At 47.5% G+C, this 115,343-nt stretch carries 103 protein-coding genes and 5 tRNA genes (1 of these 108 running past the window's edge); 40 read left to right on the forward strand and 68 right to left on the reverse strand.

The window, feature by feature from the left end; all coding sequences use genetic code 11:
* Window positions 1-9: 9 nt before the first annotated feature.
* The 4 genes from GV64_RS17290 to GV64_RS17305 form a co-directional block, all read right to left on the reverse strand.
* Window positions 10-85, reverse strand: a tRNA-Val gene (locus tag GV64_RS17290).
* A gap of 22 nt (window positions 86-107) precedes the next feature.
* Window positions 108-184: transfer RNA gene (locus GV64_RS17295), tRNA-Asp, on the reverse strand.
* 113 nt (window positions 185-297) lie between these two features.
* Window positions 298-374, reverse strand: a tRNA-Asp gene (locus GV64_RS17300).
* Window positions 375-452: 78 nt separating this feature from the next.
* A tRNA-Val gene (locus GV64_RS17305) sits at window positions 453-528 on the reverse strand.
* A gap of 301 nt (window positions 529-829) precedes the next feature.
* Between GV64_RS17305 and rdgC the strand changes: the two genes are divergently transcribed.
* Window positions 830-1,801, forward strand: a complete 972-nt coding sequence (gene rdgC, locus GV64_RS17310) for a recombination-associated protein RdgC (protein ID WP_020584737.1) — start codon at window positions 830-832, stop codon at window positions 1,799-1,801.
* A gap of 133 nt (window positions 1,802-1,934) precedes the next feature.
* On the opposite strand, the gene GV64_RS17315 is transcribed toward rdgC, so the two are convergent.
* Window positions 1,935-2,798, reverse strand: a complete 864-nt coding sequence (locus GV64_RS17315) for a tetratricopeptide repeat protein (protein WP_236633005.1) — start codon at window positions 2,796-2,798, stop codon at window positions 1,935-1,937.
* A gap of 1,116 nt (window positions 2,799-3,914) precedes the next feature.
* Between GV64_RS17315 and GV64_RS17320 the strand changes: the two genes are divergently transcribed.
* On the forward strand, window positions 3,915-5,021 hold the full coding sequence (locus GV64_RS17320; protein ID WP_020584739.1) for a phosphoribosylaminoimidazolesuccinocarboxamide synthase: 1,107 nt from the start codon (window positions 3,915-3,917) through the stop codon (window positions 5,019-5,021).
* 99 nt (window positions 5,022-5,120) lie between these two features.
* On the opposite strand, the gene bamC is transcribed toward GV64_RS17320, so the two are convergent.
* Both bamC and dapA read right to left on the reverse strand, forming a co-directional pair.
* Complete coding sequence (gene bamC, locus GV64_RS17325; RefSeq protein ID WP_157237116.1) at window positions 5,121-6,272, reverse strand: outer membrane protein assembly factor BamC; 1,152 nt, start codon at window positions 6,270-6,272, stop codon at window positions 5,121-5,123.
* Between the two features lie 26 nt (window positions 6,273-6,298).
* On the reverse strand, window positions 6,299-7,174 hold the full coding sequence (gene dapA, locus GV64_RS17330; protein WP_020584741.1) for a 4-hydroxy-tetrahydrodipicolinate synthase: 876 nt from the start codon (window positions 7,172-7,174) through the stop codon (window positions 6,299-6,301).
* A 464-nt stretch (window positions 7,175-7,638) separates the two neighbouring features.
* Between dapA and GV64_RS17335 the strand changes: the two genes are divergently transcribed.
* Window positions 7,639-8,151 (forward strand): peroxiredoxin, encoded by a 513-nt coding sequence (locus GV64_RS17335; RefSeq protein WP_020584743.1) that lies wholly within the window; start codon window positions 7,639-7,641, stop codon window positions 8,149-8,151.
* A 50-nt stretch (window positions 8,152-8,201) separates the two neighbouring features.
* Here GV64_RS17335 and GV64_RS17340 read toward each other — a convergent pair whose 3' ends face one another.
* Window positions 8,202-9,266: an AI-2E family transporter gene (locus GV64_RS17340; RefSeq protein ID WP_020584744.1), complete on the reverse strand. Its 1,065-nt coding sequence runs from the start codon at window positions 9,264-9,266 to the stop codon at window positions 8,202-8,204.
* Window positions 9,267-9,333: 67 nt separating this feature from the next.
* Window positions 9,334-9,576, reverse strand: a complete 243-nt coding sequence (locus tag GV64_RS17345; protein WP_020584745.1) for a sulfurtransferase TusA family protein — start codon at window positions 9,574-9,576, stop codon at window positions 9,334-9,336.
* Window positions 9,577-9,826: 250 nt separating this feature from the next.
* On the opposite strand from GV64_RS17345, the gene GV64_RS17350 reads away from it, so the two are divergent.
* The gene (locus GV64_RS17350; RefSeq protein ID WP_020584746.1) at window positions 9,827-11,299 is read left to right on the forward strand and encodes a M48 family metalloprotease; all 1,473 of its coding nucleotides are present in this window, start codon (window positions 9,827-9,829) and stop codon (window positions 11,297-11,299) included.
* Window positions 11,300-11,517: 218 nt separating this feature from the next.
* Window positions 11,518-11,859, forward strand: a complete 342-nt coding sequence (locus tag GV64_RS17355; protein ID WP_020584747.1) for a hypothetical protein — start codon at window positions 11,518-11,520, stop codon at window positions 11,857-11,859.
* Window positions 11,860-11,946: 87 nt separating this feature from the next.
* Here GV64_RS17355 and nadA read toward each other — a convergent pair whose 3' ends face one another.
* The 13 genes from nadA to ruvB all read right to left on the reverse strand — a co-directional run bounded on the left by nadA (window position 11,947) and on the right by ruvB (window position 29,911).
* Window positions 11,947-12,984, reverse strand: a complete 1,038-nt coding sequence (gene nadA / locus GV64_RS17360; RefSeq protein WP_020584748.1) for a quinolinate synthase NadA — start codon at window positions 12,982-12,984, stop codon at window positions 11,947-11,949.
* Window positions 12,985-13,283: 299 nt separating this feature from the next.
* Window positions 13,284-13,359: transfer RNA gene (locus GV64_RS17365), tRNA-Lys, on the reverse strand.
* Between the two features lie 127 nt (window positions 13,360-13,486).
* Window positions 13,487-14,206 (reverse strand): 7-cyano-7-deazaguanine synthase QueC, encoded by a 720-nt coding sequence (gene queC, locus GV64_RS17370; protein WP_020584749.1) that lies wholly within the window; start codon window positions 14,204-14,206, stop codon window positions 13,487-13,489.
* Window positions 14,207-14,295: 89 nt separating this feature from the next.
* On the reverse strand, window positions 14,296-14,934 hold the full coding sequence (queE, locus tag GV64_RS17375) for a 7-carboxy-7-deazaguanine synthase QueE (protein ID WP_020584750.1): 639 nt from the start codon (window positions 14,932-14,934) through the stop codon (window positions 14,296-14,298).
* 332 nt (window positions 14,935-15,266) lie between these two features.
* Complete coding sequence (gene ybgF, locus GV64_RS17380; RefSeq protein WP_020584751.1) at window positions 15,267-16,154, reverse strand: tol-pal system protein YbgF; 888 nt, start codon at window positions 16,152-16,154, stop codon at window positions 15,267-15,269.
* Between the two features lie 23 nt (window positions 16,155-16,177).
* Window positions 16,178-16,738 (reverse strand): OmpA family protein, encoded by a 561-nt coding sequence (locus GV64_RS17385; RefSeq protein WP_020584752.1) that lies wholly within the window; start codon window positions 16,736-16,738, stop codon window positions 16,178-16,180.
* A gap of 468 nt (window positions 16,739-17,206) precedes the next feature.
* Complete coding sequence (gene tolB / locus GV64_RS17390) at window positions 17,207-18,541, reverse strand: Tol-Pal system beta propeller repeat protein TolB (RefSeq protein WP_020584753.1); 1,335 nt, start codon at window positions 18,539-18,541, stop codon at window positions 17,207-17,209.
* A complete protein-coding gene (gene tolA, locus GV64_RS17395; RefSeq protein WP_020584754.1) occupies window positions 18,538-19,383 on the reverse strand; it encodes a cell envelope integrity protein TolA in 846 nt (281 codons plus the stop codon). Before tolA ends, tolB begins: the two co-directional genes overlap by 4 nt.
* Window positions 19,384-19,827 (reverse strand): protein TolR, encoded by a 444-nt coding sequence (tolR, locus tag GV64_RS17400; protein ID WP_020584755.1) that lies wholly within the window; start codon window positions 19,825-19,827, stop codon window positions 19,384-19,386. It lies immediately after the preceding gene.
* A 14-nt stretch (window positions 19,828-19,841) separates the two neighbouring features.
* Window positions 19,842-20,510 (reverse strand): protein TolQ, encoded by a 669-nt coding sequence (gene tolQ, locus GV64_RS17405; RefSeq protein ID WP_020584756.1) that lies wholly within the window; start codon window positions 20,508-20,510, stop codon window positions 19,842-19,844.
* Window positions 20,511-20,778: 268 nt separating this feature from the next.
* Window positions 20,779-23,856, reverse strand: a complete 3,078-nt coding sequence (locus GV64_RS17410; RefSeq protein ID WP_160171811.1) for a PAS domain-containing hybrid sensor histidine kinase/response regulator — start codon at window positions 23,854-23,856, stop codon at window positions 20,779-20,781.
* Between the two features lie 484 nt (window positions 23,857-24,340).
* Window positions 24,341-28,504 (reverse strand): hypothetical protein, encoded by a 4,164-nt coding sequence (locus GV64_RS17415; protein WP_152554108.1) that lies wholly within the window; start codon window positions 28,502-28,504, stop codon window positions 24,341-24,343.
* Window positions 28,505-28,903: 399 nt separating this feature from the next.
* The gene (ruvB, locus tag GV64_RS17420) at window positions 28,904-29,911 is read right to left on the reverse strand and encodes a Holliday junction branch migration DNA helicase RuvB (RefSeq protein WP_020584759.1); all 1,008 of its coding nucleotides are present in this window, start codon (window positions 29,909-29,911) and stop codon (window positions 28,904-28,906) included.
* 159 nt (window positions 29,912-30,070) lie between these two features.
* Here ruvB and rarD point away from each other — a divergent pair, with 159 nt between their 5' ends.
* The gene (gene rarD / locus GV64_RS17425) at window positions 30,071-30,967 is read left to right on the forward strand and encodes an EamA family transporter RarD (RefSeq protein ID WP_033403660.1); all 897 of its coding nucleotides are present in this window, start codon (window positions 30,071-30,073) and stop codon (window positions 30,965-30,967) included.
* On the opposite strand, the gene ruvA is transcribed toward rarD, so the two are convergent.
* Window positions 30,964-31,581 carry a Holliday junction branch migration protein RuvA gene (ruvA, locus tag GV64_RS17430; protein ID WP_020584761.1) on the reverse strand — a complete coding sequence of 206 codons (618 nt, stop codon included), beginning with the start codon at window positions 31,579-31,581 and terminating at the stop codon, window positions 30,964-30,966. The two genes, rarD and ruvA, sit on opposite strands and share 4 nt — an antisense overlap.
* Before the next feature lie 113 nt (window positions 31,582-31,694).
* Between ruvA and GV64_RS17435 the strand changes: the two genes are divergently transcribed.
* Window positions 31,695-32,222: a carboxymuconolactone decarboxylase family protein gene (locus tag GV64_RS17435; RefSeq protein WP_020584762.1), complete on the forward strand. Its 528-nt coding sequence runs from the start codon at window positions 31,695-31,697 to the stop codon at window positions 32,220-32,222.
* Between the two features lie 11 nt (window positions 32,223-32,233).
* On the opposite strand, the gene ruvC is transcribed toward GV64_RS17435, so the two are convergent.
* The 8 genes from ruvC to GV64_RS23955 all read right to left on the reverse strand — a co-directional run bounded on the left by ruvC (window position 32,234) and on the right by GV64_RS23955 (window position 40,082).
* Window positions 32,234-32,758 (reverse strand): crossover junction endodeoxyribonuclease RuvC, encoded by a 525-nt coding sequence (ruvC, locus tag GV64_RS17440; protein WP_020584763.1) that lies wholly within the window; start codon window positions 32,756-32,758, stop codon window positions 32,234-32,236.
* 192 nt (window positions 32,759-32,950) lie between these two features.
* The gene (locus GV64_RS17445) at window positions 32,951-33,136 is read right to left on the reverse strand and encodes a hypothetical protein (protein ID WP_020584764.1); all 186 of its coding nucleotides are present in this window, start codon (window positions 33,134-33,136) and stop codon (window positions 32,951-32,953) included.
* 114 nt (window positions 33,137-33,250) lie between these two features.
* Window positions 33,251-33,997 (reverse strand): YebC/PmpR family DNA-binding transcriptional regulator, encoded by a 747-nt coding sequence (locus tag GV64_RS17450; RefSeq protein WP_020584765.1) that lies wholly within the window; start codon window positions 33,995-33,997, stop codon window positions 33,251-33,253.
* A gap of 79 nt (window positions 33,998-34,076) precedes the next feature.
* Window positions 34,077-35,861, reverse strand: a complete 1,785-nt coding sequence (gene aspS, locus GV64_RS17455; protein ID WP_020584766.1) for an aspartate--tRNA ligase — start codon at window positions 35,859-35,861, stop codon at window positions 34,077-34,079.
* A 62-nt stretch (window positions 35,862-35,923) separates the two neighbouring features.
* Window positions 35,924-36,196 carry an FmdB family zinc ribbon protein gene (locus tag GV64_RS17460; RefSeq protein ID WP_020584767.1) on the reverse strand — a complete coding sequence of 91 codons (273 nt, stop codon included), beginning with the start codon at window positions 36,194-36,196 and terminating at the stop codon, window positions 35,924-35,926.
* Window positions 36,197-36,438: 242 nt separating this feature from the next.
* Window positions 36,439-37,887: a hypothetical protein gene (locus tag GV64_RS17465; protein WP_020584768.1), complete on the reverse strand. Its 1,449-nt coding sequence runs from the start codon at window positions 37,885-37,887 to the stop codon at window positions 36,439-36,441.
* A gap of 211 nt (window positions 37,888-38,098) precedes the next feature.
* Complete coding sequence (locus GV64_RS17470; protein ID WP_020584769.1) at window positions 38,099-39,514, reverse strand: hypothetical protein; 1,416 nt, start codon at window positions 39,512-39,514, stop codon at window positions 38,099-38,101.
* A gap of 91 nt (window positions 39,515-39,605) precedes the next feature.
* The gene (locus GV64_RS23955) at window positions 39,606-40,082 is read right to left on the reverse strand and encodes a CDC27 family protein (protein WP_020584770.1); all 477 of its coding nucleotides are present in this window, start codon (window positions 40,080-40,082) and stop codon (window positions 39,606-39,608) included.
* 361 nt (window positions 40,083-40,443) lie between these two features.
* On the opposite strand from GV64_RS23955, the gene GV64_RS17480 reads away from it, so the two are divergent.
* Window positions 40,444-41,487: an OprD family outer membrane porin gene (locus tag GV64_RS17480; protein ID WP_020584771.1), complete on the forward strand. Its 1,044-nt coding sequence runs from the start codon at window positions 40,444-40,446 to the stop codon at window positions 41,485-41,487.
* A 51-nt stretch (window positions 41,488-41,538) separates the two neighbouring features.
* On the opposite strand, the gene GV64_RS17485 is transcribed toward GV64_RS17480, so the two are convergent.
* Both GV64_RS17485 and GV64_RS17490 read right to left on the reverse strand, forming a co-directional pair.
* Window positions 41,539-42,813, reverse strand: a complete 1,275-nt coding sequence (locus tag GV64_RS17485; RefSeq protein ID WP_020584772.1) for an OprD family outer membrane porin — start codon at window positions 42,811-42,813, stop codon at window positions 41,539-41,541.
* 206 nt (window positions 42,814-43,019) lie between these two features.
* Window positions 43,020-43,361: an HU family DNA-binding protein gene (locus GV64_RS17490; protein ID WP_020584773.1), complete on the reverse strand. Its 342-nt coding sequence runs from the start codon at window positions 43,359-43,361 to the stop codon at window positions 43,020-43,022.
* A 765-nt stretch (window positions 43,362-44,126) separates the two neighbouring features.
* On the opposite strand from GV64_RS17490, the gene GV64_RS26285 reads away from it, so the two are divergent.
* Window positions 44,127-44,756 (forward strand): cold-shock protein, encoded by a 630-nt coding sequence (locus GV64_RS26285; protein WP_020584774.1) that lies wholly within the window; start codon window positions 44,127-44,129, stop codon window positions 44,754-44,756.
* 72 nt (window positions 44,757-44,828) lie between these two features.
* Here GV64_RS26285 and GV64_RS17500 read toward each other — a convergent pair whose 3' ends face one another.
* Both GV64_RS17500 and GV64_RS17505 read right to left on the reverse strand, forming a co-directional pair.
* Window positions 44,829-45,029, reverse strand: coding sequence for a SlyX family protein (locus tag GV64_RS17500; RefSeq protein WP_026258601.1), 201 nt, complete (start codon window positions 45,027-45,029; stop codon window positions 44,829-44,831).
* A 132-nt stretch (window positions 45,030-45,161) separates the two neighbouring features.
* Window positions 45,162-45,611, reverse strand: a complete 450-nt coding sequence (locus GV64_RS17505; protein ID WP_236632967.1) for an HIT domain-containing protein — start codon at window positions 45,609-45,611, stop codon at window positions 45,162-45,164.
* Between the two features lie 240 nt (window positions 45,612-45,851).
* Here GV64_RS17505 and GV64_RS17510 point away from each other — a divergent pair, with 240 nt between their 5' ends.
* Complete coding sequence (locus GV64_RS17510; RefSeq protein ID WP_020584777.1) at window positions 45,852-47,570, forward strand: proline--tRNA ligase; 1,719 nt, start codon at window positions 45,852-45,854, stop codon at window positions 47,568-47,570.
* Complete coding sequence (locus GV64_RS17515) at window positions 47,530-48,192, forward strand: lytic transglycosylase domain-containing protein (protein ID WP_236632968.1); 663 nt, start codon at window positions 47,530-47,532, stop codon at window positions 48,190-48,192. Before GV64_RS17510 ends, GV64_RS17515 begins: the two co-directional genes overlap by 41 nt.
* A gap of 216 nt (window positions 48,193-48,408) precedes the next feature.
* Here GV64_RS17515 and GV64_RS17520 read toward each other — a convergent pair whose 3' ends face one another.
* The 5 genes from GV64_RS17520 to GV64_RS17540 form a co-directional block, all read right to left on the reverse strand.
* Entirely contained in the window at window positions 48,409-48,681 is a 273-nt protein-coding gene (locus tag GV64_RS17520; protein ID WP_020584779.1) for an acylphosphatase, read from the reverse strand.
* Window positions 48,674-49,174, reverse strand: coding sequence for a TlpA family protein disulfide reductase (locus GV64_RS17525; RefSeq protein ID WP_157237117.1), 501 nt, complete (start codon window positions 49,172-49,174; stop codon window positions 48,674-48,676). The genes GV64_RS17520 and GV64_RS17525 overlap by 8 nt, the downstream gene beginning before the upstream one ends.
* 89 nt (window positions 49,175-49,263) lie before the next feature.
* Entirely contained in the window at window positions 49,264-50,448 is a 1,185-nt protein-coding gene (purT, locus tag GV64_RS17530; protein ID WP_020584781.1) for a formate-dependent phosphoribosylglycinamide formyltransferase, read from the reverse strand.
* Window positions 50,449-50,617: 169 nt separating this feature from the next.
* Complete coding sequence (locus tag GV64_RS17535; RefSeq protein ID WP_020584782.1) at window positions 50,618-51,853, reverse strand: YihY family inner membrane protein; 1,236 nt, start codon at window positions 51,851-51,853, stop codon at window positions 50,618-50,620.
* Between the two features lie 88 nt (window positions 51,854-51,941).
* A complete protein-coding gene (locus tag GV64_RS17540) occupies window positions 51,942-52,820 on the reverse strand; it encodes an AraC family transcriptional regulator (protein WP_020584783.1) in 879 nt (292 codons plus the stop codon).
* A gap of 232 nt (window positions 52,821-53,052) precedes the next feature.
* Between GV64_RS17540 and GV64_RS17545 the strand changes: the two genes are divergently transcribed.
* The 11 genes from GV64_RS17545 (at window position 53,053) to GV64_RS17595 (ending at window position 65,445) form a co-directional block, all read left to right on the forward strand.
* Complete coding sequence (locus GV64_RS17545) at window positions 53,053-53,712, forward strand: hypothetical protein (protein ID WP_020584784.1); 660 nt, start codon at window positions 53,053-53,055, stop codon at window positions 53,710-53,712.
* 195 nt (window positions 53,713-53,907) lie between these two features.
* The gene (locus tag GV64_RS17550; protein ID WP_020584785.1) at window positions 53,908-55,434 is read left to right on the forward strand and encodes a 4Fe-4S dicluster domain-containing protein; all 1,527 of its coding nucleotides are present in this window, start codon (window positions 53,908-53,910) and stop codon (window positions 55,432-55,434) included.
* The gene (locus tag GV64_RS17555) at window positions 55,435-55,737 is read left to right on the forward strand and encodes a hypothetical protein (RefSeq protein WP_020584786.1); all 303 of its coding nucleotides are present in this window, start codon (window positions 55,435-55,437) and stop codon (window positions 55,735-55,737) included.
* Window positions 55,738-55,937: 200 nt separating this feature from the next.
* On the forward strand, window positions 55,938-57,056 hold the full coding sequence (locus tag GV64_RS17560) for a tetratricopeptide repeat protein (RefSeq protein ID WP_157237118.1): 1,119 nt from the start codon (window positions 55,938-55,940) through the stop codon (window positions 57,054-57,056).
* A gap of 1 nt (window position 57,057) precedes the next feature.
* Window positions 57,058-58,587, forward strand: coding sequence for a 4Fe-4S dicluster domain-containing protein (locus tag GV64_RS17565; RefSeq protein ID WP_020584788.1), 1,530 nt, complete (start codon window positions 57,058-57,060; stop codon window positions 58,585-58,587).
* Complete coding sequence (locus GV64_RS17570) at window positions 58,587-58,904, forward strand: hypothetical protein (RefSeq protein ID WP_020584789.1); 318 nt, start codon at window positions 58,587-58,589, stop codon at window positions 58,902-58,904. Before GV64_RS17565 ends, GV64_RS17570 begins: the two co-directional genes overlap by 1 nt.
* A gap of 36 nt (window positions 58,905-58,940) precedes the next feature.
* Window positions 58,941-60,218, forward strand: a complete 1,278-nt coding sequence (locus GV64_RS17575) for an FMN-binding protein (RefSeq protein WP_020584790.1) — start codon at window positions 58,941-58,943, stop codon at window positions 60,216-60,218.
* Window positions 60,218-60,451, forward strand: coding sequence for a hypothetical protein (locus GV64_RS17580; protein ID WP_020584791.1), 234 nt, complete (start codon window positions 60,218-60,220; stop codon window positions 60,449-60,451). The genes GV64_RS17575 and GV64_RS17580 overlap by 1 nt, the downstream gene beginning before the upstream one ends.
* Before the next feature lie 7 nt (window positions 60,452-60,458).
* On the forward strand, window positions 60,459-63,962 hold the full coding sequence (nifJ, locus tag GV64_RS17585) for a pyruvate:ferredoxin (flavodoxin) oxidoreductase (protein ID WP_020584792.1): 3,504 nt from the start codon (window positions 60,459-60,461) through the stop codon (window positions 63,960-63,962).
* A 5-nt stretch (window positions 63,963-63,967) separates the two neighbouring features.
* Window positions 63,968-64,462, forward strand: coding sequence for a flavodoxin (locus GV64_RS17590; protein WP_020584793.1), 495 nt, complete (start codon window positions 63,968-63,970; stop codon window positions 64,460-64,462).
* Between the two features lie 110 nt (window positions 64,463-64,572).
* On the forward strand, window positions 64,573-65,445 hold the full coding sequence (locus GV64_RS17595) for an AraC family transcriptional regulator (RefSeq protein ID WP_020584794.1): 873 nt from the start codon (window positions 64,573-64,575) through the stop codon (window positions 65,443-65,445).
* On the opposite strand, the gene GV64_RS17600 is transcribed toward GV64_RS17595, so the two are convergent.
* The 10 genes from GV64_RS17600 to GV64_RS17645 form a co-directional block, all read right to left on the reverse strand.
* Complete coding sequence (locus GV64_RS17600; protein ID WP_152554111.1) at window positions 65,438-65,851, reverse strand: GtrA family protein; 414 nt, start codon at window positions 65,849-65,851, stop codon at window positions 65,438-65,440. The two genes, GV64_RS17595 and GV64_RS17600, sit on opposite strands and share 8 nt — an antisense overlap.
* Window positions 65,833-67,236: an ArnT family glycosyltransferase gene (locus GV64_RS17605; protein WP_020584796.1), complete on the reverse strand. Its 1,404-nt coding sequence runs from the start codon at window positions 67,234-67,236 to the stop codon at window positions 65,833-65,835. The genes GV64_RS17600 and GV64_RS17605 overlap by 19 nt, the downstream gene beginning before the upstream one ends.
* Entirely contained in the window at window positions 67,233-68,249 is a 1,017-nt protein-coding gene (locus GV64_RS17610) for a glycosyltransferase family 2 protein (RefSeq protein ID WP_201772498.1), read from the reverse strand. Before GV64_RS17610 ends, GV64_RS17605 begins: the two co-directional genes overlap by 4 nt.
* 32 nt (window positions 68,250-68,281) lie before the next feature.
* A complete protein-coding gene (locus GV64_RS17615) occupies window positions 68,282-71,359 on the reverse strand; it encodes an efflux RND transporter permease subunit (RefSeq protein WP_020584798.1) in 3,078 nt (1,025 codons plus the stop codon).
* The gene (locus GV64_RS17620; RefSeq protein ID WP_081622225.1) at window positions 71,359-72,201 is read right to left on the reverse strand and encodes an efflux RND transporter periplasmic adaptor subunit; all 843 of its coding nucleotides are present in this window, start codon (window positions 72,199-72,201) and stop codon (window positions 71,359-71,361) included. The genes GV64_RS17615 and GV64_RS17620 overlap by 1 nt, the downstream gene beginning before the upstream one ends.
* A 301-nt stretch (window positions 72,202-72,502) precedes the next feature.
* Window positions 72,503-72,880: a VOC family protein gene (locus tag GV64_RS17625; protein WP_020584801.1), complete on the reverse strand. Its 378-nt coding sequence runs from the start codon at window positions 72,878-72,880 to the stop codon at window positions 72,503-72,505.
* Between the two features lie 232 nt (window positions 72,881-73,112).
* Window positions 73,113-74,423, reverse strand: coding sequence for a sensor histidine kinase (locus GV64_RS17630; RefSeq protein ID WP_020584802.1), 1,311 nt, complete (start codon window positions 74,421-74,423; stop codon window positions 73,113-73,115).
* A gap of 18 nt (window positions 74,424-74,441) precedes the next feature.
* Window positions 74,442-75,128 carry a response regulator transcription factor gene (locus tag GV64_RS17635; protein ID WP_020584803.1) on the reverse strand — a complete coding sequence of 229 codons (687 nt, stop codon included), beginning with the start codon at window positions 75,126-75,128 and terminating at the stop codon, window positions 74,442-74,444.
* Between the two features lie 213 nt (window positions 75,129-75,341).
* Window positions 75,342-75,911: a DUF4136 domain-containing protein gene (locus tag GV64_RS17640; RefSeq protein WP_020584804.1), complete on the reverse strand. Its 570-nt coding sequence runs from the start codon at window positions 75,909-75,911 to the stop codon at window positions 75,342-75,344.
* Window positions 75,912-75,941: 30 nt separating this feature from the next.
* Window positions 75,942-76,481 (reverse strand): vacuolar protein sorting-associated family 26 protein, encoded by a 540-nt coding sequence (locus GV64_RS17645; protein WP_020584805.1) that lies wholly within the window; start codon window positions 76,479-76,481, stop codon window positions 75,942-75,944.
* Window positions 76,482-76,736: 255 nt separating this feature from the next.
* Here GV64_RS17645 and arsC point away from each other — a divergent pair, with 255 nt between their 5' ends.
* The 3 genes from arsC to GV64_RS17660 are packed head-to-tail and all read left to right on the forward strand — an operon-like array spanning window position 76,737 to window position 77,870.
* The gene (gene arsC / locus GV64_RS17650; protein WP_020584806.1) at window positions 76,737-77,084 is read left to right on the forward strand and encodes an arsenate reductase (glutaredoxin); all 348 of its coding nucleotides are present in this window, start codon (window positions 76,737-76,739) and stop codon (window positions 77,082-77,084) included.
* Between the two features lie 44 nt (window positions 77,085-77,128).
* On the forward strand, window positions 77,129-77,458 hold the full coding sequence (locus GV64_RS17655) for an antibiotic biosynthesis monooxygenase family protein (RefSeq protein WP_020584807.1): 330 nt from the start codon (window positions 77,129-77,131) through the stop codon (window positions 77,456-77,458).
* A 43-nt stretch (window positions 77,459-77,501) separates the two neighbouring features.
* Window positions 77,502-77,870, forward strand: coding sequence for a DUF2069 domain-containing protein (locus tag GV64_RS17660; protein ID WP_020584808.1), 369 nt, complete (start codon window positions 77,502-77,504; stop codon window positions 77,868-77,870).
* Window positions 77,871-77,886: 16 nt separating this feature from the next.
* Here the strand turns inward: GV64_RS17660 and GV64_RS17665 are convergent, their stop codons facing one another.
* The 5 genes from GV64_RS17665 to GV64_RS17685 all read right to left on the reverse strand — a co-directional run bounded on the left by GV64_RS17665 (window position 77,887) and on the right by GV64_RS17685 (window position 82,387).
* Window positions 77,887-78,669 carry a siderophore-interacting protein gene (locus GV64_RS17665; protein WP_020584809.1) on the reverse strand — a complete coding sequence of 261 codons (783 nt, stop codon included), beginning with the start codon at window positions 78,667-78,669 and terminating at the stop codon, window positions 77,887-77,889.
* 12 nt (window positions 78,670-78,681) lie between these two features.
* The gene (locus GV64_RS17670; RefSeq protein ID WP_020584810.1) at window positions 78,682-79,443 is read right to left on the reverse strand and encodes an iron ABC transporter ATP-binding protein; all 762 of its coding nucleotides are present in this window, start codon (window positions 79,441-79,443) and stop codon (window positions 78,682-78,684) included.
* A gap of 10 nt (window positions 79,444-79,453) precedes the next feature.
* A complete protein-coding gene (locus tag GV64_RS17675; RefSeq protein ID WP_020584811.1) occupies window positions 79,454-80,419 on the reverse strand; it encodes an iron chelate uptake ABC transporter family permease subunit in 966 nt (321 codons plus the stop codon).
* Complete coding sequence (locus GV64_RS17680; protein ID WP_020584812.1) at window positions 80,412-81,371, reverse strand: ABC transporter permease; 960 nt, start codon at window positions 81,369-81,371, stop codon at window positions 80,412-80,414. The genes GV64_RS17675 and GV64_RS17680 overlap by 8 nt, the downstream gene beginning before the upstream one ends.
* Before the next feature lie 65 nt (window positions 81,372-81,436).
* Window positions 81,437-82,387, reverse strand: a complete 951-nt coding sequence (locus GV64_RS17685; protein WP_020584813.1) for a siderophore ABC transporter substrate-binding protein — start codon at window positions 82,385-82,387, stop codon at window positions 81,437-81,439.
* A gap of 268 nt (window positions 82,388-82,655) precedes the next feature.
* On the opposite strand from GV64_RS17685, the gene GV64_RS17690 reads away from it, so the two are divergent.
* Window positions 82,656-84,623 (forward strand): TonB-dependent receptor domain-containing protein, encoded by a 1,968-nt coding sequence (locus GV64_RS17690; protein WP_020584814.1) that lies wholly within the window; start codon window positions 82,656-82,658, stop codon window positions 84,621-84,623.
* A 244-nt stretch (window positions 84,624-84,867) separates the two neighbouring features.
* Here the strand turns inward: GV64_RS17690 and GV64_RS17695 are convergent, their stop codons facing one another.
* The 5 genes from GV64_RS17695 to GV64_RS17715 all read right to left on the reverse strand — a co-directional run bounded on the left by GV64_RS17695 (window position 84,868) and on the right by GV64_RS17715 (window position 90,969).
* Window positions 84,868-86,952 carry an AsmA family protein gene (locus tag GV64_RS17695; RefSeq protein WP_020584815.1) on the reverse strand — a complete coding sequence of 695 codons (2,085 nt, stop codon included), beginning with the start codon at window positions 86,950-86,952 and terminating at the stop codon, window positions 84,868-84,870.
* Between the two features lie 51 nt (window positions 86,953-87,003).
* Complete coding sequence (hda, locus tag GV64_RS17700) at window positions 87,004-87,720, reverse strand: DnaA regulatory inactivator Hda (protein ID WP_020584816.1); 717 nt, start codon at window positions 87,718-87,720, stop codon at window positions 87,004-87,006.
* 252 nt (window positions 87,721-87,972) lie between these two features.
* Entirely contained in the window at window positions 87,973-89,052 is a 1,080-nt protein-coding gene (locus GV64_RS17705) for an AI-2E family transporter (protein WP_020584817.1), read from the reverse strand.
* Between the two features lie 33 nt (window positions 89,053-89,085).
* A complete protein-coding gene (locus GV64_RS17710; RefSeq protein WP_020584818.1) occupies window positions 89,086-89,643 on the reverse strand; it encodes a CDP-alcohol phosphatidyltransferase family protein in 558 nt (185 codons plus the stop codon).
* 171 nt (window positions 89,644-89,814) lie between these two features.
* A complete protein-coding gene (locus GV64_RS17715) occupies window positions 89,815-90,969 on the reverse strand; it encodes a DUF2066 domain-containing protein (protein ID WP_020584819.1) in 1,155 nt (384 codons plus the stop codon).
* Window positions 90,970-91,327: 358 nt separating this feature from the next.
* On the opposite strand from GV64_RS17715, the gene purM reads away from it, so the two are divergent.
* The 7 genes from purM to GV64_RS17750 all read left to right on the forward strand — a co-directional run bounded on the left by purM (window position 91,328) and on the right by GV64_RS17750 (window position 97,462).
* Complete coding sequence (gene purM / locus GV64_RS17720) at window positions 91,328-92,374, forward strand: phosphoribosylformylglycinamidine cyclo-ligase (protein WP_020584821.1); 1,047 nt, start codon at window positions 91,328-91,330, stop codon at window positions 92,372-92,374.
* A 152-nt stretch (window positions 92,375-92,526) separates the two neighbouring features.
* Window positions 92,527-93,189 (forward strand): phosphoribosylglycinamide formyltransferase, encoded by a 663-nt coding sequence (purN, locus tag GV64_RS17725; protein WP_020584822.1) that lies wholly within the window; start codon window positions 92,527-92,529, stop codon window positions 93,187-93,189.
* Complete coding sequence (locus GV64_RS17730) at window positions 93,186-94,070, forward strand: DUF3108 domain-containing protein (RefSeq protein ID WP_020584823.1); 885 nt, start codon at window positions 93,186-93,188, stop codon at window positions 94,068-94,070. Before purN ends, GV64_RS17730 begins: the two co-directional genes overlap by 4 nt.
* A gap of 40 nt (window positions 94,071-94,110) precedes the next feature.
* Entirely contained in the window at window positions 94,111-94,518 is a 408-nt protein-coding gene (gene gloA / locus GV64_RS17735) for a lactoylglutathione lyase (RefSeq protein WP_201772499.1), read from the forward strand.
* 220 nt (window positions 94,519-94,738) lie between these two features.
* Complete coding sequence (gene mltC / locus GV64_RS17740) at window positions 94,739-95,881, forward strand: membrane-bound lytic murein transglycosylase MltC (RefSeq protein ID WP_033403694.1); 1,143 nt, start codon at window positions 94,739-94,741, stop codon at window positions 95,879-95,881.
* Between the two features lie 312 nt (window positions 95,882-96,193).
* Window positions 96,194-96,595 carry a hypothetical protein gene (locus GV64_RS17745; protein ID WP_020584826.1) on the forward strand — a complete coding sequence of 134 codons (402 nt, stop codon included), beginning with the start codon at window positions 96,194-96,196 and terminating at the stop codon, window positions 96,593-96,595.
* 171 nt (window positions 96,596-96,766) lie between these two features.
* Window positions 96,767-97,462, forward strand: a complete 696-nt coding sequence (locus GV64_RS17750) for a hypothetical protein (RefSeq protein ID WP_020584827.1) — start codon at window positions 96,767-96,769, stop codon at window positions 97,460-97,462.
* A gap of 270 nt (window positions 97,463-97,732) precedes the next feature.
* On the opposite strand, the gene GV64_RS17755 is transcribed toward GV64_RS17750, so the two are convergent.
* Together GV64_RS17755 and GV64_RS17760 are read right to left on the reverse strand one after the other, a co-directional pair.
* Window positions 97,733-98,431: a hypothetical protein gene (locus GV64_RS17755; RefSeq protein ID WP_020584828.1), complete on the reverse strand. Its 699-nt coding sequence runs from the start codon at window positions 98,429-98,431 to the stop codon at window positions 97,733-97,735.
* 216 nt (window positions 98,432-98,647) lie between these two features.
* On the reverse strand, window positions 98,648-99,862 hold the full coding sequence (locus GV64_RS17760; protein ID WP_020584829.1) for an argininosuccinate synthase: 1,215 nt from the start codon (window positions 99,860-99,862) through the stop codon (window positions 98,648-98,650).
* Between the two features lie 286 nt (window positions 99,863-100,148).
* On the opposite strand from GV64_RS17760, the gene pyrC reads away from it, so the two are divergent.
* Window positions 100,149-101,192 (forward strand): dihydroorotase, encoded by a 1,044-nt coding sequence (pyrC, locus tag GV64_RS17765; protein WP_020584830.1) that lies wholly within the window; start codon window positions 100,149-100,151, stop codon window positions 101,190-101,192.
* 113 nt (window positions 101,193-101,305) lie between these two features.
* On the forward strand, window positions 101,306-101,905 hold the full coding sequence (rnt, locus tag GV64_RS17770; protein ID WP_201772561.1) for a ribonuclease T: 600 nt from the start codon (window positions 101,306-101,308) through the stop codon (window positions 101,903-101,905).
* A 207-nt stretch (window positions 101,906-102,112) separates the two neighbouring features.
* On the opposite strand, the gene GV64_RS17775 is transcribed toward rnt, so the two are convergent.
* A complete protein-coding gene (locus tag GV64_RS17775; RefSeq protein WP_330218055.1) occupies window positions 102,113-102,682 on the reverse strand; it encodes a methylated-DNA--[protein]-cysteine S-methyltransferase in 570 nt (189 codons plus the stop codon).
* A 214-nt stretch (window positions 102,683-102,896) separates the two neighbouring features.
* Between GV64_RS17775 and GV64_RS17780 the strand changes: the two genes are divergently transcribed.
* Window positions 102,897-103,661 (forward strand): hypothetical protein, encoded by a 765-nt coding sequence (locus tag GV64_RS17780; protein ID WP_020584833.1) that lies wholly within the window; start codon window positions 102,897-102,899, stop codon window positions 103,659-103,661.
* 468 nt (window positions 103,662-104,129) lie between these two features.
* On the forward strand, window positions 104,130-105,062 hold the full coding sequence (locus tag GV64_RS17785; protein ID WP_020584835.1) for a DMT family transporter: 933 nt from the start codon (window positions 104,130-104,132) through the stop codon (window positions 105,060-105,062).
* A 234-nt stretch (window positions 105,063-105,296) separates the two neighbouring features.
* On the opposite strand, the gene GV64_RS17790 is transcribed toward GV64_RS17785, so the two are convergent.
* A complete protein-coding gene (locus GV64_RS17790) occupies window positions 105,297-106,100 on the reverse strand; it encodes a Cof-type HAD-IIB family hydrolase (protein WP_020584836.1) in 804 nt (267 codons plus the stop codon).
* 216 nt (window positions 106,101-106,316) lie between these two features.
* Window positions 106,317-108,899 (reverse strand): ATP-dependent chaperone ClpB, encoded by a 2,583-nt coding sequence (clpB, locus tag GV64_RS17795; RefSeq protein ID WP_020584837.1) that lies wholly within the window; start codon window positions 108,897-108,899, stop codon window positions 106,317-106,319.
* A gap of 279 nt (window positions 108,900-109,178) precedes the next feature.
* On the opposite strand from clpB, the gene GV64_RS17800 reads away from it, so the two are divergent.
* Window positions 109,179-111,095: a class I SAM-dependent methyltransferase gene (locus GV64_RS17800; protein ID WP_020584838.1), complete on the forward strand. Its 1,917-nt coding sequence runs from the start codon at window positions 109,179-109,181 to the stop codon at window positions 111,093-111,095.
* Between the two features lie 72 nt (window positions 111,096-111,167).
* Here the strand turns inward: GV64_RS17800 and pgeF are convergent, their stop codons facing one another.
* Together pgeF and rluD are read right to left on the reverse strand one after the other, a co-directional pair.
* Window positions 111,168-111,911, reverse strand: coding sequence for a peptidoglycan editing factor PgeF (pgeF, locus tag GV64_RS17805; protein ID WP_020584839.1), 744 nt, complete (start codon window positions 111,909-111,911; stop codon window positions 111,168-111,170).
* Window positions 111,908-112,888: a 23S rRNA pseudouridine(1911/1915/1917) synthase RluD gene (gene rluD / locus GV64_RS17810; RefSeq protein WP_020584840.1), complete on the reverse strand. Its 981-nt coding sequence runs from the start codon at window positions 112,886-112,888 to the stop codon at window positions 111,908-111,910. Before rluD ends, pgeF begins: the two co-directional genes overlap by 4 nt.
* A gap of 374 nt (window positions 112,889-113,262) precedes the next feature.
* Here rluD and GV64_RS17820 point away from each other — a divergent pair, with 374 nt between their 5' ends.
* Both GV64_RS17820 and yacG read left to right on the forward strand, forming a co-directional pair.
* Window positions 113,263-114,207, forward strand: a complete 945-nt coding sequence (locus GV64_RS17820) for an outer membrane protein assembly factor BamD (protein ID WP_081622226.1) — start codon at window positions 113,263-113,265, stop codon at window positions 114,205-114,207.
* Window positions 114,208-114,279: 72 nt separating this feature from the next.
* Window positions 114,280-114,480 carry a DNA gyrase inhibitor YacG gene (yacG, locus tag GV64_RS17825; protein WP_026258612.1) on the forward strand — a complete coding sequence of 67 codons (201 nt, stop codon included), beginning with the start codon at window positions 114,280-114,282 and terminating at the stop codon, window positions 114,478-114,480.
* Window positions 114,481-114,869: 389 nt separating this feature from the next.
* Here the strand turns inward: yacG and GV64_RS17830 are convergent, their stop codons facing one another.
* A protein-coding gene (locus GV64_RS17830; protein ID WP_152554113.1) for a hypothetical protein crosses the window boundary here: on the reverse strand, window positions 114,870-115,343 show its final stretch. It continues 1,170 nt past the right edge of the window; only the last 474 of its 1,644 coding nucleotides appear in the window; the start codon falls outside the window, past its right edge; it ends in the stop codon at window positions 114,870-114,872.

Raw genomic sequence — 115,343 nt, forward strand, 5'->3', positions numbered from 1 at the left:
TGTTGAATTTGGTGGGTGATGACGGGATCGAACCGCCGACATTCTGCGTGTAAAGCAGACGCTCTCCCAGCTGAGCTAATCACCCAAAATACATATCAAAGGATAAATGGCGGACCGGACGGGACTCGAACCCGCGACCTCCGGCGTGACAGGCCGGCATTCTAACCAACTGAACTACCGGTCCGCATAAACCTTTTTCCGTTTTACGTCAGTGTTACCACCGCCGTTACGGGAGGGAGACTTTACCAGAACTCACCTCGATATCAAGCCTTGTTAGCATCTTAAACAGCATATAGATGGCGGACCGGACGGGACTCGAACCCGCGACCTCCGGCGTGACAGGCCGGCATTCTAACCAACTGAACTACCGGTCCGCTGACTTCATACACAACTGAAGACTTCTAGCAACTGCAGCAAAACGTAAACACTGGATGCAACAATATCTCTGAAACTGGTGGGTGATGACGGGATCGAACCGCCGACATTCTGCGTGTAAAGCAGACGCTCTCCCAGCTGAGCTAATCACCCTTAAGCTTGTTGAAGAGTTTATTTGAATCTCTCAAGATCTCCGAGAGCCCCTCTCAACAACGCGGCGAATTATAAGCAGCTAAACTGTTGATACGCAACCGTTATTAAACACTTTTTTTATACCCCCTTTTTCTTTGTTAACGTCAGTAACTATTTTCAGGCTGAGGTTTGCTACCATATGCCTTTCCAAAAGCCTCCCAGTGCATACACAAAGAGTGCTTACACAAAGCACGAACCGGAAGTGCAGCCCCAGAGTATGGAAAATGGCCTAACGTCCCCATAACAGGATTCAGGAACGATCATGTGGTTCAAAAACCTTATCTTTTATCGATTCACCCAACCTTTTAATACGTCCGTTGAAGACATTGAAGAAAAGCTCCGTGAAAAGCGTTTCCGCAGCTGTGGCAGTCAGGACATGAGTACCTATGGCTGGGTTCCTCCGCTGGGTAAACACGGTGAGCTTCTAACCCATGCCGGCAATGGCTTTATTATGCTGACGGCCCGCAAGGAAGAGAAAATCCTGCCCAGCAGCGTTATTCGCGATGCCGTTGACGAGCGGGTTGAGCAAATCGAGCAGGAGCAGGATCGTCAGGTCTTCAGCAAAGAGAAGAAAGCATTAAAAGACGATGTTCTTATGGAGCTACTGCCAAAAGCTTTCACTCGCTGCCAGAATACCTTTGCCTATATTGATTCTGCAAAAGGGTGGCTGGTTGTTGATGCATCTTCATTCAAAAAAGCGGAAGAGCTCACCTCCTGTCTTCGCGAATGCCTTGGCAGTCTCCCTGTTATCAACCCACCACTGAAAAACATGCCCTCCCATGCCATGACTCGCTGGCTTGCCCAGGAAATACCACTGCCTGACAAGCTCATTATCGGAGATGAATGCGAGTTACGTGAGCCCGGTGATGAAGGTGGTCAGGTAAAGGTCAGCAAACAGGAGCTGGTCGGTGAAGAAGTGGAAGTTCACCTACAGGCGGGCAAGCAAGTCAGCAAGATGGCATTGGTCTGGAATGATGCACTGAGTTTTGTGCTTGGCGATGACCTGGTCATTCGTAAATTGAAGTTCACCGACTCAATCCAGGAACAGCTTGATGAAGTCAGCGCTGAAACTGCTGCTGAGCAGTTTGATGCTGATTTCTCCATCATGACGCTGACACTGCAACAGATGCTTGATGAACTGATGGATTATCTTGGCGGAATAAGTGAAGAAGCGCTGGAAAGAACCGAGGTAGCCAGCTTCTCGGTAGAAATCCCGGAAAAAGAGACCGTTTAAGACCTTCGAACTACGGAGATCACAAACCCCACAAAGCATAAGCGCCTTTTCCTTTGTGCGCTTTGCAACCGCCATGGATGGCGAAAGTGTCGGGGCTGCAGGGAACAACCACCGACACTTTGTGGTTCAACAATCAGTGCATCAGACCAAACAGCTTACCGCGATACCGTTTGGCAATAGGATTACCCTGCCCCAGCTGGTCAAACACTTTCAACATAAGCAACCTGGCGCCATCCTCACGAAACTCGCGGTCGCGACGAACAATCGTCAGTAAATTTTCAAGAGCTTCTTCATTTTCATCAGCAATAACCTGACGAATAGCCAACTGGTAACGAGCCTCATGATCATTTTCATTCTCGCTCAGCCGGGCTTCCAACTCATTTCGAAGTGGAGCATCCGCCACCATCTCATAAAAAGACAATTTAGCCTTGGGCTGGGCAATGCCTTCTGCATCAGCCGGTAAAACAGAGATTAGCTGTCGGGCTTCATCAATACGTCCCAACTCCAACAGCAAATTCACCTGAAGTACCTGCAGACCATGATTGTCGGGCTCATCTTTCAGAATATTCTGGAGCAGGTCCAGCGCCTGTCCTGCCTCCCCTTCTGCCATTAGCACTTCAACCTGTTGACGAATCATATCCGCCGGGCTCATTGTTAATGGATCAAGCACTTCTCGCAGGACATCTTCTGTCTGAGGACCGCTGAACACTTGAACAGGCCTTCCCTGATGGAGAATAACCTGACCAGGCAGCGCTCTTACCTGCAGTTGATTGACCAGCTGCTGCGCCAGCATCTGTTCTGCCTCAGCCTCTACCCTGGCCAATATTAACTTTCCCTGATAGCTAGCAACCAGAGCCTCCAGAATACCCAGTTGTTGTGAACAGGCAGGGTCACTCTGCATACCTATATAAAGAAGAACCGGTTGTTCTACCGATTGCTGCAGCACTTCCTGGATATTCGCCTCTGTAACATCCACCACGAAGCTCTGTTCATTCATCACATTAGCCACCTTGAAAATCCTGCCATCACAATACTGCACTTATTTATGGGTGCAATTTTAAATCATCAGATAATGATAATGATACCTGCCGGTACCCGCAGTGGCTCAAGCTCTTTTTTACCTTACGTTCTTTCCAAAACTGATTACAAACACCGGTGTGATTAACCACTTCGCTCCAAGCCCAGAAAGCTACTAACCGACAGCTTCTCCTTTTTCTTTAAGAATATCTTGGAATTAAGAGCACTTTGTATAAAGAACAGACTCCTGACAGAGCTGAACTTTGATTTACCCACAGAATCTGTGGATAAGTTTGTGGATGACATAACACAACCCGTCACGAAGACCGATGTTTACTACCCCTTTATCAAACTGTTCATTTTTTGATCTATTTTTTTTCTTTATTTTTCATACACTTAGGATAAGTACTTACAAAATCAGTAACTTATGACGCCAAAAAAAAATACACGTCAATCGCTTGACATTTGTGCATAAAAAAATTTATTGCAGCCTTCAAACAGGGCCTTCAAGGGGTTGCCAGCCAATTCGCCTTTCTACGGCTAATAACAAACAGTTATTAATAGAACAGACCTGTCTTTCTGCATTCAGACAATCTGCAACCTGCCCGCCAAACGCTTTGCCTGTTTTTTCCTATACAGCCAATAAGGGTTATTTGCTATGATTCCGACTCTGATCATCCACGGTCACACCTTGCGCTGGCTAGGAGCCTGTCGGACCTTAACCGGCCGTAGCGAGAAAAAGTCCGGTTTGAGTCAGTTTTTATGCTGATTTGAGGCGAATAGTTGTTCTATTCAACGAAAAGCAGCATAAAAAATGGCCAAATCCGGCTTTTTCGCAGTAGGCCAGTGGTAAGTCCGACAGGCTCCCAGGACCTGTCCAAGGACTGTACAGCCTCAGGCAGCAATGAGCCGTTCCCTGTGAGAAGGTTCCAAAGCATCATAGTACCGACCGCTATCTATAAAGTAGAGTGCCCAGTTGCCATGATGAAAACTTTTCATAGCTCTGCTGCAATCAGCCAGGAATAGTTGTGCCATCGCCATTATTTGACACAAACCGACAACTCAAATCGCCGGGAATATAAAACAGGTAGCTGCAATGAGTCTTGCTGATACGGTATTGGCCGTTAATAACGATCTCCCAATCCGAACCCATCTTCCCATTCATTCGGGCAAAGTCCGCTCAGTATACTGGCTTACCGAGTCCGACAGTCAACGCCTTATCAAAGAAAGAGGGTATGATGTAGCTCCGGATGCGCCATTGGCGATCATGGTGATCTCCGATCGCATCAGTGCATTTGATTGCATCTGGCATGGGGAAGGAGGCCTTAAAGGGGTTCCAGGAAAAGGGGCAGCGCTCAATGCAATATCCAATCACTGGTTCCGCTTATTTAAAGAGCACGGTCTGGCTGAAAGCCATATTCTGGATATCCCCCACCCCTTGATATGGATCGTACAAAAAGCCCGCCCTGTCATGGTTGAAGCGATCTGTCGCCAATACATTACCGGCTCCATGTGGCGTTCATACAGTATGGGTGAGCGTGAGTTCTGTGGTATTCGGCTACCGGAAGGGCTAAAACAAGATCAGAAGTTATCAGAAGTCCTGATGACACCATCCACGAAAGGCATTTTAAAAGGCATTCCCGGCGTCCCTGAGGCTGACGACGTCAATATTACCCGCCAGGACCTTGAAGATAATTTTGCCGCATTCAATTTTCGCAGCCCTGAAGATATTGACCGTTACGAAACCCTGTTAAAGGAGGGCTTTGAACTCATCAGCGAAGCGCTTACCAAGCTCGACCAGATATTTGTCGATACGAAATTTGAATTTGGCTATGTCACCAATGCCCGTGGTCAGGAGAAACTGATTTATATGGACGAAGTCGGCACTCCCGATTCATCCAGAATCTGGGATGGAGCAGCTTATCGAGAGGGCACAGTGACTGAAAACTCAAAAGAGAGCTTTAGACAGTTTCTGCTCCACCACTTCCCGGATCCGGACATCTTGCTGAACAAGGACAGAATGCCTGAACGCGAGGCTCTGGCACGGAATAATGCACTACCAGAAAGTGCATTTATGGCGCTTTCAAAAACCTATACGGACATTGCTGAAAAAATTACCGGTCAGCCACTGCCACTTTCAGAGAATCCGAAATCAGAAATCATTGAAATACTGAAAGCCGAGTATGGACTAATTGATGATTAATCCATTATTAATGACCTGTTGACGTTTCGCTGAGCACGCTACGAAACATCAGCAGACTCTAAGGAAATAAAAAAGCAGGCTTAACGCCTGCTTTTTTATTTATTGGAGATTGTCCTGAATCACCTTCAGAAGCCGGTTACTCACATCCGCAGGCGCCGATGTATTCACGTCTTTCTCTACAGACAACTGAACAACTTCAGAGTAATTACTGACCCTTACTGTCAGCGTCTTCGCTTCATCAGAATCTTCGCTTACCTCTTCATCATCGCTGAACCAGCCTGACCAGAAACTCTTTTTCTTCTCGGGTTTCTGCAGTTGAGGAACACCATCAGCCAGATAAAAGAGTCCGGCAGAACGGTTTCGATCCACCACTTTCAGGCCCGCCTTATCCAGGGAGTTAGACGTTGCATCCCATACCCTTGCATAAGAGAGGCCACGAATGGTTAGCACAGGATTACCATTTCCATCCCGCCCCATCTCAGCCAGTGAGCCGACATCAAGACTCTGTGCCTGAAGGGATACTGATGATTTCGCTTCATTGCGAGCCAGGAAGACCAGTAACTCGGCAAGAACACCATTATCCAGTCGCTTGCTTCGCTCTCCCAGGTTATCCCACTTCAAAGGTGCTGAAGGCTCTTTCCCTTTTTTGGACAGTGGACGCCCCTGATGATAAACATGAACTTCCGTCGTCCCTTCTTTCAAACCACTGCGAACCTCAAAGCGAAAACGATCTTCCATTGGATCAAGGTCGTCAACGCCAAACAACTTACCCAGTGTTCGGTACATCAGGCCATGATCTTTATCCTTTCCAAAATCATTCCATTGGGTTTCAACAAGCCCTTTTGCAGAGTTCTTTGTGGTGATGCCAATACCCAGTTCGTCTATATAGCCCAACACGCCGGGCCATACCTCTGAGGGTTCACGATCGACAGACAACCACTCCTGGCTGCCATTTCGCTCAAGACTGTAATGATCACCCTCTTTCATCATCAAACGCTGAGATGGCCTGGGAACCTCGAAATCTCTTGACAGCACCTGACTGGTATTGCTGACCTCAGGAATCACCAGAATATCACCCAGCTCACGGGACTGAACATTCTCAGGAAGCTTAATAGGTTTTGAAGACTGCGCTTCGGTATAGTCCCCGGCCCGATCCCGCAAATAGCCCTCCTGGCCAAAAGGATTGGCACACCCCGTCAGGGCTACCGCACCGATAACCATTGTCAGGCTCAACCGAGTATGCCTCTTCAATCCACGACTCCTTTGACCTGGAACCATCAAACCAACCCCGCCTTTTGCAGTGCACTTCTAACATCAGAGTGATAACACTCTGACAAGGGAGTCAATGGCAAACGAATACCCTCCTTGATCATCCCCATTTCCTTTAATGCCCATTTTACTGGAATCGGATTCGCCTCTAGAAAGAGGTTAGTGCTTAATGCTTCTATACGCGCATTAAGTGCTTCCGCTGTAGTGCGATCACCCGCTATAGCTGCCACACACAGTTCATGCATTAGCTTTGGGGCCACATTATTAACCACAGAGATAACACCGTTTGCTCCCTGTAGCATTAACTCCATACCCGTGGCATCGTCGCCCGAGTAGATAGCAAAATCTTCACCGCACAACTCGCGAATCTGCCTGCCACGCTCAACAATACCCGTCGCTTCCTTAATGCCGACAATATTATCCAGCTGGCTCAGTCGGCCAATGGTCTCTGGCAACAGATCCACAGCCGTTCGCCCGGGAACATTATAGAGAATCTGGGGAATAGCTACCGAATCGGCAACGGTTTTGAAATGAAGATAAAGCCCTTCCTGAGTCGGCTTATTATAGTAAGGAGTCACCAACAAACAGGCGTCCACACCTAAAGCCTTGGCTTCCGCCGTCAGGTGAACCGCTTCAGCCGTTGAGTTTGCTCCGGTTCCGGCAATCACAGGAATTCGTCCATTCACCTGATCCACCATGCGTTTAATGGCTTCACAGTGCTCCTGCACCGTCAGAGTAGCTGACTCTCCCGTGGTACCTACCACGACAATCCCATCTGTTCCCTGGTCAATATGATGCTCAACAAGTGCATGCATACTCTCCCAGTCCAGCTCACCATTACCATACATGGGGGTAACAATTGCCACCAGGCTCCCGGTAATCATCAGTTCACTCCTAAAGGCAGAATCTTGCGTAATGTTACTAATGCCCCTTTATATTCACAAGGCCGAAATCCACCCATAGACCGCCACCCAAAAGAAAAAGCCCATTTATTTGAAAGAAGCTTAGGGCCTGTTGATGTTTCGTTACATGCTCAGTGCCCCAGAAAAGCGTCAACAGAACCCGGAAACCTGCCTTTTTTTCAGTGATGGTTTAAACTATCCCCCTGAATAATAATGACCTCGCTTCTCGCTTCGAGGGTGGCTTGAGGGTGGATTCTTATCAACGCCCTACTACCCAGAAGCAGAATAAGTGCACGGATTATCATGGTAGCATTGCCACTGCAGCAAAGTGGCATGATCCAACTTTTGCTGCCAGAGCCGATAAATTTATAATCCTCTGGGGCTGCAATATTAGACCAATAGAACCCGCAGCTATTTAACCAAATGAGAGCGACTAAGGATAAAACATGAGCGTAACTCTGGGCCAACCCGTTCCTGACTTTACTGGCCAGGCAACCAGTAACACGACGGTTAAACTCTCTGAACTCAAAGGTCGCAAAGTCGTACTGTTTTTCTACCCAAAAGACAATACACCCGGCTGCACCAGCGAGGGACAAGCATTCAGAGACCTTTACGAGGAGTTTCAGGCATCAGACACACTGGTTTTTGGCGTATCTAAAGATGGCATGAAGGCTCATGAAAACTTCCGAGCCAAACATGAGTTTCCTTTCGAGCTAATATCAGACACCGATGAATCGCTGTGCAAGCTTTTTGATGTTATCAAGCTCAAGCAGATGTATGGCAAGGAATACATGGGCATTGAGCGCAGCACCTTCCTGATCGACAGCAATGGCATCCTCCAGCACGAATGGCGCAAAGTTCGTATCAAGGGGCATGTTGAAGATGTGTTACAGGCAGCCCAGATGGTGGATACTCAGGCCCTGGCTGAAGACAACGACTCCAAGGACGAAGAAGAGTAATCCCCCCGAATGGGTTGAGCGGGCCTGAACCCGCTTAACCCGTTCAATATTTACGTCGTTTCCACATCAACAACCGCAGGCCAGGCATTCATCACCGCCTTTAACAGAGTAGCCAGTGGTATTGCAAAAAAGACGCCCCAGAATCCCCACAGACCACCAAAGACCAACACTGCCAGAATAATTGCAACGGGGTGTAAGTTAACCGCTTCCGAGAACAGTAACGGCACCAGCACATTACCGTCCAGCGCTTGAATGATGGCATAACCAACCATAAGAACCAGAAACTGATCCCCCATCCCCCACTGAAAGAAACCAATAATAGCGATAGGAATGGTCACCACCGTTGCGCCGATATAAGGCACTACAACCGAAAACCCCACCATGACTGCCAGCAATGCCGAATAACTCAGACCCAGAACGGCAAAAAGCACATAACTGACCCCGCCAACAATGACAATCTCAACGGCTTTACCACGAATGTAGTTGGCAATCTGGTCGTTCATCTCATCAGCCACCTGATCAAGCAAACGACGACGGCGAGGTAAAATACCGGCCATCCAACTCAGCAGGACATTTTTATCTTTCAGAAAAAAGAAAACCAGAATTGGCACCAAAATCAGATAGACCAATAAGGCAACGATACCCGGCAATTTGGACAACGAAAAGGAAAATGCCTTCTGACCAAAATCCGCAAGATGCTTATTAATCGTTGTAACCAGCAGACCAACCTGATGATCAGAAACAAACCCGGGATATAGATCCGGCAAACTCACCAACAGGGCCTGGCCTTCACGCACCATACCCGGCATGGCATTCAACAGGTGGGTTACCTGTTCCCATACCAAAGGAACAACAACAAAAATCACTAGCAAAAGTACCGCCATGAAACCGGCAAACACCAGATTGACTGCCAGCAAATGAGGCATATTCCGCCGTTCAAGCCAACTGACAACACCCTGCATTAAAAAAGCAAATATCAATGCAGCCAGTGCTGGCGCCAACATTGTCCCCATCGTCAGGACAACGACAAAACCAACCAGCAAAATAACCAGAAGAACGATCGCCTCCTGATCTGAAAGATAGCTATGCAGCCACCCCTTAATCACATTCAGCATCAATTGCTCCGTTGTTTTTCGTAGGCTCAAGCTGTCAGCCAGCCAAGGCAACCAGCTTCAGTCTGTTTTATTTGTGCTGCAATGTATGAATATAAACGCCCTGCTCTTCTTCACTGGCAACCAGTACATGTCCACTGATTTTAGCAAAGCTGGCAAAATCTCTGACAGAGCCCGGATCTGTAGCATACACTCTAATGACCTGCCCTGACTGCATTCGACTCAATGCCTGCTTTGCTTTCAGCAATGGCAGTGGACAGCTCATACCCTTAAGATCAATCTCTAGATCAACAGCCTGATCAACATTCAACATAACGACATAATTCTCTCGAGACAGCCACAGGAGATAACACTTAACTTTTTATACAAGCAGGAAAGTCAGGGTAACTATTTTGAAAAGCACCTTACCTGATAAAGCGTCAAACTGTGTAAGCACTTTAGCGGGTAAATGGCCAATAGAGGTAGAATACCCCCATGATCAACCATTTTTATGATAGCTTCATCTTCGTAACCAATAGTTTCGTGATAAAGTGTACCGCAGAAAACACGAGTATGGATATTCTATGAAACGAGTGGGCTTTCTGTCAGCGCTAATATTATCCACAGCGTTGACCACTGCACTGACTGCTTTTTCCAGTGCAACAATGAGCAGCACCCTGAATTTACCAAGTCTTGGTGATACGACATCCGGCATCATTTCACAACAGGAAGAGTATCAACTGGGGCGCTCATGGCTGAAAGTCCTTCGCAATCAGACGCCAATGGTTTCTGACCCACAACTAAAAGATTATCTTGAAAACCTCATTTACCGACTTGCGGCCTCCAGCCAGCTTCAGGATCATCGACTCGTCCCTTTGGTCATTAACAGTCCAGTATTGAATGCATTTGCCGCCCCGGGGGGCATTGTCGGGGTAAATACCGGCCTGTTTCTTAACGCTGAAACAGAAGCACAATTTGCAGCGGTACTGGCTCACGAGCTCGCTCACCTGAGCCAACGACACTATGCCCGAAATGTAGAAGAAGCGCGCAACAAAAGTATACCCACCGCAGCAGCAATTCTCGGCTCAATACTGATTATGGCAACGGCAGGTGGTGATGCTGGCGCCGCTGCACTGACCTCTACTGTTGCCGGCATGCAAAGCGCTCAACTCCGCTTCAGCCGCCAGTTTGAGCGGGAAGCAGACAACCTGGGCATTACCACTCTTGCCAAAGCTGGCTTTGACCCTCAGGCAATGCCAGAAATTTTTGAAGAAATGAACAAAGCAAGCCGTTATGGTAGCCGCCCCCCAGAATTCCTGCTCACACATCCAGTTACGGAAAACAGAATCGCTGACTCCCGCGCCCGTGCAGATCAGATGTCAGCCCAGAAATTAAGAACAAGCAAAGGCTCTCTGAATTACCAGTTTATGAGAATGCGTGCTGCTGTACTAAACAGTAAGAATCATCACGAAATGGCCCGGCAATTTAACAAAGAGTTGAACTCCGGCTTAACTAAAGCATCAGCTGCCACCCGCTACGGGCTGGCATTAGCCAGTATGAAAACCCGAGATTTCAAAGAAGCAGAGCGTCAGATGGAGAGCCTGCTGCAGAAATACCCTGAAAACCCTCATCTTATTATGACCCAGGCAAGCCTTGAAGCTCAGGCTGGAAAAACAAAGCAAGGCCTTGCACGCATTGACCAGGCTTTAAGCATCAATCCTGACAGCTACCCTCTTTTGGCCACACGCGCTGAAATTCTGCTTAAGCAACAGAATTATATTGAAGCTCGTAACGAATTGCTCAAACTTAGTCGACTACGCCCCGAAGATCCTGATATCTGGTTTGAGCTTGCTGAGGTTCAAGGACTGGCTGATGATATTGTTGGCCTTCACCAGTCCAGAGCAGAGTATTTCTTCCTGAACGGCAATACTGATGATGCTATAAAGCACCTTCAATATGCAGTAAAAATGGCAGGTGACAACTTCTCTTTGAAATCCAAGCTACAGCAAAAGCTAACGGACATGCAGAACTATCGCCAGAAACTGAGGAACTCTTAACACCAAAAGGCCTTCTCATTCAGATAGATGAAAAGGCCTTCGGATTAATCACACAAGCCTGGCAGCCAACCCTCAAGCTCCCTGAACACCTTAATATTAATTTTTTAGAAATAAACATTATTTTTTATATAAAATTTAGTTTTTAAAAAAATTAGAGTTGAGCGTTTTTCCTAAACCTTCCGTACAAGTTTCAAAATAACAGGCATGGAGACTTGAGCATGAACACATTTACAATTGAAGGCTGGAGAAAAAGCGTTGGTGCAAAGACCTCCACTCCCGTTGAAATGATGCATTTTCGAATTAATGAGCATTATCACTTACTTCTGGAGCAAGCAGAAGAAGCTCTTATGGAAAATGGTCTGGACGACATGATGGTCAACATCGATATGAACACAATGGAGCTGCAAACTTCTGAGGACTGCGGAGAACTAGCTGACTGCCAGCTAAGAGTTTATCTCAGCAAGGACTACCAGCGTGGACAGTTTCATCTGGTAGGTCACCTAGCGAAGGATGCCAGCTTAGTTTACTCAAATGCGATCATGATAGACCAGTTAGGCTAGCTAACCACTAAAACCTCATATTCTTCAATATGCATAATGCTAAATCAGCTGCCCTCCATGACCAGGAAGGCAGTTAATAAAAATCATCTAATTGGCAGCTGTGAAATCCAGCATCCTTTGTAATGGTCTCAGCGCATCTTCCCTCAGCGAATCGCTTACTTCAATGATATTGAGTTCACTGGGACTTTCCAGACACTCCAACAAAGCATCAAGGGTATTCATCGCCATCCAGGGACAGTGCGCACAACTACGACAAGTTGCACCACTTCCTGCAGTTGGTGCTTCCAGAAAACGCTTACCTGGAGACGCCTGCTGCATTTTATAGAAAATCCCACGATCAGTGGCAACAATAAAAGTATTGTTCGACATTTCCTGAGATGCTTTTAACAGTTGGCTCGTCGAGCCTACCACATCAGCAATATCCACCACAGAATCCGGTGACTCTGGATGAACCAGAACAGCAGCATCCGGATACACCTGCTTCAGATCAAGAATTCCCTTTGCCTTAAATTCTTCATGAACAATACAGCTACTATCCCAAAGCAGCATATCTGCCCCGGTATTTTTCTGAATATAACTACCTAAATACTTATCGGGTCCCCAGATAATCGCCTTACCCTGAGCGTCCAGGCTTTCAACAATGTCGAGCGCACAACTTGAAGTCACCACCCAATCTGCCCGAGCCTTCACTGCCGCTGACGTGTTGGCATACACGACAACTTCACGGTCAGGATACTGATCACAAAAAGCAGAAAACTCTTCAACCGGACAACCCAGATCAAGAGAGCACTCAGCCTCTATTGTTGGCATCAGCACCTGTTTCTCAGGGCTCAAAATTTTGGACGTTTCCCCCATAAAGCGCACACCAGCGACAATGAGTGTTTCTGCATCGTGCCGAGCACCAAAACGAGCCATCTCCAATGAGTCAGCGATAAAGCCGCCAGTCTCATCAGCCAACTCCTGCACAACAGGGTCTGTATAATAGTGAGCTACCAGAACAGCACCCTTTTCTTTCAAAAGGTTTTTAATTCTGGTCTTCTTGGCTTCCTTTTCAACCGGGTCCACCGGTAATGGAGCCTTCTGCAAATGGCCCTGAACGAGCTCTCTGTCTATCACTGCATTCATAAAGCTTGCATCCGGCAAAGCACTTTACCCACCGCTTTATCTTGCTATGAATCACTTCATACAAGAACAGGCAACTGGCAAGTGTCTGCAACGTCCTCTATCAATCAGCCATGAGCTGAAAATACTGCCTTACTTTGATATCCCAAACAAATGGAAACCGACTGCCACAGTATTTTCATGACACCATCTTCTAAGAAAAATGTGGCACGTAGTCTAACACAGCTAAGCCTAAGCATCAGCCCTGTTGTGATTCTTACTGATAGATATGGATAAAACTAAAAAGGAAGGACTTAGAGAAGTGGTGGGTCGTGTAGGATTCGAACCTACGACCAATTGGTTAAAAGCCAACTGCTCTACCAACTGAGCTAACGACCCGATCCAGAAAATTATACGCAGCAAAATTTGTTTTACAAGCAAATTAATGCATCATCCTGCTCACAGGACAAACAAGAAACTTAGAGATGAAAAGCCTCCTCTGACAAAAACAACATCAAGAGAAGGCTCAAACGGCTGTACGGTAAGGGGTAGGATCAGGAACAGCTGCCTCAAGAAAGCCTTTACGCCTGAAACTACAACTGTCACACACTCCGCAGGCAGCCCCCTGATCATCAGCCTGATAACAGGAGATTGTCATCCCATAATCCACTCCAAGTCTCACCCCCTCTGAAATAATTTCAGCCTTAGTCAGATTCAACAAAGGCGCTCGAATTCTAAAGTGGTCACCCTCTACACCAGCCCGGGTAGCAAGATTCGCCATGTCCTCAAAAGCCTTTAGATACTCTGGACGACAATCTGGATAATTGGAGTAATCAACTACATTAGCGCCAATAAAAATATCTCGTGCACCCAACACCTCAGCCCAACCAAGAGCAAGTGACAGGAAAACAGTATTTCTTGCAGGAACATAGGTGACAGGAATACTGCTCAGATTATCCCTGGGAACGTCCTTAAGCGTTTCTTTGGGATGCTCACCAAAGTCCGGTACCGGTATATCTTCATCAGTTAACGCTGAACCACCAATTTCAGTTAGCCCCAACTTTAAGACCTTATGCTCTCTTACCCCCATTGCATCAGCTAAACGACGGGATGCTTCCAGTTCAGCACGATGACGCTGCCCATAATCAAAACTGACAGAATAAGTTTCATACCCTTGCTCAGCTGCAAGCGCTAATACGGTGGCCGAATCCAAACCACCAGAAAGCAACACAACCGCCTTCCTCATCTGCAACAACCTCTTAATAAATCAAACGACAGGAATACCATGCGACAAAAACCAATAATAGCGGAAAGAGCGCCTTCGCTGACTCTTACTTAAACACCGGGCTTATCACCCCAGATCATACGATGCAGTTGCAATTGAAACCGTACAGGGAGCCGGTCATCAAGAATCCAGCTGGCCAGTATTTCTGCCGACATTTCACCACTGACTGGCGAAAAAAGAACATCTGACACTCTGTTCGCTAAATCGTATTCAATCAGTTTGGACACAGACCAGTCATAATCACCACGATCCGCTATCACAAATTTTAATTGGTCTTTCTTATCCAGAAACTGGATATTCTCATACAGGTTACGATGCGATTCACCGGAAGCAGGAGGCTTAAGATCCATAACCTTGACCACTCTTGGATCCACTTCTGACAGGGTAATAGCACCGCTGGTTTCAAGCGAAACCTCAAACCCCTGATCCGCCAAAAGCGTCAATAACTGATGGCATTCTCTCTGCGCAAGCGGCTCTCCACCAGTCACTGTGACATACTTCGGAGAGTACTCAGAAACCTTACCCAAAATCGCATCCGACGATAATAAATCACCACCTTTAAAAGCGTACTCCGTGTCACACCAAGTACACCGTAACGGGCAACCGGTCAGCCGGACAAACACGGTAGGTAAGCCTGTCGTTCTTGTCTCCCCCTGAAGAGAATAAAATATTTCTGAAATTCGAATCATCAATATGCCACCTGAACGACATCATAAAATATGATTTCCGGAGCAACATCCAAATTGCTCAAGCCCTATACACTGCAGGCCCCAAAGAAAAAGGCCAGCATGGGCCTGGCACTATTTATTTACCTAGAATCAAGCCACTCCTTGCCTGCCCGGATACGCCAAAGCGCCATTTGAGCAAAGTTACCAGAATAGCAGAGGGCTGGTCTGACTGTGCATATTCTTAAAATAGTGCTCGCAATCAGAATGCAGACCAGGAAAGTATTAAGCAATAAAAGAAAGGGCTAACACAACACATGGCAGGTGCAGGAGAATAGCCTGCACCTAAAGAAGAGTCAGGAACCACCCATAGTCCTGAGATAGGTATCAGAGAGCCGGGATGCAGCACTTTCCGGGTATTGCTTGATCACTGACTCCAGAAGCTCTTTGGCTTTTTTCTGATTGCCGAGCAGGTCATAGACCCTGCCAAGTTTATAACTGGCATCAGGAACCTTGGAACTCTTGGGAAAATCACTCAATACAACCTGAAAAGAATCGCGAGCCTCATCATATCGGCCCTGAGCCATATCGACTTCACCCAGCCAATAATACGCATTATCAGCATAACGCCCCTCAGGGTATGCTTTGAGCTGCTGCTGAAGCGCCTCTTTAGCATCATCGAACTGCTTGGAACGGATTAAACTAAATGCAGACTGATAGGCAGCTTCTTCAGCTTTGAGTACAGACTGGTCGCGTTTCTCTGAGGGGTTTGCCACTGAGGTATTTAATATCGGTGGTTGCAGGACTGCAACAGAAGAACTCTCCCCCTTACCACCACTATGCCCCTGACCATTCAGGCGGGACATACGCTCATCAAGGTCCAGATATCTGTCCCTGCTTTCCTGCTGAAGCTGTTCAATTCGAAATGCCTGCTCTTCAAGCTGGCCTCGCATTTCCATCATTTCCTGACGCATCTGATCAATAGTATTGAGCAGATGCGCTGTACCGTTTATCTCTCCATCATCACCGTCAGGAGAGCCAGCTGAGGGTAAAATGGTTACAGGTTCATCCGAAATTTTACTGACAACAGTTCTCACTTCAGATGAGCGCCCCTCCATAGGTTTAGACTCTGCGACAGGCGCTGGTGCTGCTTGAATATCGCTGCTCAAAATACTGGCAAGCAACAAAGGCAACACCAGAGAGAGTCCAAAAGCCTGTTTTGGGTTTGTTTTACCTGTACTCATTCAACCCCCATCAGAATTAACGATTATTCAACAACAATAACAGCACGACGATTCAGAGCCCATGCAGTGTCATTGTGCTCTGGATCCAGAGGCTTTTCAAAACCAAAACTGATCACTTCAACACGGTTAGCCGCTACACCCTTAGCAACCAGGTAATCTTTCACTGCATTGGCACGACGCTCACCCAGGGCCAGGTTATAAGTCCGGGTACCACGCTCATCAGTATGTCCCTGAATCACGATATTCTTCATGTAACCAAGGTCAGAAGTCAGGTACGCAGCATGCACATCCAGAGCCTTGTAGGCTTCGTCATCCAGCTTTGAGCTATCAAATGGGAAGAAGTAGGTATTCTTCTCAAGGAGAGCCTGAATTTCTTCAGGAGACTCATCAATTTTGCCACTATCAATAACCGCCTGAACAGCAGGATCCAGTACAGGCTGAACTTCAACCAGCACTTCTTCTTCAATAGTGACTACCGGTGGCTGGGTTTCTGCAGTGGTTGGCTCTTTCTTGGAAGCACATCCTGCCAGCCAGATAGCAGCGACAGCCAAAAAAGCTGCTTTAACAACATTGGCAATTTGCATTTTCAACTCCAATCATTCTCTACGGGATTTCAAAAAATTGTGCAGTACACTATCAGAACTGAGGTCGCCCGACTAGCCCGAATACCAAGGGATGATAAGGTTTCCTCAAAGAAAGAGCTACCAAAAAAGAAGCAGACTCAAAAAGAAGGGAGTAGAGGGGTGACCGTGTCATTTACGCCACCCCGGCACATTAAAAACAGCGACCGAAAGCCGATTTGACCGTCGGTTATGCTGCACCAAAGTGGTAAAAAGCACGATAAAGGAAAACCTCACCATTTAACGACCTCCTTCATTGCCTTCTCTCACTCAGTTTATGACCGGTAAACCTGGATCAATTCACTGACTCCATACACTAGTTAAGGCAACTCATAAGTGCTGGTTAAACGAGCATAGCACCAAGCCGGAAAATCAGCAGGGCAAAAAATACTATCTACTACTCACTTACAAGAACAACACCCTGCCTTTTGATCACCTGAGCTGGACGCTTGGCCCCCACGCAGGCTCCCTGACATCACCCTCTGCTGAAGGCAAACGCTGCTTAACCCGCCCATCTGCAGATACAATACCCAATTCACCATGCTTACCACCCTGAACAGAATAGATCAGCCTGCGACCACCAGGGGCAATACTGGGAGAGTCTTCCAGCTTTGAAGAGGTCAACAATCGCAGTCTATCCGAGTCCAGGTCAAGAATGGCAATATTAAAGTCAGTAGCTCCCTGCCCTTTGTGAACCAGGGCAAGAGACTTGCCATCAGGAAAAACCTTCGCCCGAGCATTGAACCGCCCCTCAAAGGTTAGACGACGAGGCTTCCCTTGTGGAATAAATTCACCGTTACTTTTTCGGCTGATATCCTGCTGATAAACTTGAGGACTTCCACCACGGTTAGAAGTGAAAACAATACTCTTCCCATCCGGCATCCAGTCCGGTTCCGTATCAATTCCATAGTGAGTGGTCACATTAGTGATTTTATTGGATGCCAGATCCAGAATATATACATCTGGATTTCCATCTTTAGAAAGCACCATGGCCATAGATTTGCCATCGGGCGCCCAGACCGGAGAGTTATTCAGCCCCTTAAAGCCCGTCAGCTTTTTGCGCTTACCTGTAGCCAGTTCCTGCATGTAGATAGCAGGCCGCCCCTGTTCAAAGGAAACATAGGTGACTTTAGTTCCGTCAGGTGACCAGCTTGGAGACAAAATAGGCTCACTGGAGCTGAAGACTTTTCGATTACGTTTACCATCCGCATCGGCATAATTCAGCTGGTAATCAGTTCGGTTCGCATCATGACGCTGGGCAGTGACATACAAAATTCGGGTAGAAAAATCCCCCTTCAAACCGGTAATTTTTTCATATACAGCATCGCTGATACGATGAGCCATCTCACGAAGTTGAATACTGTTTCCTGTAAAGCCACCCTTCGCAATGCGTTTCCCCCTGATGGTGTCATACAGCTGATAGTTCATGGTGTAGGCGTTATCTTTGAGTGTTACCTGCCCCGTTACCAGGTAAGAGGCACCCAGCACCTTCCAGTCACGATAATAAACTTCAGACTCACTGGCCGGAAAACTGAGCATACTCGCTCGTGGCATCGCCTTAAAAAGGCCACTGAGTTTCAAATCGTTATCGATAATGGCAGCAGGGTCCTCTGGCAGAACTTTATCCCCTTTCCAACTAAAAGGGGAAGTCGCTATCGATACAGCCTTATCATTTCCCTGAGTCACCTCAATAACAAGCTCTGCCTGAGCAGTAAGCCCCCAGAGCAGACAGTAAAACAGTAAAACGGTTTTAAATACGTGCCTCATTTCACCAGATCCTCGGGTCTGAATCGGAAAGTAATTCGCCGGAAGTGTTGATCGAATATCCGTCGTTCAAGATCCTTCAACTCGGAAAAAGGCGATGCCCGGCGGATAGCCTGAATAACTGATCGATCAAACTCATCATTTCCACTGGACTTCACCATGGTAATATCCAGCACATCACCAAAAGGAGACAGACTGATTCTGATTTCAGCCACCATGTTGTTACGTGCACTGGGGGGTCTGTTCCAGTACTGTGAAGTCAAACTTTTAATCAATGCAGCATATTTAGCCTGCTCAAACTGGTCATGTTCAAGTTGTTGAGCTTCTTTTAGAGCCTCCTGTTCCAGGGCAAGGCTTCGCTCAAGCGCTTCCTGCTCTTTGCGCTTTTGCTCTCTCTCAAGCCTGCGCCTCTCCTGCTCCTGAAGCTCACGAGCCGCTTCTTCTTTCTTACGAAGCGCCTCTTTCTTTTTTTCCTCTTCCCGCTTCAGAGCCAGCGCTTTCTGGCGCTCCTGTTCCTTTTTCTGCTGCTCAGCTTTCTTTTTAGCCTCTGCCTTCTTTTTTGCTTTGGCTTGTTTTTTAGCGTCCTCTTTTCGTTTTTTATCGGCCTGACTCTGTACAGGCTTTCTCACGGCAGGAGGCTTTGCGGCAGGTTTAGGCAGCTCTACCAGGGCAGCACTGATCGGTATCGGTGGCGTTATCTTCATACTGGAATCAGCACTCCAGTTCACTAAAAGCACCCCGAACATAATGATATGCAAAACCACTGACAGGGCTATGGCAAAACCATAACCCTCTGTGGTTTTAGCAAGAAAGGCTGGAAAAGCGCTATTAAACCATCTTTTCATTTACCGCTCTTCCATACCAACCGCCATCGGATCAGTTACCAGGCCGACGTGACTGATACCCGCATTTTGCAGACCAGCCATCAACTGCACAACCGAACCATAAGCAACACTGGTATCCCCCTGAATCAAGACCTGAATATTTGGCCTGGCACTGACCACCTTGCCAACTTTCTCAGTCAGGGAAGGTAGATCAACAGCCTTATCACGATCTGACCCAATGTCGATAAAGTAACTGCCATCAGCCTTGACAGAAACAATCAGTACCTCTTTATCCTCAGGCAGAGCAATATTGTCACTACTGGTCTTTGGCAGCTCAACCTTAACCCCCTGAGTCATCATTGGGGCACTGATCATAAAAGCGACCAGCAACACCATCATAATATCGATAAACGGCACCATGTTTATTTCAGACATGGGTTTACGACGAACTCTTACCTTTGCCATGGGTGTAAGATCCCTTATGTCCGGCTATATACTTTACGGTGCAGGATGCTCGAAAACTCATCCGCAAATGTCTCATAATTGGACAAAAGTGCTTCCACCCTTGAAGCATAACGGTTATAGGCGACAACTGCCGGAATGGCTGCAACCAGGCCAACAGCAGTGGTTAGCAGAGCTTCGGCAATACCTGGAGCCACAGATGCCAGAGTAGGCTGCTGAACCACGGCCAATCCACGGAAAGAGTTCATGATACCTACCACTGTTCCAAACAGCCCCAGGTAGGGACAGGTAGACCCAACACTGGCAAGAAAGGGGAGGTTAGCTTCAAGCCTTTCCTGCTCTCTGGAAATGGCTACCCGCATAGCTCTTTGCGTGCCTTCCATTACGGCATCAGGCGCAGCTGTACCCTGATTTCTAAGGCGGGTAAATTCGGTAAATCCTGCTTTGAAGATATGCTCTAACCCGGAGTCAGGATGCTCATTCTGCTGCACCTCTTTGTAGAGTAGAATCAGGTCCATACCCGACCAGAAACGGTCTTCAAACGCAATCATAGCCTGCTGTGCATTCCTGAGCAGGGCTCCCCGCTGGATAATCATCATCCATGAAACGACCGATGCTGCCACCAATAACAATAATACCAGCAGCACAATCCAACTGGCATTGCCAATCAGAGCCCATAGAGACATGCTTTCTGCCACCGACAACCTCTCTATCCATCAATGATGAAGTGGAAAATAGACTGATCATAACATCAAAAAACGAGATGAGGATCAGAACTGTCTAAGAAGGGCAACAAAAGTAAACCGTATTTCAAATATTTACCCAACAACTCCCTGATGAATAGCATGTCAGAGAGGGGGGGCAAACCAGATTTACAGAGAACCTACAGAAACCTTTACACTTTCAATATAAGAACCAGTAGCTTTTCTACAACAGAAATACAACATGTACCTGCTATGGACTGGAGTGAAGCAAAGAGGTGTAAAGAGACTCAAGCCCCTGAACGTCAAGCGATTTACATAACTCAATAATTTTAGTGGGAATGCTTCCATAGCCTTGTTCGAGAGTCCATCTTTCCGCCTGTTCTTCGAGTGACTCCAAATCACCAATTTCAAGGGAATACTTCAATGCATTAATCATTTCTTCCATGCAGTGATCAGAGAGGAACGAGGGTAATCGCTGATCATCAGCTTCTTCTAAATGGTGATGAATACAAATAAATAACTCATCAAAATGGACAGGCTTTGCAATAAAACCACAAAAGCCCGCATCAGCGATTCTCATTCTTGTCTGCTCGGAAACACTGGCAGAGATAGCCATAATCTTTATTGATCGTTGCTTGGTAATGCCATGAATCGCTCTTGCTGCATCAAAACCATCAAATCCCGGCATACGCAGGTCCATTAAAATCAGGTCGTAGCGGGTAGCTCTGCATTTTTCCACCGCTTCAAGCCCACCCTCAGCCGCATCGACATGAAAAGATTTAGACTTAAGCGCCTTAACGAGCATATCTCTATTATTAAAGCTATCGTCAACAACCAAAATCTGACGTTTACTAAACAGCCCTCCTTCAATGCCAGTGGTAATCTTCACAGAGGATGGGACTGCCTCACCGTTTTTACAGCTATCCACCTGACTAACCAGGTAGGGAACACTGAAGTAGAAATTACTACCTTTGCCAACCTCACTTTCAACCTGAAGCTCCCCCCCCATGGCCTTCACAAGCCTATAACTGATTGACAGCCCCAAACCAGCGCCTCCACACTCCTGCCCTTTCTTTAATTGAGTAAACGGCTGAAACAGTTCTGCCATTTCGGCAGATGAAATCCCGGGTCCGCTATCGAGAACTTCAAACTGAAGCTGTTTATCTTTTAACTGGACATTCACACATACGCTGCCGGAATCAGTGAATTTTACAGCGTTCCCGATCAAGTTAATCAACACCTGACGAAGTTTGATATTATCACCAACCAGTTCCGGTTGAACGGCTTGATTGATATCTAAGAGTAAATCTACCCCCTTGGCACTAGCTACTTCGCGGACATTGGCAAATACCATATCCAAAGTAACTTGAAGATTGAAAGGAGCCAAATGGCTTCTCACGATACCACTTTCAATCTTGGTAATATCCAGAATGTCATTGATCATCGTCAGAAGATGCAAGCCACACGCCTCAAGCGATGAAAGGCTTTCTCTGTATTTATCAGGGATATCACTGTCCGTTAAGAGTAGCTGCGCATAACCAAGCACTCCATTAAGCGGGGTTCTCAGCTCATGGCTAATATGAGATAAAAACAATGACTTTGCCTGACTTGCCTTCTCTGCCGTCTCTTTAGCCTTAAGCAACTCTCCCTCTATCTGTTTTCTTTGGGTAATATCTCGAAACACGATGGAGATGATCAGACCATCAGCAGTAGTCAGAACATTACTGGATATTTCTATGGGAAACCCATGGCCATATCTATCAAAGCCACGAGAAAGGGTTGCATCCAGACAATGACTGTCAGCGCTGTCAGAGCCTGGCTCCAGTTTTTTCAGCAATGCCAGCTCTGAGCGGCATTCAGGATCAATGAGCAGCGCTAATGGCAACCCCAGCAAATCACATTCATGATAGCGAAACAGATCCACCACCCTGGAATTTATCAGATTGATTACACCCGAGCTGTCTGTAATTACAATAGCATCGGGTGAGCCTGCTATCAGAGCCTTGAATTTTTCCGTATCACGAACACGATGGGTTATATCATTACCCATACACTCTATACTATGCACTTTCTGGTTAGGTACATTTCCTGTCAATGCACCTTTATTTGAATGGCCTGCACAACTCACTTCAATGCAGCGTATAGATCCATCCTTATGAGACATTTCCAACTCAAATGTCTCTTGCCAGACACCTTTTGGCGAATGATTGAGAATTTCTTTAAAGGAATCATTAATAACGGATTCAGTCAAAAACTTTTGAATGTCGCCGAAAAACTCTTCTACGCTGAAACCAAGTACTGAAACGATTGATGGACTGACATAGGAAATGATGCCTGAGCTCGTCAGATGGAAGTAGAAGTAACTACCCCTCAGCTGCTGAACAAGATTCCCCATATTTTGAGCTCTTGCATTTTGTAATGCCTCTTCTCTATTTAGAAGGCGATTTTTCAGCCGAACAAAACTTCTGCCGAGGCTGACAGCTTCATCTTTTGAGTCTGAATAACTATCAGCAAAATCTCCAGGCGAGGCACCAAAAGTATTCATTTGATCCTTTAATTCATTTAAAGGCCGCGTAATTCGCCCAGATACAACCCAGAGACAAACTATCGACAAAAGCATTGCGAGCGCAATCAGGCTTGCACTTAATACAGCCTGTCTTATCACAGGCTTCATGAGATCGCTTTCAAGAATGCTATAACTGAAGAACCAGCCTACAGACTGAATTGGAACAGCCGTATGCCATTTATAGGTATCCCTGGTAAAAATTCGAACACTAGCGGCTTCTTTTTTATTAACAACATGATTTAAAATATCTTTTAAAAAGCCACAAGGCATTTCAGGATCAGGAGGATTTTTAACAGGTCGAAAAAAAAACTCTGAAATCGGGTTTGAAAACTCTGAAGGAAAGAAAATTTCACCATACCCTTGGCACGGACCTAATCGTGAAAATCTTTCCACTGTTCGATATTTGGGTAGAGATATGCCATTGGCATAGACAATACTGCCACCAGAATCGGCGATTATAATACGAGTTCTTGGATCTGACTTTATTGGGTGATCGATCAGCTTTGATCCGTCAATATCAATCCTTAGAAAGCGAACCAAATCAGAACCATCATCTGAAACTTTTATCAGTAATGAGGTATAAAAATCGAACTCCCCTACCATTTCAGTATTAACGTACCAATCATAACTATAATCTGGACGATCAATAATTGACAAAAATACTGATTCAGGCACTGAGTAATGCTGACTCACATCGCTCACAATAAATTGTTGATCATCCCTTTTCCAGTAGATAGACTCTTCATCCCTTACAGCCAACACTCCAGAATTCTGAAAACTAATAAAAGCTATTGACTTGATTAAAAAAACATCTCCAAATAACGCAGAAATTTTGGAAGTAATATTGATATCAGAGGTGCTATCAACCGATAAGGACAGTGCTAACCCAGCATGAATCACATTATTGATATTACCATTAATTAGCGATGCATAGTGCAACGTTTGATTAAGGTGCCTAAGACCAATTTCTGCAGATGCTGAACGAAAAGAAAAATACAAAAAAACAAAAGTAATAAAACAGTAAAAAACCAAGGCTGGAAACAAGTTAAATAGTGTAATCTTCTGCCTGATTGAGGTTGACATAAGTTCTACTTATCTCTTTATCATCATACTAGGTACCAGAAACATCATCACTCTCGAGTTTGGCCAATGAAATAGCCAACCTATTATATCTCTTATGTTGCCCAGCAGAGTAATACTAATGAAGGCGGGGTAAACTATATTCACAATTATTATACATATCCCCCTAACCATCAGTATTAACTGGGTGGAATAGGCTAACTGCATCGAGTGAAGGTAGATTCTCCCCCCCATATGCACGACTCTGGTCAGGCACGTTAAGCATTAGCCGCCTATTCTGGTCACTCAAACTCCGATCTTTCACAAAGCCTTCAGGAAAGACGCGAAAAGGCTCACCGCCGTTGCTATAGCCTGACAATATCGGCCTATTATCAGGTCCCCTTCCCAGATAACCTACGTAGCCTCTAACGCCAATGTTTTCACCTTTGACAGCAACAATATCACCCGTATTAGAGCCCATTACGCCACTAAGAAAAAAGCTGATAACTTTCGCTGTTGGACTTTTAGCAACCTCACCCTCTAACTGTTCGGGTAGATAAGCCTTCCCAAAGCTTCTACTCAGATAACCACCAAACTTCCTGAATGATAGACAAACATAATATCCAGAATCTGCATGTGGAATATGGGCATATATTCGAGATGGCAACACTGCATTAGCATCCCGAAGAACATCACGGAAAACACGAAACAGAAGCATTATCCTAGATGTTTTTTTGAGGGACAACCTCATCGACAGATATGCCCCACCCTCTCGATTTCCAGAGCTTTGCCATGAACCACAATCTTCAGGCAGGTGGGTCATCATTTTTTCAAGAAAAGATCCCCCAAAATCTTGAACGTTCTTTCTTCTCCCCTCCGTTAACTGCTGATATATTTTATCAAACTCTGATAAAAACCCATCAAATAACATCTGTTCAAAAGCAGATACTTTTTGTGCATAGGTAACTTTATAATTAAAACGATAAGAAGGTACACTTATTGATCTTTCATCCTTCAATGTAACCAAAGACCACTGAAATTTCTCCACATCACGAATAAGATATGGAGGATTCATCTGATGATTAACCAATATAATTGTTGGATTTTTAAGAGATAGAACACACTTATTATACGAATCATCGCCTCTAAACTCCTCAACAGCAATCCTTTCTGCACTATCAGACGAATCCAACCATGAAAATTTTTGTGCACGGATATCCTTATCACTTCCACACCCAAGACTAACCAATAAAAAATCAATTCTTTTCACAAAAATTTTATCCAATGATTTCATTATTACAGGAATTGTTTTACGGTTTTTTGCATTTACAGCCTTCCATTTGGTCCGAGAGATCAACTCCTCCTTAAAAACCTCGATATTATCTCGACCTAACCCCCAATCATTTTCTGGCAAATCACTGGAGCCGGATAAAGCCCGATAAAAGCTATCTTCAATACCGAGTGGAGAATAAACAGAAACTTCTCTGCAGGTGATATTTTTGAGGATAGCAGATACTTCTGCACCACTATAACAACCGCTAATACTCAACCCTACTGTAACACCTCTGTAGGCCCCCTCTACCAGCCTTTTCTCCTGAAGATTCTCTTTCTCATCTGATTTTATTTTACCTAAATGCTTATAGACAACTCGCAGACAAACATGTAAAAATTTGACTTGTGATGCTTGATCCAAAGAACCAAAACCTACTGAATGATTTTCTGGAAGTCTACCCCCGCATATAAAATTATTAAAACCATCCGACAACTTTTCTATGAACGAGCCACAATTCCCACCTTCAATAAGGTCTATGGATAAATCTTTTTTCATAAAAGAAAAGAAACACGATTCTACCCATTTCACAAGGTCATTATCTAAAGCCAGCCACCCCAGAAGAGTATCCAAAATTATTTTTTGCCGCTCTACCTGATCCTTCATTTTTGTGTCAAATACTCCTTCCTCCTCAAATACAGAGTAGTCTGCATCCGTCGGATGAAATAGCCTAAAAAGCATAACAGGTATAAAAAAAAGACCAAACTCAAAAACAGTGGATAATTTATGATTAAAGTCTTCTCTACGCTTAAACCAGGCTTTAGTTAAGAACTTATTTCCCGGAAAAACGCAGTCATTAATACTACTATTCGCAGGTGTTTGATCGATAAGAGTAAACCATCCATTCCTGATAACAAAATTTTCAGGATTCCCATCAATATTTATCTTAATAACCCTTTTAAACCCTGGCATTTCCAGTAGCCTATTGATATCTCTTACTAGATACATAACCAATAACTCAAGATTCAAGATATTTAGAACAGTCAGAGCTGAAACCATAGGATCGGTAATCATCGTCCCAAATTTTTCCTGCTCTGAGAATCGAGCCTGAATCAATGCATAGCGATACTTATTCGTTTTATCCTGAGTACCTTCTGCTAATTTTTCAGCTTTATGATTTCCACTTCCATTATCACTTTCTGAGTTAGCATGTACTCTCTTACTGCGTTGATTGCTACTCATTCCAACAATGAACCCCAAGCTTCGGCAGCACTTGAAATTTTGATTCCTTAGACCAGCTAAATTCTCAATATATTTATTGAGTGTCCCGGTAGCGGTCGTTGTGACATCTGCTATGGTAGCTTCCAACATATCAAGAGTGGGTACTCCAATTTTTTCAACCAGACTCGGAAACTCAATGAAGTCACATGTATTCACACCGATCCCAGCACCTCGATGATCTCCGCCCATTGCATTATTTTCAGGTTTGTCTGGATCCATATTCCGAGCTGTAACTTCAGCCTGATCGCAGACATATTGTAAATTCGGATATGAACCTGTGTGACTTTTATTCCTAAGAGGTTCTTTTCTTAAGTCTATTAAATCAGAATCTTTAACGGGTATATCCCTTATAAAAGGAACTTGAATTTCAATAAATTTCGGATATTGATCCCCCCAAGGCAGTCTCATTATTTCTGACCGGTAGAAATCTTTTGGATTTTTACGACTCGTTGCCAATCGATCGCCCCTACCCGTTTTTTCTTGATCCATTGAGGGACGGTCACGAAATTTGACCATTATAGTGATGTCACAACTTGAATTGGATATTCGTTCTTTCAATGCAGAAAATAAATCTGGGTTCTTAAATGTTTTAGGCTTCAAGTGCCAAATTGTAGGCATAATGACTTTAGCCTTAATCTCTTTTTTAGCCTCCCCAGATGCTAATGCTTCCCCTAACTCCCACTCCCTGAGTATTTGAGCATCAAGTGGATTTTCTGATACTGACTGAGGTTGAGGAGTCTTCATTATTACTGGAACCCGCCGCTTTATTGATAGAATAACCCTATCACCACTATCTATATTAAAATTCATCTCAAAAACAGTGTCTTCCCCCCCCCCCCCTTCTTTAACAACGATTTCTTCCAGAATTTCCAGTATAGGGTGGTGTCTATCAGCCAAATAATATCCGCTACAGAAGGGATCAGAATACGTATTAAGCTCTTCTAGTAATTTTAATAAGCAGGAATGATTCCTTAAGTAATCGGTCGTTTCACGGCACTCCAACATCAGACTACCTCTTTCCATAGTTTCTTTTGGAACAGAAAGCATTCTTGACAGTTCTTCATATTGTGCATCTGATATTGCCTCTTTTAGTCGAACCTTCAAATCGTCCAGTGATAAAAGAGAAACCGGCGCAGAACTTTTACTGGATATGCCTATATCAGTCTTGCATACTGAGTTTTCACCCAAGCTCTCTTCCAACAGCCCACTTGGCTCCTCACCCATTACTTTTGATCTGACAGACATACCCCCTGATACTTGCGTAAGTCTTCTCGCAATAGACTCAGTGGGTACGATTGTCCTTGCCTGTACAAACGGATCATCTTTAGCAAGCTGCCTTTCTGGCTCCCTTAAGAGAGTAGTATCCACTGGCTGATCAAATGGTAATAGTAGAGGGACCTTCGTTCTTGAAGCCTTAGATCTTTTTGAAAATTTAACATTACGATCCTGACGAACATCCTGAAATTCATCAGTAAAGGGTACAGATTCAACTTCTTGATTCTGCCCTAAAGAGTTCAATGGTCGTCCACTTAAAAAAGACGCTGATTCTATTTTGTATGGACAAACACTACGTTCATCCATTAATGAAACTGCCGAAAAACTCTGTGTTGTTGCTTCCTGCTGCCCAGAAGAATTGAGTAAGAATGTTGACTCATCACATGGCTGAACATTTCGCACCCCATTTTCAGAAGAGAACCTTCCTCCTTCACGATATTTGCCTCCCTCCGTTGTTTCATTCCCTCGAGTTAGAGAAGGCTCATGGCTCATGCTGGTCAATGATTTATGGCCTGCTCCTTCCATCTTAAAGACCCTACTGTTTCAATTTTATTCAGGCAGTAAATCTCCTATCATTATAAACTCTATTTCTAATTATCAATCTATTTAGAAATACTTTAACAATCGACTATTAGCTCATTACCAATCATCTTTTTTTGATACATAGAATTCAGGGCATCCTTAATTACCCATGATATCCATCAGCACGGAAACTTCAGACAAGTCGAATGATGCAGCAGTTGTGACTCCATGTGCAATTCGTTCAAGACAACTTGAGTGCGGTATGATCAATATGAACTAATGCCCACGGCTTGAGCCGTTCTGCGTTGCTTACTACTTATGTGGAATAGAAAACATTCCTGAACATAACAGGTTCACTCGAATGCTCAGGAACTATGAAGTGGGAAAATTGCGAATTAATTCTTATGGCTCAGAATAATCAAAACCAAAGTGCAGGTAAGCATTTTTGGTCAACACCCGTCCTCTTGGCGTCCTCATAATGTAACCCTGTTGAATCAAATAAGGCTCTAAAACATCTTCAATGGTATCCCTCTCTTCACTGATGGCAGCTGCCAGACTGTCGACACCAACCGGACCTCCATCAAATTTTTCAATCATTGCTAACAAAAGACGGCGATCCATATGATCAAAACCACTGGCATCAACATCCAGCATATTCAAGGCAGCATCAGCAATTTCACGGGTTAGAGAACCATCGCCCTTTACTTCAGCGTAGTCCCTGACCCTTCGCAGCAGCCTGTTGGAAATACGTGGTGTCCCCCTTGAGCGCCTTGCTACTTCATTAGCTGCATCCATATCTATATGAACACCCAAAATTGATGCTGAGCGAAGTATTATGCTAGTTAGGTCCGCCACGCTATAAAACTCAAGCCGCTGTACAATCCCAAACCGATCTCTCAACGGTGAAGTCAGCAATCCAGCCCGTGTTGTTGCGCCCACAAGCGTAAAGGGAGGAAGGTCCAGCTTGATAGAACGAGCTGCAGGCCCTTCGCCAATCATAATATCGAGCTGATAGTCTTCCATCGCCGGATAGAGAACCTCCTCAACAGCAGGGCTGAGACGGTGGATTTCATCTATGAAAAGAATATCATTTGGCTCAAGATTCGTTAGAAGTGCAGCAAGGTCTCCCGCTTTTTCAATAACCGGCCCGGAAGTTGAGCGGATGTTACTGCCCATCTCATTAGCAAGAATATGGGACAACGTTGTCTTACCTAATCCAGGAGGACCAAAAATCAATGTATGGTCCAGAGCATCACCACGCTTGCGAGCTGCCTGGATAAAGATTTCCATCTGTTCTCTAACCTTTGGCTGTCCTGTATATTCACTCAGCCTGACGGGTCGAATGGCCCGATCCTGAGCCTCTTCGTTCGGGCGCTCACTGGCCGAAATTAAGCGATCCGCTTCAATCATAATATTTCCCAAGAATCTTCTTTAAACAGACTAACACTTACAATTCTCCATGCGAACGGATATTCACGGATTGCCAAGCTTGCCGGATATTTTGTCTAATACTAGAATCCAACAGCTGTCCGCAAGTATGCGGTAAATCTCTAACTTGGCAGAGTAGTAATGTCATCGTCAGTATCCTCCACCGGACTGGGTTATTCGATCCTCGCATCGCTGATGTTTGGTCTGATACCCTGGTATGTCCAGTGGCTTAACCCATTAGACGGCTCCCTTCTGTTCTGGAACCGCATTCTCTTTTCATCAATAACAGCACTGGCATCTTTACTGTTGTTGAGAAAATTTCGCCTGTTTCAACAACTGCTCAAAGAACCAGAAAATATGTTGTGGCTTGCCGCTGGCACTTTACTGGTAGGCTTTCAATGGTGGCTGTTTGTCTGGGCTCCAATTAATGAACTGACTACAGAGCTCTCTCTGGGCTACTTTCTGCTACCACTAACGCTGGTTCTGACTGGTCGCGTGGTGTATGGGGAAAAGTTGAGGCCTTTACAAATGACGGGAGCAGCCCTCGCAGCCATTGGTGTTGCCCATGAGATCTACCAGTTCGGCAGCCTGTCATGGGTTCCGGTTGCCGTTGCCGCAGGTTACCCTCTTTACTTTCTCATTCGCAGAAAAGTGAAGGTACACACGCTGGCCTGCTTTATGTTTGAAAACCTTTTACTGCTTCCGTTCGCGATCTTTGCTATCGCATCCCATGAAGGCTTCCTCCAAACGCTTTCAGCAAACACCGATCTCTACTACTTACTCCCAGGACTTGGCATACTCTGCACTCTAGCCATGCTGATTTATGTAGCTGCTTCAAAGGCATTGCCTGTCAGCCTGTTCGGTCTCCTGAGTTACTTGGAACCCGCCATTATCTTTATGGTAGCCATATTCATTCTGAAAGAGCCGTTACCGTCGTCACAATGGGCTACTTACGGTTTCATTTGGCTGGCAACGGCGATCATTTGCATCGACTCCATTCGAATTGTCCGAAAGCCAGCTATTGCCGGTGCCCCTTAAATCATACTACGTAAAGCCTGTCGTATAACTTCTTCACTGGACAGGCCTTCAACTTTAATTCGACCTATCACTTTACTGGCTTCCTGAGGCTTATAGCCAAGGGCAACCAGCGCACTAACAGCCTCCTGCTCAGTATCTACAACCTGCCTTTCAGCAGCCTGCCCTAAGGGGGTTCCACTCAAACCATCATAGGCTGCAGCGGTGTTATCCCATTTCGACAGTTTATCCCTTAATTCAACGATCAACCGTTCTGCCGTTTTCTTACCGACTCCAGGCAACTTCACCAAAGTAGAACTATCACCATCATGAACGCAGCGTATGAAGTCCGAAGCCTCTATGCCAGACAACAGGGTCAAACCCAGTTTTGGACCGACACCATTCACTTTTATCAATGTGCGAAACAGTTCCCTCTCCCTGGCGTCACTAAAACCATAAAGCAACTGAGCATCTTCTCTTACCACAAAGTGGGTATACAGTGTTGTTTCCACACCTATTTCCGGCAAGCGATAAAACACTGACATTGGCGCTTCAACTTCATAGCCAACACCACCAACCTCAATTAATAGATTGGGCGCTTGCTTTTCCAGCAAAATACCACGAAGTCTGCCTATCATAACCAAGCTTCTCTTCTAACCAGTCCGTTACTGTTACTGACAAACAGACTTCATCTCTGAACTCTGCTTTAAAAAAACAATCCAAGTACAAACACTAATACGCGGAGATACCAATGAAGCATCCATATCATTTGTTCAATTTGATCTGGAAGCTTTTACCCACTGCTAATATTCAGTGCAATATAGCCAATCTTACAAACCTTCAGTACCAAAACCATCTGAAACAATGCTCAGAAAGCAGTGAGTTAACATCACACCACCCGAGAATTGATAAACCAAAACGTACGTTATCCACTTACCTGCACCGCTTGAGCCGAATACCGCTAAGAGAACGAGCCCTGGTCATACTTCGAAGCGCTCATTTACAAGGTGCACTCAATGCCAACTCTCCACTCATCAGCAGTGCAATCGACCATGGACTTAGCAACAGCGATATCCAGCTGATCAAAGTCGGACACAAAGCTGTTGGCTGGAATAAACATGAGTCACTGGTTATTCGGACGGTAGATAATCTTCACTTACACCAACAAATGACCCCGAACCAGTGGCGAGTACTCTCCAGAACCTATGATCCCAGCCAGATTTTTGATCTGGTTATCTACAGCGCTGCTTTCCACCTGACCTGTTTCTCTGACCAGTAATCATTTAATATCTAACGATTCAACAGGCGACGATTTCTTCTCCCAGTAGCACCAGCCATACGGATCAGGCTTGCACGGGTGTGAGAGTGGCATAGCGCCACCGCCAAAGCATCTGCAGCGTCAGCCTGAGGAGTTTTATCAAGTTTAAGAATCGACACTATCATATGCTGAACCTGCGACTTTTCTGCTGAACCTTTGCCAACTACCGCTTGTTTGACCTGCCGGGCAGAATACTCAGAAACCTCCAAGCCATGATTAACTGCAGCAACAATAGCAGCCCCGCGAGCCTGACCAAGTTTCAGTGCAGAATCTGCATTCCGCGCCATAAAGACCTGTTCAATGCCTACCGACTGAGGGTTATACATTTCAATGACAGAATTGATACCCTGAAACACCTGTAAAAGCCTTTCTGGTAGTGGTCCATCCTGTATGCGGATACAGCCTGATGCCACATATTTACAATGAGATCCGATCTCCTCAATCACTCCATACCCGGTAATCCTGGACCCGGGATCAATACCCAACAAAATGGCCATTCCATTCCTGTTCCAAATGCGTCGCTTCAAAAAGAATACTGTATATACATACACGTTTCCAGCACTTATCCGCTATTACAATTTTGAAACACTGCATTACCAAAATACGCTACGAAAGCAATCTCCTCCGACTTACCCTTGAACGAGAGTTTTAGGGAGTCAGCTTGCCAGATGAATAATCAAGTAAAAACATTACTGACCATTGCCAGCGTCACTCTGGCGCTTTTTCTTATCACTCTGGCTTTTAATCTGTAATGCATCTCCTAAACGCCGAGCAACCCCTGAAAATTGCTCCCCCATTTTCAGGGTACAGTACTTACCTTTATATATTGGCAATTGCTCTTCGGTAACCGCTCCTGCGTTTTCGGCATACCACACATCCCTGTGTATTCCCTGAAAATTGCTCCTGCATTTTCAGGATACAGTACATCCATGTACATAAAAAAACCCGGAAGAGTCCGGGTTTTCAGGAAAAGCATAGCTGTCAATCTATCAGCCCAACTGCTCCATTATCTCTGCGGAAATATCTGCATTGGTGTAAACATTCTGAACGTCATCCAGATCTTCCAGACGATCAATCAGTTTCATGATTTTCTCCGCCCCAGCCAGATCCAACTCAGTCTGCAGTGAAGCAATCATTGCCACCTCACCACCCGCTGGTGTAAGACCTGCAGCTTCAAGAGCGTCCTTAACCGCCATGAACTCAGTCCACTCAGTCAGTACTTCAACAGAACCATCATCATTACTGACAACGTCCTCTGCACCCGCTTCCAGAGCTGCGTCCATTACCTGCTCTTCGTCGACCCCTTCCTCAAAGAAGATCTGGCCTTTACGCTCGAACAGATAAGCAACCGAACCATCAGTTCCCAGGTTACCACCATGCTTGGAAAACGCATGTCGCACTTCAGCCACAGTTCGGTTACGGTTATCAGTCAGGCACTCAACCAGAACCGCAATGCCACCTGCTCCATAGCCTTCATAGGTGACTTCTTCCATATTGGAGTCATCATCACCACCAACCCCTCTGGCAATGGCCCGGTTAATGGTATCCCGGGTCATGTTGGCAGCCAGCGCTTTATCAACAATCGCTCTCAGCTTCGGATTATCTTCAACCGCACCACCACCCTGCTTGGCAGCAACCACCAACTCACGAATGATTTTGGTAAAAACCTTGCCCCGCTTAGCATCCTGCGCCGCCTTGCGGTGTTTGATATTGGCCCATTTACTATGACCTGCCATAGAAAACCTCTATTTGAAACGCTTTACTGGCAATCACTTTTTGCAAGAGAACCCACAAAAGAGCGACTGCCATTATTAATCAGTGACTAGTTGCAGAAGCCGGATCACGACGAATGCGCAGGTTCAGATCACGGAGCTGCTGACTTTCCACTTCACCCGGTGCCTGAGTCAGCAAACAGGAAGCTGACTGGGTTTTCGGGAAAGCAATCACTTCCCGAATATTGGTAGTGCCACACAGCAACATCACCAGACGATCCAAACCAAATGCCAGACCACCGTGAGGAGGTGCACCGTATTTCAGCGCATCCAGCAGGAAGCCGAATTTTTCACGCTGCTCTTCTTCCTGAATATCCAGTACACGGAATACCGCCTGCTGCATCTCCTGACGATGAATACGGACGGAACCACCGCCTACTTCGTAACCATTCAGAACCATATCATAAGCACGAGACAGTGCCTGGGCAGGATTAGCCTCTAGCTCTTCAGGAGTACAGGTTGGTGCAGTGAATGGATGGTGCAGCGCGGTCAAAGATCCAGTATCAGTCTCTTCAAACATCGGGAAGTCAACAACCCACAATGGCGCCCAGTCACAGGTGTAAAGATTCAAATCCTCACCCACTTTGCAGCGCAGAGCACCCAGAGCTTCATTGACGATGGTTTCTTTATCCGCACCAAAGAAGACAATATCACCGTTAGCAGCACCGATACGGGACATAATATTCAGAGTAACTTCATCCCCCAGGAACTTGATGATAGGAGACTGAAGGCCCTCAACGCCCTTCTCCAGCTCATTCACCTTGATCCAGGCCAGACCTTTCGCGCCATAGATGCTGACAAACTTGGTATAGTCGTCAATTTGCTTGCGACTCAGCTCAGCTCCACCGGTGACTTTCAAAGCGGCTACACGCCCTTTTGGGTCTTCCGCCGGTCCTTTAAATACCTTGAAATCGACACCAGCCATCAGATCAGCCACATCCACCAGCTCCAGAGGAATGCGCATGTCAGGCTTATCAGAACCAAAACGGCTCATGGCTTCGGCATAGGTCATGCGCGGAAACTCAGCGCCAAGGTCTACACCTTTCACCTCTGTGAACAGTTTTTTGACCAGAGATTCAGTAATACCCATGATCTGCTCTTCATCCAGGAATGAAGTTTCAATATCGATCTGGGTAAATTCAGGCTGACGATCCGCACGCAAATCTTCATCACGGAAACATTTAACGATCTGGTAGTAACGATCAAAACCAGACACCATCAGCATCTGCTTGAACAGCTGTGGAGACTGTGGCAGAGCGTAAAAATGTCCAGGATGAACACGACTGGGAACCAGATAGTCACGAGCACCTTCTGGTGTCGCGCGGGTCAGCATCGGCGTTTCAATATCCAGAAAGCCATTATCTTCCATAAAGCGACGCACAACAGAGGTTGCTTTACTGCGAAGAATCAGTTTTTCCTGCATCTCAGGGCGACGCAGATCAATAACACGGTTACGCAGGCGCACATCTTCACCGACGTCAGTGTAACCTTCGATCTGGAACGGAGGAGTTTGGGCCTGGTTGAGAATTTCAACCTGCTTACCCAGAACTTCGATTGCCCCGGTAGACATGTTGGTATTGACAGTACCTTCCGGACGAGGACGAACAATACCGGTAATTTTCAGAACGTATTCACTTCGAGCTTTGTCAGCCAGAGTAAATGCTTCTTCGGTATCGGGGTCAACGACCACCTGAGCCAGGCCTTCACGATCGCGCAGGTCCAGAAAAATCACGCCACCGTGGTCACGACGGCGATGAACCCAACCGCAGAGGGTGACTTCCTGCCCATCATGGGAAAGATTCAGTTCGCCGCAATAATGGCTGCGCATAATATACCTCAAATCAGGAATTCAAACAGACTTCACCCGAATAGCTATCAGCTATCTGGACATCAATCACTGGTTGCCGGGCAACCACCACAACTGCTCTTACTATCTTTGGCTGGACAGTGGTTATCGCTGGAAGACAGGTTTTTCTTGCTGCTTCCTTTAAAGTCGGTTTCATACCAACCACCCCCTTTCAGCCTGAAGGCAGGTGCACTTAACAGTTTTTGCAGAGCTGGCTGACCACAGGCCGGGCAATCACTCAATGGCGCATCACTGAATTTTTGAATGGCTTCAGTCACTTCAGCGCATTGCTCACACTGGTACTCATAGATCGGCATTTAAGCTGGCCTACCCTTTACTCACAATCAGGAGCCTGCCGGACTTAGTACTGACCTACAGAGAAAAAGCCGGATCTGGCCATTTTCTCTATGCGATCGGCTTAAGTCCGACAGGCTCCCAGTTTACGGTTTTATAGAAAAACGGCCATTATACCCCAAAGATACGCGGAGTCAGCCGTTGTCAAATAAAAAAAGCCGTACTGATACTCAGTACGGCCTTCACAGAATGAAATCATGAGCAATCAGGCTTTACTGGCCCTCCGAATTGCAGCTTCAGAACGCTCACTATCTTTCAAAGCCTTGATGACCATATCATCAACCACACCTTCAACATCAAACAGTCTGGCCAGGTAATGGATTCGAGCATCATCACCATCAATGACCGGATGCAAATCGGCAATATCCCCCATCCTGTCTTTCAAGAGTAACAGGGCAAACGTTTCTGGATTATCCGCCCCTTCCAGAGCCAGGTTATCCCCCAAATACGGCTGACTCTCTGGTTCATCATCCTCACCAACTGGTGGCTCAGCTAACAGTATTACTGAAAGAGCCCGTGTTGTATCAACCACACCCTTGTCGATCGACGGCGTGATTGCCTCAGGTGAAAGGTCAGCCGAAGAAACAAGACTGTAGACCTCTCTCAATAACGATGGAGCTAATATACCTTCCAGGGTTGCAGCCAACTCATCCGGCTGGACATCTTTGCGTGTTTTCTTAGTCAAATCCCCCGCCTGCTCCCGACTCAGCGCTTTAGCAATCACCAAAAGACTGGCCTCACTTTCGAATATTTTTTCCAGCCGTAACAGCTCGAATTCAAGATCATCTAGAGCACGTTCTCCCGAGTCAAGTGACGCCCTGCTCTCTTGACTCAAAGAGCTAAACAGCAGTTTTTTGATCGCAAATACTCCTTGTTCCTGAGCTGCAAAAAAATGAATAAATACATCAAGAAACTGCGTTCGAAGATGATCAACAGAATTCAAGTGTCTAAGATCGGCTATTTCCAGATTCAAACTCCCGACCTCGCTCTGCAGACCGTTGATATCCCGCTGAATCTGTGCAATTTCATTGGATAGTTTACGCACCAACGCCTGATCCACAGGTGTTGCAGACTCAGCTGAAGCAAGCGCCGCAGACTTAGCAGTCAACCGCGTACCTTTTTCCTGAATATCTTTATTTTTGACCTTAAGAGTCTGTTCCAGGCCACCAATTTCATTTTGTCTTTGTTTGATATTCAATTTGATATCTGCAATTTTTATTCGCTTATTCTGCAAGTCCCGTCGTTGTGCTGATATCAAATCAATACTCTGCGCGCTATTTAATACTTTGATATCATTCAGCATACCCCTGAACACCATTAATAATGTCTGTGTATCGGATAAATCAATAGCACCAGAGTCAAGCTGCAAGTTGAAATCTGCGAGAATTGACCGAAACCCTTCAACCCTTGCCTGAAATGACCTTTGTAAATAGTCTGAGCTGGACAGCTGAGCACTGTCAGGAGAGTCAAGAGCGACTGAATCATCACTACCAATAGCGCTTTTACCATTACTGGAGAAGGAAATGGAGTTGTTACTATCAAAGCCACTACTGACACTTTTTATTGAAGCTGGGGCGGCTGAACCTTGCATTTCCTGTGTAGTGGAAACCCCATCAGCTTGATTATTTTCCACTCCGTTCAGTGATCCTGACATAACAACCTCCCCCCTGCATAACCGTCAATAGACTATTGATTCACCCTCTATATTTTCATTAATCATTTACAAGCACAGGATTAAACCTGCCAGAAGCCTGTCAGACTCAGCCGACCGTAGCGAGAAAAAGTCCGGCTTTATAGGTCAGTGGTGAGCCCGACAGGCTCCTGAAAACCCACTGACACACAAAGACCAGAAGTATCTGCTGGCTTTACACTGGCTGAGACTTCGAAATGGCTGCTTCAGACCGCTCCCGATCCTTAGTGGTCTCTACAACCATTGCATCAACTTCTCTTTCAGCTTCAAGCCACTGGGCTAATTGATTAGCCCCTACAGAATCAACAACAATCCCACCTGAGTTCTTGCCCTGAGCCTCCTGAATATCAGCCATCCGCTCCCTTAAAAGAAGTAGTGCAAACGCCTGCGGGTTGTTGGCTCCCTCAAGGCTGATACTATCACCAAGATATGGCTGATCAACGGGGTTTTCTTCACTGGCAGTCACCGATGGCTCCGCAAGCAGAATAAGTGCTAAGCCTTCAGCAGCATCTGCTAGCTGTTGCTCAGATGGTGACGCCTGACTGCTCACAGCAGCCAATGCAGAAGTATCCTGCGCCGAAAACACGCTGAACAGATTACTGACCACTTGAGGGCTCAGCAATGCCTTCAACTCTGCCGCCAGCCCCTGAGGCTGGATACTTTCAGAATAACGATCAGACTCTCGAATCACTTCTTGATTAAAGTCAGACAAAATTTCCTTTGCGAGTCTGACCTTTAATTCCTCTCGGGAAAACAGGGCATCCAGCTCCTGTAACTCGCGCTCAAGCGCATCCAGCTTTTCTTCACCAGTTTCCAGATCCTCGTCTTCCTCGCTTTTAACCTGAGTAACAGCAAAAGCTCCGGCAATTAACTCTGAACTCTGTGTAATGACAAGCAGTGCCTGTCTGATAGCCACCTGAACACGGCGTGTCTGGTTCTGTGACTCCAGGGTTGAAATTTCACCACTGAGCGCTGCGATTTCAGACTGTAATGTATCAATCTCAGACTGTAATTGCGCTTTCTCAGTATCTGTCATCCCTTCGGTATTGATACTTTGCTTACTGGTCAGGGTTTGTTGCTTACCCTGAAGCTCAAGATTTTTTGTATCAATGACAGCCTGACTCTTATCAATCTCTATCTGGGTTTTGGAAATTTCAGCCCTCTGGGCCTGCAGCAGCTGACGCTCTGAAGATACACTATCGATATTCTCAGCATTGTTCAGCGCTTTAATATCACTGATCAACCCCCTGAACACCAGCAGCAACGTCTGGGTATCCGACAAATCAATTTGACCGGTGGTGAACTGCGCATTGAAATTTGAAAAAACAGATCTAAAACCTTCGAGCCTGGATTTGAACGCCTGCTGCAAGAGATTGGTACTAGTTGCAGAGGTCTCTTCCGGAGAGTCCAGAGAGACACCGCCTTGACTGTTTTCTGAACCGGCACCCTCAGTTTGTGAAACAGAGTTTTCTGTACTGAAACCACTACTTACTGTGCTGCCGGAACCAGTAGATTCCGTACCCGTTGTGGTGGTAACGGGGCTCGTTGTTGTTGTTTGTGTATTCCCCGTCTCTCCAATTGGGTTCGACATAATAACTCCCTCCATGGGTTCTTCTATATCTGAAAACTACCCCGGAAACCTGGTTGTTTTCCTGGGTGGTAAACGTCCCTTCAAAATGCACTCAGTGCAACTTATTACCTACAAAACTGATAAGCTTCTTCGCCTGTTGAAGCTCGTCTTTCCAACGTGCCGACTGACTTGCCCGCAAAACAGCTTCTGCCAAGGCTTTCTGAGCCAGTGGCCACCGCTCAATTTCAATAAAGCTTTTCGCCATCATCAAAGAAGCCCGGGGATCTTTCTCATCAAGCTTTTCCGCATGAGCCAGTGTTGCCGCAGCCTGGGCAAACTGAGAAAGCTCGTATTGTGATAACCCCAAACCCAGAAAGTAGGAGTAACAGGTATGATCAAGCAGGCAAAGATAGCGAAAAACCTTCAATGCGTCTCTGAACTGCCCTGAATTAAAGCGTGCATAAGCCACCTTGTACATTGCATCAAGTTGACTCTGGTCCATTTTGCGAATTTCTTTCATGGTGCCGCCTTTAGCCAGAAAAGCCAGCCAAAGTGACGCCGAGGACGGCTGGTCAGCCTTATTATCCATAACCCTCGAAAGCCTCATCCCTGATAAAAAGATTTACGATATTATTCAATTATAACCAGTTTATATTTACTCCCATTGTTCATTAGTCTTAGCAAAACGAAGAAACCAGAAAATATAATTAAAAATCAAAAGATTATAAGTTTTTTTTGTTTTGTAATTATTTTAGATTCACCCACAAAAATAAAGATTGAAAAATCAGCAATCAGTGCTTAATTACTATTTAGCAAATGATGATTCCAGTTATCAGACTTAATTATATAAGCTGTTTTTATTATTCCATTATCAACTTCCCGCTATTGATACCTGTTACCGCTTCAGCAAAACACCATTTAATAAAATCATAATCGGGAGTTTTATTTTGATGAATGATCACAATGTAGGGACACTATCTGAGCAACTAGTCAGATTTACTGCCTTTGTTGCCATAGTTGTTGTGGGTACAACATCTTTTTTCGTTACAACATCAAAAGCGGCTGAGAGCTACCAGGACAGTACCTGGCACTTACACCCCCATAATATAAACACTCAATACCCACTTGAGCATTTCGCCACACCCCGGGAGTATTCACCCAATACTTTTCTAACATCGGATTCCAGCAGCAACGCCTTTTCCGTCATGCCTATTCGGCTGACTGTCAATGATAATTCCGAAAGAGCACCCATAACAGGAGCAGCATTCAGTTTCCAGCACAATGAACTGGGCTCCAAGCTGGCCTACGCGGAAAACGATTCAGAAGTCAGGTTTTATTTTGCCAACCTGAATTACCTTATTAGCCTGAGTGACAATTCAAAACTATTGCTGGATGGGCAGTTTTATCGAGGACAGGAAAGCTGTAATCCTAAAAACAGCCCACAAACAACGGGAAGTTCTGATACAGAAGCAAACCTATACAACCTCAACGCACAGCTAACCATCAATCAGCTGTCTCTGAGCGCTTCGTTCAGCCAGGTGGATGCACAGAAAAAAAATACGCTGGGTGTATTTGACTACTCGGCCATGCACGCATCGACCCTTGATGTGAATAGCATGAGTTATTGGACCCGAAGACAGATATCAGACTTTAACTTCAACGGTGAGAAAGTCTGGCAAGCTGGCATTGCCTATAACTTCCATCAGATTGGTGCACCAGGGTTAACGCTGGGCTATACCTACACCTATGGTAACGATATAAAAGCCAATCACCCGGAATTCACTGAAAAATACAGAGAGAGTGAACACAATTTCGAGGTTGGCTATCTGTTTCAAAAGCCCCAACTAAAGGGGCTTGGGCTGAAGCTTCAGTATGCGCAGTACCTAGCAGACAATGCGCTCAGGGAAATAGGTAATTCAGAAAATGAAATATCGACGACAATTGGCAATTCTGATTTAAGGGTCTACCTGGATTATTCAGTCAGTACCTTTTAAACGAAAAAAGAGGGCAAAGCCCTCTTTTTTTCAACTTAAGCTAGTAACTGCTTAGAATGCAGCAACAGAGTAAGTCAGGTACAGACGGTTTACGTCCGCATCGTACAGAGTGTCTTCACGGAATGTATCAACACCGGCATCACCCTGAGCCCGATAGTTTACATACAGCCACGCAAGAGACAGGCCTTCCAAAGAGCCATCAAATGCATAAGAGATGTAGCTGCCATACTCACGACGTTTGAAGTCACTAATCTCTTCAGCATCATCACCCTTGGCATACCAAACATCCCAGCTCAAACCTTCAAGCCCCTGATCAGCAAAGTTATAGCCTCCACTAACAACATAAGCCTTCTCGCCAGCGAGAGAGTAGTCTTCCCACTGAGCCAGACTGGAGTTGAAGTTGTCGCTATTCCCATCGACATAAGCGTCAATGTAATCACCATCTTTGGTCTTGTTATAACCCAAACCTACATAGGCATTACCATAATTGTAAGAAGCATTCAGGTTATAGTATTTTGCTTTGTAGTCAGCGCCAATTTCAGGATCATTGGCAGCCAAATTACCATTGGCTTTTGACTTTCCGTAGCGAGCGTCCAAATCAACAGAGCTCATATCATCAAGCTCAAAGCTGTAGCCTGCCTTCAGAAAAAGCTGTTCGATCAATTCTTTAGACTCACCATACTCAGCAACCAGGTCCAGACCTTCGTAACTGTAATTACCACCAAAGATACGAATATTTTCTACAGCGTTGTCATTACCATCATCAAGGTCAAAGCTCAAGCCAGACTGAGTACGCTCACTGAAGCCAGTAATTTCGGTGAAGTACAAGTTAGCACCTTCAGCACCAACAGAAAGGTCATAACCAGTAGAGCTTGCAGACAATACACGAGAGCCGGAGTCGGAGTAAGTTTCCAGACCACGCTTCTTAACACCAACAGTACCGTCAAAATCAACACCACTGAAAGAGTGCTGAGCTTTCAGGTAGGCCTGCTGAAATCCTGAGATAGCATCACCCTTACCGTCAGCACCGCCAGGAACGTTAGTTGCAGCACCTGGATCAACATCAAGCGGGCCTGCGTAACCGGCAGTTACAACAGCGCCCACCAGATCATTGACATACCCAGAATCGAAATCGGCAATCAAAGCATGCGACCAATCATTCGTCTTTTGACCGCCCGGCTCTTTGTCTTTGGTATGGAAGTAATAGTTCTTGTAAGTAAAGGTCAGGCTTGGATCCATTGTCACAGCTTCGGAAGCCTGAACAGAAGTAGCTGCAACAGCCGCAGCAACGGCTACACCCAGTGCGCTTTTAGCGAGGGTTTTCATAATCGGAATTGCTCCCTGTGTACTTTGTGTTGTGTTTATTATTGCGACTACCACCAACTGACATAAGCAGTTCCCCTTGGCGATATACGTCCTTTTCGCAATGTGAAATCATTTTTCTATAACGCCGATCAAATTGCAACCATAAAAAAAGGGGCGTTATCGCCCCTTTTTTGAACTTCTTTAAATTTTCTGCCTTATTACACAAACTATGAAGCGGCAAACTCCTTTAACTTTTTCAGCGGCCTCACCTTAACCTGAATAGACGCGGGCTTGGCTGGCACATCCATCAGCTCACCCGGTTTGAACGGATTAGGCACACCTTTTTTGGCTTTTTGCGCCGGCTTTTTCTTGGTCACAATTTTTAATAGTCCAGGCAGCGTAAACTCACCACAACCCCGCTTTTTAATATGGCGTTCAACCAGTTCTCCCAGCTCATCCATTACCGCACCGACTTGCTTTCTGCTAAGCCCGGTATTTTCTGAAATCTCTGAAAGCATCTGGGTCTTGCTGTATTTTTCCTTGATAGCGGACGCTTTTTTAGCAGCCATAGTCATACTCTCCTGATGAAAATTCCCTTTAAACCATCCCTATAAACCAGGGCATTCAGTGCTTGCCAATGTTTATGCTGCTGTCTGAAATAAAGCGAACTGCTTTTTTCCAACTAACGGCAACGATCAGCTACTGCATTACCTGCGACGGCACCAGGCGGATTTCGTACCTCCATTCTCAATAAGACACTTACAAGCCTTATCACTCCATGAGCATAACTTCATCTAAACACAACCAACAGCCTCTAAACAATCTATACAAGACCACAAACTACATATAGAAGGCGGTAACATTAGATATTCAAGGTACTGAATACCACTATAATATTGGTATTTTTCCACGTCGAGCATTTTTTACCAAAAGATTCACACCTAAATAACAGACTCAATCAAACTGTTAAGTAGGCAACTCAAGACCTGATAACGGTATTTATAGGTTTATCTCTGTATAGATAAGTCACCATTGCACTATGCTGAGTCACGCCAAACCTTCAATAAACCCGTCAACATTTGAGAAAAACGCATCATAACGGTACATTAACCTTTAACATTGGAAACCATGTGTTCCATCAGAAATAAGTAGCACAACGTGTTTTGTCGGGCTCAAGTTGTAACCAGAGGGCTGTTGAAGTAGTGCTGATTCAAAATGCACGGCAGCTTTACAGCAGATATTGTTTTCACGGGTAACTGCAGTTCAGAAATGCTTACTCAAAGAAGGGCTCGATGTTTTCAACTGATACTGATAACAAATAAAGGGAACATGCCTTGAAACATTTAAAACTCTTTCACCTCTTTACGGGTCTTTTGGCTTTCTTTCTCGTCATTGCCAGCATCACCGGACTGTATCAACCATCCCCTGAGACTGCTAACCCAAGCAACCCTGTTATTCCGTTGCTGCTTATGGCCGCTCTGGTTAATTTGATGTCAGGAGCCTACCTTTGCAGGCGTAACGGTGTTCACCGATGGCTCCAGGTAATCGGATCAATCCTGCTATTCTCAGCTATCGCCGCTGCTGTGGGCTTCGCCTATAACAGCACACTGATGATTTCCGGAGTTACGTTTGACCAGATTACCCTATTTACGATCAGTTCTGGCACCTTGTTTCATGTTTTAGCCAGCCTGAACAACCTGTTTACCTCACAGCCTGAGTTTAAGGACGGCTCTGACTGGGAAACCAACGACCGGGAAACCGGTTCTGTCAAATGGTTCAATGTCACTAAAGGATTTGGCTTTATCACTCGCGATGTGGGTGATGATATATTTGTACACTATCGCGCCATTCGCGGTGAAGGCCATCGTACCCTGAGTGAGGGACAACGAGTAGAGTTCACTGTGGTAGAAAAAGACAAAGGACTTCAGGCGGAAGATGTGATTGCCGCACCAAAAGGCAGATAGGCTTAGAACTTATCTTTTGGCTGGTGGCATAGCGTCCCCAGCCAAAAGAATTAAAAGCGATTTGAATCACTATCAATAATGAGGAGGAGGTAGCTCTTCCTGGCTTTCCAGCTGTTCAGCAGCCATCTCTTCAAATTGCTTTTTCAGCTGAGCAACTGCCTCCGTCAAACGCTCAATATCTCTCTGCTGCCGAGTCACCACTTCATTCAACTGTCCAATCGTATCTTCCTGGTAACTCAACTGAGTTTGCAGTTCAAGCAGTTCGTCTTGCATAATTTGATACTCCCACAGGCAACCGGCCAAACCACTTCCAGCAGATAAAAAAGATTGAGCAGTTCCACCTAAAGAGCGACTGGAAGTGGATTAATGTGCGCAGTCTACTCCTTGAACTTCAGCCTTCCAAATTTACCTCATTTCATCAGAATGAGCCCACTGAAAAGATGGCATTTCTGCTATTCCGCATTCCAGCTTTTTCATAATTTCTGAAAGTTCTTCTGCACTATAGGGCTGAGCAGGTTGCTTACCCCATACCGGCGCTGGCCAGGCCGCGTCATGGCTATAGCGAACGACATGATGAATATGGAGCTGTCGAACGACATTCCCAAGCGCTGCGACGTTCATTTTTTCTGCTGAGAACAGCACCTGCAGAATTTCTGCAAGAAAAGATGACTCAAAAAGCAGTTGTTGCTGAGTAGTTTCATCCAATTGATAAATCTCTTCAGCCCCCTTAATACGAGGCACCAGAATAAGCCATGGGTAATGGCTATCATTCATCAGCAGCAATCGACACACGGGAAAGTCACCAACAACCACACAATCTTTTGCCAGCTGGGCATCTAGTTCAAAGTCACTCACAGCACAACCCATCCACTGAAAATTAAATATAGAAGGTTTGTTTTCAAAAGAACCGTAAAGTTCCATTCCACCTGTATAGCCAGAGTTGTATGAATATATCGAGGATATTTAAGACAAATGATCAACAACAGGGGATTTTGAAACAGCGGTTGGTATAATAACCGCTTGGCCTTAAAATGGCGCTTTAATTGACTTATCCTTTTTTGAATACTTTTTTTGAATAACCCGGTAACACAACACATGAGAACCAGTCAGTACCTGATTCCAACCCTCAAGGAGACACCTGCCGATGCGGTAGTGATCAGCCATCAGCTGATGCTGCGCGCAGGCATGATCCGTAAACTGGCGTCTGGCCTTTATACCTGGCTGCCACTGGGTCTGAAAGTCCTGCAAAAAGTTGAAAATATCGTTCGGGAAGAGATGAACCGCTCCGGTGCCTTGGAAACACTGATGCCCGCTGTTCAACCAGCTGAATTATGGCAGGAAACCGGTCGATGGGATCAGTTTGGCTCCGAATTGCTTCGTTTTAAGGACCGCCATGGCCGTGACTTTATCATTGGCCCAACCCATGAAGAAGTCATCACTGATATTGCCCGCAATGATCTGAACAGCTACAAGCAACTGCCCATTAATCTTTACCAGATTCAGACTAAATTCCGCGATGAACGCCGTCCCCGTTTTGGCCTGATGCGCTGCCGTGAATTCCTGATGAAAGATGGATATTCTTTCCATGCTTCTGAAGAATGTCTGAAAGCAGAATACCAGAATATGCACAACACCTATTGCCGCATATTTGACCGTCTGGGCCTGGAGTACCGCCCAGTTCAGGCTGACAGCGGTGCGATCGGTGGCAGTGGTTCTCAGGAGTTCCACGTACTGGCCGAGTCTGGTGAAGACGCTATTGTTTTCAGTGATCAGAGCGACTATGCCGCCAATATTGAGAAAGCTGAAGCTCTGGCTCCGGAAGGTGATCGCCCAGCGCCATCTGAAGAGATGACACTGGTGGATACACCCGATGCCAAGACAATCGACCAACTGGTAGAGCAATTCAATCTCCCTGTTGAGAAAACCATCAAAACCCTGATCGTTTCTGCGGCAGAAGAAGCTGACTATGAGTTTGTCGCCCTGCTGATTCGCGGTGATCATGAGCTGAATGAAATAAAAGCGGAAAATCTTGCCGACGTAGCCTCTCCTCTGCAATTTGCTACAGATGAAGAGATCAAATCAATCATGGGTGCTGGCGCGGGCTCTCTTGGTCCAGTGAATAGCCCTATCCCTGTGATTGTGGATCGTACTGTCGCTAAAATGGCGGATTTCGGTGCCGGTGCCAATATCGAAGGAAAACACTATTTCGGTATTAACTGGGGTCGTGATTGTTCTTTCAGTCGTATTGAAGACTTGCGCAACATCAAAGAAGGCGACCCAAGCCCTTGCGGTAAAGGCACACTGTATATCAAGCGCGGTATTGAAGTGGGGCATATCTTCCAGCTGGGCACCAAATATAGCGAGTCAATGAATGCCACGGTTCTCAGTGACAACGGCAAAAGTATTCCACTGGCGATGGGCTGCTATGGCATCGGCGTGTCCAGAACGGTTGCTGCCTCCATTGAGCAAAACTATGATGATCGCGGCATCATCTGGCCGGAAGCCATTGCGCCTTTCCAGATAGCACTGGTACCTCTGAAGATTGAGAAATCCGAAGTCGTTCGTGATGCTGCGGAGAAAATGTATCAAGAGCTGACTGAAGCAGGCTTTGAAGTTCTGATGGACGACAGAAAAGCTAGCCCCGGGGTGAAGTTTGCCGATATGGAGCTTATTGGTATTCCCCATCGCGTCGTGCTCAGCGACCGTGGACTGGCCGATGGAATGGTGGAATATAAACACCGAACCGCCACCGATAAAGAAGACGTTCAGCTCAGTGATATCATCGAATTACTCAAAAGCCGTATTACCCGCTAACAGCTTTTTATTATTTGCTGAAGGCGCTTTGCCAAAACAAACCACCAGACCCAGAGCCCTGATCAGGGCCCTGGTTCTGGTGGTTGCGGTTACTTTTGGAGCTACCCCTCCCTCCCATGCGGAGTGGCAAGATCCATTACTGCAGGAGGTATTGTCCCGTTCACTGGATCAATCCAGTAGCTTTGATGATGAGTTTGAAGCAGAGGTATGGCTGGTTGATATGTCAGCCAGACTCGCCCGGTTTATTAAAGACCCGGAACTTCGTCTTCAGCTGCTCAAAATGATTCACTTCGAAGCCTCAAAGGTGGAACTGCAACCAGAACTGGTGCTGGCTCTGATTCAAACAGAGTCCGCATTTGACCAATACGCGGTGTCATCAGCTGGAGCGCAGGGTTTGATGCAAATCATGCCTTTCTGGAAAGATGTGATTGGCAGAAACCAGGACAACCTGATTAAGATTCAGACCAATCTGCGTTATGGCTGCACAATCCTTAGCTTTTACCTTGAGAAAGAGAAGGGTAACCTGACCAGGGCACTGGCCAGATATAACGGAAGCCTGGGTAAAACCTGGTATCCAGAGCGGGTCTTAAACAACTGGGAGCGCCACTGGGTAGTGAATTAGCAGGCTATCCAAAAATCAATGGCACTGACTTAAGCTTAAAAGCCCCGAAAACATGGGGATTGATACAGGTTGAGAGATTTGAATTGGAACCACAAAACACACAAAGAACATCTTTTCCTTTGTGCTCTTTGTGGTTCTCAATCGTAGGGCGCCTTAAATCCTACGTATGGCAAGGCTTTCACTCTTAAATCAGTGCCATTGATCCAAAACAGTCTCTTAACCCGTGGTAAATGAGTCGAATACCTGCAGGGATTCTTCTGCAATCGTAATATTAAGCACCTTGGCTAAAGGTGGTCCTTTATGAAGCCACAACTCAAGTTTCTCCACAGCATCCAGCGGACCACACATTAATACTTCTACCCGGCCATCCGGCAGATTTCTTGCCCAGCCACTGATGCCCAGTCGACGAGCTCTCTCCTGGGTCGAGCCTCGAAACCAGACGCCCTGCACCCGACCTTCAACAAATGCCCTTTTACAAATATCACCCATTGGAGGACTCTTCCCGCTGTTGTAGAGTTAGCGACTGACTTAGCTGTTGAACCTGCTCTTCAAGGCTTTGCTTAGTCTGTGGGCCAAACAGTTTGGCCATTACTTTGCCTTTTGGCGAAATAATATAGGTCGCAGGCAGAACCTGGGGAGGAGGAATATTCAACGCTGTCAGTGGGGACTCCTGCAGCACAGGAAAACGGATATCCAGTGCTTTTGCCTTATTGACCAGTGACTCCCCCTGACTGCTGTCAAAGTCGACACCAAGCACTCGAACCTGACCATCACTGGCCAGCTCATTCAATTCTGGCACTTCATCACGGCAGGGATCACACCATTCCGCCCAGAAATTAAGAGCCAGCCACTGCCCCTGCTCACTGGCAAGGGAGACCGGTTCCCCATTTAAATCAGTAAAGGTAACTGGTTTGGTACAGGCCACCAGAGCACTGAACAGTAAAAAAACCAGAAAGTATTCCAACGTTTTTTTTATCTTCACGAATACCTCCAGACACACACTTTCACCACAGAGGGGTACAGACATAAGAATACCTGCACCCCTTCCGTAAAGTCAGCTTGTCAAAGCCATTAGCCAATAAAAACGGCTTTACCAGCCGATTCGAGGGCAACTTCCCGTGCCAGCTCAACAGACTCAGCCGACGCAAGCACAACCCCCATCCGTCTAGCCCCGTGCAGCTCAGGTTTACCAAACAGACGCAATTCAGTATTAGCCACAGACAGCACCTGATCAAGATTCTCAAAGGCCGGACTTGTGGAGTTTCCACTGACCTTAATCACTGCCGATGCTGAAGGGCGATATTGAGTGATGCCAGGCACCGGCAATCCCAAAATAGCACGAACATGCAGTGCAAACTCACTGAGATTCTGGGAAATCATGGTGACCATACCCGTGTCATGGGGTCTTGGTGATACTTCATTAAAGAAGACATCATCGCCTTTAATAAACAGCTCTACCCCAAAAACACCATAACCTCCAAGCGCATCGGTAATAGCACCAGCAATCCGTTCAGCTTCCGCCAGGGCCACGGATGACATCTGCTGAGGTTGCCAGGATTCAACATAGTCGCCATCTTTCTGTTGATGACCAATCGGTGGACAGAAAAGCGTTCCTTGACGTGAACGAACCGTCAGCAGAGTTATCTCGTAGTCAAACTCAACAAAACCTTCAACAATTACGCGGGTCTTTGCAGCCCGACCTGACTCAAGCGCATGCTTCCAGGCAGTCGCAACATCTGCTGCTTCACGCAGCACAGTCTGCCCTTTGCCAGAAGAACTCATCACTGGCTTAACCACATTGGGAAAACCAACCCAGTCTGCTGCTTCTTTTAATGCCTGTTCTGATTCAGCAAAACGGTAGGCCGATGTGGGCAGTCCAAGTTCTTCAGCAGCCAGACGACGAATACCTTCACGATCCATGGTCAGCTGTGTAGCCCGGGCACAGGGAACAACAACACTGGTTCCGGCCTTTTCAATATCCACCAGCACATCAGTAGCAATGGCTTCAATTTCCGGAACGATATAGTGCGGTTTTTCTTCCTCGATCAATGCTGACAGGGCTTCACGGTTAAGCATATCAATGACACGACTGCGGTGAGCCACTTGCATAGCAGGCGCATTGGCATAGCGATCTACTGCAATGACTTCAACACCCAGACGCTGAAACTCAATGGCAACTTCTTTGCCCAGCTCGCCTGCACCCAGCAATAACACACGGGTTGCTGACAACGCCAAAGGTGTTCCGATTGATACCATCAGGTATTACTCCAGAAGGGTTTATCCCCGTCATACTTGAAGCTCCCGGGATGTGGGCAAAGCCCTCTTGCCCCCTATCTGCAACTCCAAATTACTTCGGGTATAGTGGTGGGATGATCAGGGCATTATTTTGCTGATCAATCACTTTTAGAGCAATAGGATCCACTGGTCATTTAGACAATAACTGATCCAGTGAACAATCCAGTGCTTCCAAACGAGCACTGTTCACTGCCTGAGCTCTTTGAACTAAGTCAGAGAGCCAATTGGGTTCATCAGTAATGAGTATATTCTGAAGCTGCTCATCCTGAGGCATCGGCCAGGGCAACTGCTCACAGAAAGCAAACAGGCTGATCTGCCGAAGGTCCTTGGCCAGAATCCATTCACCACCATCATTTTTACTGATCAACCCCATTTCCATCAGCCGGGAGGTATGACATTCCCAGTCATCAAGTGAAACCGGAAGATCACGCTTCTGCAGATCGGTGTAATGTAACCCCTGGCCCTGCTCAAACTTTTCCTGCAACTGCTTAAGGATTAATAGAATCGAAATCAGCGGGTGTGGGCGCTCACCACGGGACTGCTTACCATAAAGGTCAAGCGATCGGACCAATACCGCTCCGAACAGCACCATCAACCAACTGAGATACACCCAGAGCAGAAAGAGAGGCACTGCTGCAAAGGCACCGTATATCAGATGATAGGTAGGCGACAAAGTAATAAACAAGGTAAAACCGACCTTGGCCAGTTCAACCAGAATGGCAACAAACACCGCACCGACCAGCGCATGACGAACCGGTACTTTCCTGTTGGGCACAGCCGTATACAGTAAGGTCAGGACTAATGTACTCAGACAAACGGGCATCAGGCGCAGAAGCCACTGCTCTCCACCCAGAATGGCCGTGGTATCAGAAACCAGCTTAAGAGAAGCCAGATAGGAGGTCGCAAGAAAGCCAGCACTCAACAGAACCGGGCCTAGGCTGAGAATGGCCCAGTACAGCAGAAAACCGGACATCCCCCGACGAACATGCGTCACCTGCCAGATATTATTCAGAGCCTTATCAATGGTTCTCAGCATCAGAAAGGAAGTGACCAGCAGGAAAGCGATACCAATACTGGTTAATTTTCTGGCCTGTTTGGAAAAATCGTTCAGATAGGATTGAACCATCTCCCCGGTAGACGGGACAAAGCTCTCGAAGATAAAGTTCTGAATGGAGTCCCCAACATCCTGAAGGCTGGGTACCGCCGAGAGGATGCTGTAGGTCACTGTCATCAATGGCACAACAGCAAACAGCGTTGTATAGGTCAGTGCCGCTGCATTTTCGATACACCGGTTATCCAGAAAGCGTTTAATAACCGCCGTGACAAAACTTTTGAGAGACAACCAGAGTTGAGGAACCATTGCCATAAAAAACTTCCTGTCATGCGGAGCAACCATGCTAACAAACCATCCGGGAAAAATCTGTTTCCCATTAATAAAATATTGCAGTTAAGTCTCAGGCTCTGTTAACACCATTCAGACGACAGACCAGCCGGAACTGCCTTGGCGAGAGCTGAGTGTGCCTGCGGAAAAATTTGGCCATATTCGTCGCAGCATCGAACCCGGTTTTCTGTGAAATTTCCGATATGGGTTCATTACTGAATGCCAACAGTCGCTTGATTTCCTGCAACAACCGGATATCCAGAAGCTCCTTCACCGAGTGGCCGGTATTGTCCCTGGCAATCTTGTTCAGTTGTTTTCCAGTCACTCCCAAGACAGCCGCATATTGGCTCACATTACGCGAAAATAGAAACTCAGACTCGATTAGCGCTTTCAGCTGGTCGTAGGGATTCCCACCAGCATGATCCGAGCAGCGCTCCATCAAAGATCGATACTGCCTGACCACCGTTTTCAGCATTATGGTTCTTAGCAGGGTTCTCACAATTTCTCCGCTGTAAAACGGACTATCACTGATCATCTCGCTTTGAATCGCCTGAAACAAACTGAGCAGCGACAAGTCCTCATCTTCCAGCGTGTTAATGGAAGATAATGAGGTCATCATGAAATCCTGACATGAGTCATCCCGGTTAAGGCGCAGAGACTCATCATCAAATGACAGGACAAAGCCAGCAACGGAAGGGTTGTAACAAAACTGATGAACCTGGTATCGGGAAAGAAAAAAAACGGTTCCGGGTTTCAGGCTGTACTTTTTATAATCAATAAAATGCTCACCCTTACCGGAAGTAATATAAATGATCGCATTAAAACAGATCCGGTGAGGCTTGATAGCCTGAGACAACCTGAGCTGATAAAACTGATCCATAGAAGACAGGTATAGATTACTGCCCTCAGTCGCCTCGGAAAGGTAAACGCTGTCAATATCTCGGTGTTGCATATAGCACGATGAAAACTAAACGGTGGATGCTCAGCTGGAATCTACCATGTTTGCAATAAGGAAGGTTAATAATTATTCAAAGAACAGGCATTGCACAAAATTCAACCAGATGGATATAAAAAATTCAGATACCGTCGGCAAGTATCAAACATATAAGAATAACATCCGATTAAAATAAAATTACGTCAGCAAAATAATAAGGAAACGTCAATAAATTCTATAGGAAATGTAAGTGAAGCGTTTTCTTCTGGTGGCATTACTGACCACAGCCCCCCTCTTTTCTCTGGCAGACTTCAGCCTGGTAACCGGTAATATTCAGTTTCATGACGATCCTGAAATGAATGGCACCGACGCAAGCATGATGCTTGAGTTTAATCATTTCCTGGTGAATAACATTGACCGCGGACGGATGAGGCTGTTTGGTCGATTCGATGGTATTGTCGTAGGCGAGGTTGTTGAAGGCCGAAAAGGCAATAGTCCATTTGTCACCGTTGGCCTGGAACAGGAATACAATCTCACCGATAAATTCTGGATCGCTGCCGGTTACCATCATACCATGCTGGAGGGAGAGCTTGTTTCAGCGCGTCCTCTGGTAAAAGCCGGGTATTTTTTTAACGACCAGCTTTCCTTTAAACATCGCACCCGCTTTCATATTGATAAGACGGGCACTAAAGACGACGATGTCTATACCAATACCTACCTCATTTACAAACTGTCAAACCTTCCGGCCACGCTCCAATACAACCATGCGAAATTATGGGAAGTAAACTCAACCGATCATGAGTTTCAGATCGCCTGGAACAGAAAAGGATTTCAACCATACATTGAGTATCGTGACCAGAAAGATGGGGAAACCAGTGCTTTTGTGCTGGGGGGATCCGTCAAGTTTTAGCGCATTCTGACAGAAACCCAATCCGGCGGACCAGACTCAGCTGGCCGCCAACTTATATGACACCTGTCAATTATATTGTCGAAAGTCCCGAAATGATCACCAAAGGGAATCATCTGACCATTTCAGATGAATACCTACTACGTACACTGCATCTCATTTTAATAACCGTAATAATACCGGACTTATGGAGTAGCCGTGACTGACAGCAGCACGCGTGATGGCTTCAACACATCACGAAGAGACTTTCTTAAATTTGGGGGGCTGGCCGCAGCAGGCACCACACTGGGTGCAGCAGCAGGCGCAGGTTTTGTACTGGGGCGGGACCCTGATGCCAATGTCGGCTGGGGCCGGACTGAAGCGGGTAAAGACATGTTCTTTAACCGCAAGCCTTTTGAAGTGGATCATGCGCCGACACTGGAAATCGTTGGTCCGGTAGAACGGCCTGAATGGAGTGATTTCCTGTTCAACCGTTACCCGGTTATTGGTCAGGCCATTATGGATGGCTGGAACCCGAATAACGGCTGGGAAACCATCGAGGATGAGCGGGTTCGGGAATATTATTCACGACATCCTGATCGCTGGCCGGAAATGTTACAGGCGTTTGTGGAAATGGACCGTCGCAGCCAGCACCGGGGAAAACACAGAGATCGCTTCGCTCTGGCCTGGGCCTATGGCAATGCCTACGACAAAGGGTTGATGACCGCCAACTTCCCTCCGGTTCCCTATGAACACCCGGATGTTGATGACTTCAAGTGGGTTAAGGGAGAACCGGCAAAATTCAAGTCACCCGCCCACGCATCAAAACTGGTCAAACAGATGGCTTTCAAGTTTGGCATGAGCATTGTCGGTATCACCAAACTGGATCACAGTTTCGTCTTTAAAAACATGATGCGCATGGGGGGCAGCAACCGGAACTGGGGCGACGAAGTGCCCAAGCACTGGAAAAACATCATTGTCTTCGGCGCTCCTATGAACTGGGACCCAATGTATGCCGCTGCTGGCTATTCTACGTCTTATGACGCTTATTTCCGGGCTCGTATGGCGACCGGCCTGATGACAGCCTGGCTGGGTGAACTGGGTTATGCCGGGCGCCCACAATGGCCTGGTCGTGACTATGAAGTCATTTTGCCACCCATTGCCATTCAGGCCGGCATGGGTGAGGCCTCTCGAAACGGCTGCCTGATGACACCAGAACTGGGCCCGAACATTCGTCTGGCGGCAGTGATTACCAACCTCGATCTTGAGCCTGACAAGCCGGTGAACCTCCACATGCGGGAGTTCTGTGAAGAGTGCAAAATCTGTGCAGATGCCTGCCCAAGTGGATCCATCTCTCAGGCGGATAAGCCTGACGATGTTGTCCGTGGCTATAAAAAATTCAAGTTCAACCAGGACAGCTGCTTCCGTTTCTGGAGTACCGCACCCACCGATAATGGTAAGGGTTGTCGCATATGCATCGCCGTATGCCCATACACCCGGAAAAACAACTGGATTCACACCGTGGTGAAAGAGATGGACCCCAGGGACCCATCCGGAATCACTCGTAAAGCACTGCTGGCCATGCAGCACAACTTCTTCTACTACCCGGAAGCGGAGGCCTACCACCCAGACTGGACCGGCGGTAATTTTGCCGGTTACCACGAACCACCGGAATGGCTGCGCACCGAAAACTATCTGGATGTAGAAAAAACCTGGGAATACGACGGCAACTGGGAGGGTTTCTAAATGTTTCCACAATCCACACTGCTCGACCCTCTTTTCTGGATGGTACTGGGTGCAATACAGGTGCTGGTATTTGCCGGCGCCAATGAATGGGCAAAACACTATCGGCTTAATATGAATTGGTGGAAATGGGCCCTCGCCGGTGGCTGGTGGTTCAGCTTTGCCCTGACCGTTGCCGGCGCTTTCACCCTGCTGGGAGAAAATGAAGGCAATGCAGGCTGGTACTTCCTTGGTTTTGTCGGTACCGGACTGATCATCGCGGGTGTAATACTCCTGCAGCTCATCTTAAAACTCCGTAACGCATAATCAATAGGCGCGGAATTATTATTAATTCAGCGCCTGCCTCATCTTAATTACAGATCAGTAATTACTGACCTGGATCAAAAACCTACCCCAAGGGCATTTTTCTACCTTTTTCCGGTATTTTCTGACCTTTTAAGCAGACTGCTGATCCTTATGATGGGCAACATTTTATCGCTCTGGCGAAATTGCCACCAAGTATGCCCATGATTTCTCAAAAATGGCTGGAGCTCTTCCAACAGCTTCAGCAGCAAACACACCCGTTTATTTCAGAGCCAGAGCTTCAGGAGCGACTGGAAACCCGACTTAACTTTCTCTCCAGTCAGTTCAGTAACCTCTCCCAGAAAGAGGACCCGCGCCATAAGGACTGGCTGGAGCATGAAACGGTTGCATCGGTCATCAGTGAACTGATGGGCAGGGAGCGGTTTTCTCCGGATGAGCTCAGAGCGCTGTTCAACCTGTTAATGCAGGTACAGCTGAGTCAGGTTGCACTGATTGTGATTAATCATGCTCAGTCAAAAATACCCGACGACGAGATTGCATTGAAACGTGGTCTCATCTTCCAGCAGATGGGTGAGCAGGAACAGGCACTGGACAGCCTCAACAACGCCTGTGAACTGAACCCCGATAACCATCTGGCCTTTTACCATCGAGGTTTCTGTCTGTTACTGGCAGGGAACATGGAGCAGGCGACAGAATCCTTTAAAACCTGCACCGAGCTGGCGCCGGACTTTGTTGGCGGTTATCAAAATCTTGCCGGTTGTTATTACCAGCAAAGTGAGTTTGAGCTGGCAGTCAGTCAGTGTGAAGCGGTTTTTCAACGCAACCAGACCATTACACCCGCCTACATCACCGCCTTAAGTGCTTATATGGCACTGAATGATCTGGACAATGTCGGTATCTGGCTGGAGCGGGTAGAAGCACATCAGATTGTTTCACCGGAACTTTATCGACTGCACGGTCTGTATTCAGCGGCGAAAGAAGATCATGAAACCGCTGTTGACCAGTTTTCGGCCTACCTGGAGATCGCCGAAAGCAGCTTTGATGTCCTGCACTTCCGGGCGAAATCCCTCGCTGCGTCGGGACAGTGGCAACCCCTCCTTGACGACCTGGACATACTGCTGAGTATTGATGACAACGATCACTGGTGTCTTGAGCACCTGTTTCTTGCCCACTATCACTTGCAACACTGGTCAGATGCAGAACTCGTTTTCCAGAAACTGACGACACTGTCCGATCACTACCTTCACCACTTTCATCAAGAGCTGAAAGTCATTCGCTCTGAACACGCTGAACCGATTACTTTTGTTACAACCGGAGTTTAATGTGTCTAATCAAGTCAACGGTGAAGGTGCAGCCGTCACTTCCCGCCGTAATTTTCTTAAACTGGGGGGACTGGCAGCTGCAGGTACCACCATTGGTGCTGCCGCCGGTGCAGGCTTTGTTCTGGGACGGGATCCTGACGCCAATGTTGGCTGGGGCAGAACCGAAGCGGGTAAAGATATGTTCTTTAACCGCAAACCGTTCGAGGTAGATCATGCTCCGACCCTGGAGGTTGTGGGCCCTATCGAACGCCCGGAATGGGAAGACTACCTGTTCAACCGCTTCCCGGTCATTGGCAAAGCCATTCAGGATGGCTGGGACCCCAACAATGGCTGGGAAACCCTGGAAGATGAACAGGTCAAAAAATACTACGCCCGTCATCCTGACCGCTGGCCGGAAATGCTGCAGGCATTTGTTGAACAGAACCATCGTGCTCAGCACCGGGAGAAGCACCGTGATCGTTTTGCCCTGGCCTGGGCCAATGGTCGCTCCTGGCTGAAAGGTCTGGAGCAATCCAATTTCCCGCCCAAGCCGGTGGACCATCCCGATATTGACGATTTCAAATGGGTACAGGGTGAACCCGCCGAGCTCCAGTCTCCAGCTCACGCCTCAAAGCTGATTAAAAAAATGGTCTTTACCTTTGGTGCCAGCATCGTCGGTATTACCAAACTGGACCCGGCATTTGTCTTCAAAAACATGATGCGCATGAAAGGTGGTAACCGTAACTGGGGTGAGGATATTCCAAAACACTGGAAAAACATCATCGTCTTTGGTGTGCCCATGAACTGGGACCCAATGTATGCCGCCGCCGGTTACTCCACCTCCTACGACGGCTATTTCCGAGCCAAAACCGCTTCTGGGCTGCTTGCAGCCTGGTTAGGAGAACTGGGTTATGCGGCCAGACCACAATGGCCGGGTGGTGATTATGAAACGGTATTGCCGCCCATCGCGATTCAGGCTGGCATGGGCGAATCCGCTCGCAACGGTGTCCTGATCACACCGGAGCTTGGACCAAACATACGACTGGCGGCAGTGATTACCAACCTGGATCTTGAGCCGGACAAACCCATTAATACCCATGTCCGGGCATTCTGTGAAGAGTGCAAAATCTGCGCGGATGCCTGCCCCAGTGGCTCCATCTCCAAAGCCAGCAAACCGGATTCCGTGGTTCGTGGTTTCAGAAAATTCGCGTTTAATCAGGACAGTTGCTATCGCTTCTGGAGTACAGCCCCGACCGACAGCGGCAAGGGTTGTCGCGTCTGTATTGCCGTATGTCCTTACACACGGAAAAACAACTGGATTCACACCATCGTGAAAGAGATGGACCCCAGAGACCCTACCGGCATCACCCGTAAAACGTTGCTGGCCATGCAGCACAACTTCTTCTATTACCCGGAAGCAGAAGCGTATCACCCTGACTGGACTGGCGGTAATTTTGCCGGCTACCACGAACCACCGGAGTGGCTGCGTTCGGAAAACTACCTCAAGGTCACCAAAACCTGGGAATACGATGGCAACTGGGAGGGCTTCTGATGTTTCCTCAATCAACACTGCTGGATCCACCATTCTGGATGCTTCTTGGTGCCCTTCAGGTACTGGTCTTTGCCGGGGCAGGTCAGTGGGCAAAACATGTTCAGCTGGCCATGAACTGGTGGAAATGGTCTTTGGTCGGCGGCTGGTGGTTCAGCCTGCTGCTAACCATCGCCGGCGCCTTTACCCTGCTGGGTGAAAATGAAGGCAATGCTGGCTGGTACTTCCTTGGTTTTGTTGGCACTGGCCTGATTGTGGGTGGGGCCATATTGCTCAAAGTACTGTTTGTGCTCAACAAACCGGCCGCAAATCAATCCTGATAATAACCGGGGCCACAGGGCCCCTTTTGAAATGCAATGAAATCACAACATCATGCAGGTCATGGGGCAGTGGACACCCGTAGAAATAAGTCCAACAACAATAAGCGACAGAAAATAAGGCAGCTGCCGGAAAAACTGGCCGTCATCGGGTCAATCATCCTGCTGATCATCGCCTGGGTACTGGGCGGGGCCCGCCTGTCAAATCTGGAAACGGAACAGCTCAGCCACTTACTGCCTGAGAATGCCCAAATCGTAACCACTGACCAGAGTACGCTGAAGATAACCACCAACGCCGGACAGGATACTCAATGGCTCAGTCAGGGGTCAGGGGTTGGCTACGGCGGAAAAATGGATATTGCACTGATGATTGATGATCAGGGTGTCATCAAGCAGCTGGCAATCCTCTCCTCCAGGGAGACCGCTTCCTATCTGCAGAAAATAATCGCCGCTAAATTCCCTGAACAGATGGTCGGCCAGTCCATTAACAACATCCTTCAAGTGGATGCCATCAGCGGCGCAACCCTGTCTTCCTCGGCCATTCTACGGGGTGCCAATCTGGCCGCGGAACCGGTGCGACAGGAGCTGATGAACTTAAGCCTGGTGGGTAGCAGAAGCCCATGGTCGTATTTTGGCTGGATGGATCTGGTCGCCCTGCTGGCATTTGCTGCCGCCTGGCAGATCAGCAAAACCCGTCACCCACAGCGAAAGAAAATGGAATGGGGATTGATGCTTACCAGCCTGGTGCTGTTTGGTTTCTACGCCTCTGCGCTCTTTTCTTCATCAACACTGGGGATTCTGATTTCCGGCACCTGGATTTCCGGCCTGGGTAATTATACGCCACTTATCCTGCTGGTCCTGACCGTTGTCACCTTGTTGTCCACCAACAAAAACCTGTACTGCGATATGATCTGTCCATTCGGAACCACTCAACAGTGCCTGGCAAAAATTACCAACCCACCGACGGTGACACTAAAGCACAGTATTTTTACCTGGCTGCCCAGAGTCATTTTTCTGGCTGTGCTGGCCGCCGGGCTCTATTTCCGAAATCCGGCAACCATCGCCTACGAACCCTTTGGCATCATGTTCGGCATGACCGGTTCAATCCAGCTGTTCATCCTGACCTTTGTGATCATTCTGACGTCATTGATGATCTACCGGCCCTGGTGCAAAACCCTCTGCCCGGTTGGCGCCATGACGGACTTCCTGAAATTTATCAAAGCCTGGGGTAAGCAGGGTCTGAAAGATTACCAGCGCAAGACAAAGACAACATCAGCTCGCCCGGCCAACAACATACCTCACCGGAGTCTGTCGTAATGGAAAAAGGTTCATTCAGGAAAAGTGTGGCGTTCGCCTTTTTCACCGTTGCCTCAGGGCTGGTTATTTTCAGTGGATTTAATGCTGTCGGACAGTTGAGCAGAACATCCGACAACCTCCAGCCGGTTTATATCACTCAGGAACAGGTGGAAACCTCTACAGAACAGCCAGCGATCAAATTAAACACTGAACAGTGGAAAAAGCTGGATATCATCAAAGATATGACGGAGTAACCGGCTGATGTCAATGTCACCTGCAAGCCGCCTGGCCACTATGGATGGTAATGAAGCAGTCGCTTCTGTCGCCTACCGCTGCAATGATGTGATCGGTATCTATCCGATTACGCCCTCTTCTCCCATGTCTGAAACCTGTGAGTTATGGGAAAGCCAGGAAAAAACCAACTGCTGGGGAGTCATTCCCAAAATCATGGAGATGCAGTCCGAGGGAGGCGCTGCAGGTGTGGTTCATGGCGCACTGACCGCAGGTGCCATGTCAACGACGTTTACGTCATCCCAGGGACTGCTGCTGAAAATCCCCAATATGTACAAAATTGCCGGGGAGCTGACGCCTTTTGTCATGCATGTGGCAGCCCGAACCCTGGCAACCCATGCCCTGTCCATCTTCTGTGACCATTCCGATGTCATGGCGGCCCGGCAAACCGGGTTTGCCATGCTGTCTTCCGGCTCCGTGCAGCAGGCTCACGATTTTGCCCTGATCAGTCAGGCAGCAACCCTTGAGTCCCGCATTCCTTTCATGCACTTTTTTGACGGCTTCCGTACCTCCCATGAGATCAACAAAATTTCATGGCTGAGTGATGATCTCATCAAGGCAATGATCAGTCAGGAAGCACTGGACGCGTTTCGACGCCGCGGGCTCACCCCTGATAACCCCTCCATCCGGGGTACCGCACAAAACCCGGACGTATTCTTTCAGGCCAGGGAAGCCATCAACCCTTACTATCAGGCCTGCCCGGATATTGTGGCTGAGAAAATGTCACAGTTTGCCGAACTGACGGGAAGAGAGTATCGCCTGTTTGATTATTACGGCCATCCAGAAGCAGAGCATGTCATCGTGATCATGGGGTCTGCTGCCAGCACGGTGCAACAGGCGATCGATGAGTTATTGCCGCTTAACCAGAAGGTGGGGGTTATTGCCATTCACCTGTTCAGGCCTTTTTCACTGAAGCACTTCCTCGCCGTATTACCCGATACCACCCACTGTCTTACCGTGCTCGACCGAACCAAAGAGCCCGGTTCATTGGGTGAGCCCTTGTATCAGGACGTGGTGACGGCCATTTTACAGTCGGGACGGCAGAGCCTTCCCAAGGTCGCTGGCGGACGCTACGGTCTTTCCTCAAAAGAGTTCAACCCAAACCACGCCAGAGCTATTTTTGCGGCCATGCACAATGGTACGTTGCAACATAACTTCACCGTGGGCATTGTGGATGATATCTCAGGTTTGTCCTTACCCGCCCCTCAGACCAGCCTGGAACCCAAACGACAGCTTAATGCTATATTCTATGGGCTTGGTTCGGATGGAACGGTCAGTGCCAACAAAAATACCCTGAAAATCATCGGCGAACAGACCCCGCTGAATGTACAGGGCTACTTTGTTTACGACTCCAAAAAATCCGGCAGTGTCACCACCTCCCATCTGCGTGTTGATCAGCACCCCATTGAAGCGCCTTATCTGATTCAGCAAGCCAGTTTCATTGCCTGTCACCAATTTGATTTTATTTATCGCCTGGAGATGTTTGAGCAGGCTGCCGACGGTGCAACGCTGCTGCTCAACTCACCCTGGCCAGCCGGAGAAACCTGGAATCATCTCCCACAGGAAGTTCAGGCCGTTATCCTTCAGCGACGATTAACGCTGTATGTGATCGATGCAGCAGCCATTGCCGAAAAGCTGGGCCTGGGTAAACGGCAGAACACCATTCTGCAAACCGCTTTCTTTGCCATCAGCCAGATACTGCCCATGAAACAGGTTCGCCAGCTGTTAAAAGAGAGCATTGCCAAAAGTTATGGGAAAGCAGGCCCAGCCATCGTTGAAGCCAATCAACAGGCAGTTGATGAAACAGAGCAGTACCTGCAGCTGGTCACGATTCCAGAGAGTATCAACAGCACCCTGTTCCGTACCCCGGTCATCAGCGAGCACAGCCCTGAGTGGGTACAAAAGGTCACGGCCCTGATACTGGCCAATAAAGGGGATGCCCTGCCCGTCAGTGCATTCCCGGTTGACGGCTGCTGGCCAACCGCCACCAGCCAGTGGGAACGGAGAAGTATTACCACTGAAATTCCACAATGGACTCCGGAACACTGCACCCAGTGTAACCAGTGCAATCTCATGTGCCCACACGGTGCTATCCGAAGCAAGCTGGTCAGTCCTGAGCAGCTTGACGATGCGCCTGCGTCGTTTACTTCAATGCCCTATCAATATCGTGATTTCACTGACCAGTTATTCACGTTACAGGTCTCCCCCGACCATTGTACCGGCTGCGGTGTATGCACCCAGATATGCCCTGCGAACCGTAAGGGCGATACCTTAACCATGGTGGCAAAAGCCCCCATTCTGGAAACACAGCGGCAAAACTACGAATTCATGTTGGATTTGCCTGACCTCAAACGGATCCAACTAAAGCGGATTGACGGACGCAACAGCCAACTGTTGAGGCCGCTGTTCGAGTATTCCGGTGCCTGCAGTGGTTGCGGTGAAACCCCTTACATCAAGCTGCTGACCCAGCTGTTTGGTGACCGGCTGATGGTTGCCAATGCCACCGGTTGCTCTTCAATCTATGGCGGCAACCTGCCAACCACACCGTATTCAAAAAACCATGAAGGCCAGGGGCCTGCCTGGGCAAACTCTCTTTTTGAAGATAATGCCGAGTTCGGGCTGGGAATGCGACTGGCCAGCAGCAGCCGCAGGTCCTATGCACTGGAACAGCTGTCATTAATAGCTGACGACCTGCCTGATGAGCAGAAGCAGCAGATTTTGCTGGATGCCTTTGATCACAGCGAGTCCGCCGTTGAACGTCAACGTCAGACTATTCAGCAATTGGAAGAAACATTTGGGAACCTTGACTACCTGAAGGACCTGGTGGAGAAAAGCCACTGGATCATCGGTGGCGATGGCTGGGCTTACGATATCGGTTTTGGCGGCCTCGATCATGTGCTGTCCAGTGGCGAAAATATCAACGTCCTGGTCATGGATAATCAGGCATACGCCAACACTGGCGGACAGCAATCCAAAGCGACCCCAACCGGTGCCGTGGTCCGTTTTGCCAACCGGGGTAAACAGGGCAAAAGCAAGGACCTGGCCATGAGCATGATGCTGCAGGGCGGTATTTACATCGCCAGGATTGCCATGGGAGCCAATATTAACCAGAGCTTAAAAGCCCTACAGGAAGCGGCGGATTACCCCGGGCCATCACTGGTGATCGCTTATGCCGCCTGCATTACCCACGGTATCGATATGAGCTGTGGTATTGAGCATCAGCAGCAGATGGTGGATACCGGTTTATGGCCACTGTACCGGTTTGACCCAAGACGCTTTGACCAGGGTAAAGCTGCGCTTCAGATGGACTCCAGGACACCCAGAAAGGATGTTCGGGAACTGCTGACCAGCGAGTCCCGCTTTAACCAGATATTACAGAAAAACCCTGCCCGGTTTCAGGCCTATACCGACAGCCTGCGGCAACAGGTTCAACATCAGCACACCTTGCTGAATCAATTAAAGGAATGGAAATAACTTGTATGGCAACTATTGCAGTTATCTACGGCAGTGACACTGGAAACACACGACGGATTTCAGAAATCATCGCTGCGCGGCTAAAAGTGGATTGTCTGGATGTCGCTGACTGCTCTGCAGAGAGTCTGACTGATTATGAAATGCTGATCATGGGCGCGCCTACCGTTAACCAGGGTGAACTGCAGTCAGACTGGGATTACTTTATGCCGGATCTGGAAGATGCCGACCTGAGCGGTATTCGCGTTGCCCTGTTTGGCCTGGGCGATCAGAAAGAGTACGGCGACACCTTTGTCGATGCGCTGGATAACCTGGCTGAAGCCGTTGAGCAGTCAGGGGCCGAGCTGGTTGGCCAGTGGCCAGTTGAAGGTTATGAGTTCACCGAGTCCCGAGCGGTTCGAGGCAACCACTTTGTCGGACTGGCACTGGACGAAGATAACCAGCCAGAACTGACCGGGCAGCGCCTGCAGCAATGGCTTGAGAGCATGAATCTGGGTAACTGAACTGCCTCTACAACAGTGGTCATTTATTGACCACTGTCATCACCAGTCCTGACATTTAACGGCATAATCATTCAATAGGAAATACTGCGCATGGATTGTTCAAACTGAAAATGAATAGCAAGGATATTGATAGCATCAGCCTGGAAAAACTACGGGAAGACATCGATCTCAACCTGTCGTCCATGGATCAGTTTTATCAACGTCGGTTTGACCTGTCTATACAGCCACATCGCCTTCAATTTAATGCCATTATTTATATTGCCTCAGGGAAAGGTGAGCACTTTATTGATTACAAAAAATACAGATTCAAAGCCGGTACCATGTTCTTTTTATCTCGATACCAGGTGCATCAGTTTTGTTACAACCCCGATGTAACCGGCTATGTACTGGCATTCAGTGATGAGACTCTGTTTTTTGGAAATGATGATTCATTAAAAGACCTGATTGTTACTGCATTTTCTGAGATCAATACATTACAGGATCCCGAATTAGCACTGCTTGGACTCTTTCAGGCCCTCTGGCATGAGTTTAACAATCATGACCTGCCCTTTGGTGGCGAGGTAGTCAGAACCCTGTTGCGAACCGTTATTATCAAGTCTCTGGTCAGGGAGCATCAGGCAAAGAAAAACCTCCGGGCAAGTGCTGCACGCTCAACGACGTTCTACCAGCTGAAGTCCATGATTGAGTCTGACTTCCGTCGCTCACGAAATGTGAATGAATACGCCAGAGCGTTGGGAAAGAGTTGCAAACAGATCAACAAAGTCTCCAAAGAAAACACGGGCCACACCGTGAAAGAGCTGCTGGATCATCGCCTTCTGATTGAACTGAAACGACTGCTGGCATTCAGCCACTACTCCATCACCGATATCGCCTTAAATCTCGGTTTTAATGAGGCGACCAATATGACCAAATTTTTCCGTCGTCATACCCAGCTGTCGCCTAAGCAATTCAGAATGGTCTGTCGAGCCAATGAAGTTAAGTAGCACGCCGGGCAAATACCCAGTAAAGACTCAAGAGATAATTACTGCACATTCCGGCAGCAATTCCCATGATCATTGCCATATACAGAGAATACCCGGTACTCCCAAAAGAAATCAGGCATAACTGAAATACAGCAAAATTGGGCAGCGCAGAAAAGCAGGCTGCCATCATGTGCTTTTGCCATTGCCGCCAGCAAGATTCACAATGCCGGTCACTGAATGTCAGAAGCCGGTTACCTGTCCAGGTCATAGTAGCTGCCCCCGAAAATGCCACCATACGGCCAGCCAGTGCCTCCATAGAGAAAACCTGCAGACAAAGGCTGAACAGAATAATATCAACAAGAAAGCCAAAGCCCCCGACTGCCATAAACTTGATCGGTCTGTTAGCCTCTAGGAGTCTTTGAAACATCGATAAAGTGCTCGCTGCTTTACAGTAATAAAACGTTGCTCACAGGCATGATCAAGACCGACAATAAGGCGCTGCACCTGCAGCGACTCGCCAATCAGCTGAAAATCATCCATCGTCTGTAATGACGCATTATCGGTTAGCACCCTGGCCTGACCGAGACTGTAAAACTGGCCAGAAAACGGCCGTTTTCCCACATAGAAACTGGGCACACTGTTATCCGCCTGCTGGAAGATAACCGCATCGCTTTTACGGTCACTGCCGCCGTTAATCATGGCAATGGTATATCCCAGCATGAGCATGGGGGCGATACAGCACACCAGCCGAAACCATCGGGGAGCCATGATTTTTTCAGGCAGCAGCATGGAAATTAACAGAGCCAGAGCCGGGATTCCGGGCAGCACATACGCCTGCAGGATATTGCCCGCCCCGGTAAACAGAACCATAGGAGAAACCAGCCAGAGCAATAAAAAGCTGAGAACACCGTCATTACCCCTGGCTCTCAACAAGAGAGAATGACGCTGTCGCCAGAGTAGTACCGGCAGTACAATTGACCATGGCGCGGCGGAATACAGCCAGAACCACCAGATAGTACCACGCACTTCCTCATGAGCAGTTCCGTACAGATCGCCCTCCCAGCCACTGACGACGAACCGCTTAAAGTGCTCCCCGACAATGAAGTAGTCCAGAAAGCCCGGCGTCGCCTGCTCTGCCATCAAATACCAGGGAAGTGCAATCACCAGCATCAAAAGACTGCCGGTCAGCAAAGGGAAACGGTGCCATAAAACCATAAAAGCCTGCTTCAACCCATGCTGAATAACCAGCCATGGCAAAACAGTCAGACCCACCAGAACCAGTATAAGAGGGCCTTTTGATAGCAGCCCTATAGCAAGCCCTATAAAGCCGACATATCCCCAGAATTCTTCACCTTTCCAGCAGAGATAGAACCCTGTCATGGCCAGAACCATACCTACGGTCAATACCATATCGGTCATCACAGCACCCTTGGATAACAGGAAGATGCCGCAGGTTGCCATGACCACACTGGTTCTGAGTGCATTAAAGCCGAGTTTGCGGGCAAAAAGTGCCATCACCGCCATCACAAAAATACCCGCCAGCCAGTGCGGAAAACGAACCGCAAACTCAGAAAGGCCAAACCACTCAATACCTGCAGCACTCATCCAGGTAAACAACGGAGGCTTACCCCAGAAAGGAACACCGTAATCGAATTGGGGAGTTAACCAGTTCCCGGTTTCAGACATCAGTCTGGCCATCTCCCCATAGCGGGCTTCTGTCGTATCCATTAATGGAAGCGCGACCATAGCCACTAGGCGGATACACAAAGCTGCAGCCAGTATTCCCCATAGGTAGACTTGCTGTTTTCTCATGCGACTTCCCTGATGACTGGCTGAATGTGCTGATGTCGTTCTGATCGTGCCTTTTTCTCTGTGACGGAACGAGTCAGGTAAAGTGGTCTGGCCTTGGCTTCAATAAAAATCCGGCCAATATATTCTCCCAGCAGACCAATGCTTAATAACTGAATGCCTCCAAGCCCCAGCTGCACCACCATCATTGAGGGGTAGCCAGTGACAGGCTCTCCCAGAATCAGTGTTTTCAACACCACCATAAGCCCATAACAGAAGGCCAGCACTGCAACCAGGCTCCCCATCAGGGTGGCGATACGAAGCGGTTTGATCGAGAACGAGGTAATGCCATCAACAGCCAGCCCCAGTAATTTCAAAAAATTCCACTTGGTACTGCCACAGAACCTTTCATCCCGATCGAATAAAACGGTGGTCTGTTCAAACCCCGGCCAGGCAAATATCCCTTTCATATAACGGTTTCGCTCGGGCAACCGGTTGATATGCTCGATGACCTTTTTATCCAGAAGTCGAAAATCACCCACATTTTCCGGTATTTCCGATTGAGAAAGGCTATTCAACAGCCGGTAAAATATGCTCGCTGAGGTTCGTTTGAACCAGCTCTCACCATTTCGTTTACGCCGCTGCATGTTGACGATATCAAACCCTTTTTCCCACTGCTGCAGCATGACAGGAATCAACTCGGGTGGGTCCTGAAGGTCGGCATCCAGTAATATCACCGCCTGCCCTCTTGTATTTTCAAGGCCGGCAGACATGGCTGCTTCTTTACCAAAGTTTCGGCTCAACTGGATACAGAACCTGTCGCTGCGACTTTCAGGAAACGAAGCCACAAGATTCCAGCTATCATCCTGGCTTCCATCATCCACATAAATTATTTCACTAGACTCCTGCAGCTGATCCAGTACGCCAGTTAAACGACGGTGAAATTCGGGCAGGACATCAGACTCATTAAAAAAAGGAACCACCACCGACAGTGTGATCGCTCCCCCAGAGTTTGATTTTTCGGGACCTAAAGCCATGACAATCATCCGTTCAGCAATTTGTATCCATGCTAAACACTGTCATGTGAAAAGGATGTCACAACACCTTCTCCTGCCACCGATTTGAACAGCAGGAAACAGCAGGGTAAGAAAAACAGGATGGCTGGAACCGTTAATAACAGTCCATACCCCAGGGTCAGCGCCATTGGCCCCATATAAACATCAGCGCCCCCAAGCCCATAGGCCAGTGGTAAAAGACCGGCCACAGTGGTTATTGTCGTCAGCAGCACAGGGCGAAGTCGTGTAGCAGCGCTTTCAACAATCCCGTCAATCATTGCGCTTTCTGATATCTTTTCTGACTCATCGGGGTGTCTATTGAGCCGGTCAACCATGACCAGTGCATTATTTACCACGACACCACAGAGGCCCAGAATACCGATACCGGCAAAAAACGACATGGGTTCGCCATGAACCATTAATGCGAATACAGCAGCAGCGATCGCAAAAGGAATAACCAGCATCACCAGTAATGGCTGCAGCAGAGAACCAAACAGCAGCGCAATAATCACCCAGATACCCACCAGGGCAATGATCACGGCGCTAAGCAATCCACCCAGGGCATCCTGTGTCATTTCCGCTTCACCACCAGCTTCCAGACGAACACCCGGGTACTGGTCTGCAAGTGCCCGAAAGTGTGCAAGGGCATCCATAGCCAGCTGAGCGCCATTTTGCACATCATCATCCAGATCGCCCACAACATAGGTATTCCGGTCTCCACTCCAGTGAGTGATCTCCCGCGGGGTCATCACTGAAGTTACAGCGGCAACCTGTCTCAAAGGAATCTGTCGGCCATCGGCAGATGGAATATCAATATTGGGCAGATAACTGGACTGACGGTATGGACTGTCCAGCCAGACTTTGATATTTACTTCTTCATCACCCAGCCAGCTGGTCGATGCCTCTCGTCCTTCATAAGCCAGGTTCAGGCTGTTATTGAGATCATCAACCGTCAGGCCAAGCCTTGCCAGCCAGGCATAGTCCGGTTTAATCAATGTTTGCGGTCTCAGGTTCTCATCCGAATTTTCAAGATCTGAAGTGCCCGGCTGTTGTTCGAGCCACTGCATCAAATCCCGGGCAAGTTTTTTACGACCATCGTCGTTAGATCCAAAAATACGGAACTCTATGGGGTCCGGTGGTGGTGGACCACCCGCATCCACTTTTACATGGACGGCTGTCAGCCCGGCAAACTCCGAAGCGGCTTCTTCCAGGTACTCCGAGACTTCATCAGCATCAAGGGAGCGGCTGCTGACCGGCGTAAGAACAATCAGCCCCGTGGATTCCGGTGCGCCTTCATTGATATGAAAACGTGCAACTTCCGGAGTATTCATGAGAAGTTCCACAAAGGGTTTGTTAATGAGCTTCACTTTCTCCAGGGGTGTCCCGTCGTCCACCTCCAGAGAAAACTCAACCAGACGGGCAGCACCTGTTGGAAAGAAATCCAGAGCAATCTGTCGATACCCGGTATATAAAACTGAAGCAGTAACCCCGATAAAAGCCGGAATAAGAATAAAGCGCCCATGCAACGCCTTTCTCAACAGGCGTTGATATCCGGCTTTGCAAACATCAAACCAGTGCCTGCTGGAAGATTCATTTCCGCTGTTGCTATTTCCCAATGTATTTTTTTCCAGCGCCCTGGCCAGGTGAGCAGGCAGCAGAAAGGTTACATCCAGAAAAGACATCAGCAATGCCATGATGACCGTCAATGGCAGGACGGCATAGGTTGCCCCAAAGTCTCCCCCCATAAACAACATGGGAAGAAAAACCAATACGGTGGTTAACAGGCTGGTAATGACGGGCCTGAATACCTGCATATATCCTTCAACCGCCGCTTTCTCAGGAGTAAGTCCTCGATGCCAGGCCTGATCGATACTTTCTGAGACCACGATTGAGTCATCAACGATGATGCCAATAATCAGCAGGATTGCAGCCAGAGTGACGCTGTCCAGGGAATAACCAAACAGCAGCAGCATGGTGACGGTACCAAAGACACAAACCGGCAATGATGCGGTGATCCACGGCGCCAGGCGACGCTGCATGGAAATAAACAACACGGCCAACACCAGAACAATACCGATCAAACCATTGTTCCTGACGACCTGAAAGCGTGCGTCAATTTCTTCTGCAAGATCCAGGGACCAGTCATAGGTCAGTCGACCATTACTGATGGCCTTCTCTTCCGCCAGCAATGATTTGACCGCAGCAACCGTGTCCAGTGTATCCCCGGACTCCGTTTTAAACAGCGTAAAACCAATACCCTGCCGGCCATTGACCATAAAGCCCTGGAGCTGACGCTCAAAACCATCAGTCACTTCGGCGACATCACTGAGTCGGACAGGACCACCTCCCGGCAACAGTGAAACAATGACGTCCGAAAGTTCCTCAATAGACTGTACCTGCGTCAGGGTCAGCAGGTTCTGCTCTGACTGCCAGGACTCCACCACGCCACCACTGCTGGAAATATTTCGGGCACTGATGGCTCTGACGACTGCTTCCGGTGTTAAACCATAGGACTGCAGACGATCCGGCACCAGCGACACAATAAATTCACGCTTGGGAAAACCGGTTGAGGTGATTTTCCCGATACCCGGAATCGTACGCAGCTTCTTTTCAATCTGCCGGGCTGATTCACGAAGCTCGGCAAATGGCATGTCTCCCGATAAACCCAGCGTCATAAACTCGAACGTGGCCGTATTTTCTGCCTCAACCAGAGGGGAGTTCTCAAGGTCTGCCGGAAGACCGGTAACGCGATCGACAGCATCTCGAATATCCTGATTAACCTGGTCAATGTTTTCACCATCACGAATACGGATCTCAATCTCAGAATAACCATCAATCGATGTCGACAGATACCAGCCAAGGCCCTGAACCGACTTCAACTCTTTTTCAATGCGGTTGGTGATTTCAAGTTCAATCTCTTCTGCTGAAACACCGGGATATTCCGTAATAATGGCCGTTTCACCCTGTTTTGAAGCGGGCAGTTCCTGCAGGCTGATATTAAACAGCGAGGCGACCCCGGTCAGGCAGATCATAAACAGCATCAAACTGGCGAAAAAACGCTGCCTGACAAAGAAGTAAAGAATGGTCTTCATCACTCCTCCTCAGCCACAAGGTTGGTAAGAGATACTTCAGCATCCACCGTAAACCCGGGACGAAGTATCATTCCCGGGTTATCAATGACAATCTCGACGGGATAACTGTTTCTGGTGGTATCAGTCTGAATAGCAATCGTCCTGATATGGCCTGAAAAGTAGTGACCAGGAACGGCTTCCGCAGTTAACGTGACGCCCTGACCTGATGCAAAGCTGTTGACGTGCTCTTCCGTGACATAAACGACAGCTTTTAGTTTTTCTATCTGCTCAAGCTGATACAGCTTTTGTCCTGAATGGACCCAGTCCCCTTTATTAATGAGCCGTTCACTGACCCAGAGACCGTTCTCTGCTGTGATTTGGGTACGCGCTAATGCCAGCTCGGCCTCACCCAGTGACACTTCCTGAAGCCTCAGGTCCGCTTTGCTGACCAGATAGTCTGCTTCAGCATTTTCAAGCTGTTCTCTGGCCAAATTATTTTGTGCCACCAGATGCTTATACCGGTCATACCGGCTCTTTTTTACCACCAGCTCAGCATTAGCCTGAGCCAGACTGGCCTTGGCCCGTTCCATAGCCAGCAGATAATCCTCCTGGTTTATCGTAACCAGAGAGGTTCCACCTGATGTCTGTTCACCCACATCATGGGCGTAGCTTTCTACAACACCATCAACCTGAGAGACAACAGCAATGGATTCCAGGCTCTGCAGACTGCCCATGACATGAAGTACGTCTGCACCTGACGAATTAAAGGCTGGTTCTTGATAAGAAGGTGACGATGCGGTTACTGATAACGGAATACTGACCAACAATACTGTGGCCAATCGAAGAAGAACTGGCGATTTCATAACATTGACCCCAGGCAAGTGCCTTTTTGGGGGCAATGTAACCAGTCATACCTCTTAAAAATGTCACAATGTGCTTTTTAGGCTAATGGCACTGACTTAAGAGTGAAAGCATTACCATACGGAGGCTTTACAGGAACGTGGGTACTTACCCTGAAAGATTGCATGAAGCCATTCCCGGTGCTTTGGACAGAGCAGCGTCATCACTTTCGGAAGTGTGCGATCGTAGCACCTGAGGCCTCTTCAGAAAATTAAAGAGGCCTCAAAACGTTTGACCTGAACAAATAGCAGTTGCTCATACTGATCAGGATTCCCATTTATCAAACATCGCCTCAATGTTATGTCCATCAGGATCATAAACAAAACAGGCATAGTAATTCTCTGTATATTGAGGACGAGAGCCTGGAGCTCCGTTATCTCTTGCGCCAGCTTGAAGTGCTGCTTCATAAAATTCCTGAACCTTTAATTGGCTTTCTGCACGAAAGGCAATATGAAAACTGGTTAAGGCTTCCGTTGTGTTAGGACTACGAATTTCAAACAAAAAACCCTTTCCAAGGTCAAAGGCCCACATTCTCCCTTCTTCTCCAAAGGCGATTTTGTATCCAAGTGGACGAAATGCCGCTTCATAAAATTTCCGGCTCAACTCAACATCACTGACAGAGATAGTAACGTGATCGATCATATACCTACCTTCAAGGTTAATCAGAATTTATTAGCATTCAATGTGGAGGAGCGAATCACCGTTTGTCGGCTATAAAAAAGTTCGCACATGGTTCACAGCCCCTACCACCGGAATAGCCGCGAACCCACAAAATCACAACACCAAAAACCACAGTAAAAGAACAATAGAATCAAGCAGTTAAATGTCGTAACTCTCAGAAGAGCCATTGCTTTTTAGATAGCCTTTAAAGGCATCACGACTCAGGACTAAAATTGATCATTGCCAGACATCCCTGCTGGTCATCCTGGGAACTGATGGAAAAGCTCCACCCCTGTCGTGCACAAATATCGTTGACCATCATCAGCCCAAGGCCATGGCCTTCATGCTCTTCAGGGACACTCTCAATACCTGGTCCGGTATCCAGGGCACTGAAGCAGTGATTATCCAGTCGAAACAGAATCTCTCCGGAACGGGTGTAACCAAACGCATTTTTAATCAGATTGCCCAGCAATATCCTGACCACGGTTGCTGGCACATTTAATGTGATGGCAACCGTGGCATTGATATGTACCTGAATCGCTTTATCCCGGATTAACAGCTGGTGCTCATCAACCAGCTGCTCAATAAACGCCTGATTCAGTACAGTGGTGACATCTTCTGGAAATGGGGTTTGCCTCACCAGGCTTAGCAGTGTTTCAGTAATGTCCTGCATATTCTGGCAGGATGTCTCAAGACGCTGTCGCTGTTTATCAATAAACGGTTTCTCAATAACCGGTGACTCACGCGACACCCTGAGCAATGTAGCCACCCCCGAGATCACCATCAGCGGTGTGCGCAGCTCATGACTGACATAACGGCTGAACGCTCTCTCCCGTTGAATCGACGCATGAATTCTCTGTCGATAATCATTCAGCGCATCCACCAGCTCAGCCTGCTCTTCTGTGGTAATCACCGCCGGTTCAATCGGGGCAAGGTCATCAGCCCAACTCTCTTTGATCACTCTGGCGAGCCCGTGCAACGGCGCTGCAAGATGGCCGGAAATCCGATAAATCAACAACCAGACTCCCGCCAGTATCAGTAGTGAATAGAGGATGACACCCGCGATCAGAGATCGCTCTTCCAGTTCAGTGATGGTCACTCGCGCGCTGTCCTCAACGATATAGAGAGGCGCTAACTGTCCATTAACCGTCATGGTTGTGGACATAACCGTTGCAGAGTCTCCCGTTCTTGAACCCGGTTCCTGATAATTAAAATCCTCTACCCCTTGCCATTGGGCAGAGAAGCGTTTTTGAAACTCAGCCGGTGTATCTTCATAACGGTCATAAGCGACGGTCAGGTGATCAAGAACCAGAGAACCCTGAAATCCCTGTTGATATTCCTTGATGGCAAAATCACTGATATAGGCAAGACGACGACTACTGACTTCATCTTCCGTGATGTGCAGCGTGGCATAAAACAGCAGAAAATTGATCAACAGAACAACGGCAATGACAATGCAGAAAGCCATTGTCATTTTCCACTGCAGGGAGAGCAGCTTTCCTCTTTCAAGGATCTTGTTAAGCAATTGAGATAATCCTGTTTTCTACTCTTTGGTCGAAAGCGTTGCCTGAAGACGGTATCCCACCTTGGGAACCGTAGTAATCATGGGCTGTTCAAACGGCTTATCAACAGCCACACGCAGTTGATAGATATGATTACGCAGCGCATCACCATCGGGTGGCTCATCCCCCCAGATGGCGTACATCATCTCTTCCCGGGTCACCAGGTCAGGAGACTTGCTGATCAGCAATTTGAGCAGTGTAAAACAGGTAGGATTCAGAGGGATATCCTTATCACCGCGTCTGGCGCTATGATTCCCCAGATCAAGTGTCAGGTCTTCAAATTCAAGGGCGTCGCTGAAGGCGCCCGGACTATTGCGACGAACCAGTGCCTTGACCCTCGCTTCCAGGATTTTCAGGTCAAAGGGCTTAACCAGATAATCATCTGCTCCTTCTTCAAACCCCTGCAGGGTATCATCCGTCGTATCACGGGCGGTCAGCATCAGAACAGGCGTAGTAATCCGTCGTTTCCTGAGTTCACGACAAACCTGGTAGCCATCCATTCCCGGCAGCATGATGTCGAGAATAATCACATCAAAATATTGCTCACTGGCCAGTTCCAGCCCGTGACGACCATCCGCTGTATAGTCCAGCTGATGACCAAAGGCTTCAAAATAATCGAGAACGATACCGGCAATTTCCCGGTTATCTTCAATCAACAGCAGGCGCATACTACGATACCTGTTTACATAATCCGTGGCTCAAAACCATAACCGACCTGCTTATACCAATTCCACCTTCTAAACATGAACTGCGCAGCCATTTTGCACCGCTGGTTCTTCGTTGGAATTCATCGCAATAGCCCCGCTATTACTCGTCATTCCGCCTTGCCCAGCCGTCCAGAATGGCTTGCTCGATATCATATTTAGAAAGCGGAATTGGTATTACTTTTCCGGCCTTGGAAACCCTTCCAGAATCTTTGCCACGGCCTCGTTAATTCGTACAGTTCGCTGTTCCGGTGAGAGATCTTCCTGAATTCTGGCCCTGGAGCGTCCACGCCACACAACCTGCTTTGTTTCCGGATCAATAATATCAATAATCAGAGAGCCTTCTTCATATTCCTGAACCCGGCTGTCAGTGCTGACACCGAGCCCCCAGGGGCTGAAGCCATAACCAAAAGAGGTAGTCACCTGTCGTTCTTCTCTGCGGGTTTTCTGGCCGGCAATGTAATTGACCAGAAAGTCGACCTCTGTCTTATCGGAGTCGACACGCTGAAATCCTCGAGTCTGCAGAACCCCATCCACCGCGTTGTGAACACGCTGATCCATCAGGGCTTCAAACTGATAACCCAGCTTCTGGGAGTCCTGAGTTGGCTCAATCCAGCGATAAGTGGTCAGGCCTGTCAGTGAACGTTCAGTATCATAGTCCCAATCTACTTTCTGAGATGTACAGCCCGACAGAACGACAGCCAGAATAACAACAGCGTAACGCCTCAATCGATTTACTACAGACATAACCTCTCCGTTTGCCTTTACATGATACTGTTAATGAAGCCTGCCCATATTAATAGAGATACTGCGGGAAGTAGCAAGATCAATCCCCCTCGCATCCAGGCGCACTTCTAACTTCCAGTCCAGCTTCACAGATCTCTGACTCAACATAGAGAAAACAGCACTCAGGGCCTGACCAACCATTGGGTTTATTGGGTGAGAGTCATTTATCTCAGGTATTGTGACTTCAAAGTCATAATTTGAAAGGTAACCTGCCGAATAAGCCCTGGCCTCTTCAACAACAACATCATCACGATATACTTCTTCAGAGTATGTCTCATAACTGCCATCGTCTTTTCGCCTTCGCGTTTTTTCAATGCCTATCAGACTGACAAGAAGCTGATTACCCTGAATGGCCTTCTTGGTATGAAGCTTGAAGCTGCCAATAATGGACTCACCGGGGTTATAAGCCGAACGAGGCAATGACAATTCAATGGTTCCACGCAGGAATCTCACAATAAAATAGATAACAACGGCTACCAGCCCAGCAGCCACCACTGCGGCAATCAGCAGACCAAGCGTATTATCAGACATTGTTTCCCCCCAAATAGTTATATTCGTTCTGTTCAAACCCTGAACTTAATACAGCTTTCACAGTTTTTAGAACGTTTGCTCAAATCTTGAATTCCATTTACCCCAATGAACATGGCTGCATTTTTACAACAATTATGCCATTTTTATGTTTATCGTCCGACATGGATTACAAATGATTTGCAGTGAATCCACAGAGATTGGTAGGCTTTGCGGAAAATATCTATACCCCTGTGAAATACACTGAGCAAGGTCATCATGAGCGTTACTATTTTTCATAACCCGCGTTGTTCAAAATCCCGCCAAACTCTGAGTATTCTGGAAGAACAGGGGGTCACCCCTGAAGTGGTGCTGTACCTGGAAACCCCTCCAGATGCCGATCAGCTGAAAACCATTCTGGGCAAACTGGGCATCAATGCCCGAGACCTGCTTCGTAAGGGTGAACAGGAGTTCAAGGATAACAACCTCAAAGATCCATCCCTGACTGAAGAGCAACTGATCAAGGTTATGTGCGAATTTCCCAAGTTGATTGAGCGCCCCATTGTGGTCAATGGAGAAAAAGCCAGAATTGGCCGCCCTCCAGAGTCAGTCATTGAAATTCTCTGAAAACGAACCAAACAATAATAAATAGACCTTTTAGCAGGCCTGACATGTTCATAGCAGTATATGAATTTGAGATTAAACAAGGCACTGAGGCCAGGTTTCGCAAAGCATGGCTGGAAGTGACCAAAGCCATTTACCAGCAATGTGGAAGCTTTGGCTCAAGACTGCATACTTCAGACGACCCGAACATTCTGGTCGGCTATGCTCAATGGCCAAGTCGTGAGCAGTGGGAAAAAGATCATGAGCTGACCGATGCCCTTTATCTTGTGGCCCGTCAGAAAATGAGAGACTGTCTTGTTCAGTCAAAGACCGTCTACAAGCTGGAAGTGAGTGATGACTATCTGCAGGCGTATTCAGCAACAGCAACATGCGCCTGATCATTGCCGTGCGAACCCTAACAAGAGATGAACATAAATAACAATGCAGCAAAAAGCTAACCGGATCTATCAAGTCTGCCTTGCACTCTATGCAGGTCTGATTCTCTCTCTGCTGGCAGAGACCTGGTGGTTGAACCCTCCACAGGGTTCCATCCTGGGTATATCCGCCCTGCAGTTACTGCCCTTACTGCTACCTCTTCCCGGCCTTCTGAAACGTGGTCTGAAAGCTGCATCCTGGCTCTGTTTTATCCTCTGTTTTTATTTTATCAGTGGCGTTCTTGATGCCTGGTTCCGACCGGAACAACCTCAGGGCTGGCTGATCACCGGATTCAGTGTCCTGTTATTTATCGGTTCCATGGTGTTTATCCGCTGGCAGGCTCAGGCCAATAGAGCCCGTTTAGCGGAGAGTTGATACTGTTAATCCATGGTCAGGCACCTTCTTTTTCTGCGTCCTGGCCTTTAATAATCTTGTGTTCTTCTTCCGAAATTCCCTGTTTCCAGTAACTGCTGATATAAAGCTTTTCCCGGGGAACTGCACGCTCCACTTTCAACAACTGGCGAATTTCACGCATGGCAGAAAATTCACAGGCGCACCAGGCAGACACACTGCCCTCTGGCCAGGGCTGATCACGAACGGCAGACAGGAAATGATCACGGCCGATGACCCAGATAATCTCCATGCCCTCCGGCGCCACCAACTGCTGCTGATCACTATCGTCCAACACTTCAATAATTGCGACGCCTGTGACGTCGGCGGGTAACTGCTCAAGATTGCAGCTGATGGCAGGCAGTGCAGTCATATCACCGGCGATAAAGAACCACTCAGCATCCGGGTTGATCAGCTTGATATCCCCAGGGCCTGCAATGCAGATGGTGTCACCGGGCTGGCAATGTTTGGCCCAGCCAGATGCCGGTCCGGAGTGACCATCATCACCGTGCAGGACAAAATCCACGGTCATCTCCAGATGCTCAGCATTGAAGGCGCGGATAGTGTAAGTGCGCATCACGGGCTTATTGCCATTCAGCCTCTCCAGGCTGGCAATATCAGCGAGCGGTGCACCATCGGGCATAAACAGCAGTTTGATATAGCCGCTAGCGCAGTCAACCGGAAAGTCGGTCAATGAAGGGGCAGAGAGCACCACTCTCTGCATGTTGGTGGTCAGTCGGGTCGTACTTTTTACGGTGAGCTGACGCAGTTGACGCTTTGCCATTAGATATCCTTGTTAACTGTTGTAATAGAGACAGATCCGCTGATTGCCAATTTCCTGAATCTCAAAAGGGATTTCGTAGATGGACTCCATCACCTCTTTGCAGACCACTTCTGCCACGGTGCCCTCCTTGACGACCTCTCCCTGTTTCATGGCAACGATTCGGTCCGAGTAGCAGGAGGCAAAATTGATGTCGTGGATAACGATCACCACGGCCTTATTCAGCTTATGGGCCAGATCCCGCAGGGTGTGCATAATCTCAACCGAGTGCTTGATGTCGAGATTATTCAGCGGCTCATCAAGGAACACGTAATCAGTGTCCTGGGCAACCACCATGGCAATAAACGCCATTTGTCGCTGACCACCACTGAGTTCATCGAGATAACGATGCTGAAAATCAGTAATGCCCAAGTGTTCCAGAGCATTATCAATGATTTCATGGTCATTATCGTTCAACCGCCCCTGAGTGTGGGGGAAGCGACCAAACGACACTAACTCCCGTATGGTAAAACGCATATTTATGCTGTTGGACTGCCGCAACACGGCCAGGTGTCGGGCCAGCTCACGGGTATCCCACTGAGCCAGCAGTTTGTCACCGATCAGAACCTCACCCGCATCACTGCCGGTCAATCGGCTGGCCATGGACAGCAATGTGCTCTTGCCCGCCCCGTTAGGCCCAATCACCGAGGTGACTTCCCCTTTCGGAAAGAGTGCACTGGCATCCCTGACCACAAAGGTTTTACCGTATTGTTTGGATAATCCGGTTAACTTGATCACGCCGTTACCCTTAATTGATTCGGTTGCGCATCAGCAGAAAAAGAAAGTAAGAACCACCCACCAGGTTGATTAACACACTGATGGTGGTCTGGAATGTCAGCACATTTTCCACAAACCACTGACCAGTAATCAGTAACAACACCGCCAGCAAACTGCTGGCCAGAATCAAGGTGCGGTGCCGGTAGCTGCTAAACAGTTCACGGGTCAGGCTGACCACGATCAGCCCCAGAAACAATAACGGTCCTACCAGCGCCGTAGCAATGGAAACCATGACAGTGACCAGCACCATAATCCACCGGGTAATACGGATCGGGTCGACGCCAAGACTGGTGGCGTTATCAGTGCCCAGCCACAGCACATCCAGCTGGCGGGAGTAAAACATAAACCCGGCAAGACACAGGGCTAGCGGCAAGGTGCTCAGGTAAACCAGTTCCTCATTGATATTATTAAAACTCGCGAACATGGCATCCTGAACATTGGTGAATTCATTGGGGTCAATCAACATGGTCAGAAAATCAGTCACGCTGCTGAATAAACTGCTACAGATGATGCCGATCAGAATCAGGGTAAAAATATTCCGCCCCAGACGTTTAAAATAAAAATAGAACAGCAGCAGCGAGAAGCCGATCATCACGGAACAGGACAGGATAAAATTAACCATCGGGCTGGTGATCCAGGCGTGAGCACTGCCCAGCACTACGACAAACAGCACCTGAATCAGCACATAGAGGTTATCAAAACCAAGAATCGATGGAGTCAGGATACGGTTATTGGTGATGGTCTGGAACACCAGGGAGGATGAAGCAATCGCGATGGCTGCCAGGATAATCGCCAGCACTTTGGGAAAACGCAGGGAGAGAAAAAACTGATAATTGTCGACAGTCAGCCCCTGTCCGATAAACCAGGCAATCACGACTAAACAACCCAGGGCCAGCAACGTTATTTTGACTGCATCACGTTTGGCTGAATCACGCATTGGCCTTATCCCTCAGCACCAGATAGATAAATACGCCACCTCCAAAAATGCTGATAATCAGGGAAACGGGCATCTCATAGGGGAAAATCACCAGTCGCCCGAGGATATCGCAGACCAGCACGAGCACCGTGCCCCAATAGGCAGTCCAGGGCAGGATTTTCTTCATATTGTCCCCCATAAACAGCGATACCATATTGGGGACGATCAAACCAAGAAAAGGGATAACACCGACAATCATTACCACGGAGGCAGAGCTGACCGCCACCAGCGCCACACCAATCAGAACAATTTTTTCAAAATCGAGGCCAATATTTCTGGCAAAGCTCTCGCCGATACTGGCAGCACTGAACTGGCTCGCGTAGAGGTAGGCCAGCACACAGACCGGAATGGCAAGATAAAGCACCTCGTAACTGCCCTGCAGTACACTGGCAAAATTGGCCGTCGTCCAGGAAGACATGGACTGGGTCAGATCGAATCGATAGGCGAAAAATGTCGTCAGTGCCGACACCACATTCCCGTACATAATGCCAATCAATGGCACCAGCACCGCGTTTTTGAACTTCAGCCGCTGCAGGAACTTAACAAATATCATGGTACCGGAAACGGCAAAGGCGAAGATTACGCCCAGCAATGTCCATTGGGATGCATCGCTGAACAACACCAGTCCAATCACGTAGCCCAGCAGAGCACAGTCGATGGTGCCGACGGTTGACGGTGAGGCAAAACGGTTCTGGGTGACCTGCTGCATAATCAGGCCAGCAACACTGAGGCCAGCCCCAGCCAGAACAATAGCCAACAATCTGGGAATACGACTGACCAGCGTGATCGACCAGGTCTGCTGATCGCCACTGAGCAGGCTGGCCAGGGAGATATCTGCCACCCCGATAAACAGTGAGGCCGCTGCGATCAACAGCAGAATCAGCCCGGCCAGTAGTCGTTTATAGAGGAACATATCGATGCGTAGTTCAAAAACAGTGATTAATGTTTGGAAAAGCGCGCCCTATGGCACGCCAGGCGTTAGTTCAAAGCCTTCCGGATATCAGCAATGATATTGGCAGTCCCGGTAACGCCTCCGCTGGTGATGTACCAGGCACCAGGATTTACGAAGACAATTTTATGGTTCTTTGCTGCCGGGGTCGCATTCACCAGCGGGTTATTGAATGCAGTCCTGGCATTGCCATTGGCATTGCCGATGGCCTGATCGCGATCCAGTACAAACATGACATCAGGCGCTGTGGCAGCGATGTACTCAAAAGAAACCAGATTGCCATGGGCGCCTTTGGTGGCTTTCAGGCCTTTGGTCTCTTCTTCACTGGGGAAGGCTTCAGCAAAGCCAAACTCGTGAAACACCAGCGAAAATCGGCTGTCTTTATCGTACATGGCGATATTGCCGCCATTATTCATGACCATCATGGCATTCAGCCGGGCCGCCTGAACCTGACTGTGCAGCGTTTCAAGCTCGCTGCCGGTCTTCTGAATCAGAGTTTCAACCTGCTCTTCACGATTAAACAGTTTACCCAGCATACGCCAGTTTTTCTGAGTGTCCTCCCAGTAATGCCCATCCATCGGGTAGAGCATGACGGTGGGGGCGATTTTGCTGAGGTCATCGTACAGACGCAGCATACGGGTTTCAGCAATAATGATATCCGGCTTCAGGGTGTAGATGGTTTCGTAATCCGGTTCCTTCAGGGAGCCCACATTGGTGCTGCTGTTCTCGTATTTTTTCAGATAATCCGGCAAAAGCCCCTGAGGCGTACCAACCGGCTGAATGCCCAGATTGTCCAGAATATCCAGGCTGCTCAATCCAAGTACCACCACCCGCTTTGGCGTGCCATCAAGAGTCACCGTTCCCTTATAATGATTGACTTCCAGAGCGTTGGCCTGGGCTGGCAGTACCATTGAAAACATGAACATGCCGGCCATAAAAACGGCAACTGTCTTTTTTATCAATCCCAGAATTGACGTCATGATGATCGGTGACTCCGCATAAAACCGCTGGTTTTGATGACAAGACAAGCTTAAAACTTAATCTTACTGAAAACGATTCGCATTAAATGTGAAATTTAACCGCCTGGCAATAGTGGGCAGCACTTTCTTTGACCAGTGTCATCAATGACCCGATAAAGCGCCTTTCCATTTTTTCAAATATTTTCAATGCGTTGACTTTAAATGCAAATGAGAATAACTTTCATTCGCCTTTGTTTCAGGCACTCACCTTATCATCAGGAAGTATTCTATGCAGCGGTTTATGGGGCGGCACAGTCTCTTGTTTTCAGCCATGGTAGCGGCTATGCCAGTGATGGCAGAAAACAGTCACTATGGCTCACCACTGGTATTCGATCAGGTGGTGGTCACGGCCACCAAAACTGAAAACAGCCTGGCTGATGCCCCGGCCTCCATGTCGGTGATTACCAGTGAAGAGATTCAGTCCCAGCCAACCCTGGCTCTGAACGATATCGTCAAACAGTCGGTGGGGGTCGAAAGCCGAAAAGAAGGCGGCCGGGCTGGCCGGGAAACCATCAGCATCCGGGGCATGAGCAGTGACTACACCCTGATTATGGTCAATGGCCGGAAAATGAGTTCCTCCAATGCTGTTGTCCGGGGTAATGACTTTGACCTGTCAGCCATTCCTCAGGACAGTATTGAACGGATCGAGATTATCCGTGGCCCCATGTCCGCTCTCTATGGTTCAGAAGCCCTGGGTGGCGTGGTGAATATCATCACCAAACAGCCTGATAATGAATGGCGCAGTACACTGAGCGGCGACTTCTCAACGCCAGGGGACGGTAATGGAGGTGAAGAAACCATTCTCGGCCTCAATACCGGCGGTGCCCTGATAGAAGACCAGCTGTATCTCAACCTCTCGATCAATAAAAGCGACCGGGATAAATGGCAACCGTACAGCGACAGTACTGGCTTCAGTTACGATCGCTCCATCGTCACGGCGCTGGAAGAACGGGACACCCTGAATCTGACCGGTGCCCTGAACTGGTTTATTAATGAGAACCAGGCATTGGATCTGGATATTGCCTATAGCAATGATAAACGTGAGGGTAATATTGAGTCTTCCAAGGGGCTGACGCCAACTGACCAGAAAGTAAAGCGTAACAGTGCGGCACTGACCCACAGTGGCGACTGGCACTGGGGAGAAACACAACTGCGCTACTATCGGGAAGAAGTTAAGATCGGAGAACAGAATTTCACGGAAAACCAACGGGAATATGCCACTGAAACGACGGATACCATTGATGGTTCAGGATCCACAGACATAGGAAACCACCGTCTGACGTTTGGCGGCGAGATCAGTAAAAACGAGCTGGATAACCCCCGTGACTTTCTGGAAACCGGTAAGGCTGATGTCACCGAGAAAGCGCTGTTTGTACAGGATGAGTGGCAACTGGCCAAGACCTGGACACTTACCTATGGCACCCGACTCGACCACCATGAAAACTTCGGATCAGAATACAGCCCGCGCGCCTATCTGGTTCATAAGGTCACTGAGAACCTGATCATCAAGGGTGGGGCTGGCAAGGCATTCAAGGCTCCTTCCCTGCGGCAATTAAGCGAAGAATACCGCCTGAGCAGCTGTAAGGGAGGCTGCTGGATCAAAGGCAACCCGAACCTGAAACCTGAAACCAGTACCAGTTATGAGCTAGCATCCAATTACCGACAGGACACCTGGGAAATGGAAGCCGCGCTGTTCCAGAATGACGTTAAAAACCTGATTGAGCGTGATTTCGATAAACTGCTTGGCCAGGAGGATGGACGTGACGTCTACACCTACAAAAACACAGCAAAAGCCAAGATCAGAGGCCTTGAGTTATCAGGTCGGATTGCCCTTACCCGTGCCCTCTCCCTGAACGGTAACTTCACTTACACCGATGCCAAGGATGAAACCACTGGCGAAGACCTGAACAATCGACCACGCCACAATGCCAATGCGAAACTGAACTGGCAGTCCATGGAGAAACTGACCACCTTTATCCGTGCAGGCTACACCGGTGACCAGTCACTGAGCAGCACGGTGGATCTGAACGGATACTGGACTGCTGACCTGGGCGCCAATTACCAGATGACGGAATCGCTGACACTCCGTGCCGGTATCACCAACCTGACGGATAAGAGCCTTCCCCACAGCGCCGAAGTCCTGGGCTACAGCGAAGACCCAAGAACCTGGTATGCAGGCTTCACCGCTAAATTCTGAGATATAATACCAATTAAACTTTCTAAACCCGTTATGAGCATGATGGACGGGAGTGTAAGGCAATACCCTGAAGGGCATAAAGGCGAAGTGACGAGTCATAGCCGTAGCTATGGCGAGGAGCTTCAACGCAGGAAAACGCTTCAGGCCAATAGCGCAATAGGGTGTTAGAAAGTGCAATTGGTATAAATATGGTTTCAGCGGAGAGCTCCTCTGCTGAAACCTCGCTGTCTCTCCATACTGCGCATCAGTGAAGCGTTATTAATGAGTAGGGTTCATTCTCTTTTTGCTCTGAGCTCGAGGATAACGTCAACTCAACACGCCCGGAATCGATGCCAATCCTGTCCATCTCTTTTTTCAGGTAGTCGAACCGAGCCTTTTGTAATTTTCCTATTTGATCAGGCGCCTTTGGCCAATTTTTCAGCAACCACTGTTCGGCCTTTTGGACGCGTTGTTCTGGTGACTGTGCACCCACTTCAGGAATCTTCTGGTGCTGCCGTGTCGCCAAATACATCTGCTCCATTAACGTTGCCCGTACTTTGGGCGGAATGGAAGCGGCATCAGAAGGTTCCGCTGAACTTGTTGCGGAGTATAACTCCTGCAACGCCTCTTCCAGTTCATGACGAGAAAGTTCTGGTCCGTCCTGAGATTCAGAGACATTCACATCAACCAATAGGGTTAATTCGGGCCGTTGAGCCAGAACCTTTTTCAGGTGTTGCAGGTTTGTGAGTGACAACTCCGTCAATGTCGCTTTTCCAGCTTCATGATGAAGCTCAGGTTTAAGTACATGACCTGTAGAATGGGAAAGGTAGTCGAAGGGTTCACTGGCAATGGTCATAACACGCTGTCCAACCGCCAGATAGATACGCTTAGGTAATGGCGTATCCGATTTACCGGGCTTAATGGAAAAAGGGATAACGGCTTTACCCGATGCATCCGTTATCAGGGCTTTTAATAAGTTGATGGATGAAACCGGTGAGCCGGTTGATACCTTTTTGCTCTGCCAGTGAGAAATATCAACCTGACCTGCATGTTTCTGGCTGCTGTAGCTCAGATCAAACCGGGTGCCCTGCATAGTATAGCCGGCAAAGACCGAGTATTGTTTTAAAGGCCCTGCCAGACGGGCTTTGTTAAGCTGGAAAGTAAAATCATTATCTGAGTTGGATAATCGCCCACTCAACTGAACATTCCCAACATTGGCCAGTGCTGCATTCGCCTGATACTTCCAGATAGCTTTTTCCTTACCCTTCTTCGAAGCAGGCATTGCAACCAAACTTCCATTTACGTTTTCAAATATCCAGGGAGAATGGCCACGTTCTAGTTCAAGACGACTGTCGTTAATTGAAAGTGAAGTAACAACAGCAGGTAAGGTTTGCTGTAACTGAACTGGGAAGCGAAGCACCTCTCCTGTCACTGTTTCGGGCACTCTCAGGTCAAGCCCTGAAACAGACAGTTCAGCGGTAGACTGCCCAGGATCATTGGCAACAAACAGAGCATTGTTCAGTTGCCACTGCTGCCATTCGGCAGACATTCCAGACAACCTTCCCGACAACTTTCCAGACAAGAGTAGCTGCCCACTCTGCCCTTCTGCATTGCCCTTCAAGATCAAGCCGTCTCGCTTATCCCAGGACAGTGATAATGCAGCACTCATTGTCCCTGAAAGACGGTCATTGGAGAGAAGCTCATTATCAAGCGCTGGCAATACGTTAAGGGGAACGGCCTTCGCCAGCGTCGACAACGACAGATCGGCCAGCTGCAGCTCACCGCTCAGTAAACCCTCACTCACCTGATAAGAGCCAGCGAAATTCCAGTTTTCAGCATTATGGCTATCCAACTGAATCTTGAGTCTGTTGCCATCTTCTTTTGTGAGGGTCAGTTGATCAAAGCCAAGGGAATGCACTATTCCAGTGACTGAAAGACGGCCGCTGTTGACGGACAGCACTTGGAACCAGTTTGGCAGGGCATACACGGTAAGGTTCGGGTCAATGGCGATATTGGCACTGTCAAGTTCGATCGCACTGAGTGATTCGATGTTTTCACCCAACCAAGGCCCCCACCAGTGGCGATAATTCAAAACAAAACTCAACCGCTCTGCTCTGAGCTGAATGCCCTGCGCCTCGAACTCAACATCATTAACCGAGAGTGTTCGCTGCCATGGATCAAAAGCGATGTCTTTATCGATAAAGAGTTGCCCGGTCTGCTGGTTTAAGCGGGTCAGTACCCGATCAGAAACCTGGGAAAACCAGAGCCACCCGACCAGAAAGAGCCCCCCAATCAGCAGGTACGACACCAAAGCGACAGGGTTAAGCAGCAGTCTCCTTTTGGTCGGCATGGTCAACTCTTCAAGAATGGAGAAGTACGGTCAGCAAAGATGGGTCTGTATTCACCATCTCATGACTTCCTTAACAAAGGGAATGGTGAGCTTGCGCTTGGCACGCAGAGAAGCACTGTCAAGCTTCTGCAAGAGGGTAAACAGGTTGCCCATATCCCGGGAGCCACGATGAATGATGAAACGGGCTACTTCATCGCTCAGATCAAAGCCCCGGTAATGAGCCCGAAGCTTGAGCGCCGAGACTTTATCCCGATCGTCCAGAGGGTGAACCTGAAAGACCATGCCCCAGCCCAGACGGGAAACCAGATCCTGAAGTTGAATACCCAACGCCCTGGGAGGATTGTCAGCCGCCACCAGAAAACGGGTTTTGGAGTCCCTGAGACGGTTAAAGAGATCAAACAACGCCTCTTCCCATTCATCGATGCCGGCAACTTCGCCAATATCATCCAGACAAACCAGCTGAAGACGCTCAATACCCTCCAGAAGCTTTGGGGAGTAGTGAACCAGTTCTTTCATGGGCAGATAAATGCTTCTGCCACTGCGGCGGTCCACCTGATGACAGGCCGCCTGAAGCAGATGGCTGCAACCAACCCCTTTGGGACCATAGAGGAAAATAAACTGTTCGGATTCAATGCCAGGAACCGATCTATCCATATCCAAAAGATTGACCAGCGTTTCATTTCGCCCACTGTAAAAGTTGGCAAACGTGGCATCGTCTCTTAACTGGACACTGAGCGGTAGCTGCACAGGCAAACTCATAATGGACATCAAATCCGTAAAGGTAGTGTGAGTTCTCTTTTCTGATCACTTCTTCACTGTCGCTGTAACAGTTTCAGATGATGACAACAGAAACTGCAAAGTTACAAAAGACAGGAGCACAATAAAACCGTTCAATTATCAACCGGCATTGATCGACATCAATAGACCGGTTAATAAATCCCCTTTCACCGTATTATGCAACCGCTTGTATCATATCTGGGCTGATTTTTGAAAGAAAAAGCGTGTGACAGCAAAAGTGTATCAGTCTTTTTCTTCGGCTGCTCCAGCATGATAAAGGTCACTGGCCTTATAGTTTCTATGCAGATGGCGCAAGAGTACCATAATAATTGCGGCCATGGGCAGGGCTATCAGCATTCCGACAAAACCAAACAGCTGGCCACCGGCCATCAAGGCAAAAATAACGGCAACGGGGTGCAGACCAATCTTATCACCCACCAGCAAAGGCGTCAGAACCCAGCCCTCCAATGCCTGCCCCACCATAAAAACAACAACAACAAGAGACATGCCCATATAGCCATCGAACTGGAAAAATGCGACAACAATAGCGGCAGCAAACCCCAGGACAAATCCCATATAGGGGATGATGCTGGCCAACCCAGCGAGCATACCGATCAGAATGGCAAATTGTAGCCCAATCATGGTCAAGCCAAGGCTGTATATCACCCCAAGTGCCAGCATGACCATCAGCTGCCCTTTGAGAAATGCACCCAGTACTTCATCACACTCATTCACCAGCGCCACAGCCACAGGCTCGACGTTTCTGGGCAGCATCATTTTCAGGTTGCCAACCATCTTGTCCCAATCTCGCAGCAGGTAAAAAGTCACAACAGGAATAAGAAAAAGGTTAGCCACAAAGCCAATCAGGGCAATGGATGACCTGGACACTGAAATACCAAAACTGGCCAGAAGCCCACCAGCCTTCTGCCACTGACCGGCCAGCCTTTTGGAGATTTCACCAAAGTCGAAAAGAGAAGCATCAATCTCAATGTATTTCTGAATATAGGGGAGCACATTGGTCTCAATCCAGGCTTCCCATACGGGTAACAAATGAATCACTGTCTTCACCTGGTGTGCCAACGTTGGAATTACAACCAGTAATGCTGTAATTATTACGCCAAAAATCAACAAAAAGACGCAGACCACCGATAGGGTTCTGGACAGACCTTTGGATTCCAGCCAGTCAGCCAGAGGGTCGCCCAAATACGCCAGTACCATACTGACAACGAAAGGCGTCAGTACCGGCCCAAGAAAATGAACGACCAGAAAAAGAACCAGCGCAACCACTGCGGTCATATAGCGCTGATGAAGAGTAAGGTTCATCGTTAATGTCCTTGTGTAGAAACGCCGTCGTGATTAATCACGATTACATTTGCGAGCCCGGCGTAGCCCTTTCCTTCCCCATTCAACAACATACTGTAAACCGCTACCAATGGTAAACAGCGCTACCACAGGCTGAAGTATCATCACAGGCTTTGTATAGTTCAAAGCAACTGAAATCAGGGCCGTCATTATCAGACTGAGCTGGAATAAAGTACACAATTTACCCAGCACACTTGGTTTGAACTGGATAGTACCTACAACCCAACGATAAATGAATGAACCAGAAATAATCAGGATATCACGACCAATCACCAACAGCGTCAGCCAGACAGGAATCACCTTAATCAAGGTTAACGATAAAAATGCTGACACCAGCAAGACTTTATCCGCCATAGGGTCCAGCATAGCGCCCAGTCGGCTCTGCCAGCCATAGTGTCGGGCAATAAAACCATCAAGGGCATCCGATAACGCAGCAAAAAGAAACAGGGAAAGAGTCCACACGGGTTTTTCTGACAGAATCGCAAAGGAGACCGGACCAGCCAATAGCAGACGAAGTAAGGTCAGTATATTGGGTAAATATTTCAATTTCACCACGATACTCAGTATTCAGTTCTTACTTAAAGAGACCCGATATCAATGAAGGTTCTTGTTATTCTTTTGATATTTTCAGTATTCCGTGCTGAAACATGCTTTTCATCACAAAATTTATCAGAGCCAGATACTCGAAAGTACTGGCTACTTTAGTTCAACACACCCGTCCCTTCATCGAGACCAGCGGTACACCATTACTGATGAGCCCGTATCACTAACACCCTGCATACCTGAAGACACGGCTCGAAGATTACGTCCCAAAGCGAGAGAATCTGCAAGTTGCCTCTCTGAGCCATCAATAGTCAGCTCAAGCTCTACAGTAGAGCCATTAACCTTGTGTACAGAAACGCCACGGATAGCCGTCATTCTCCCAAGATACTTATGTAACGCTGCATAGTCTTCAAGACTGGAAACATTTTCAACCATCAGCAGTGTCTTACCACTGGCATCGGATGCATCAATGCCATAGTGCCGGGATAGCGTCGAACCTACGAGATCTGCTGCAAGCTGGGTAACGCCAACCGCATCCAGGCCATCCACTGCAACAGACTGACTAACACCACGAAATATCAGACTCAGTCGACCATAAAATAGTTCATTGTCTTGTGACAGAGAACGAGACAAACGCCCAGCCAGAATAGACTCAGAGCCATAGCGGCGAGATGCTTCCTGAATCTTTCCACTGAATCCTCCCCACACATCAACAGCAGAAATCGCAGCCGAATCCTCAAAATCCATCAATGGAAAGAGTACGGGTAGACCACGCTCTTGAAAGCTCTCAGCAAAAATATCAGGAAAGGCTTCAGAGGCATTAATAATTGAACGTCTTCCACCATTCTCTATAGCAAGCCACACCAGTGTAGAAGGTCGACTCTGCCCCCAAATCGCCACATTTGCACTACGCAGCAAACGATTTACCGCCTTTTCATCAAAGGTGGCCTGAAAAACCTGCTGACGATTCAGCGAAGTATCATCTATACGAAAGCCAAACCTGCGAATATACGTTTCAGGTTTGGACATGGCACTCTGAATAACACTGTTCGACAGCACCTCACGCTGACCAGCCACCTTGACCAGCACCCCTGCCAGCGCACGGCTCATCGCATCAGCACGCTCTTTATAACCCTGCCCCGTTACCGGCACCTCCTGACTGTATAACCCCTTCACCATGGCGGCTTCTGTTGGGCCTGGCAGAGAAGCCAGCACCAGAAAGCTTAACGTCAGGCAGGCAATCCGACCACCTGAGCGCACTCCCAGCATTAAAGAACGGGTCAATTGACTCGTTAGCTCTTGATAGAAAGCTTTGCATTGCATAGCCACAGGCATCTAAAAAACCCTGTTCATAAAAATCAAATGACTGTAATTCTGCCACAACTTACAAGAAAAATACTGTTTTTACACGGCACCCCGCCCTCCTCTATGCTTTGTGACCAGTATTGACCTACCACAAGGAGAGGACAGATTTCCCCATTAAGATGTCTGAAAAGTGCGACAAATCAGTAACAACATTGCGATAAACCCCGCACCCTCCTAGAATAGCCGCCTTCATCCACCCAAACAGCCCTGGATTGGAAATGGCTTCTGGCTGGACGCAGCCTTGGGTCAGGCTCATTCCTGGCAAAAGAAAACCGCTACCGGTTATCCCCGGTGGTAGCAAGCTCTGGCAACAAGCGGATTCATATCAATGAACAAATCGGATTCCAGAACCTCCCTGAGTTACAAGGATGCAGGTGTCGACATCGACGCTGGAAACGCTCTGGTCGAGCGAATTAAACAGGTTGCAAAAGCCACTTCACGCCCGGAGGTGATGGGTGGACTGGGAGGTTTTGGAGCACTCTGCCAACTGCCATCAGGCTATCGGGAGCCGGTCCTGGTTTCCGGCACTGACGGTGTGGGCACCAAACTAAAGCTGGCCATGGATCTTGGCATGCATGACGACATTGGTATCGATCTGGTCGCTATGTGCGTCAACGACCTGCTGGTCTGTGGAGCAGAGCCCCTGTTCTTTCTGGATTACTATGCCACAGGCAAACTGAATGTGGATGTAGCTGAGCGGGTTGTCACCGGCATTGGCAAGGGCTGTGAACAGTCAGGTTGCGCCCTCATTGGTGGAGAAACCGCTGAAATGCCTGGCATGTACCAGGGTGATGACTACGACCTTGCCGGCTTCTGTGTTGGCGTAGTAGAAAAGTCAGAAATCATTGATGGCAGCAAAGTATCAGCAGGCGATGTTCTGATTGGGCTGAAATCCAGTGGCCCTCACTCCAATGGCTACTCCCTGGTTCGAAAAGTACTGGAAGTTGCCGGTGTGGATCTCAACGGTTCACTTGAAGGAAAGCCGCTTGCAGAACATTTGATGGCCCCGACCCGCATTTACGTAAAATCACTGCTGCAACTGCAAAAAGAGCTGCCTATTCATGCCATGGCACACATTACCGGTGGCGGTCTGCCAGAGAACCTGCCAAGAGTTATTCCCCAGGGTTGCCGTGCTGTGATTAACACACAGAGCTGGGAAATTCCGGCGATCTTCCGTTTCCTTCAGGAAAAAGGCAATATTGACGCTTTTGAGCTGTACCGGACGTTTAACTGCGGTATTGGCATGGTTCTTTGCGTTCCCAAGAGCCATCAGGAGCAGGCTGTTAACCGTCTGGCAGAGCTGGGGGAAGAAAGTGTCATTATTGGCCACATCGAAGCAACTGATAGTGATGCTGAGCCTGTAATCTTTCAATAACAGCGTCCAATGATCGGAACTTTTAAGATTTCTTTCTGACCAATATCAGGACTGCTTCCCAGGAGTCTGTCGGACTTAGCCGACAGGCTCCCAGAGGCCGTTCAGCTCGGCTCTGAACACACAAACCATCGAAAACCATTCAGGAAACAGCAGTGAGCGAGAAAAAGCGAGTTGTCGTTCTGCTATCAGGAAACGGCAGTAACCTTCAGGCACTTCTGGATCAAGAGCATAACCACAGTTATCAAATTGTTGGCGTCATCAGTAACGTGCCAGAAGCCTATGGGCTGGAAAGAGCAAGACAGCACAAAGTTGCAGCCCTTGGCCTGGACTACAAGGTATTTTCTTCCCGGGGCGCCTTTGACCAGCGCTTGGTTGAGGAGGTTAAGCGCTTTGAGCCGGACCTTGTGGTACTGGCCGGTTATATGAAAATTCTCAGCCCAGAGTTTGTAGAAAAATTCGCTGGCAGACTGATCAATGTTCATCCATCCCTGCTACCTGAATACAAAGGCCTTGGCACCTATCGCCGAGTACTTGCCGATAAAAAGACCCGGCATGGCTGTACCGTCCACTTTGTAACACCCGAGCTGGACAGTGGTGCCCATATCATTCAGGCTTCACTTAATGTCGAGCCCACTGATAATGAAGAAAGTCTGAAGCAGCGTGTTCAGGCCATGGAGCATCAGATTTATCCTCTGGCTGTACATCTGATTACCTCTGGCAGACTTCAGCTGAAAGGTGACAAAGCGGTACTGGATGATCACCCCATTGACCCACTGGGCTACCAACTGCAGGAAAACGCCCTGGAACTGGCATGATTAATCAGGTTCAACCATTTTTTCATCGCCTCAAAGCGAACATGAAAAACTCAATGACGACTCACCTCAGCCAATACAGAGCGCGCTCTCTGAGCGCTGTACTGGCCATGTCGTTATTGGCCGTGGGAAATACGGGTTTTGCCGCCACCAGCACAAACCCGAGGCAAAGCCCCGACCGGGTGAAAGCCCCTGCTTTCACGCTCAAGCCCTATTCGGCGACCTACAAGGCATCCATCAAAGGTGTACCCTTTGGAGGTTCTGGCGAACGATCTCTGACCAAAAATGCGGACGGCACCTGGACGCTTGAGTTCAGTGCCGATGCAGCTTTTTTTGGCATGAAAGAAACCAGCCATTTTGCCAGTGAAGGTGCACAGCTGGTCTCCAATCAGTACGTTCAACAACGAACCGGTCTTGGGAAAAAACCAACGGAATACGCCACCTTTGACTGGACCAGCAATAAGGTTAACTGGCAACAGGGGGACAGACAGTGGTCGATGGACCTGAAACCGGAAACACTGGACAACCTGAGTTATCAGCTGAAATTGCGTATGGATCTGACTGCTGCCCATGGCAAACAGCTGAGCTATGACGTTGCCGATGATGATGAAGTCTATCAACGTAAATTCATCATCGAAGGCGAAGAGACATTAAAAACCGACCTGGGCAACCTGAAAACCGTCCGGGTAAAAATTCAGCGCAAGAGCGACAATCGTGCCACCTGGATCTGGTTTGCCAAAAACTACGACTACTTTCTGGTAAAGCTACTGCAGGAAGAAAAAGGCACGGCCTATACCATTGAGATCAAAGAGGCTTCCATTGATGGCAAGCCACTGAAAAAGAAACAAACGACAAAACTGTCTGAAAGACCTAAACATCCCTGATCCATAGATTTCTTATACCTAAAACCTGAAGGAGCCTGAAGTGCGATTTCTTCACACCATGCTGCGTGTCGGTAACCTTGATCGATCCATCCAGTTTTACACTGAAATTCTCGGTATGAAGCTGCTGAGAAAACACGATAACAAAGAGTATAAATACACCCTCGCTTTTGTTGGCTATGCCGATGAGTCTGAACAGGCCGTGATTGAACTGACCTACAACTGGGGCACTGAAAAGTACGATCTTGGCAACGCTTTTGGTCATGTCGCTCTGGGTGCTGATGATATTTATGCCACCTGTGACACCATCCGCAAGGCTGGCGGAAAGATCACTCGCGAGCCGGGCCCTGTTCTCGGTGGTTCTACTGAAATTGCGTTTGTAGAAGATCCGGATGGCTACAAAATAGAACTGATTCAATCCAAAGCCGCTTCTGAAGGTCTTAACGGCTAGTCCTGACTTTCTTTCTAATCGAGCAGAGTGGTAAATTAGTTCTGTGGAGCTAACTTATACCCTATGGATTTCAAGTTGCTGCGCGGCGGCAAATGAGCGAAGCCATGGGAGCATAGAAATACTATGTGACCATGGTGAACGAATGCAGCCGACAAAGTAGCAGCTTGAAAGGCGACGGGTATAAGGATTCACAGAACTAATAAACGACATGGATGCCACGATGCCACGTCTTCGCAACCTCATCTTACTGACTGCGTTATCATCACCGCTGATCACCAGCTGCTCGACTGAGCAGGCGACCAGCTATGCGGCCAACTACGTTACCAAAGCGGCTCTGAAAGAACTCAGACCTGCTGGTGATGTTATTTCCGTTGGCATCGATCTGGAAAAGGATGTTATCGCCTTTGAAGCACTGGTTCGCATCTTAATCAAAGAGGCCAGAGTGACCTGGGGTGATGAGAAAAAAGCCAGCAGTAAAGAGTATGTGAAATACACCAATCACTACCGCACCCGGGTTTTCGTGGACTTTGAATCCGGCAAAGTCCACGTGGAAACCGTAGACCGCTCAGACCTGAGAAAGGCAATAGCCGCCATATTGCTAACACCTTATGCGCCAGATCAGGTTGACCTGTTCAGCGATAAAGATGTCCCTGTTGGTGAAGAGCCCATGCTCTATCATCAGGTTCTCGACCATGAGAACCAGCCCATTCGATGGGAGTGGCGCGCCCTGAGGTATGCCGACTACCTGATTCAGAATCAGCTGACAACACACAGTACCCCCAAAGGCCTTGCCTATGCCGTGAATTTTAACCTGGTGGATGATCACCTGTCTCAACGACAGTACCAATATGCCAGCTTGGTTCGAAAGCACGCTCGAATATACGGAGTAGAAGAGAGCTTGATCTATGCGGTAATTCGAACTGAAAGCAGCTTCAACCCCTATGCAGTCAGTTCATCGAATGCCTATGGACTGATGCAAATCATTCCAAGAACAGCGGGTCGCGATGTTTTCGACAAGGTGAAAAATAAGCCTGGTCAACCCAGCAAAAACTGGCTCTTTCAGCCCCATAACAATATCGATACCGGAACGGCATATCTGTCTCTGCTGGAAAATCACTACCTGAAGAACATCAGAGACCCATTGTCACGGAAATATACGATTATCTCCGCCTATAACGGGGGCGCCGGTAATGTATTTGCCACCTTTGACCGCAACCGAGAGCGCGCCATACAGAAAATCAATGGTCTAAAACCCAACCAGGTGTATTGGGCGCTGACACAGCGACACCCACGAGGGGAAAGCAGACGGTACTTGGAAAAAGTCTCTACAGCTCAGAAGGATTTTTATAAAGGGAATATATAATTCCCTGAATGACTTCCTATTTTCACCACAAAGGCACGAAGCCACAGAGGAAATAAAAAATCTTTTCCTCTGTGGCTTCGTGCCTTTGTGGTAAGTTTTTTCTTTATAGGAGTTCTTTCAGCATATTTCTAAGAACCTTCCTCAGACGATTTCTGTACTTCCGCCGTTTTAGTGAACACCAAAATCTGACTAAAATAGGGATTTTTATATTTTTTGAAATACACTAGCCAAACAAGTTATTAACTGACTTTTAATAATTTTCTAAGTTTTTAAAACTCTAAGAAACATAACATCAACAAAAAATGGATTTTTATGAGCAAGTACGAAACATGGAGGACAAGGCAATACTGGCATTCAGTAGGTGGTTATTTAATAGAAGAATTCCACGCAATAAAACCCGATAAAGCAATCCAGGTTCACAAAAGAGCTATTGATGGAATCATTGTTTTAGGCATAGAAAAGGGAAGACAAGCTGGCGAGCAATATGATTTTCAAAATAAAGATATCATCGTTGTTCAGACAAAAAAAAATACCCTGGGTATGCATTTGATGGGACAGGCTTATTTTTCTGCAAAAATCATGGAACGCTTCCAGCCAAAATCTATAAAATCCGTAGCCATTTGTGGATCCCCTGACTCAGAGATGCAAGCCCTATGCGATCAACATAATATCGAAGTTATTATCATCCCTGAATCAGATAAGCCTGATAATTAATCCATATGCTCTAAGCCCCCGCAAAAAAGGGGCAGATTTTTCATCCTACACTAATAAAAAATTGTCCCCTACCCTCCCTCACCAAACCTGGGAAGCTTTCCCCCCATAGAGGCAAAACCAGAGTTTTGATACTAGCCTTTATCCTTCTCTCTTATAGAAGAGGTTGGTTAGATGGTTAAACAAATCTTCAACGACAGAGTCTTGGTGTTAACGCTGTTTTGTCTATTATCCCAATGGGTCCAGACAGCCCCTGCCAACAGTCAGTGCGCCAGCGGTTTAAGTGCCGGTAATATTTCAGTCACGCTTGAGGGACGTGGTTTCTTTTTAGCGACGGATCAGGTGAGTTACGATCAGGATAAAAAACTGACTGTGGTTGCTCCACAGGCAGCCTGGTTAGACGACATGAAGCCAGAGCATTTGCAGCAACTGAAAGATTTCAGCCTGAATGATTTGTCGGAGCTGGCTGGACTGATGAACAAGGGAATCCAGAAATCGCCTTTGGTTATCGATATCAGCATCCGGCGGTTTGACAATGATTCCATCATCATGAAACCACTGGATGTGAATGCGGTCGACTACGAGAACGGTAATTTACTGCTGACACTGAATCGTCCGGTGAATATCCCGCCAGTACTTGAGAATACTTCCATTCTCTTCAGAACCTGGCATCAGCCAACCGAGGATTCGTTGTCTACCGCGCTCGGAGGGCCAAGACCGATGAAAGCCGTTTGCTGCGACTGCAGTGGTGGCTGTGCCGCTTTATGGATTTTACTCGCGTGGTGTACGAAGTGTGTCAGCTTTCAGGGTGGTGAATACTGTTGCTCATCTTGCCATATGCCGCCAGCACCGGGAGAAACCTGCCCCTGATTTTTCTGACGTCTAATGATTAAACCTCTGCCTGATGCCGGGTACGAAACTGGAGTCAGATCTTTCATCGTGCATTGATAAGTAGTCCAGCCCCAACCTTGGTGATGCATCATCAAAGGTCGGCCCCAGTTTTTCGGGCTTTTTTCCATCACCTTATCAGTCAGGCATAAAGAATCATCGAGCGACCGGGTAGATGTAGGAGGCAGGATAAAGCCAAGGCCTGAGATGAGTAGAGATAGTCCCCTTTTATTGAATGGTACGTCAGGCATTCTACTTTGCGGGTGAAACCCATGTAAGAGATGGAACATAGTGAAAGCTGATATTGAATGCCTGTAAACGCCTGATACCAGGAGCAAGGGCGTTGTACGCTAACGTAAACCGGCCAATTTCACCAACGTATAACTGATCGCTCTTTCTACGAACGCCGAGCTTTTCATGAATGGGTGTACTATCAACATCATCGTAATAAAAGCCTGCTCGAAACTCGTACTTGCCATTGTTGTCACAACGAAGTGCGTTGACTCCATGCATCTCTTCAGCAGAACAGCTTTCCAGTTTGCCCCAAAAAATATGTCTATTATTTTCCCCGTCACGGTATCTTAGCAACTCCGTAAAACGCAGGTCTTCAAGCGGTGAAGGCTTACCTCTAGAGGCATCAATCGATAGGGGTAATTTATCCCAGCCTTCCTGTTTCACAGGTTCTGTTCTAGGAGGTACAACCTCAGCCCCCAGAAAGAATGAAGAAAAATGAGCAGCCTCTTTATCAAAAGAGGTCGTTTTAGAAGCAGAAAGAGCAGGTAAAGAGCAAGCTCTCTTACTTAACGTTTCAATGCTTTTGTATCCACCACGAAGGTCTGGCTCTGAAGACACATTCCTTAATTGTTTTATTGAGTTTTTCTCTTGATTGTTTTCTTTTAAACCCTGCTCCCAAGAGCCACAGACAGCCAAGCCCAAACCTTTCACCAACATGCAAATACTACTCTTAATCCTCAAACAAGGGGCTAAGAGTAGTCAAAGGACTAGACGGTATTCCAAAAAATTTACGGTACCTGTACTACGAGTGTTAACGTTTCGTCGCGTACTCAGCGAATAAACATCAACAGGCCCTTAAAGCATTTAAAAATTTAGACTGTAGCTTGATCACTTAATGTGTGGCCTACATTTGGAAATGCAGGCCTTCCGTTTTCAGTCTAATTTTCTTCCTTTGTTTGCAGCTATTCTGAGACGCAGGGCATTCAATTTAATAAAGCCTTCGGCATCCGCCTGATTATAGGCACCGGCATCGTCTTCAAAGGTAGCGATACTCTCATCGAACAGTGAATCTTCAGAACGTCTGCCAACCACGGTAACATTGCCCTTATAAAGTTTCAGACGTACTTCACCGTTCACTGGCTCCTGGCTTTCATCAATCATCTTCTGGAGCATTTCCCGCTCAGGTGACCACCAGTAACCGTTATAAATCAGCTTGGCGTACTTTGGCATCAACTCATCTTTCAGGTGCGCCACCTCTCTATCCAGCGTAATGGATTCAATGGCGCGATGAGCTCTCAGCATAATGGTGCCTCCAGGGGTCTCATAACAGCCCCGGGATTTCATGCCCACATAACGGTTCTCAACAATATCCAGACGACCAATACCATTTTCCCCACCAACGTTGTTCAGATAAGTAAGCACCTGAGCCGGTGACATATCCTCACCATCGATGGCAACAATGTCACCCTTCCGATAGGTCAGGTTCAGGTAGGTCGCCACGTCGGGGGCCGCTTCTGGTGATACGGACCAGCGCCACATATCCTCCTCAGCCTCAGCCCACGGATCTTCCAGAATACCGCCTTCATAGGAAATATGGAGCAGGTTAGCGTCCATAGAGTAAGGCGACTTTCCTTTCTTGCGCTCTACCTCAATACCGTGCTCATCACAGTAGGCCAGCAGCTTTTCCCGTGAGTTAAGATCCCACTCACGCCAGGGAGCAATCACCTGAACGCCAGGTTTCAGCGCATAAGCCCCCAGCTCAAAGCGCACCTGGTCATTTCCTTTCCCGGTCGCACCGTGAGAAATGGCATCAGCACCGGTTTCATTGGCAATTTCAATCAAACGCTTGGAAATAAGAGGCCTGGCAATGGATGTGCCCAGCAGGTACTCACCTTCATAAATGGTATTTGCTCGAAACATGGGAAAGACAAAATCACGGACAAACTCTTCGCGCAGATCATCAATGTAGATCTCCTTAATACCCAGTGCTTCCGCCTTAGCCCTTGCTGGCTCTACCTCTTCCCCCTGACCCAGGTCAGCCGTAAAGGTCACAACTTCACATTCGTAGGTATCTTCCAGCCACTTCGCAATCACTGAGGTGTCGAGGCCTCCGGAATAGGCCAGGACTACTTTTTTAATCTTTTTCATCGCTCAACTCCAACTACACATTGCAACAGGATAGTGGTAAATATTCTTATTTTGTGAATAATAATTCATTTAATGACTTTCGCCAAGGCGCCTTGGGCATTAACGACACCAAACATAAGGGTACGAGTAATAAAGCGTGTGAATCATAACACCAATAATCCGGAAGCACGGATTATACCTACCCGTTTTATGCATGTTTTATCAGGCACCCACTATCAAAATTTGCTTTTTTTCGCTAGGATGCCCATCCGGTTCGATCATATAACCGGAACAGGTATCTTCCAAAATGAGCCAAATACTGACCATTACCCGCCCAGATGACTGGCACCTTCACCTTCGTGATGGCAATGTTCTAAATGAAACCATCGCATCAAGTGCCAGAAGCTTTGGTCGGGCCATCATTATGCCCAACCTGGTACCTCCAGTAACGGATGCCGGACTGGCGAGTCAGTACAAGGCTCGTATTGCAGAACAGATACCCGAAAGCTCAGGCTTTCAACCTTTGATGACGCTGTATCTGACGGATAAAACAACCCGTGAAACCATTCTCACTGCCCATAACCGTGGTGATGTCACTGCTCTTAAACTTTATCCAGCAGGAGCAACCACCAACTCAGATTCGGGTGTGACCGATCTTGAGAATATCCATGACGCCCTGGAGGCAATGGCTGAGTGCGGCCTGCCTTTACTGGTGCATGGTGAGGTTACGGATGCTAACATTGATATCTTCGACCGTGAGAAAGTATTCATTGACCGTCATCTGGTCAAGCTCGTAGAACGCTACCCAACGCTGAAAATTATTATGGAGCACATCACCACTGCCGATGCGGCTCAGTTTGTCAGTGAAGGTGGAGAAAATCTGGGGGCTACCATTACAGCCCACCATTTGCTGTATAATCGCAACCACATGTTGGTTGGCGGCATCAAACCCCATTATTATTGCCTGCCGATTCTAAAGAGAAACCTGCACCAGCAGGCGCTGCTTGACGCTGCTGTAAGCGGCAATCGTCGTTTCTTCCTGGGCACTGACTCTGCACCACACGCCGTGGGTGCAAAAGAATCATCTTGCGGCTGTGCAGGTTGCTATACCGCACCGGCAGCGATTGAGCTTTATGCCGAAGCGTTTGAAAATATGGGCGCGCTGGATAAACTGGAAGCCTTTGCCAGTTTCAACGGCCCTGATTTTTATGGCCTGCCCAGAAACCAGGACACCATCACCCTGGTGAAAGAAGACTGGACAATGCCTGAATCCATTGCATTCGGTGATAACCGGGTAAAACCTCTGAGAGCCGGTGAAACCATCACCTGGCGTCTCAAAACACAGCCATGAGCGAAAGGAAATACCGCTTTTCCTGAACCATGAAAATGGCTGCAACACATGAAAGCGGTATTTCCATAGTAAAGATAGAGGAGACGCCTTTGAGGGCCGATGACAGCCACTCCATGGCCAGCCGATTTCGGGGCTTTCTGCCCGTCGTGATCGACGTGGAAACCGGCGGCTTTAATGCCGCTACTGATGCACTTCTTGAAATTGCTGCCACTGTAATAGAGATGGATGAAAGCGGTTTTATCCATCCTGGTCATACGGAGTCATACCATATCAAGCCATTCGAAGGCGCCAATATCGAACAGGCCGCCATCGATTTTATCGGTATCGACCCCTTTCACCCGTTACGGATTGCATCACCAGAAGAAGATGCTATCAACAAAATTTTTCGCTCGGTTCGCAAGTCCGTTAAAAACCAGGGATGCAACAGAGCGGTACTTGTTGGGCATAATGCGGCTTTTGATCTGAGCTTTGTGATGGCTGCAGCTGAACGCTGCGATGTCAAACGCAACCCTTTTCATCCGTTTTCCTGCTTTGATACAGCAACCCTGGCCGGGCTTGCTTATGGACAAACCGTACTCGCGAAAGCCTGTTCTGAAGCAGATATTGACTTTGATAAGTCAGAAGCTCACTCAGCCCGATACGATACGGAAAAAACGGCTGAGCTGTTCTGTACCATTGTGAACCGCTGGAAAGACCTGGGTGGCTGGCTCTAATCCTGAAAAGTGCTTATACCTATACAGCACCCCCCGTTCCCATGCTCTGAGGCTTTAGCAAAAGTCGCACAAGCATTTGAACCACGAAGGGCACAAAGAACACGAAGCTTTTGAAAAGAATACTTTGTGCTCTTTGTGTCCTTTGTGGTTTCAAAAAAAGAATTAAACCAGACCTAGACGACTACTTTCTACGTAGGAACGTGACAATTATAACCCGCTCCTTCCATTCCCCTGCTCAAGATCCAGCAGGTACTGCTTCATCTCCACCCCATAGGCATAGCCGGTCAGTTTGCCATTTTTCCCGATCACCCGGTGACAGGGTACAATAATCGCGACAGGGTTAGCCCCATTAGCCGCTCCCACTGCCCTAACCGCTTTAGGCCTGCTGATACCTTCAGCAATATCCTGATAAGAGCAGCTTTCCCCGTACTCAATTCGCTGTAACGCTCTCCATACCTGCTGTTGAAAGTCCGTACCACTAAGATCCAAAGCAACATTAAAATGGGTCAGCTCTCCACGAAAGTATTCATCCAGCTCCTTTTGCGCCTGATCAAGATGCTTACGGATGGACTCTTGAGCAAGAGTGCCAATATCTTCAGTGACATCGAGCAGTTCACTCTCTGCCTTGTTTTTTTTCACCAACAGAACCGAGACAATGCCGTCCACAGATGCTGATAGCTCGAGTTCGCCGACCGGTGAATGCATCAAAGTACGCCCCAACAGGGTGGACTTATCAATGGAATAAACTGCAACACACATAATTAACCTCGTATCCAATGAGTTAATTCAGGTCCAGTAAGGAAGTAAAATGTAATCATCCCATAAAGCCATTAGTTAACGAACAATTCCATTTTTATAGTAGAAACAACTTAGGCTTAACCCAAAATATGAGAATCAGGCTGGTTATTATCTGCTCCACCAGAAAGATGCTGGAGTGAATTAATAGACTGTACTGCCGATTAAGCAAAATATGAAAGCAGGGAGATATATCATGGTAGCAAGCAGCAGAATTCCCCCAAAAAGAAGATACACACCGCTTAAAGCTACTCACCCTCACTCTCATAGAATTAAAAAGAGGCACTACAGAACAGGAAAACTAAAGGGAAAAAGAGTTATCCATATTGCTTCTCGCAAGCAGTTTGTTAAGGGTATTAAACGTCTCTTTTCTCTCTCAAAAGTATTTAAGAGCATTCGAAATCGAAAAATCAATCACTTAGAACAAGCCGTAGTATTACCGCCAAAAGCAAAGTCGAGCAAAATTGATCGAAGAATTGGCAACATGGTTTTAGCCATTATTCGCGGTGATTTGAACCAAATGGTTAAGCGCAAGAATTCATTTAGAACCCAAGTTAATCGCGATGCTTTTGAACAAGGAAAGGGCCCAAGCGCAGGAGCCGATGACACCAGGTTGCTCTTTATGGAATGGGCTGAGTCCATTAAAAACACCCCATTAAAAGAACAAATTAGACAGTTACTAAAAACCCGCCAGTCCCGATTTCATAAAAATGCCATAGCATTTATGTCTATATACGGCGGCCTTAATGACTACACACCTTATCAAGCGGACATTGTAAGCAGTTACAACCTGCTAATGCGCTGTCTGGTTGACGTACTACTACCGAGTGAAAAAGACCTGCAATTTATAACCTTAGCCTGCAGAAAGGATGAGTTAACTCCTTCTGCACACACCGAGTTACTTCTAAAGGAAATTCTGGCTATTCAGCCACCACCTCCAGCACCGACTGGTGGTGGCTGAATAGCCAGAGACGATTGATTCAAATTTTACAGTGCATACAATCTCGTAAAATACTCAGCCACCGCATGGCCTGCATTACCCATCACAATGCCCTGACCAGCACTGAATAACATTTCAAGTATCATTTATATCATCACCACAAATGATAGCTCTTTGGGGAAAATAGTCTTTCGTTATCCATTCTTTGCACTCAAAACAAAAATACCTTTCAATCTACAGAATCCAGAGATTTTCTGCTCTTACACGAATCATCACTCAATAACACGATGGGTTAATCGTATTTTTTGGGTGGTTACGAAATGCACTTTTATCGATCAATCGTCTTGCAAGAAAATCATTTTGAGCTCATCAATCAAATGAGTCGTGTACCAAGATATGAAAATAATTTTCATCATATAAAATAACAAGAAAATTACTTACACCAAAAAACTCCTCATGCTATAAGTCAGCTTTCATAAGGAGAAAACAGTGGACGCCTCTCTCATATCAGGAGTTCAGAAAGAAGATAATAATACCTTTCTGTACGCTTCCTATGTCGTTTTACTTGGTAGTTGCTTTCCAATCATGAGATACGCAAGTATTCATTTCGACACGGTAAACAATAATGCCATTCGTTTCCTGGCCGGGGGAATCCTGTTCCTGATCATGGTTATAGCCAAGTACAGAAACGAGGTGAGTAAACTACTCGCCGAGCCTGTGATGATCGTCAAACTACTTCTGATCGGCGTCCTGATGACGGTCAATATGTATTTTTTTATGAATGGCATGCAGCTGACAACAGCATTAACTGGTAGCATTTTTTCTATACTCGGGATGCCTGTAGCAACGATTATGGCTTCAATATTTTTCGCCGATGAGAGAAAGAAAGCCGCCAACCCAAGGTTTATTATTGGCTGTCTTTTATCCATAGCCGGCTCTTTCCTTTTTATTTTTAATGCGGACACTACAGGTCATAGTGAGAACTTCGTTTTAGGTTCTGCTTTCTGGGTACTGGCAATTACCATTGCTGCCATGCAAAATTTACTGGTGAAAAATCTTGCAAAAGATCTTCACCCTGTTGTTATCAGCGCTGCAACCGCAACCATTGCCGGTCTGATTTATCTTTTTATCGCCACGGCCACTGGAAAAATCCAGGAGCTATCAACAACACCGGACAGTTTAATTATTTTCCTGATCATGGCTGGGATGTTCGGAATGCTGGTAGGCATGCTAATGGCGTTTTACATTATCAGAAAAAGCGGTGTCATCACCTTCAATATGCTTCAGATAATGGCACCGCTATCGACAGCTATTATTGCCTACATTACGCTTGGGGAGACGATCTCAACGATACAGGCTTTTGGCGCAGCCATCGTCGTTGTCGGATGCACTCATTCATTAAAAGCCAATAGAGTAAATTAGAGCCTGTTGACGTTTCTTGCGTGTTCAGCATATCAGGGCGTCCCTCTGACGAGGAGGGGCATTACAGATAGGCCCGCGGCCTTTCAAAATGCCACAACGAAGGTATAGCTGTGCCCTAGGGGGTGTTCACAAAAACAGTTATCAGCACGTTTTTGTAAATGACGTATCAGACAATAATAGAAAATGGGGTATTTATGGAGTCACCTGTCGAAAAACTGGTAACTCCATCAATGGTCAAAGCGAATACAAACGCGCAAGATACTCAGCAACCGCATGGTCATCACAGTGACCTATCCGCTCATAACCGAGCAAACTATTTACCAGTGCAGGGTCAGCATTCCCCATCACAACCCCATTACCGACCATTGAAAGCATTTCAACATCATTCATACCATCGCCAAAAGCAATAGCATCCTGAAGCCCATACCCCTTAAGCTTCAACACTTCTTCCAACGCGGTTCCTTTACACACGCCTGGAGCCATAATTTCAAAGCACTCAGGCAGAGAGTAAGTCATATAGAGTTGATCACCATAAAGTTCACGAGCCTGGTCAGACAGTGGCAATAAGTCAGCATGCGACTCTGCAACAAAAAAGACCTTCTGGATGGCACTGGTGTCAACAGAATCAAAATCGGCCAGGTGATAGGTAAATCCGCTCTCCTTACTGAAAGCATGGAGGTCTTCATGCTCAACCTCAACCATCCACTGCTCACCTTTGTAAACGTTGGTATGAACCTTATCTTCAAAAGGTTTCCTAAGGGCTAATAATGGATGCACCAACTCAGGGGTTATATCATGCTGAATAATCATTTCACCTTGTGGATTATGAACTCTGGCACCATTACTGGTGATCAGATACATATCTACACCCAGCTGCGCTCTTATTTGTTCAACATCCTGATAGTGACGGCCTGTAGCAAAAATAAATTTGATCCCTTTTTCGCTAAGGCGGCAAATAACATCGCGAGTTCTTGGCGACAACTCATGCTGTTTATTAAGAAGGGTTCCATCAAGATCGGATACAACCACTGGATACATTCAACACCTCAACCTACATCACTATTCGGACTTTATACGTCGGAGGAAGAGTACCCTGTATCGCTCAAAAAGCAGGCATCCTGTCTCTTCCCTGGAAAAGATACCCGCTAACCTAAATGCTGGAGAAAAATCGTTCAATCAGTAGTTTTAACAGCTAAGAAGAATTTACAAAAGCCTTTATCTTCTATTGAAAATAAAGGCTTTACAGCGTATCAGTCAGGCAAAATCAAGTTGACCATCCTTAAGAACGATGTTGATAGTGTCGCCTGGCTTAAATCGGCCAGAAAGAATAGCTTCTGCCAGTGGATTTTCAATACTCCGCTGGATAGCCCGCTTAAGAGGCCGGGCACCATAAACCGGATCAAAACCCACTTCCGCCAGCTGATCCATGGCTTCTTCCGAGAGCTCTAACTTGAGATTATTGTCGGCCAACCGGCGGTCCAGATTTGCCAGCTGGATTCTGGCAATTGACTTGATCTGACTCTCTCCCAGAGGATGAAATACGACAACTTCATCAATACGGTTTACAAACTCAGGCCGGAAGTGATTGCCTACCACCTCAATCAAGGTGTTTTTAAGTTCCTCAAAATTGGTTTCACCGGTCTCTTTGTTCTGGAAAGTTTGAATCAGGTCAGAGCCCAGGTTGGACGTCATGACAATAACCGTATTTTTAAAATCAACAGTCCTTCCCTGACCATCCGTCAAACGACCATCTTCCAATACCTGCAAAAGAATATTAAAGACATCCGGGTGAGCCTTCTCGACTTCATCCAGCAATACCAGGGAGTAAGGCTTCCGACGCACGGCTTCGGTCAGATAACCACCTTCCTCATAACCTACATAGCCCGGGGGCGCACCAAGCAATCGGGAAACAGAGTGTTTCTCCATAAACTCAGACATATCAATACGGATGATGGCATCCTCCGTATCAAACAGAAACTCGGCCAGCGCTTTACAAAGCTCTGTCTTACCAACCCCGGTAGGGCCAAGAAACATAAAAGAGCCATTGGGTCGGTTCGGATCGGCCAGTCCTGCCCGGGAGCGCCGCACTGCATTGGAAACCGCGACCACAGCTTCATCCTGACCAACCACTCGCTTATGAAGCGAATCTTCCATGCGGAGCAGTTTTTCTTTTTCCCCTTCCAGCATCTTGGCAACAGGAATGCCTGTCCATTTGGAAACCACCTCGGCGATTTCTTCCTCGGTTACCCGATTTCTCAGTAGCTGATGTTCACCAGTGTCAAGAACATCCGCCTGAGCCAGTTGCTTATCGAGTTCTGGCAGGGTGCCATACTGAATTTCTGACATTTTGGTCAGATCGCCTGCCCGCCTGGCCGCTTCCAACTCAATTAACAGCTTTTCTTTTTCCTCGCGGAGTTTCTGGCCACCCTGTAACTGAGCTTTTTCAGCTTTCCAGACATCTTCCATGTCTGAATACTCACGCTCCAGCTCTCCAACCTGTTCTTTTAACTTGGTCAGACGCTCTTTGGAGGCATCATCATCCTCTTTCTTAAGCGCTTCCTGCTCAATCTTCAACTGAATCAGACGGCGCTCCAGACGATCCATGGCTTCTGGCTTGGAATCCATTTCCATACGAATACGGCTGGCCGACTCATCAATCAGGTCAATGGCCTTATCCGGTAATTGCCGGTCGGTGATATAGCGCTGGGACAGCTTAACAGCGGCAATAATTGCCGGATCGGTAATATCAACACCGTGATGAGCCTCATAGCGCTCCTTCAAGCCACGCAAAATAGCGATCGCGTCCTCTTCGGTAGGCTCATCAACCATCACCTTCTGGAAGCGACGCTCCAGGGCGGCATCTTTCTCAATGTATTGTCGATACTCATCCAGTGTCGTTGCACCGACACAATGCAGTTCACCTCTAGCCAGCGCTGGCTTGAGCATATTCCCTGCATCCATGGCACCATCAGCCTTACCGGCCCCGACCATGGTATGTATCTCATCAATAAATAAGATGATCTGCCCCTCCTGCTTGGCAAGATCATTCAAAACCGCTTTTAACCGCTCTTCGAACTCACCACGGAATTTGGCACCGGCAATCAATGCGCCCATATCTAACGACAGAACTCTTTTTCCCTTCAACCCTTCTGGCACTTCGCCATTAACAATTCGCTGAGCCAAGCCTTCAACAATGGCGGTTTTACCGACACCCGGCTCACCAATAATGACGGGATTATTCTTCGTTCTGCGCTGCAATACCTGTATTGTGCGCCGGATTTCATCATCACGACCAATTACTGGGTCCAGCTTTCCCTCTTCTGCCCGCTCAGTAAGATCAATGGTGTATTTACTGAGGGAGTTTCGATTATCTTCCGCATTTGGATCGTTAATAGAGGCGCCGCCACGAATATTTTTAATGGCATTTTCCAGTGCTTTCTGGCTCACGCCTTGGCTGCTCAGCAGTTTACCAAGAGGGCCACTGTCTTCCATCATCACCAGAAGCATCGTTTCACTGGAAATAAACTGATCACCTGCCTGCTGTGCTTTTTTGTCGGTCAGGTTAAGCATGCGATAAAGCGCTTGGGAGGTCTGGATATCACCCGTAGGCGATGTCACCTGGGGTAGCTGCTCCAGCATATTATTAAGCTCACTGCGCAGAGCATCCACATCAAAACCTACCTGCATAAGCAGCGGCTTAACGGATCCCCCTTTCTGATCAATAAGAGCGAGCAACAGATGGACAGGGTCTATCTGACTGTTATCTTTGCCAATGGCCAGAGACTGAGCGTCAGCCAAGGCTGACTGGAGCTTGCTGGTCAGTCGATCCATTCTCATAAGAAGCCTCTTCGAATAACGGTGCTATGTCTTTTTATATTGTGGCAGGCATCCATATTTCAAGACGAAAAAATCTTGCCTCATAATCGCCATTCACGCCTTTTTCCTGAAGTATTACCTCCTTGCACAGACCCAAACTGACCGCTCCCCTCCACCAGCATCCGGTAAACAATATGGCCCCAGACAATTAAATCTGTCTTATTTTTCAAACCTCGCATCAACATTGAACTTTGCTCATCTCTGCTACTCCATAAGTTATTAAGAACTCAGTTCAGGCTTATGATTAGCAGTAATACGACAGTTGAAACAGCCCCATTCAGCCCTGATGACAACAACAGAACAGATGGAACCATTCCACTGGTAAGTCCTCACTCAACAAAGGTAAATATCCTCCAGAGCGCACCTGAAACCGAAGCCTCTGTGGCAACGAAGCCTCTGCATTTTCGAAACACCCCTAATACATCGGTACTAAGCAGAGACACAGAAGTATCTAATATCTCCAGCCACCAGCTGAGAATGACTGGTCGTGATCGTGAGGCCACTACTTCAACGCCTGCACAAGTTAGACAAGAAAGCCCACTTAGTTGGCTTAGGAGTCAGCAGGGAAAATCGATTGAAACATCTGACCAGGCTCAACAGTTACTCGATCAACAAGAGCAGTTTGTTCGTGAAGCATTAACCATTCTGGACCATGTTGATACGCCCGAAGACAGCACTTTATCAACGTGGGTACATCAGTTTCACAATTACCATCGCACAATATCAAACATGCCCCTGGCAACAAAAACAGAAGAATTCGCTAAAGAGCAATTCGATTTCTATTGCCAGGTGCATGAGAGCTCCGAGCTAACAGAGGAGCAAAAATTAGGGTTTGAATTTTTACTGGGCCTGGAACGCTTCCTGATCGCAGTAGAGATAACACTGCAATTTGCCATTTATCTCCGTGACCAGTGTGAACTGGCAGAAGAATTCCAACATCTAAACATTGAAGACATGGAAGCTACCATTCGTAAAGAACCGTCATTTTTCAATCAGCTGCGTCATGCTTCAGAGGCATCTGAAAAAGCAATTGATGTCATCACCAAAGTTTTCGGCTCTGAAAAACCACCACAGTCATACTGGCAGGCCGCAAAAGCATTTTATGTAGAAAAACCGGTATGCGAACAACTTGCGAAATCACTGATATCTATCCACTACGAACCAAAAAATGCTGGTTTCCAGGGAATAGCACAACACCTTCACTGGAATGGGTTTGGGGGAGATGGCAAATACCTGATGCATAAGAGATTAAAAGGCATGGAAAATCAGGCATTCAATTATCATGGAAACCAAACAGCCGGTGCGTCGTGCCCACACTTTACCCAACGTCTAAACGTCTTTCGCCAGGGATTAGCAGAACTCATGACATTCGTGTCTCAGGCAACCACTAACGCGTTAACAGCCAATCACCATGATGACACACCCATCTGTATTTATGATCTGTGCACAGGACCAAAATTCAGTGCTGTTGCTAAAACAGTAACCAATCTTCAGAAGCAAGGAATAAAAGCGGCGCTGACCTTATCGGATGTGGATGGCAGTAATTTAAAAGAACTTTTTGATGAAAAAACTAAAGCGGCTGATGGACTTATTGAAGATGTGCGCATCGAAGATCTGAATCTACCCTTGGAACCACCGGCAAGTGAATGGAGTAAGTTTGACCTGGTGTCAGCCTCTTTAGGCTTGCATCAGTTACCCGATCATAGGCAAAAAGCGTGTATCCAGTATTTTACCACAGTGGCTAAACCCGGCGGGTTCATCTCCATTCCCCATGTTAATGAACTTGCTCACACGCAATTAATGCTGATCCCTGCCAATATTGTGGATCGTGAGAGCTACGTTCCTGATGAGATACTGTTTAACTTTGAAGAGCTGGCGACCCGTCATGGCAGAAATGGCAGCTTGAAAGTCCCTTATCCACTGAGAGGTGTGAGCACTCACGGTCTTGAAAACAGCGATAAGGAAAACCTCTACAGCCATACGATGTATGTGGTCGTGGAATTAACAGAAGAGCAATTGCTAGAGCTGCAAGTGCTCTGGAAGCAGGGTCACTATGAACAAGCCAATCAACTGATTAATCGTTTAAGCGGTATAAATATTGACCGTCTTGAGAGCAAGATTAATGAAGGTGCAGCACAACCACCAGCCCCTGATTAAATAACAGGCGCCCTTTAACAGCGAGAATGGCGACTACTCTGCCCCTCTATTAAACCTCGCCTGAACAGGAATTCAGACTTCCAACCAGATTAACGATGCCATCCTTCCCGACGCTTTTCCATCACGCCGGTAAGAATAGAAGAGTTCAGGCTGATCATATGAGCAAAATTCACCACCGTAGATACGGTTAACGCCAAACCTGTTAAGACGCCTGCACGCAAGGGAGTAGAGGTCGGCAAACCAGCGATCACCATGGCCGGAAATAAATGCTTCAGAACAACCTGTATCATCTGTCAAGAACTGGTCTCTCACTTCTGGCCCAATTTCAAAATTACGTTGGCTTATTGCAGGCCCCAGCCATGCCATCACCGTTTCCGGAGGCACGCACATTGACTTAATCGTAGCTTCAAGAACCCCTGCGGCCAGACCTTTCCAGCCAGCGTGGGCTGCAGCTACTACAGTTCCATCAAGGTTACAGAACAAAACCGGCAAACAGTCCGCAGTTAAAACAGCACAAGCGGCTCCTGACTCATGGGAAATGGAAGCATCCGCCGCCACTTCCTGATGATCAGTACCAGCATCAGCAACTTCAACGCCGTGCACCTGCTTCAACCACAACGGGGGTGTTGCAAGGTTAAGACCTTGTTGGAGAAGCTGCCGGTTTGCCTGCACTTTTTCCTGATCGTCACCAGAATAGAGCCCCAGGTTGAAGCTGGAAAATCCAGCTTCACTCAGTCCACCATTTCGGGTGGTGACTAACGCTTTGACACAATCCGGCGCAGGCCAGTCAGCCCAAAGGTAACGCTCATCACTCACTGCTGATCTCCCGTACTCTTTTTCTCAACGGGTTCATTATCAGCCAGACTATCCAGCAGCATCTGAAAGTCTTCCACTAAAGGGACTTCCCACTCCATATATTCACCAGTAATCGGGTGAATAAGACCTAACTGACGGGCATGAAGCGCCTGACGCCTGAACGCTCTCAGAACTTTTTCCAGCTCAGCCGGGCATGACTTAGGCAGCTTCAGTCCACCACCGTACAGGTCATCCCCCACCAGTGGAAAGCGCTGGTGACTCATATGTACACGAATCTGATGGGTTCTTCCTGTTTCCAACTGGAGCCGGATATGAGTATGAGCAGCAAAACGCTTTAGCACCCGATAGTGAGTAATTGAAGGCTTGCCACCACGAACAACCGCCATTTTCAGTCGATTCTGCGGATGCCTTCCAATAGGTGCATCAACTAAACCACCCCCGGTCATAACACCACGCACAACGGCTTCGTATTCACGATGAACAGTACGATCCTGCAGCTGTGCAACCAGATCAGTCTGAGCGGCCAGAGATCGAGCTACCACCATCAGCCCAGTGGTATCCTTATCCAGCCGGTGCACAATTCCCGCTCTGGGCAAGGCGGCATTATCCGGATAATGATAAAGCAGAGCGTTCAACAGTGTGCCCGTGTAATTGCCAACTGCAGGATGAACAACCAGACCTGCAGGCTTGTTGATCACGATGATATCGTCATCTTCATAAACAATATCAAGTGGGATATTTTCGGCCTCCCACCGGGCTTCACTTTGAACTTCTACTGACAGTGAAAGCAATTCCCCACCATAGAGTTTCTCTTTGGGTTTACGGGGTGCGCCATCCACTAACAGGAAACCCTCTCGAATCCAATCCTGAAGCCGGGCTCTGGAAAAATCCGGAAAACAGGCCGCAGCTATCTGATCAAATCGACGACCCGCCTGATCATCAGACACCGTGACACTTTGTTTAATAACTTCGCCCATTCAGCAATACTCAGTACAGAAAATAAGTTTCATACCCGATGATCAGGGGAGCCACAATTAGACATGCGCCCCCCTAGCCTTAAACCTGAAAGGTTCCAACCAGAAGGCCGGAAAATCTTGTCTTTTCGTTTTCCGGCATACTATGTTTAAATGCAGGTTTAAATAAGTCTTTTATCGGTCCGAAGAGTTTATCACAAGAAGTCTCTGAGGCCTGAGTGGTTGTCGAGAGTTACAGAAAATGATGCACCTTTATATCCCAGCATTTTTAACGCTGTGGTAAGTTGCAGCATTCATGGCTAGCTTCAGCTACTTTATTCTTCGGCAGCCTCTGATGTGCACAGAGCACGGAGAGAGTACGGAAACCAATCAATACCATGACAATCTTGACTGAAAAGTTGACTGCAAAATTTCCCCGGTTATTACCCTCGTTTGTAACGAGATCCATTCTGATGGTTTTTGCAGCCATCATTGTGGCTGGCTGTGCATCAACCGAGGATAAAGAACAGCTGCCAGAGTCTCTGTCTGAAGCAGAACTTTACCAGATGTCCAGTAAGGCCATTGATGACAGCCGCTATTCTGAAGCCATCAAGTCACTGAGAACCCTGGAATCCCGCTACCCTTTCGGAGCATTTGCTGAACAGGCCCAGCTGGATATCATTTACGCCTACTTCAAAAATGCCGAACCTGAAGCATCCAAAGCGGCAGCTGATCGTTTTATCCGCCTGCACCCTCAGCACCCTGATGCGGACTATGCCTATTACATGAAAGGGCTTGCTTCTAATACTGCTTCTATGGGCCTTCTGGAACGCTACCTCCCGATGGATCTGACTCGACGTGATCCAGGCCAGGCACGGGTATCCTTCAATGAGTTTGCAGACCTACTCAGCCGTTACCCTGACAGCAAATACGGACCAGATGCCCGTCAGCGAATGGTTGCACTTCGCAACCGGCTTGCTGAATATGAAATCCATGCTGCCAACTACTACCTGAAACGCAAGGCCTATGTTTCTGCTGTTAACCGTGGACGCTATGTTGTCGAAAACATGCAGCAGACGCCTGCCGTTCCTGAAGCACTGGCCATTATGGTGGAAGGCTATCAACATCTGCAGCTGCCTGAACCCGCGGGTGAAGCCCTGGAAGTGCTAAGGCTTAACTACCCAAATCACCCATCGCTGGACAGTAACGGCAACTTTGTTGGCTATAAGGTGTTTGAAGATGTGGACCCATCAATCTGGAGCACATTAACTTTCGGCTTGATTGGCAGTTCTAAACCCAAAATTCACGACGCCCCGCCTCCACAGCCACCTGTAGTGAACTGACTTCTTCGGCATCACCTTTTGGTGATGCCGGTTAGCAACGCTTTAACTACTTTCCATGAAAAGCCTCAAGCCATGACCAAGACTGTTAAATGCCCCCAATGCGGTAAAGCTGTGAAATGGGTACCAGAGAGCAAATATCGCCCCTTCTGTTCAGATCGCTGCAAATTGATTGATTTTGGTGGCTGGGCAAAAGAAGAGCATACCATTCCCGGTGATCCTGCTTTTGACGACCTGATGTCACAGGAGCTTGATGACATGCCTACACGGCATTAAGTATTCAGCCAGACCAGACCCCACTTCGTATTGTCCGCTCCACTGGGCAGCATTGTCTAAACTCAACTTTCTGGAACTCTGTTTCTTGTACCAGTCGCCTTTTCTAACAACCAGAATGAACATAGCAATATAATAGGTGCCAGCACAAAATAGCGTAGCTAGAACGTTTAACTGGTATAGATAGCAGGGGTACCATCCAAATTCCAAATTAGTCTGCAAGCCTGATTTGAATGACAATCAAGGCAACATGAAGAAGTGGTCACTATTAGCAATGGCGCTACAAAGAAAAACCGGGGAATTCCCCGGTAACTAGAATAACTAATAACCCATCACTTGGTGAAGCAAAGCTCAGCTTAAAGTCAAACCAAAGCTTGCTTCGACAGGGTTAACTAGGAAACAGACTCTGTATCTTCACCTCCCTCAACGCTGACTAGTAAATTACCATTGTCGTAGGCAGGATTGTTCCTCCATGCATAAGTAGATACATCACTGGCAAAAGGTATATGTTCTTCCGCCTGCATTAAAGGGTCAAACCCTGTCAGTAACGATGTGGTTACAGAGGGGCTATTATCCTGAGGGATTACTGGCTGAGGGATTACTGGCGCCCCTACTCTGCGATGAACAAAGTGCACGGCTTCTTCAAGTACTCTTTCGAGTTCAGCCCTTGGATCCGAAGGAGCAGGACTAATTGAAGCAGGCCTAATTGGATCAGGAAGCGGCCGTCCATCAACTGAATGAAGCGATGTATCATATATGTCACCAGCTTGCATACCAAGTGTATATGTTTGCGCTGGAGTATAAGAATCAACTCTTTCTTCTTCAAGGAGGGCATGATTTATATCAGCAGTTTGCACACCTACTGT

Origin of the sequence: Endozoicomonas elysicola (assembly GCF_000710775.1) — a bacterium.
In the GTDB taxonomy this organism is placed as follows: domain Bacteria; phylum Pseudomonadota; class Gammaproteobacteria; order Pseudomonadales; family Endozoicomonadaceae; genus Endozoicomonas; species Endozoicomonas elysicola.

Bases quoted from the DNA above. Each gene is read 5' to 3' on its own strand.
- rdgC (WP_020584737.1), top strand. From the start codon at position 830: ATGTGGTTCAAAAACCTTATCTTTTATCGATTCACCCAACCTTTTAAT.
- GV64_RS17315 (WP_236633005.1), bottom strand. From the start codon at position 2,798: ATGAATGAACAGAGCTTCGTGGTGGATGTTACAGAGGCGAATATCCAG.
- GV64_RS17320 (WP_020584739.1), top strand. From the start codon at position 3,915: ATGAGTCTTGCTGATACGGTATTGGCCGTTAATAACGATCTCCCAATC.
- dapA (WP_020584741.1), bottom strand. From the start codon at position 7,174: ATGATTACCGGGAGCCTGGTGGCAATTGTTACCCCCATGTATGGTAAT.
- GV64_RS17335 (WP_020584743.1), top strand. From the start codon at position 7,639: ATGAGCGTAACTCTGGGCCAACCCGTTCCTGACTTTACTGGCCAGGCA.
- GV64_RS17340 (WP_020584744.1), bottom strand. From the start codon at position 9,266: ATGCTGAATGTGATTAAGGGGTGGCTGCATAGCTATCTTTCAGATCAG.
- GV64_RS17345 (WP_020584745.1), bottom strand. From the start codon at position 9,576: ATGTTGAATGTTGATCAGGCTGTTGATCTAGAGATTGATCTTAAGGGT.
- GV64_RS17350 (WP_020584746.1), top strand. From the start codon at position 9,827: ATGAAACGAGTGGGCTTTCTGTCAGCGCTAATATTATCCACAGCGTTG.
- GV64_RS17355 (WP_020584747.1), top strand. From the start codon at position 11,518: ATGAACACATTTACAATTGAAGGCTGGAGAAAAAGCGTTGGTGCAAAG.
- nadA (WP_020584748.1), bottom strand. From the start codon at position 12,984: ATGAATGCAGTGATAGACAGAGAGCTCGTTCAGGGCCATTTGCAGAAG.
- queC (WP_020584749.1), bottom strand. From the start codon at position 14,206: ATGAGGAAGGCGGTTGTGTTGCTTTCTGGTGGTTTGGATTCGGCCACC.
- queE (WP_020584750.1), bottom strand. From the start codon at position 14,934: ATGATTCGAATTTCAGAAATATTTTATTCTCTTCAGGGGGAGACAAGA.
- ybgF (WP_020584751.1), bottom strand. From the start codon at position 16,154: ATGAGTACAGGTAAAACAAACCCAAAACAGGCTTTTGGACTCTCTCTG.
- GV64_RS17385 (WP_020584752.1), bottom strand. From the start codon at position 16,738: ATGCAAATTGCCAATGTTGTTAAAGCAGCTTTTTTGGCTGTCGCTGCT.
- tolB (WP_020584753.1), bottom strand. From the start codon at position 18,541: ATGAGGCACGTATTTAAAACCGTTTTACTGTTTTACTGTCTGCTCTGG.
- tolA (WP_020584754.1), bottom strand. From the start codon at position 19,383: ATGAAAAGATGGTTTAATAGCGCTTTTCCAGCCTTTCTTGCTAAAACC.
- tolR (WP_020584755.1), bottom strand. From the start codon at position 19,827: ATGGCAAAGGTAAGAGTTCGTCGTAAACCCATGTCTGAAATAAACATG.
- tolQ (WP_020584756.1), bottom strand. From the start codon at position 20,510: ATGTCTCTATGGGCTCTGATTGGCAATGCCAGTTGGATTGTGCTGCTG.
- GV64_RS17415 (WP_152554108.1), bottom strand. From the start codon at position 28,504: ATGGAAGGAGCAGGCCATAAATCATTGACCAGCATGAGCCATGAGCCT.
- ruvB (WP_020584759.1), bottom strand. From the start codon at position 29,911: ATGATTGAAGCGGATCGCTTAATTTCGGCCAGTGAGCGCCCGAACGAA.
- rarD (WP_033403660.1), top strand. From the start codon at position 30,071: ATGTCATCGTCAGTATCCTCCACCGGACTGGGTTATTCGATCCTCGCA.
- ruvA (WP_020584761.1), bottom strand. From the start codon at position 31,581: ATGATAGGCAGACTTCGTGGTATTTTGCTGGAAAAGCAAGCGCCCAAT.
- GV64_RS17435 (WP_020584762.1), top strand. From the start codon at position 31,695: ATGAAGCATCCATATCATTTGTTCAATTTGATCTGGAAGCTTTTACCC.
- ruvC (WP_020584763.1), bottom strand. From the start codon at position 32,758: ATGGCCATTTTGTTGGGTATTGATCCCGGGTCCAGGATTACCGGGTAT.
- GV64_RS17450 (WP_020584765.1), bottom strand. From the start codon at position 33,997: ATGGCAGGTCATAGTAAATGGGCCAATATCAAACACCGCAAGGCGGCG.
- aspS (WP_020584766.1), bottom strand. From the start codon at position 35,861: ATGCGCAGCCATTATTGCGGCGAACTGAATCTTTCCCATGATGGGCAG.
- GV64_RS17460 (WP_020584767.1), bottom strand. From the start codon at position 36,196: ATGCCGATCTATGAGTACCAGTGTGAGCAATGCGCTGAAGTGACTGAA.
- GV64_RS17465 (WP_020584768.1), bottom strand. From the start codon at position 37,887: ATGTCAGGATCACTGAACGGAGTGGAAAATAATCAAGCTGATGGGGTT.
- GV64_RS17470 (WP_020584769.1), bottom strand. From the start codon at position 39,514: ATGTCGAACCCAATTGGAGAGACGGGGAATACACAAACAACAACAACG.
- GV64_RS23955 (WP_020584770.1), bottom strand. From the start codon at position 40,082: ATGGATAATAAGGCTGACCAGCCGTCCTCGGCGTCACTTTGGCTGGCT.
- GV64_RS17480 (WP_020584771.1), top strand. From the start codon at position 40,444: ATGAATGATCACAATGTAGGGACACTATCTGAGCAACTAGTCAGATTT.
- GV64_RS17485 (WP_020584772.1), bottom strand. From the start codon at position 42,813: ATGAAAACCCTCGCTAAAAGCGCACTGGGTGTAGCCGTTGCTGCGGCT.
- GV64_RS17490 (WP_020584773.1), bottom strand. From the start codon at position 43,361: ATGGCTGCTAAAAAAGCGTCCGCTATCAAGGAAAAATACAGCAAGACC.
- GV64_RS17500 (WP_026258601.1), bottom strand. From the start codon at position 45,029: ATGCAAGACGAACTGCTTGAACTGCAAACTCAGTTGAGTTACCAGGAA.
- GV64_RS17510 (WP_020584777.1), top strand. From the start codon at position 45,852: ATGAGAACCAGTCAGTACCTGATTCCAACCCTCAAGGAGACACCTGCC.
- GV64_RS17520 (WP_020584779.1), bottom strand. From the start codon at position 48,681: ATGGGTGATATTTGTAAAAGGGCATTTGTTGAAGGTCGGGTGCAGGGC.
- purT (WP_020584781.1), bottom strand. From the start codon at position 50,448: ATGGTATCAATCGGAACACCTTTGGCGTTGTCAGCAACCCGTGTGTTA.
- GV64_RS17535 (WP_020584782.1), bottom strand. From the start codon at position 51,853: ATGGCAATGGTTCCTCAACTCTGGTTGTCTCTCAAAAGTTTTGTCACG.
- GV64_RS17540 (WP_020584783.1), bottom strand. From the start codon at position 52,820: ATGCAACACCGAGATATTGACAGCGTTTACCTTTCCGAGGCGACTGAG.
- GV64_RS17555 (WP_020584786.1), top strand. From the start codon at position 55,435: ATGTTTCCACAATCCACACTGCTCGACCCTCTTTTCTGGATGGTACTG.
- GV64_RS17560 (WP_157237118.1), top strand. From the start codon at position 55,938: ATGATTTCTCAAAAATGGCTGGAGCTCTTCCAACAGCTTCAGCAGCAA.
- GV64_RS17570 (WP_020584789.1), top strand. From the start codon at position 58,587: ATGTTTCCTCAATCAACACTGCTGGATCCACCATTCTGGATGCTTCTT.
- GV64_RS17575 (WP_020584790.1), top strand. From the start codon at position 58,941: ATGAAATCACAACATCATGCAGGTCATGGGGCAGTGGACACCCGTAGA.
- GV64_RS17580 (WP_020584791.1), top strand. From the start codon at position 60,218: ATGGAAAAAGGTTCATTCAGGAAAAGTGTGGCGTTCGCCTTTTTCACC.
- nifJ (WP_020584792.1), top strand. From the start codon at position 60,459: ATGTCAATGTCACCTGCAAGCCGCCTGGCCACTATGGATGGTAATGAA.
- GV64_RS17590 (WP_020584793.1), top strand. From the start codon at position 63,968: ATGGCAACTATTGCAGTTATCTACGGCAGTGACACTGGAAACACACGA.
- GV64_RS17595 (WP_020584794.1), top strand. From the start codon at position 64,573: ATGAATAGCAAGGATATTGATAGCATCAGCCTGGAAAAACTACGGGAA.
- GV64_RS17600 (WP_152554111.1), bottom strand. From the start codon at position 65,851: ATGTTTCAAAGACTCCTAGAGGCTAACAGACCGATCAAGTTTATGGCA.
- GV64_RS17605 (WP_020584796.1), bottom strand. From the start codon at position 67,236: ATGAGAAAACAGCAAGTCTACCTATGGGGAATACTGGCTGCAGCTTTG.
- GV64_RS17610 (WP_201772498.1), bottom strand. From the start codon at position 68,249: ATGGCTTTAGGTCCCGAAAAATCAAACTCTGGGGGAGCGATCACACTG.
- GV64_RS17615 (WP_020584798.1), bottom strand. From the start codon at position 71,359: ATGAAGACCATTCTTTACTTCTTTGTCAGGCAGCGTTTTTTCGCCAGT.
- GV64_RS17620 (WP_081622225.1), bottom strand. From the start codon at position 72,201: ATGAAATCGCCAGTTCTTCTTCGATTGGCCACAGTATTGTTGGTCAGT.
- GV64_RS17625 (WP_020584801.1), bottom strand. From the start codon at position 72,880: ATGATCGATCACGTTACTATCTCTGTCAGTGATGTTGAGTTGAGCCGG.
- GV64_RS17635 (WP_020584803.1), bottom strand. From the start codon at position 75,128: ATGCGCCTGCTGTTGATTGAAGATAACCGGGAAATTGCCGGTATCGTT.
- GV64_RS17640 (WP_020584804.1), bottom strand. From the start codon at position 75,911: ATGTCTGTAGTAAATCGATTGAGGCGTTACGCTGTTGTTATTCTGGCT.
- GV64_RS17645 (WP_020584805.1), bottom strand. From the start codon at position 76,481: ATGTCTGATAATACGCTTGGTCTGCTGATTGCCGCAGTGGTGGCTGCT.
- arsC (WP_020584806.1), top strand. From the start codon at position 76,737: ATGAGCGTTACTATTTTTCATAACCCGCGTTGTTCAAAATCCCGCCAA.
- GV64_RS17655 (WP_020584807.1), top strand. From the start codon at position 77,129: ATGTTCATAGCAGTATATGAATTTGAGATTAAACAAGGCACTGAGGCC.
- GV64_RS17660 (WP_020584808.1), top strand. From the start codon at position 77,502: ATGCAGCAAAAAGCTAACCGGATCTATCAAGTCTGCCTTGCACTCTAT.
- GV64_RS17665 (WP_020584809.1), bottom strand. From the start codon at position 78,669: ATGGCAAAGCGTCAACTGCGTCAGCTCACCGTAAAAAGTACGACCCGA.
- GV64_RS17675 (WP_020584811.1), bottom strand. From the start codon at position 80,419: ATGCGTGATTCAGCCAAACGTGATGCAGTCAAAATAACGTTGCTGGCC.
- GV64_RS17680 (WP_020584812.1), bottom strand. From the start codon at position 81,371: ATGTTCCTCTATAAACGACTACTGGCCGGGCTGATTCTGCTGTTGATC.
- GV64_RS17685 (WP_020584813.1), bottom strand. From the start codon at position 82,387: ATGACGTCAATTCTGGGATTGATAAAAAAGACAGTTGCCGTTTTTATG.
- GV64_RS17690 (WP_020584814.1), top strand. From the start codon at position 82,656: ATGCAGCGGTTTATGGGGCGGCACAGTCTCTTGTTTTCAGCCATGGTA.
- GV64_RS17695 (WP_020584815.1), bottom strand. From the start codon at position 86,952: ATGCCGACCAAAAGGAGACTGCTGCTTAACCCTGTCGCTTTGGTGTCG.
- hda (WP_020584816.1), bottom strand. From the start codon at position 87,720: ATGTCCATTATGAGTTTGCCTGTGCAGCTACCGCTCAGTGTCCAGTTA.
- GV64_RS17705 (WP_020584817.1), bottom strand. From the start codon at position 89,052: ATGAACCTTACTCTTCATCAGCGCTATATGACCGCAGTGGTTGCGCTG.
- GV64_RS17715 (WP_020584819.1), bottom strand. From the start codon at position 90,969: ATGCCTGTGGCTATGCAATGCAAAGCTTTCTATCAAGAGCTAACGAGT.
- purM (WP_020584821.1), top strand. From the start codon at position 91,328: ATGAACAAATCGGATTCCAGAACCTCCCTGAGTTACAAGGATGCAGGT.
- GV64_RS17730 (WP_020584823.1), top strand. From the start codon at position 93,186: ATGATTAATCAGGTTCAACCATTTTTTCATCGCCTCAAAGCGAACATG.
- mltC (WP_033403694.1), top strand. From the start codon at position 94,739: ATGCCACGTCTTCGCAACCTCATCTTACTGACTGCGTTATCATCACCG.
- GV64_RS17745 (WP_020584826.1), top strand. From the start codon at position 96,194: ATGAGCAAGTACGAAACATGGAGGACAAGGCAATACTGGCATTCAGTA.
- GV64_RS17750 (WP_020584827.1), top strand. From the start codon at position 96,767: ATGGTTAAACAAATCTTCAACGACAGAGTCTTGGTGTTAACGCTGTTT.
- GV64_RS17755 (WP_020584828.1), bottom strand. From the start codon at position 98,431: ATGTTGGTGAAAGGTTTGGGCTTGGCTGTCTGTGGCTCTTGGGAGCAG.
- GV64_RS17760 (WP_020584829.1), bottom strand. From the start codon at position 99,862: ATGAAAAAGATTAAAAAAGTAGTCCTGGCCTATTCCGGAGGCCTCGAC.
- pyrC (WP_020584830.1), top strand. From the start codon at position 100,149: ATGAGCCAAATACTGACCATTACCCGCCCAGATGACTGGCACCTTCAC.
- rnt (WP_201772561.1), top strand. From the start codon at position 101,306: ATGGCCAGCCGATTTCGGGGCTTTCTGCCCGTCGTGATCGACGTGGAA.
- GV64_RS17780 (WP_020584833.1), top strand. From the start codon at position 102,897: ATGGTAGCAAGCAGCAGAATTCCCCCAAAAAGAAGATACACACCGCTT.
- GV64_RS17790 (WP_020584836.1), bottom strand. From the start codon at position 106,100: ATGTATCCAGTGGTTGTATCCGATCTTGATGGAACCCTTCTTAATAAA.
- clpB (WP_020584837.1), bottom strand. From the start codon at position 108,899: ATGAGAATGGATCGACTGACCAGCAAGCTCCAGTCAGCCTTGGCTGAC.
- GV64_RS17800 (WP_020584838.1), top strand. From the start codon at position 109,179: ATGATTAGCAGTAATACGACAGTTGAAACAGCCCCATTCAGCCCTGAT.
- rluD (WP_020584840.1), bottom strand. From the start codon at position 112,888: ATGGGCGAAGTTATTAAACAAAGTGTCACGGTGTCTGATGATCAGGCG.
- GV64_RS17820 (WP_081622226.1), top strand. From the start codon at position 113,263: ATGACAATCTTGACTGAAAAGTTGACTGCAAAATTTCCCCGGTTATTA.
- yacG (WP_026258612.1), top strand. From the start codon at position 114,280: ATGACCAAGACTGTTAAATGCCCCCAATGCGGTAAAGCTGTGAAATGG.